Source organism: Paenibacillus sp. 2KB_22, from assembly GCF_052115745.1.
In the GTDB taxonomy this organism is placed as follows: Bacteria; Bacillota; Bacilli; order Paenibacillales; family Paenibacillaceae; genus Paenibacillus.
The window spans coordinates 230,686-346,028 of record NZ_JBFRHG010000004.1; the positions used below are offsets into that span (position 1 = coordinate 230,686).

The 115,343-nt window shown below is 45.2% G+C and carries 116 protein-coding genes, 1 tRNA gene, 1 pseudogene, 1 riboswitch and 1 other annotated feature (2 of these 120 only partly in view); of the genes and pseudogenes, 40 read left to right on the forward strand and 78 right to left on the reverse strand.

The window, feature by feature from the left end:
- Positions 1–1,388 carry the end of an endo-beta-N-acetylglucosaminidase gene (locus AB4111_RS23375; protein ID WP_442033427.1) on the forward strand. The gene continues 1,429 nt to the left of window position 1, outside the view, so 1,388 of the gene's 2,817 nt are visible here — the last part of the coding sequence; its start codon lies off the left edge, out of view; it ends in the stop codon at positions 1,386–1,388.
- 144 nt (positions 1,389–1,532) lie between these two features.
- On the opposite strand, the pseudogene AB4111_RS23380 reads toward AB4111_RS23375, so the two are convergent.
- Positions 1,533–1,739: pseudogene (locus AB4111_RS23380) on the reverse strand (AMP-binding enzyme); the annotation flags it as partial.
- A gap of 585 nt (positions 1,740–2,324) precedes the next feature.
- Here AB4111_RS23380 and AB4111_RS23385 point away from each other — a divergent pair.
- Positions 2,325–3,971, forward strand: coding sequence for an RNA polymerase sigma factor (locus tag AB4111_RS23385; RefSeq protein ID WP_442033428.1), 1,647 nt, complete (start codon positions 2,325–2,327; stop codon positions 3,969–3,971).
- Between the two features lie 373 nt (positions 3,972–4,344).
- Here AB4111_RS23385 and AB4111_RS23390 read toward each other — a convergent pair whose 3' ends face one another.
- The 3 genes from AB4111_RS23390 to AB4111_RS23400 all read right to left on the reverse strand — a co-directional run bounded on the left by AB4111_RS23390 (position 4,345) and on the right by AB4111_RS23400 (position 7,343).
- Positions 4,345–4,809, reverse strand: coding sequence for an NUDIX hydrolase (locus AB4111_RS23390; protein WP_442033429.1), 465 nt, complete (start codon positions 4,807–4,809; stop codon positions 4,345–4,347).
- Positions 4,810–5,195: 386 nt separating this feature from the next.
- Entirely contained in the window at positions 5,196–5,861 is a 666-nt protein-coding gene (locus AB4111_RS23395) for a Type 1 glutamine amidotransferase-like domain-containing protein (protein ID WP_442033430.1), read from the reverse strand.
- Between the two features lie 258 nt (positions 5,862–6,119).
- Positions 6,120–7,343, reverse strand: a complete 1,224-nt coding sequence (locus AB4111_RS23400) for an RNA polymerase sigma factor (RefSeq protein ID WP_442033431.1) — start codon at positions 7,341–7,343, stop codon at positions 6,120–6,122.
- Positions 7,344–7,534: 191 nt separating this feature from the next.
- On the opposite strand from AB4111_RS23400, the gene AB4111_RS23405 reads away from it, so the two are divergent.
- From AB4111_RS23405 to AB4111_RS23420, 4 genes are all read left to right on the forward strand, one after another.
- The gene (locus AB4111_RS23405) at positions 7,535–7,708 is read left to right on the forward strand and encodes a hypothetical protein (RefSeq protein ID WP_442033432.1); all 174 of its coding nucleotides are present in this window, start codon (positions 7,535–7,537) and stop codon (positions 7,706–7,708) included.
- Between the two features lie 11 nt (positions 7,709–7,719).
- Positions 7,720–8,178, forward strand: a complete 459-nt coding sequence (locus AB4111_RS23410; protein WP_442033433.1) for a hypothetical protein — start codon at positions 7,720–7,722, stop codon at positions 8,176–8,178.
- 373 nt (positions 8,179–8,551) lie between these two features.
- Entirely contained in the window at positions 8,552–9,940 is a 1,389-nt protein-coding gene (locus AB4111_RS23415; protein ID WP_442033434.1) for an N-acetylmuramoyl-L-alanine amidase, read from the forward strand.
- A 31-nt stretch (positions 9,941–9,971) separates the two neighbouring features.
- Entirely contained in the window at positions 9,972–10,517 is a 546-nt protein-coding gene (locus AB4111_RS23420; protein WP_442033435.1) for a GerMN domain-containing protein, read from the forward strand.
- A gap of 120 nt (positions 10,518–10,637) precedes the next feature.
- Here AB4111_RS23420 and AB4111_RS23425 read toward each other — a convergent pair whose 3' ends face one another.
- Complete coding sequence (locus tag AB4111_RS23425; RefSeq protein WP_442033436.1) at positions 10,638–12,173, reverse strand: helicase DnaB; 1,536 nt, start codon at positions 12,171–12,173, stop codon at positions 10,638–10,640.
- Between the two features lie 383 nt (positions 12,174–12,556).
- Complete coding sequence (locus tag AB4111_RS23430; protein ID WP_017692435.1) at positions 12,557–12,850, reverse strand: YuiB family protein; 294 nt, start codon at positions 12,848–12,850, stop codon at positions 12,557–12,559.
- A gap of 410 nt (positions 12,851–13,260) precedes the next feature.
- Between AB4111_RS23430 and hemQ the strand changes: the two genes are divergently transcribed.
- Complete coding sequence (hemQ, locus tag AB4111_RS23435; protein ID WP_253440625.1) at positions 13,261–14,007, forward strand: hydrogen peroxide-dependent heme synthase; 747 nt, start codon at positions 13,261–13,263, stop codon at positions 14,005–14,007.
- A 263-nt stretch (positions 14,008–14,270) separates the two neighbouring features.
- Here the strand turns inward: hemQ and AB4111_RS23440 are convergent, their stop codons facing one another.
- Positions 14,271–14,525 (reverse strand): hypothetical protein, encoded by a 255-nt coding sequence (locus tag AB4111_RS23440; protein WP_036673350.1) that lies wholly within the window; start codon positions 14,523–14,525, stop codon positions 14,271–14,273.
- Positions 14,522–15,715, reverse strand: coding sequence for an NAD(P)/FAD-dependent oxidoreductase (locus tag AB4111_RS23445; RefSeq protein WP_442033437.1), 1,194 nt, complete (start codon positions 15,713–15,715; stop codon positions 14,522–14,524). The genes AB4111_RS23440 and AB4111_RS23445 overlap by 4 nt, the downstream gene beginning before the upstream one ends.
- Before the next feature lie 653 nt (positions 15,716–16,368).
- Here AB4111_RS23445 and AB4111_RS23450 point away from each other — a divergent pair.
- Together AB4111_RS23450 and AB4111_RS23455 are read left to right on the forward strand one after the other, a co-directional pair.
- Complete coding sequence (locus AB4111_RS23450; protein ID WP_442033498.1) at positions 16,369–17,343, forward strand: NAD(P)/FAD-dependent oxidoreductase; 975 nt, start codon at positions 16,369–16,371, stop codon at positions 17,341–17,343.
- A gap of 75 nt (positions 17,344–17,418) precedes the next feature.
- The gene (locus tag AB4111_RS23455) at positions 17,419–17,670 is read left to right on the forward strand and encodes a hypothetical protein (RefSeq protein WP_442033438.1); all 252 of its coding nucleotides are present in this window, start codon (positions 17,419–17,421) and stop codon (positions 17,668–17,670) included.
- Between the two features lie 21 nt (positions 17,671–17,691).
- Here AB4111_RS23455 and AB4111_RS23460 read toward each other — a convergent pair whose 3' ends face one another.
- Complete coding sequence (locus tag AB4111_RS23460; RefSeq protein ID WP_017692430.1) at positions 17,692–17,835, reverse strand: sporulation histidine kinase inhibitor Sda; 144 nt, start codon at positions 17,833–17,835, stop codon at positions 17,692–17,694.
- A 355-nt stretch (positions 17,836–18,190) separates the two neighbouring features.
- Complete coding sequence (locus AB4111_RS23465; RefSeq protein ID WP_253440628.1) at positions 18,191–18,850, reverse strand: YheC/YheD family protein; 660 nt, start codon at positions 18,848–18,850, stop codon at positions 18,191–18,193.
- A 237-nt stretch (positions 18,851–19,087) separates the two neighbouring features.
- Between AB4111_RS23465 and AB4111_RS23470 the strand changes: the two genes are divergently transcribed.
- Positions 19,088–19,342: a hypothetical protein gene (locus tag AB4111_RS23470; protein ID WP_062837940.1), complete on the forward strand. Its 255-nt coding sequence runs from the start codon at positions 19,088–19,090 to the stop codon at positions 19,340–19,342.
- 26 nt (positions 19,343–19,368) lie between these two features.
- Positions 19,369–20,898 carry a Ppx/GppA phosphatase family protein gene (locus tag AB4111_RS23475; RefSeq protein ID WP_442033439.1) on the forward strand — a complete coding sequence of 510 codons (1,530 nt, stop codon included), beginning with the start codon at positions 19,369–19,371 and terminating at the stop codon, positions 20,896–20,898.
- On the opposite strand, the gene ppk1 is transcribed toward AB4111_RS23475, so the two are convergent.
- A complete protein-coding gene (gene ppk1 / locus AB4111_RS23480) occupies positions 20,858–22,939 on the reverse strand; it encodes a polyphosphate kinase 1 (protein WP_253440630.1) in 2,082 nt (693 codons plus the stop codon). The two genes, AB4111_RS23475 and ppk1, sit on opposite strands and share 41 nt — an antisense overlap.
- Positions 22,940–23,187: 248 nt before the next feature.
- Between ppk1 and AB4111_RS23485 the strand changes: the two genes are divergently transcribed.
- The 3 genes from AB4111_RS23485 (at position 23,188) to AB4111_RS23495 (ending at position 25,758) form a co-directional block, all read left to right on the forward strand.
- Positions 23,188–23,415 carry a hypothetical protein gene (locus tag AB4111_RS23485; protein WP_017692425.1) on the forward strand — a complete coding sequence of 76 codons (228 nt, stop codon included), beginning with the start codon at positions 23,188–23,190 and terminating at the stop codon, positions 23,413–23,415.
- Between the two features lie 346 nt (positions 23,416–23,761).
- Positions 23,762–24,811: a glycoside hydrolase family 53 protein gene (locus AB4111_RS23490; RefSeq protein ID WP_442033440.1), complete on the forward strand. Its 1,050-nt coding sequence runs from the start codon at positions 23,762–23,764 to the stop codon at positions 24,809–24,811.
- A 491-nt stretch (positions 24,812–25,302) separates the two neighbouring features.
- Entirely contained in the window at positions 25,303–25,758 is a 456-nt protein-coding gene (locus AB4111_RS23495; protein ID WP_442033441.1) for a hypothetical protein, read from the forward strand.
- Between the two features lie 534 nt (positions 25,759–26,292).
- On the opposite strand, the gene rarD is transcribed toward AB4111_RS23495, so the two are convergent.
- The 8 genes from rarD to AB4111_RS23535 form a co-directional block, all read right to left on the reverse strand.
- Positions 26,293–27,171 (reverse strand): EamA family transporter RarD, encoded by an 879-nt coding sequence (rarD, locus tag AB4111_RS23500; RefSeq protein WP_339305781.1) that lies wholly within the window; start codon positions 27,169–27,171, stop codon positions 26,293–26,295.
- A 149-nt stretch (positions 27,172–27,320) separates the two neighbouring features.
- Positions 27,321–27,899: a hypothetical protein gene (locus AB4111_RS23505; RefSeq protein ID WP_442033442.1), complete on the reverse strand. Its 579-nt coding sequence runs from the start codon at positions 27,897–27,899 to the stop codon at positions 27,321–27,323.
- Positions 27,900–28,070: 171 nt separating this feature from the next.
- On the reverse strand, positions 28,071–28,289 hold the full coding sequence (locus AB4111_RS23510) for a GyrI-like domain-containing protein (protein WP_442033499.1): 219 nt from the start codon (positions 28,287–28,289) through the stop codon (positions 28,071–28,073).
- Positions 28,286–28,954, reverse strand: coding sequence for a helix-turn-helix domain-containing protein (locus AB4111_RS23515; RefSeq protein WP_442033443.1), 669 nt, complete (start codon positions 28,952–28,954; stop codon positions 28,286–28,288). The genes AB4111_RS23510 and AB4111_RS23515 overlap by 4 nt, the downstream gene beginning before the upstream one ends.
- Positions 28,955–29,125: 171 nt before the next feature.
- Positions 29,126–29,665: a 2'-5' RNA ligase family protein gene (locus tag AB4111_RS23520; RefSeq protein WP_442033444.1), complete on the reverse strand. Its 540-nt coding sequence runs from the start codon at positions 29,663–29,665 to the stop codon at positions 29,126–29,128.
- Between the two features lie 137 nt (positions 29,666–29,802).
- On the reverse strand, positions 29,803–30,198 hold the full coding sequence (locus tag AB4111_RS23525; protein ID WP_442033445.1) for a hypothetical protein: 396 nt from the start codon (positions 30,196–30,198) through the stop codon (positions 29,803–29,805).
- A 211-nt stretch (positions 30,199–30,409) separates the two neighbouring features.
- Entirely contained in the window at positions 30,410–31,051 is a 642-nt protein-coding gene (locus AB4111_RS23530) for an NAD(P)-dependent oxidoreductase (protein ID WP_442033500.1), read from the reverse strand.
- 225 nt (positions 31,052–31,276) lie between these two features.
- On the reverse strand, positions 31,277–31,633 hold the full coding sequence (locus AB4111_RS23535) for a HesB/IscA family protein (protein WP_253440679.1): 357 nt from the start codon (positions 31,631–31,633) through the stop codon (positions 31,277–31,279).
- Between the two features lie 632 nt (positions 31,634–32,265).
- Here AB4111_RS23535 and mqnE point away from each other — a divergent pair.
- Together mqnE and AB4111_RS23545 are read left to right on the forward strand one after the other, a co-directional pair.
- The gene (mqnE, locus tag AB4111_RS23540) at positions 32,266–33,372 is read left to right on the forward strand and encodes an aminofutalosine synthase MqnE (protein WP_091020813.1); all 1,107 of its coding nucleotides are present in this window, start codon (positions 32,266–32,268) and stop codon (positions 33,370–33,372) included.
- A gap of 236 nt (positions 33,373–33,608) precedes the next feature.
- Positions 33,609–34,670, forward strand: a complete 1,062-nt coding sequence (locus AB4111_RS23545; protein ID WP_442033446.1) for an NAD(P)/FAD-dependent oxidoreductase — start codon at positions 33,609–33,611, stop codon at positions 34,668–34,670.
- Here the strand turns inward: AB4111_RS23545 and AB4111_RS23550 are convergent.
- On the reverse strand, positions 34,667–34,921 hold the full coding sequence (locus AB4111_RS23550; RefSeq protein ID WP_036605750.1) for a YuzB family protein: 255 nt from the start codon (positions 34,919–34,921) through the stop codon (positions 34,667–34,669). The genes AB4111_RS23545 and AB4111_RS23550 overlap by 4 nt on opposite strands.
- An 80-nt stretch (positions 34,922–35,001) precedes the next feature.
- On the opposite strand from AB4111_RS23550, the gene AB4111_RS23555 reads away from it, so the two are divergent.
- Positions 35,002–35,247, forward strand: a complete 246-nt coding sequence (locus AB4111_RS23555; RefSeq protein ID WP_062837977.1) for a NifU family protein — start codon at positions 35,002–35,004, stop codon at positions 35,245–35,247.
- Between the two features lie 143 nt (positions 35,248–35,390).
- Here AB4111_RS23555 and AB4111_RS23560 read toward each other — a convergent pair whose 3' ends face one another.
- Complete coding sequence (locus AB4111_RS23560) at positions 35,391–36,170, reverse strand: SDR family oxidoreductase (protein ID WP_442033447.1); 780 nt, start codon at positions 36,168–36,170, stop codon at positions 35,391–35,393.
- A 167-nt stretch (positions 36,171–36,337) separates the two neighbouring features.
- On the opposite strand from AB4111_RS23560, the gene AB4111_RS23565 reads away from it, so the two are divergent.
- Positions 36,338–37,342: a DUF2167 domain-containing protein gene (locus AB4111_RS23565; protein WP_442033448.1), complete on the forward strand. Its 1,005-nt coding sequence runs from the start codon at positions 36,338–36,340 to the stop codon at positions 37,340–37,342.
- Between the two features lie 288 nt (positions 37,343–37,630).
- Here AB4111_RS23565 and AB4111_RS23570 read toward each other — a convergent pair whose 3' ends face one another.
- The 6 genes from AB4111_RS23570 to AB4111_RS23595 form a co-directional block, all read right to left on the reverse strand.
- Entirely contained in the window at positions 37,631–38,470 is an 840-nt protein-coding gene (locus AB4111_RS23570; protein WP_442033449.1) for a MetQ/NlpA family ABC transporter substrate-binding protein, read from the reverse strand.
- 75 nt (positions 38,471–38,545) lie between these two features.
- Positions 38,546–39,205 (reverse strand): methionine ABC transporter permease, encoded by a 660-nt coding sequence (locus AB4111_RS23575; protein ID WP_442033450.1) that lies wholly within the window; start codon positions 39,203–39,205, stop codon positions 38,546–38,548.
- On the reverse strand, positions 39,206–40,240 hold the full coding sequence (locus AB4111_RS23580) for a methionine ABC transporter ATP-binding protein (RefSeq protein WP_442033451.1): 1,035 nt from the start codon (positions 40,238–40,240) through the stop codon (positions 39,206–39,208).
- Between the two features lie 125 nt (positions 40,241–40,365).
- Positions 40,366–40,507: riboswitch (SAM riboswitch) on the reverse strand.
- 138 nt (positions 40,508–40,645) lie between these two features.
- Positions 40,646–41,362 carry a Cthe_2314 family HEPN domain-containing protein gene (locus tag AB4111_RS23585; protein ID WP_442033452.1) on the reverse strand — a complete coding sequence of 239 codons (717 nt, stop codon included), beginning with the start codon at positions 41,360–41,362 and terminating at the stop codon, positions 40,646–40,648.
- 193 nt (positions 41,363–41,555) lie between these two features.
- Positions 41,556–42,494, reverse strand: a complete 939-nt coding sequence (locus AB4111_RS23590; protein WP_339237535.1) for a COX15/CtaA family protein — start codon at positions 42,492–42,494, stop codon at positions 41,556–41,558.
- A gap of 534 nt (positions 42,495–43,028) precedes the next feature.
- A complete protein-coding gene (locus AB4111_RS23595) occupies positions 43,029–43,373 on the reverse strand; it encodes a thioredoxin family protein (RefSeq protein WP_442033453.1) in 345 nt (114 codons plus the stop codon).
- Between the two features lie 142 nt (positions 43,374–43,515).
- Between AB4111_RS23595 and AB4111_RS23600 the strand changes: the two genes are divergently transcribed.
- Positions 43,516–44,802: a DUF2515 family protein gene (locus AB4111_RS23600; RefSeq protein WP_442033454.1), complete on the forward strand. Its 1,287-nt coding sequence runs from the start codon at positions 43,516–43,518 to the stop codon at positions 44,800–44,802.
- 200 nt (positions 44,803–45,002) lie between these two features.
- On the opposite strand, the gene AB4111_RS23605 is transcribed toward AB4111_RS23600, so the two are convergent.
- From AB4111_RS23605 to AB4111_RS23620, 4 genes are all read right to left on the reverse strand, one after another.
- Positions 45,003–46,631, reverse strand: coding sequence for a putative polysaccharide biosynthesis protein (locus AB4111_RS23605; protein ID WP_442033455.1), 1,629 nt, complete (start codon positions 46,629–46,631; stop codon positions 45,003–45,005).
- 61 nt (positions 46,632–46,692) lie between these two features.
- A complete protein-coding gene (locus AB4111_RS23610; RefSeq protein ID WP_047841365.1) occupies positions 46,693–47,133 on the reverse strand; it encodes a DUF456 domain-containing protein in 441 nt (146 codons plus the stop codon).
- 54 nt (positions 47,134–47,187) lie between these two features.
- The gene (locus AB4111_RS23615) at positions 47,188–47,937 is read right to left on the reverse strand and encodes a Cof-type HAD-IIB family hydrolase (protein WP_091020802.1); all 750 of its coding nucleotides are present in this window, start codon (positions 47,935–47,937) and stop codon (positions 47,188–47,190) included.
- Between the two features lie 543 nt (positions 47,938–48,480).
- Entirely contained in the window at positions 48,481–49,164 is a 684-nt protein-coding gene (locus AB4111_RS23620) for a TetR/AcrR family transcriptional regulator (protein WP_442033456.1), read from the reverse strand.
- 282 nt (positions 49,165–49,446) lie between these two features.
- Here AB4111_RS23620 and AB4111_RS23625 point away from each other — a divergent pair, with 282 nt between their 5' ends.
- Positions 49,447–50,580 (forward strand): SMP-30/gluconolactonase/LRE family protein, encoded by a 1,134-nt coding sequence (locus AB4111_RS23625; RefSeq protein ID WP_442033457.1) that lies wholly within the window; start codon positions 49,447–49,449, stop codon positions 50,578–50,580.
- 251 nt (positions 50,581–50,831) lie between these two features.
- Here AB4111_RS23625 and AB4111_RS23630 read toward each other — a convergent pair whose 3' ends face one another.
- The 8 genes from AB4111_RS23630 to AB4111_RS23665 all read right to left on the reverse strand — a co-directional run bounded on the left by AB4111_RS23630 (position 50,832) and on the right by AB4111_RS23665 (position 60,832).
- A complete protein-coding gene (locus AB4111_RS23630; RefSeq protein WP_442033458.1) occupies positions 50,832–51,704 on the reverse strand; it encodes a metal ABC transporter permease in 873 nt (290 codons plus the stop codon).
- A complete protein-coding gene (locus AB4111_RS23635) occupies positions 51,704–52,663 on the reverse strand; it encodes a metal ABC transporter permease (protein ID WP_091037906.1) in 960 nt (319 codons plus the stop codon). Before AB4111_RS23635 ends, AB4111_RS23630 begins: the two co-directional genes overlap by 1 nt.
- 3 nt (positions 52,664–52,666) lie before the next feature.
- Positions 52,667–53,488, reverse strand: coding sequence for a metal ABC transporter ATP-binding protein (locus AB4111_RS23640; RefSeq protein WP_442033459.1), 822 nt, complete (start codon positions 53,486–53,488; stop codon positions 52,667–52,669).
- A 31-nt stretch (positions 53,489–53,519) separates the two neighbouring features.
- Positions 53,520–54,464: a metal ABC transporter solute-binding protein, Zn/Mn family gene (locus AB4111_RS23645; RefSeq protein WP_442033501.1), complete on the reverse strand. Its 945-nt coding sequence runs from the start codon at positions 54,462–54,464 to the stop codon at positions 53,520–53,522.
- A 237-nt stretch (positions 54,465–54,701) separates the two neighbouring features.
- The gene (locus AB4111_RS23650; RefSeq protein WP_442033460.1) at positions 54,702–56,681 is read right to left on the reverse strand and encodes a peptidoglycan D,D-transpeptidase FtsI family protein; all 1,980 of its coding nucleotides are present in this window, start codon (positions 56,679–56,681) and stop codon (positions 54,702–54,704) included.
- A gap of 362 nt (positions 56,682–57,043) precedes the next feature.
- Entirely contained in the window at positions 57,044–59,080 is a 2,037-nt protein-coding gene (locus AB4111_RS23655) for a peptidoglycan D,D-transpeptidase FtsI family protein (RefSeq protein WP_442033461.1), read from the reverse strand.
- A gap of 105 nt (positions 59,081–59,185) precedes the next feature.
- On the reverse strand, positions 59,186–60,280 hold the full coding sequence (locus AB4111_RS23660) for a transglutaminase domain-containing protein (protein WP_442033502.1): 1,095 nt from the start codon (positions 60,278–60,280) through the stop codon (positions 59,186–59,188).
- 69 nt (positions 60,281–60,349) lie between these two features.
- Positions 60,350–60,832, reverse strand: a complete 483-nt coding sequence (locus tag AB4111_RS23665; RefSeq protein WP_442033462.1) for an ATPase — start codon at positions 60,830–60,832, stop codon at positions 60,350–60,352.
- Between the two features lie 188 nt (positions 60,833–61,020).
- Between AB4111_RS23665 and AB4111_RS23670 the strand changes: the two genes are divergently transcribed.
- Together AB4111_RS23670 and AB4111_RS23675 are read left to right on the forward strand one after the other, a co-directional pair.
- Entirely contained in the window at positions 61,021–62,196 is a 1,176-nt protein-coding gene (locus tag AB4111_RS23670; protein WP_442033463.1) for an MFS transporter, read from the forward strand.
- Positions 62,197–62,726: 530 nt separating this feature from the next.
- The gene (locus tag AB4111_RS23675) at positions 62,727–63,074 is read left to right on the forward strand and encodes a toprim domain-containing protein (protein WP_192135859.1); all 348 of its coding nucleotides are present in this window, start codon (positions 62,727–62,729) and stop codon (positions 63,072–63,074) included.
- 68 nt (positions 63,075–63,142) lie between these two features.
- Here the strand turns inward: AB4111_RS23675 and AB4111_RS23680 are convergent, their stop codons facing one another.
- Entirely contained in the window at positions 63,143–63,754 is a 612-nt protein-coding gene (locus AB4111_RS23680) for an SCO family protein (protein ID WP_442033464.1), read from the reverse strand.
- A gap of 423 nt (positions 63,755–64,177) precedes the next feature.
- On the opposite strand from AB4111_RS23680, the gene AB4111_RS23685 reads away from it, so the two are divergent.
- Positions 64,178–65,158, forward strand: coding sequence for a metal-dependent hydrolase (locus tag AB4111_RS23685; protein WP_253440715.1), 981 nt, complete (start codon positions 64,178–64,180; stop codon positions 65,156–65,158).
- Positions 65,159–65,274: 116 nt separating this feature from the next.
- On the opposite strand, the gene AB4111_RS23690 is transcribed toward AB4111_RS23685, so the two are convergent.
- A complete protein-coding gene (locus AB4111_RS23690; protein ID WP_017692386.1) occupies positions 65,275–65,493 on the reverse strand; it encodes an alpha/beta-type small acid-soluble spore protein in 219 nt (72 codons plus the stop codon).
- 121 nt (positions 65,494–65,614) lie between these two features.
- Here AB4111_RS23690 and AB4111_RS23695 point away from each other — a divergent pair, with 121 nt between their 5' ends.
- Entirely contained in the window at positions 65,615–65,815 is a 201-nt protein-coding gene (locus tag AB4111_RS23695) for a hypothetical protein (protein ID WP_253440716.1), read from the forward strand.
- Positions 65,816–65,930: 115 nt separating this feature from the next.
- Here AB4111_RS23695 and trpS read toward each other — a convergent pair whose 3' ends face one another.
- A complete protein-coding gene (gene trpS / locus AB4111_RS23700; RefSeq protein ID WP_210109824.1) occupies positions 65,931–66,923 on the reverse strand; it encodes a tryptophan--tRNA ligase in 993 nt (330 codons plus the stop codon).
- A gap of 74 nt (positions 66,924–66,997) precedes the next feature.
- Positions 66,998–67,265: a binding site (T-box leader), on the reverse strand.
- A 244-nt stretch (positions 67,266–67,509) separates the two neighbouring features.
- On the opposite strand from trpS, the gene AB4111_RS23705 reads away from it, so the two are divergent.
- Both AB4111_RS23705 and AB4111_RS23710 read left to right on the forward strand, forming a co-directional pair.
- Positions 67,510–68,484 (forward strand): aldose 1-epimerase, encoded by a 975-nt coding sequence (locus AB4111_RS23705; protein WP_442033465.1) that lies wholly within the window; start codon positions 67,510–67,512, stop codon positions 68,482–68,484.
- A gap of 205 nt (positions 68,485–68,689) precedes the next feature.
- Positions 68,690–68,923: an alpha/beta-type small acid-soluble spore protein gene (locus AB4111_RS23710; RefSeq protein WP_105601328.1), complete on the forward strand. Its 234-nt coding sequence runs from the start codon at positions 68,690–68,692 to the stop codon at positions 68,921–68,923.
- 78 nt (positions 68,924–69,001) lie between these two features.
- Here AB4111_RS23710 and AB4111_RS23715 read toward each other — a convergent pair whose 3' ends face one another.
- Positions 69,002–69,415, reverse strand: coding sequence for an O-methyltransferase (locus AB4111_RS23715; RefSeq protein WP_442033503.1), 414 nt, complete (start codon positions 69,413–69,415; stop codon positions 69,002–69,004).
- A 287-nt stretch (positions 69,416–69,702) separates the two neighbouring features.
- Positions 69,703–71,499, reverse strand: coding sequence for a M3 family oligoendopeptidase (locus AB4111_RS23720; protein WP_442033466.1), 1,797 nt, complete (start codon positions 71,497–71,499; stop codon positions 69,703–69,705).
- Between the two features lie 339 nt (positions 71,500–71,838).
- Here AB4111_RS23720 and AB4111_RS23725 point away from each other — a divergent pair, with 339 nt between their 5' ends.
- Both AB4111_RS23725 and AB4111_RS23730 read left to right on the forward strand, forming a co-directional pair.
- Complete coding sequence (locus AB4111_RS23725; protein WP_074096390.1) at positions 71,839–72,009, forward strand: YycC family protein; 171 nt, start codon at positions 71,839–71,841, stop codon at positions 72,007–72,009.
- Complete coding sequence (locus AB4111_RS23730) at positions 72,006–72,239, forward strand: hypothetical protein (protein ID WP_110002373.1); 234 nt, start codon at positions 72,006–72,008, stop codon at positions 72,237–72,239. Before AB4111_RS23725 ends, AB4111_RS23730 begins: the two co-directional genes overlap by 4 nt.
- A 12-nt stretch (positions 72,240–72,251) precedes the next feature.
- On the opposite strand, the gene AB4111_RS23735 is transcribed toward AB4111_RS23730, so the two are convergent.
- The 3 genes from AB4111_RS23735 to AB4111_RS23745 form a co-directional block, all read right to left on the reverse strand.
- Positions 72,252–72,983 carry a DUF2225 domain-containing protein gene (locus AB4111_RS23735; RefSeq protein WP_339237587.1) on the reverse strand — a complete coding sequence of 244 codons (732 nt, stop codon included), beginning with the start codon at positions 72,981–72,983 and terminating at the stop codon, positions 72,252–72,254.
- Between the two features lie 43 nt (positions 72,984–73,026).
- Entirely contained in the window at positions 73,027–73,404 is a 378-nt protein-coding gene (locus AB4111_RS23740; RefSeq protein WP_036605723.1) for a globin domain-containing protein, read from the reverse strand.
- 244 nt (positions 73,405–73,648) lie between these two features.
- The gene (locus AB4111_RS23745) at positions 73,649–73,813 is read right to left on the reverse strand and encodes a hypothetical protein (RefSeq protein WP_253440723.1); all 165 of its coding nucleotides are present in this window, start codon (positions 73,811–73,813) and stop codon (positions 73,649–73,651) included.
- A gap of 153 nt (positions 73,814–73,966) precedes the next feature.
- Between AB4111_RS23745 and ylbJ the strand changes: the two genes are divergently transcribed.
- Together ylbJ and AB4111_RS23755 are read left to right on the forward strand one after the other, a co-directional pair.
- Entirely contained in the window at positions 73,967–75,220 is a 1,254-nt protein-coding gene (ylbJ, locus tag AB4111_RS23750; protein WP_442033467.1) for a sporulation integral membrane protein YlbJ, read from the forward strand.
- Between the two features lie 104 nt (positions 75,221–75,324).
- The gene (locus AB4111_RS23755; protein WP_036673293.1) at positions 75,325–76,128 is read left to right on the forward strand and encodes an NAD kinase; all 804 of its coding nucleotides are present in this window, start codon (positions 75,325–75,327) and stop codon (positions 76,126–76,128) included.
- Positions 76,129–76,156: 28 nt separating this feature from the next.
- On the opposite strand, the gene AB4111_RS23760 is transcribed toward AB4111_RS23755, so the two are convergent.
- Both AB4111_RS23760 and lipA read right to left on the reverse strand, forming a co-directional pair.
- Positions 76,157–76,588, reverse strand: a complete 432-nt coding sequence (locus AB4111_RS23760) for a YutD family protein (RefSeq protein WP_442033468.1) — start codon at positions 76,586–76,588, stop codon at positions 76,157–76,159.
- A 14-nt stretch (positions 76,589–76,602) separates the two neighbouring features.
- On the reverse strand, positions 76,603–77,502 hold the full coding sequence (lipA, locus tag AB4111_RS23765; protein ID WP_253440726.1) for a lipoyl synthase: 900 nt from the start codon (positions 77,500–77,502) through the stop codon (positions 76,603–76,605).
- Positions 77,503–77,743: 241 nt separating this feature from the next.
- Between lipA and AB4111_RS23770 the strand changes: the two genes are divergently transcribed.
- The gene (locus tag AB4111_RS23770) at positions 77,744–78,814 is read left to right on the forward strand and encodes a M23 family metallopeptidase (RefSeq protein ID WP_442033469.1); all 1,071 of its coding nucleotides are present in this window, start codon (positions 77,744–77,746) and stop codon (positions 78,812–78,814) included.
- An 85-nt stretch (positions 78,815–78,899) separates the two neighbouring features.
- Here the strand turns inward: AB4111_RS23770 and yunB are convergent, their stop codons facing one another.
- The 4 genes from yunB to zwf (AB4111_RS23790) all read right to left on the reverse strand — a co-directional run bounded on the left by yunB (position 78,900) and on the right by zwf (AB4111_RS23790) (position 83,658).
- Positions 78,900–79,781 (reverse strand): sporulation protein YunB, encoded by an 882-nt coding sequence (gene yunB, locus AB4111_RS23775; protein WP_442033470.1) that lies wholly within the window; start codon positions 79,779–79,781, stop codon positions 78,900–78,902.
- 261 nt (positions 79,782–80,042) lie between these two features.
- Positions 80,043–80,687 (reverse strand): fructose-6-phosphate aldolase, encoded by a 645-nt coding sequence (fsa, locus tag AB4111_RS23780; protein WP_036605718.1) that lies wholly within the window; start codon positions 80,685–80,687, stop codon positions 80,043–80,045.
- A gap of 86 nt (positions 80,688–80,773) precedes the next feature.
- Positions 80,774–81,667, reverse strand: a complete 894-nt coding sequence (gnd, locus tag AB4111_RS23785) for a phosphogluconate dehydrogenase (NAD(+)-dependent, decarboxylating) (protein WP_442033471.1) — start codon at positions 81,665–81,667, stop codon at positions 80,774–80,776.
- A gap of 536 nt (positions 81,668–82,203) precedes the next feature.
- On the reverse strand, positions 82,204–83,658 hold the full coding sequence (zwf, locus tag AB4111_RS23790) for a glucose-6-phosphate dehydrogenase (protein ID WP_442033472.1): 1,455 nt from the start codon (positions 83,656–83,658) through the stop codon (positions 82,204–82,206).
- 415 nt (positions 83,659–84,073) lie between these two features.
- Between zwf (AB4111_RS23790) and AB4111_RS23795 the strand changes: the two genes are divergently transcribed.
- Positions 84,074–84,394, forward strand: coding sequence for a winged helix-turn-helix transcriptional regulator (locus AB4111_RS23795; RefSeq protein ID WP_036605715.1), 321 nt, complete (start codon positions 84,074–84,076; stop codon positions 84,392–84,394).
- A 701-nt stretch (positions 84,395–85,095) separates the two neighbouring features.
- Here the strand turns inward: AB4111_RS23795 and AB4111_RS23800 are convergent.
- Positions 85,096–86,253 carry a Gfo/Idh/MocA family protein gene (locus AB4111_RS23800; protein ID WP_442033473.1) on the reverse strand — a complete coding sequence of 386 codons (1,158 nt, stop codon included), beginning with the start codon at positions 86,251–86,253 and terminating at the stop codon, positions 85,096–85,098.
- A gap of 108 nt (positions 86,254–86,361) precedes the next feature.
- On the opposite strand from AB4111_RS23800, the gene AB4111_RS23805 reads away from it, so the two are divergent.
- Positions 86,362–87,237, forward strand: a complete 876-nt coding sequence (locus AB4111_RS23805; protein WP_442033474.1) for an AraC family transcriptional regulator — start codon at positions 86,362–86,364, stop codon at positions 87,235–87,237.
- A 10-nt stretch (positions 87,238–87,247) separates the two neighbouring features.
- Here the strand turns inward: AB4111_RS23805 and AB4111_RS23810 are convergent, their stop codons facing one another.
- Together AB4111_RS23810 and AB4111_RS23815 are read right to left on the reverse strand one after the other, a co-directional pair.
- Positions 87,248–87,997: a DUF3600 domain-containing protein gene (locus tag AB4111_RS23810; protein ID WP_442033475.1), complete on the reverse strand. Its 750-nt coding sequence runs from the start codon at positions 87,995–87,997 to the stop codon at positions 87,248–87,250.
- Positions 87,984–88,571, reverse strand: coding sequence for a sigma-70 family RNA polymerase sigma factor (locus AB4111_RS23815; RefSeq protein ID WP_442033476.1), 588 nt, complete (start codon positions 88,569–88,571; stop codon positions 87,984–87,986). The genes AB4111_RS23810 and AB4111_RS23815 overlap by 14 nt, the downstream gene beginning before the upstream one ends.
- Positions 88,572–89,199: 628 nt before the next feature.
- On the opposite strand from AB4111_RS23815, the gene AB4111_RS23820 reads away from it, so the two are divergent.
- The 5 genes from AB4111_RS23820 (at position 89,200) to AB4111_RS23840 (ending at position 92,795) form a co-directional block, all read left to right on the forward strand.
- Positions 89,200–89,703 (forward strand): DedA family protein, encoded by a 504-nt coding sequence (locus tag AB4111_RS23820; RefSeq protein ID WP_442033477.1) that lies wholly within the window; start codon positions 89,200–89,202, stop codon positions 89,701–89,703.
- A 45-nt stretch (positions 89,704–89,748) separates the two neighbouring features.
- Positions 89,749–90,315, forward strand: coding sequence for a class I SAM-dependent methyltransferase (locus AB4111_RS23825; protein WP_442033478.1), 567 nt, complete (start codon positions 89,749–89,751; stop codon positions 90,313–90,315).
- 90 nt (positions 90,316–90,405) lie between these two features.
- Positions 90,406–91,086 carry a response regulator gene (locus AB4111_RS23830; RefSeq protein WP_442033479.1) on the forward strand — a complete coding sequence of 227 codons (681 nt, stop codon included), beginning with the start codon at positions 90,406–90,408 and terminating at the stop codon, positions 91,084–91,086.
- On the forward strand, positions 91,079–92,185 hold the full coding sequence (locus AB4111_RS23835; RefSeq protein ID WP_442033480.1) for a sensor histidine kinase: 1,107 nt from the start codon (positions 91,079–91,081) through the stop codon (positions 92,183–92,185). Before AB4111_RS23830 ends, AB4111_RS23835 begins: the two co-directional genes overlap by 8 nt.
- A 34-nt stretch (positions 92,186–92,219) precedes the next feature.
- Complete coding sequence (locus AB4111_RS23840) at positions 92,220–92,795, forward strand: class I SAM-dependent methyltransferase (protein ID WP_442033481.1); 576 nt, start codon at positions 92,220–92,222, stop codon at positions 92,793–92,795.
- Between the two features lie 79 nt (positions 92,796–92,874).
- Here AB4111_RS23840 and AB4111_RS23845 read toward each other — a convergent pair whose 3' ends face one another.
- From AB4111_RS23845 to AB4111_RS23880, 8 genes are all read right to left on the reverse strand, one after another.
- Entirely contained in the window at positions 92,875–93,204 is a 330-nt protein-coding gene (locus AB4111_RS23845; RefSeq protein ID WP_442033482.1) for a hypothetical protein, read from the reverse strand.
- 86 nt (positions 93,205–93,290) lie between these two features.
- Positions 93,291–94,073 carry an SDR family NAD(P)-dependent oxidoreductase gene (locus AB4111_RS23850; RefSeq protein WP_442033483.1) on the reverse strand — a complete coding sequence of 261 codons (783 nt, stop codon included), beginning with the start codon at positions 94,071–94,073 and terminating at the stop codon, positions 93,291–93,293.
- Between the two features lie 88 nt (positions 94,074–94,161).
- Positions 94,162–94,740 (reverse strand): TetR/AcrR family transcriptional regulator, encoded by a 579-nt coding sequence (locus AB4111_RS23855; protein ID WP_442033484.1) that lies wholly within the window; start codon positions 94,738–94,740, stop codon positions 94,162–94,164.
- A 61-nt stretch (positions 94,741–94,801) separates the two neighbouring features.
- The gene (locus AB4111_RS23860; RefSeq protein WP_442033504.1) at positions 94,802–95,800 is read right to left on the reverse strand and encodes an NADP-dependent oxidoreductase; all 999 of its coding nucleotides are present in this window, start codon (positions 95,798–95,800) and stop codon (positions 94,802–94,804) included.
- Positions 95,801–96,068: 268 nt separating this feature from the next.
- Positions 96,069–97,154, reverse strand: a complete 1,086-nt coding sequence (locus tag AB4111_RS23865; protein ID WP_442033485.1) for an alkene reductase — start codon at positions 97,152–97,154, stop codon at positions 96,069–96,071.
- Positions 97,155–97,217: 63 nt separating this feature from the next.
- Positions 97,218–97,976 (reverse strand): SDR family NAD(P)-dependent oxidoreductase, encoded by a 759-nt coding sequence (locus tag AB4111_RS23870; protein WP_442033486.1) that lies wholly within the window; start codon positions 97,974–97,976, stop codon positions 97,218–97,220.
- 269 nt (positions 97,977–98,245) lie between these two features.
- On the reverse strand, positions 98,246–99,034 hold the full coding sequence (locus AB4111_RS23875) for a TrmH family RNA methyltransferase (protein WP_442033487.1): 789 nt from the start codon (positions 99,032–99,034) through the stop codon (positions 98,246–98,248).
- 26 nt (positions 99,035–99,060) lie between these two features.
- The gene (locus tag AB4111_RS23880; RefSeq protein ID WP_278299144.1) at positions 99,061–99,762 is read right to left on the reverse strand and encodes a potassium channel family protein; all 702 of its coding nucleotides are present in this window, start codon (positions 99,760–99,762) and stop codon (positions 99,061–99,063) included.
- Between the two features lie 128 nt (positions 99,763–99,890).
- Here AB4111_RS23880 and sspI point away from each other — a divergent pair, with 128 nt between their 5' ends.
- Positions 99,891–100,124 carry a small acid-soluble spore protein SspI gene (gene sspI, locus AB4111_RS23885; RefSeq protein WP_036673259.1) on the forward strand — a complete coding sequence of 78 codons (234 nt, stop codon included), beginning with the start codon at positions 99,891–99,893 and terminating at the stop codon, positions 100,122–100,124.
- A 235-nt stretch (positions 100,125–100,359) separates the two neighbouring features.
- Here the strand turns inward: sspI and AB4111_RS23890 are convergent, their stop codons facing one another.
- The 12 genes from AB4111_RS23890 to AB4111_RS23945 form a co-directional block, all read right to left on the reverse strand.
- A complete protein-coding gene (locus AB4111_RS23890; RefSeq protein ID WP_339237639.1) occupies positions 100,360–101,943 on the reverse strand; it encodes a peptide chain release factor 3 in 1,584 nt (527 codons plus the stop codon).
- Between the two features lie 353 nt (positions 101,944–102,296).
- Complete coding sequence (locus tag AB4111_RS23895; RefSeq protein WP_024634146.1) at positions 102,297–102,695, reverse strand: DoxX family protein; 399 nt, start codon at positions 102,693–102,695, stop codon at positions 102,297–102,299.
- Positions 102,696–103,060: 365 nt separating this feature from the next.
- Positions 103,061–104,611 (reverse strand): glucose-6-phosphate dehydrogenase, encoded by a 1,551-nt coding sequence (gene zwf, locus AB4111_RS23900; RefSeq protein WP_442033488.1) that lies wholly within the window; start codon positions 104,609–104,611, stop codon positions 103,061–103,063.
- Between the two features lie 215 nt (positions 104,612–104,826).
- Positions 104,827–105,576, reverse strand: a complete 750-nt coding sequence (locus tag AB4111_RS23905; protein WP_442033489.1) for a YwmB family TATA-box binding protein — start codon at positions 105,574–105,576, stop codon at positions 104,827–104,829.
- Positions 105,577–106,024: 448 nt separating this feature from the next.
- On the reverse strand, positions 106,025–106,693 hold the full coding sequence (locus tag AB4111_RS23910) for a response regulator transcription factor (RefSeq protein ID WP_091020933.1): 669 nt from the start codon (positions 106,691–106,693) through the stop codon (positions 106,025–106,027).
- Positions 106,635–107,750 (reverse strand): sensor histidine kinase, encoded by a 1,116-nt coding sequence (locus AB4111_RS23915; protein ID WP_442033490.1) that lies wholly within the window; start codon positions 107,748–107,750, stop codon positions 106,635–106,637. Before AB4111_RS23915 ends, AB4111_RS23910 begins: the two co-directional genes overlap by 59 nt.
- 31 nt (positions 107,751–107,781) lie before the next feature.
- The gene (gene liaF / locus AB4111_RS23920) at positions 107,782–108,429 is read right to left on the reverse strand and encodes a cell wall-active antibiotics response protein LiaF (protein ID WP_253440855.1); all 648 of its coding nucleotides are present in this window, start codon (positions 108,427–108,429) and stop codon (positions 107,782–107,784) included.
- A gap of 150 nt (positions 108,430–108,579) precedes the next feature.
- Entirely contained in the window at positions 108,580–109,287 is a 708-nt protein-coding gene (locus tag AB4111_RS23925) for a PspA/IM30 family protein (protein ID WP_062838034.1), read from the reverse strand.
- Between the two features lies 1 nt (position 109,288).
- A complete protein-coding gene (locus AB4111_RS23930) occupies positions 109,289–109,792 on the reverse strand; it encodes a PspC domain-containing protein (RefSeq protein WP_442033491.1) in 504 nt (167 codons plus the stop codon).
- 17 nt (positions 109,793–109,809) lie between these two features.
- The gene (locus AB4111_RS23935) at positions 109,810–110,043 is read right to left on the reverse strand and encodes a PspC domain-containing protein (RefSeq protein WP_091020938.1); all 234 of its coding nucleotides are present in this window, start codon (positions 110,041–110,043) and stop codon (positions 109,810–109,812) included.
- A 4-nt stretch (positions 110,044–110,047) separates the two neighbouring features.
- Positions 110,048–110,719 carry a PspA/IM30 family protein gene (locus AB4111_RS23940; RefSeq protein ID WP_253440861.1) on the reverse strand — a complete coding sequence of 224 codons (672 nt, stop codon included), beginning with the start codon at positions 110,717–110,719 and terminating at the stop codon, positions 110,048–110,050.
- A gap of 35 nt (positions 110,720–110,754) precedes the next feature.
- Positions 110,755–111,063, reverse strand: a complete 309-nt coding sequence (locus AB4111_RS23945) for a LiaF transmembrane domain-containing protein (RefSeq protein WP_091020939.1) — start codon at positions 111,061–111,063, stop codon at positions 110,755–110,757.
- Between the two features lie 579 nt (positions 111,064–111,642).
- Between AB4111_RS23945 and AB4111_RS23950 the strand changes: the two genes are divergently transcribed.
- Positions 111,643–114,033, forward strand: a complete 2,391-nt coding sequence (locus AB4111_RS23950) for a helix-turn-helix domain-containing protein (RefSeq protein ID WP_442033492.1) — start codon at positions 111,643–111,645, stop codon at positions 114,031–114,033.
- A gap of 57 nt (positions 114,034–114,090) precedes the next feature.
- Here AB4111_RS23950 and AB4111_RS23955 read toward each other — a convergent pair.
- Together AB4111_RS23955 and AB4111_RS23960 are read right to left on the reverse strand one after the other, a co-directional pair.
- Positions 114,091–114,165, reverse strand: a tRNA-Asn gene (locus AB4111_RS23955).
- 301 nt (positions 114,166–114,466) lie between these two features.
- Positions 114,467–115,343: the 3' portion of a methyltransferase domain-containing protein gene (locus AB4111_RS23960; protein WP_442033493.1), read on the reverse strand. The gene runs 50 nt beyond the window's last position; the window shows 877 of its 927 coding nt (coding positions 51–927); its start codon lies beyond the right edge, outside the window; the stop codon is at positions 114,467–114,469.

The window sequence follows — 115,343 nt, forward strand, 5'->3', positions numbered from 1 at the left end:
ACAAGGAATGGTCCAATATCAACATTCAGGACATCCCTGTTAGCTGGCAATGGTGGATGGATAGCGAAGGCGACAAGCTGAGTGTCGATTTTGATTATGGCCCATCTTATGAGAAAGGCGCAAGGTACAACTACGATTCCATTGGCGCATTCCATGGAGGCAGCTCACTCGTGGTAAACGGTACACTGAACGCGGAGAACTTCCTGCGCCTGTACAAGACCGACCTGTCTGTCAACGGACAATCCAAACTGGAGCTGACGTATAACAAACCGTCCACCAGCGATGCTTCTTCCCTGCATGTTGGACTGATCTTTGAAGATGACCCATCCAACGTAGTCAACGTACAGGTGCCTAATTCAGGCCAACATACGGAAGGCTGGAAGACAGCTACATTGGATCTGAGTGCCTATCAAGGCAAGACTATTGCAGCTATGGGATTATCCTTTGACCCGAACGGTAAGACCATTGAGAATTATCAGATGAATATTGGTGAGATCCGTATATTCGACGGTTCAGCGGCTGTACCGGATGCACCGACCGGGTTCCATATTGCCAAAGCACTGACCAACACCGATGAACTGGTTGTCGCCTGGGACATGAAGGACTATTCAGAGGTCAAACAATACAATTTATATGAAAATGGTGCTTATGTTGGCGGCGTGTATGATTCCACCTTTTATATTAAATCGCTAAAACAGCCTTCTGGTGAACTGTCCATACGTGCTGTTGGTGCAGATGGTACCGAAAGTGAAGCAACCGTCCTACCCTACGATCTGAACACAGCCGTTCAGAATATTGATGTGAAATTCAAAAAGAATGGCGATGCCATTGTCAGCTGGAACAACCCGAAGAAAGCAAAAGATACAGGCAAGAATAAAGATAAGAATACGGATAAGGATAAAAATAAAGACAAAGGTAAAGGCAACGAGTCCATTCAGCTCACACTAGAAACCGATTATACGAAAGAACCCTTCACCAAGTCGCTTCAGGTCAAAAAAGGAAAATCATCTGCCGTTCTGACCGGACTTCCGACCAACGGTGAACATTATGTACTGAATATCGCCATTGGCGGGCAGAATCCGGTTACCCATACCGGACAGCTCGCAGATCTTCAGATTACACCATACGCCAAGGATAAGGTCACGGTAAAAGATGGGAAATACATGCTTGCCCTGCCGGATCTGGAGGACTGGTATAAGATCTATGTATATGAAAATGAGGTAGCACGCGAGTTCGGCGTCACTTACGTTTCGCAGAAATTCCCGTATATCATTCGGGGAAGAACAAAGCTGAGTGAACTGACCTTCACACCAGCATCCAGCAACAGCTCTTTGAAGCTGGTCATTGAGGATTATGCGGGCAATCAGGCCACTACGATTTTGAGGTAATTATAATTTTCATGCACGCCTGTATGCTAGTTAAGATACGTACAGCCCTTCACTTCCCAAAGGAAGTTGAAGGGCTGTTTGTTCCTATAGGAAAGCACCTACCTGCTGAACATTCATTGCTTTTGAACCAACGTATTTCTTTGATTACACCCCGTTGGACAACATTGAGGATAGATACTTCCGTAACTGCTTTTTGTCTATTTTATCCACGGCCGTTCTGGGCAAAGTATCCACAATGAACAGTTGAGTCGGCCATTTGTACGGAGCAAGATGTGGCTCACAAAACGCACGTACCTGTGTCAGATCCAACCTTGCACCGTCCCGTAATACTATGAAAGCAACGAGTTCCTCTCCTTCGTTGGGAAGGTGGTGTTACTGGCTCTAGTCAGCAGAATGAACTAGGTGAACCTTATCGTATGGCGCTGGAGGAGTTAATTTCAACAGATACGGCTCTGAATGAAAACATGGAGTATATCTCATTAGATCGAATTAGCCCTGTAGGGCTTTTTTTGTCCGTATTTTCTGGATTATGTACCATCCCTAAAGGTGAAATGCATTTAAATAATTAATCGAGACAACTGCTTATTAACTACGGAACGAAGGAGTACCCCAAGTACCCGAAGAAGAACTTCGACTCGTGCTCCTAGTTTGTATCCTCCCATAGTTGAACGAAAAAAAGTATCTTTATATACTAAAAGTGAGAACTTTACATCTAAAGTAATCTTCAACTTGTTTAACTCTTTTCCAATATACTTAACAAAAAGTTCATAACGTCTCTTTAACCATTTAAATGACCTAATCATGATGTTTGTAATTATACGAGTATGAGTGATCCGGTAGGACGTCCAAATTTTTTTAAAAATAATCCCAACCTTTATTTCGCCTGGCACACTATATAATTGTCAGGAATTACAGATGCAACTATGGAGGCAAAAGATGGATTCAATTGGTAAAAACGGAAAAGAAGCTGCAGAAGCGATTCGGAGCTATGTCAAACCGATTTTCGGTTTTGCGTTAAACCGGGTCAAGCACCGGGCCGAGGCGGAGGATCTGGCTCAGGAGATTATGCTGCAGTTGTTGAAATCCTTCTCCGGGGTGCGGGACATTAGAAGCCTTGACGCATACGTCTGGACGGTTGCTCGATACACTTGGGTGAATTGGTTGAAAAAGCGTGCGCACGTTCCCCAAGCGATCGAAATCAACGGTATGTCTGAACTGTCTGCCGCCCCTTCCCGGGAGCCGCTTGACCGGCTGCTGGCAACCGAAGCTTCACGCGAGCTGCGCCGAGAAGTCGCGTTTCTGTCCGACATCCATCGCCGGATCGTGGTCATGCATTACTACGACGAGCTTAAAATCGGCGATATCGCGATTGCTCTGAACATTCCTGTCAACACGGTGAAGTGGCATTTGAGCGAGGCTAAAAAGAAGTTACGGAAAGGGATGAAACGTATGCGAGCAACAGGAACTTTAAGTGTCAATCCGGTCAGCATGGGGGAAATGGGCCATTCCGGTTCGGCCGGCAGACTGGGCGAAACCAACGATTTTCTTGGACGCGCCTTGGCGCAAAATATCGTTTACGCGGCTTATCACAAGGCGCGTACCGTACATCAACTCGCGGAGGAGCTGGGAATGCCGCCGTCTTTGTTGGAAGGCGAAGTCCAGCATCTGTCCGATTACAATTTTCTCATCCAAACCTCTCCCGGCAAATATCAAAGCAATACCATCGTCTGGGACCTCTTCGAGTTGGCCGTAGCCGGTCATCAATTCTGGCAAGATTGCGCCGCCGAAGTGGCCGATGTTCATTTCGACGCGTTAATGAAAGTTCGCCAGCAAGTCGAGGATAGCGGAGTGTATGTTCCAGACGGCGACTATAACTTCCTGCTCTGGACCTTGCTGCCCAAGAACATCGAGGAGCAATCTTGGCGGAGCATGCCGGCTGGCGAAAACTTTGATGCGGTCGCACCAATGCGAAAGGACGGAGGTCAATATATTGCCTATGCGGCGTTAAATCGGAGCCACTATCCCGATCCGGGTTTTGATATGAGTAGTTACGTCACCTTCGGTCCGTCGCTCCGCTACGTCGAAGACTCTCCTTTATACTTGTGGCAATTCAATACGTACTGGAGCGACCGCCAGATGGATTGGCGTTTCCTGGAATATCGGAATGTCGAGATTTGTCATGCGTTCCAACAAGGGGAACTGCCCGACAACGAAGAGAACGCTGAGCAATATTCGTTCCTGCTGGAGAAGGGGTACATCCGCAAGACGAAGGAGGGGTACAAGTTCAATGCGGTTTGGATGGACTCTCCGCAAACGTTGGATCAGTTGAACAAAGCAATGCCGGATTTGTCCGCTCTTTATGCCCCTGCTGTCGGCAAGCTCTACGACAAAATGCTCAACCTGTTCCTGCAAAATCAGCCGAAGCATTTGGAGCCGCAGCTTGCTTACATGGTGAGAGGCAACACCGGAGGAGGTCGGCTGGTCGCTTATATTTTGAAGCATTTGATCGATAACGGGAAGTTGAAACCGCCGTTGCCGCACCAGCAGAAGACGATTTCGACCTGGATGGGGCCGGTCAAGTAAGTCGGTTCAGAAATGTATACGAAGAATAGTTGTTCCCGGGCGGTGGCCATTTTTACACAAAACTCTGTCTGTCCAACGAAGTGATTAGGACATCTCTATTTCACAAGGCCCCTTCCTTAACGTATGGAAATGATTAAAAACTCCCCATGACGCATGTGCGTCATGGGGAGTTTTTAATCGCAATCGTATCTGCCAGATTTCTCCTTTACCTTACGATTTTTATCTTTCTTGTCTGCAACCAACCGTGAAAGGCCAGATGCTCCACATACTCAGCAGATCTATTCAGCAAAACTGCCCTTTAGTTGAGTAAAAGCAGCCAATCACAATGATCAGCTGCTTTCTTGTTGTTATTGAGCTAACGTTTTCCGTTAGCTTAAACCATATTCTCCAGATATCTGTTAAATAAGGCTAATGAGTATTCCTTTTGAGAGATCAAATTTTCTGTAATCTGTTTAATTACCCCTTTATCGCGTAGTTCCAGTAAATCTGGAATCAACAGATCTGTAGGTGCTATCCATTTCGAATCAATGATCTCCGTTGTATCTAACTGAAGAGAACCACCGATGATTTCACCAATAAAATGAAATAAAATAACCTGATGATTTGTACTACTAATGAAATTGTAAATACCTGTAGTGGCTGTAAGTCTAACATCATAGCCGGTTTCTTCTTTTGCTTCTCTACGTGCCGCCTCTAAGATATCTTCATTAGACTCAATTCTCCCGGACGGGAAGTTCCATGTATTCTTAACAGTAGTCTTGTTTTCTTTGATCATAAGCAGCTTATCTTCATGTATTATCGAAACACTCACAACCAATACAATCCCGTTTTGAGTCACGTTAGAAACCCTCCATAGTTAGAAAATTAGTACCACTATTATTAGAACTTATGTTCCGTTTGTTGTAAATGACTGAACCTGCACTCGTTACACTATTCTGCCGGTTAGCTTAATGAGGAACTCATCATCCTAATATAATTTTCGTCTTCTCTACTTTCTGTAAAGGTATACCAATAAGGATGTTGGCATTTTTGCAACGATCCTTATTGTCAGTCCGTTAATTGGAATAAGCAACAGATCCCTTTGATACCCTGCCGACTATGAGTCTTAGGGATATTAAGCTTGCATCTGTTTACAAACAGTATTTCAATCGTAGAAAAGAGACCTGTCTTGATTTTATACAATCAAAAGGAATTACTTATGTAATTCACAGCCACTCAGCCTAATTAGAGCGTCTCGACCAATTTCTTAATCTTTGAGTGGGAAATTAAATATACAGGTCCCATTATTTCTATTTTGCTGTCCTTTACACGTATAGCGCTCTCCTGTTCTGCCACATAAATATCAATCTCTTCAGACAAGGGGAAGATGTAGCCTTGAACAAACGTTGCGTAATCGCGTTGAGAATGAGATTCGTAGGCAAAATGATCAAAGCCAATACCATCATAAATAGTACTTGTTTCAACTTCATCCGTGTTATTCAAGCTTAACCATTTTGCAGCCATGTTTAACGCACCGGCGCTGGCACCCATTATAACGGCATTGCTATTCTTAATAACATCCGATAATTCATATTCCGCCAAAAAATCGTTCTGCAAAACAGGATATCCACCACATAAAAAAATGACAGAAGCGTTCTGAATGAATCGCTGAGCATCTTCTTTCTGCATGCGGTAATCAACGAAATGATATTCATCAAAAATAATATTAGCCTGATTCAACCATGTCCATTCAGTAATATCATCAAAGTTAACTTGCTCATCTTTATAACCAGACGGATTAGCACTAATCATGACAAGTGATTTTCTATCTTGTATATCCTCCTGCAAACAATGGACCAGTTTCTCTGGGAAAAAATGATTAAACCAACTTAGATAGTAATGAGTTTTCAAACTTAATACCTCCATATGTATTTTTTACATTCATCCATTCTTAACTCGCTTCCATCAACAGACAGGTCTTCATTCCTAATAACACCTTCCATGTCAAACCTCAATCTTTCGAATTTCCCAATCAATACTTCTGTAATCCTCTTTTTATATGCAGTATACAAAATAATCCAATTTATTAATAGAGTACATTTACCATAGCTATAATCACGTTAAAAAAAGCCCGGTTCATCCCCCGGGCAACATACACTTTTGTATGGGTTACTTACTTATAAATTCCACCATCTTCTGATGCAATTCCTTCTCGGAACATTGAAAAATGCCATTAAAATCCTGAGGGTTACGGATCAATTTGTTTAATTGGTCTATTCCATATTGTTGAACAACAAACTCTACGAATAGGAACGAAAACTGAAAACCCTTCATCGTTTCGAAATCCCAGGTATCATTATCTAATTGTTCGAACGTTGGGATCTCTAAATTTTGGATAGCTTCTTCTGTCGTACCTTCAATAAAGTCCTGAGTCATGCCCTTGGCTTCATATCCACCAATACCTTGCCTTATCCATTTCGGAGCCTTCGGATTGATTTCACTTATAAGCCACATGGTGAACAAATGAACCGTACCTTTAAGAATCGATTGATAGGTATGCTCCGGTCCTGGATTTAATGGAGACACAATTTTAAGAATACTCCCTTCATAGGTACCCATGAACCAATTCGGAGCATCTGCTTCTCCGACCGCTTGGTGAAACGATGGCATGTCAGGATATACTTCAATCGTTACTTTTCGCGTTGGATGATAATTGTACTTTAGCGAGATTCGTTCAATATGATCACTTAGTTCATTGAACAAATCATGGTGTACTTTATTGGGATGATTGTTCAATCCCTCACTTTCACCTTTATTAACAATTGAAATCAAGTCTTCAATAGACATAATCGTAACGCCTCCCCATTCTTTCATTTCCTGTTTAAGTTTTTCCAAAGCTCTGTAGAGTCTGTTCTTTACTGCACTTTCACGCATCCCTACGATCTTAGAAATTTCAAGCAATGTGCAGTCCACAAAAAAGCGTAATGCAATGATTTCTTGGTCGGTTTCATTTAACTTTTTCAGCGCAACTCCGATATCAATTCGAAAATCAACATATTTCGTAAATTCAAGGGAGATCGATTGTGATTCATATCCTGTAAAATCAAACGGAGTTTCTTTTTTTCGCGATAACCTTCGATATTCGTTTTTCACTGTATTCTGAGCAATCTTGAATATCCACGTAAATAAATTTGATCTGCCTTGGAATCGGTGAAGATTCTCTACAGCTTTTAAAAACACCTGTTGAGTCAAATCATCTGCAACCATCGGATTCAATTTCAGCGAAAAGTACGTGCAAATCCTTTGACGATACAGCTCATAGGTGCTTTCAAAGTTAGTGATACTTTCCTGTTTATCCGGATAAACAGGTTTTGTGTCATGAGCTCCTGACATGGTGAGAACCTCCTCTTGATTTACAATGAATTAGACACCAGAGAGTGTCAGAAGGCCACATAAAATAAAAAAATATGTATTCGTCCTTTTAGGCTTGTTATTTACAGGACTAATCAGCCTTTTTGAAATTTCACAACGATCTGGAGGGAATCACATCACGTAACTGCCTCCCAACTGAAGGAGTGATAATCATGAAATACACCCATGCTTTATTATCAAGCATCATTGTTTTAGGTAGCTTAGGCACGTTATCCACTGCACCAATTTCGTTTCATGCTTCTGATAAAGTAGCACACATTGCTGCTAAAACAACTTCTGTGAACGCTTCGACATACCAGAGTATACCTAAGTTCAAAAAACGATAGCCTCAAACAAAATGGTCTGGAAAGGTGACAACACCACTATAACTGCAAATACTTTAAAGCAAGATGCTGCTGCAGATTTTGAGCAAAACATCATTGACACCATTGTAGTTGCTCATGGTAAAGAAAAGCACATCCTGCATACGGAAGACTTTGGAGTGAAATTAGTGGATATCACAAGTGTTGCTGAATCTCCATCTAATAGCTGGATTGCTATCCGAGCAGAAAAAACTGCCGGCAGCAATCTTATTCTTGTGAACGTTAAAACAGGAAAGTACACCATTCTAAACGAACGTCTTGAAAAAACAGGTAAACAAGATGTCGAAACCATTACATCTTATAATTGGTCACCAAAAGAAGACATCATTGCATTTGCTTATGGAAATACGGAGAAGAGCATTTTAGCAATATACGATACGAAGAAAGACCGTTTTGTTTATCTCCCTCGGGCAACCAACTATATTGTGGCATAAGAGCGGAAGAAATATGGATTACATTAGCGAGTATCCTTCAGATCAATGGATTCTTTTCAGATACGATACCACTAGCAAAAAAGTAAAACCTGTAAAAAAAATGACTCGGAAAGAATCTCAGCAGTGGTTTAAATTAGATAAATAACATCATTATTTAACTCGCCTTCCTTTATCCCCTACCTACTGACAACAGTTCTCTTGTCCATATTTTGTAGTAAACCGATTTTCTTTACGACTTTTATGTCGTTTGTAGCGTTCATATTAGTGAACGGAAATTTATAGTAAATTTTGGTTTTCATCAAAGAAACAGGAGGTGATTGGTTTTTCCCCCGTTAGGAGTCTAGTACTACGCAAATTAAAACCGAGGTGTAAAATGAAGAAATCTATAATCCTGTTACTATTCAGTACGTTGCTACTCTTGCTAATTCCACTGCACACCCATGCAGCTAAGAATCAAACTAAAATTATTTTAGATGGCCAGGAGCTAGTTTTACCCCATGATATTGAAGTCGTTAATGTACGAAACAATATTATGATTCCGATTCGGGTAGTCGCTGAGAATTTAAAATTCAACGTGAAATGGGATCAAAAAACACAAAATGTAAATATCGAACAAGCTTCTAATGCAATTTCCTTGACCGTTGGAAAGGATCAAGCTACAGTCCAGGACAACACCGTCCAACTTAATATCGCTCCACAAATGATCAAGAATACGGTTGTTGTTCCCCTACGTTTTGTTAGTGAAGAGATGGGTCTGAGAGTGGGCTGGAATAACAAAGACAAGATTGTTACGCTAACCAGCAATAATGTATCACAACCAGCTTCACCCTCTCATGGAAATGATGCAGGCACTAACCTGGTTCATGATATAACGTATGCCAATAATCAACTCGTCGTCTCATTAGACCATGAAGTTGCTCCAGTCATATCTACACTAAAAAATCCCGAACGAATTATCGTGGATTTCCCATCCACCAACTTCGGAAATATGGGACAGGTCCCCTCTGGAGGATCCATGGGAAGACTGAATGTTAACGAATTCCCAAGTGTTACTGATATACGTTATTCTCTTTTCAAAAATGATCCTCCTCAGATTCGAATTGTAATTGAATTAAACAATATAAGTTCGGTGAATTACACACAACAGACAATCGCCGGCAAATTTATCCTTGATCTAAGTATGGCAAATGAACCTGCACCTGCAACTCCTGTGAACAGCGGCAAAAAAATCGTCGTTATTGATCCGGGACATGGAGGAAGTGATCCAGGTACAATAAGTTTTACCAAAAAGCAGGAGAAGCATTTTGCCCTTGCTTTAGGGCTAAAAGTACAGGCTCTTTTAGAAAAGGAACCTGACATAGAACTAATTATGACTCGGGAAACGGATATCTACCCTACACGACCGGAACGTGTCAAACTTGCCAACGATCTTAATGCAGATGTGTTTGTATCTATACACGGTAACAGTGTAACCGCTGCTCCTCAGATATCGGGAACTGAAACGTATTATTATCAACGCGAAAGTAGTAAAGCACTGGCGACACTCATTCATAAAAATCTGATCCATGCCTTGGGATTTAATGATCGTGGTGTTAAGAACGGAAACTACCAGGTGATCCGAGAAACCACGATGTCTGCGGTTCTTCTAGAAATCGGATTCTTAAGCAACCAGATGGAGGAGGAGGCCATGATGTTAGAAAGCAATCAAAATAAAGCAGCACAGGCCATTGTTGATGGGATAAAAGAATATTTGAAGCTATAGGACAGTGAATAATTCAAGAGGATGTGCTTCTATGAAAAAAAGAATCTATGTGGCTATCGCAATATGTGCAATAAGCATACTAGCGGTAGGCTGTGGTAGCAAACCTACTTCTTCTAGTCCAGTGCAGGGTTCCGATCCTGCAAATACGACACCAGCGCCAACAGCTAACCCAAGCGAAGAAAATGAAGAATCTCAAGAAATTGAGGTTTTTTACGCAGATGATCAATTATTACAAGTAGAGCAACATAAGAAGGAGATCACATTCAAAGATGACTCCGAAAAATACAGTAAGACTTATGCGGCCCTTCAAAGTAGTGATCAAACCGAACTAATTCCATTGTGGAGTAATATTGAACTACTTTCTGCTACTTTTGATCAAGGGAAATTAACGCTGGATGTGCATATTCCGGATGAAGCAAGATTGGGGTCTGGCGGAGAACTCTTAGCGATCGATGCTTTGAAAGGAACCTTTTTTCAGTTTGATGAAGTAACCAGTATTGATTTGCTTGTTGACGGAGATGCAACTGACAGTTTAATGGGTCATGCAGAATTAGAACATCCACTAACCCGTGAATAGATCCAACCGATGGAACATACAAAGCATGATTTAAAAATAAGAGCCATTCGCATCAATACGTTGCGAATGGCTCTTATTTTTTCGGTAAAAGTGGACTTGCACTTCTTCTTGGTCAGGCAGTTATGAAGTTCCTTTTTGTTTACTCGCCTGCATCTGTTGGGCAAATCTCATCATCTCTTCGAACTCTTCCTCAGATACGGCATCCCCATCGTTGCTTATGTCTTGTACAATCGGAATTTCGGGCTTAGCTTTGGTTCCTTTGCCGTATGTACGGGTACGGGTTCCAGCTGCACCAGCAGCCTGTTTACCTTTAACCTTGGCCTGATCACGAATATATTGCACAGCTTTCTCATATGAGTTCACCTGTTTGAGCAACATGTTGGAGGCAATGGCCTCAACGAAGTTACGGTTAATCCGCTGCTCTCCGCCAGATACAAGTAATGCCATCAGATAATGAATCAATACATTGATGACTTCACCAGGTAACTTGTAGCTCAGATCAATTTTCTCAAATATATCAATCAGATTGTCCGGTACTGCACCTGGGAAGAACGTCTGCAACAGGCGGGTATACGGCTCGTTACGCAACATCATATTGTATTGATGAATATCACACTTCGTCATGAATTGCGGAGGTACTTCGACGTAATACTCCATCTGTACCCCATGCTCAACTGGTGGTTCACCGGAGTCTTCTTTCCGCTCTGGCTCCTCCATATGCTGCCTCAGTGCCACGACCTTGGCTGCCTGTACAGTCTGTTGCTCATGGCGTTTCTTCGTCTGTCTGAACTGCATGCTCGCTTTATGCTGAAGATCATCCAGAATCAGCTGGCCCTGTGGAGTGAAGATATCATCTTCATCCAGCAGACGGCATACATCCTGCACACTAAGGTTGAACTTGTTCACTACATAATTCACAATGCCCAGTTGTTCATGATCGAACCGCAACTGTTCTACATGACGGCGATTGACCGACTCGCGCGGGAAACGCAAAATAATGTCGGCATAGTTCAAACTGTTTTCTTCCGCTGTATCGTTCGTGCCTGTCCGCTGAGCTGTAGTTGATACTTCCGACAATGCTTGCTCCAACTCGTAATCAATCACATGAGTATTCAATTCAAATATATCGTAAAAGGGAACAGAAATATTCTCTTTATTGGCTGCCGGATAAGGCGCGTCCCCATTTTCCACTGCAGAGAAACCCGAACGCAGGGAAAGGACGGCGAATTTACCTATCTTGTCACGAAGCAGCAGTGTCAAATGCTGTGTCCGGAAAAACTCTGCCGGAGAGAGCGGCGGTTGCAGCTCATATTCGTAGATGTAATCATCATTTTCCGGTATATATAGCCGTGAAGTCTGAAGTAGTCCCACCGCTTCAAGCTTGGATGCCTGCTCTACCAGATATTTACGCCCTTTCTCGCTCGGCTCCAGGCCAAGCGTCATGAACAGCCTCCGTTGCTGTTCAAGCGGCGAATAACCGACCTGTTCACCGGGAAGATGCTGAAACAACAGCCGATACAAGCCAACCGCAAAAGCACCTACCATGGGCTGATATGCTCCTGTAAGCATACGGTCATCCAGGGCGCTAAGTCCAAACTCCCTGTATACGCAGTAGCGATGATGTTCAGTATAATGGTGCAGATTCTTCATGCGCATAGCCTGATCTCCTTCTCCCCAAATGTGTGTTTATCTATTCTATCATAAATGTCTGATCCTCAAATGTTCAAAAACAGGTAAAAAGATGGCCTGTTCTCGCTCCGTTTCGTCCTAGGTCGACATCATTCACGTTTTCGCCGAATTAAGCAAATTTCTAAAATAAAAATGTCGAGTGCCGCTAGAATACTATAAAAGCTGTAGCCGCAGAATACAAGGGAGTGTCTAAAGAGAATGTTCTCCAGATGTATATGAAGTACAAGTGTACAATAATCCATCGAATATAAATGAACAGCAAAAAAGCCTTCCCTTTGTACTCGTAAGCGTTTACGACAAAGACAAGACTTTCACGCGATTACAGGCATGTGTTACCTCGTTCCAACAATCTAAAACATTCTGTACCCACCCAAACGTAACTTCTGGATCGTCCAGCCACTGATTACCGCACCAGCCAGTCCAGCGATGCCCGTCATATAGTCCACAAGCTGGAAAGAGCCCAGATGTGACATCAGAGACGACGAATGATCCCATAGAGAGTATACAACAACAGGCAGAATTACAATGATGAACAGATAGGAAGGAAACCAGGTGGTCTTCATCAACATGTTCAGAATGAAACCGATACCAAACATCATAACGAAAAATAATACCATTAATACCAACACAGGTATAAATTGCATCGGGCGACATTCACCTCTTCTTTCACACTTTCGGGTTTCACTTCTGGATAGTAGTTAGTGTACCGCAAAAAATGTGGCGAAGCAACGAACTTTCTGGACAAATTTCCCTATAATTATGTACTGTTCATTTGCCCTTCTGCTTCATGTTGGGATACAATGTAAACGATAAAGCACTCACCCGTCCCTTATAGTGCGTGTTCAAAAAGACTGGTTTTCAGTACCGAGAAGATGGAATGAAGCTAGAAATGGAGTAGCGGAGCGTAGGAAGCTACGTGAGCAACGGACATTTCGGCTGAATGCCATATTCGATGCTGATGATGCCAACAGGCATTATTCGTAATCAAAAGCAGACTTTTTAAACAACCCCTTATAGGGATTTGGAAATATACCTTGCAGGAGGAACACAACCAATGAACGAAGCCGCATCAACACTGGAGGGCTGGTATGCCCTGCATGATTTTCGCTCGATTAACTGGGCCGCCTGGAAAGCAGCAGATGATGAAGAACGTGCTGTAGCACTGGACGAGCTTCAGGAATTCTGGAAAGAATGGAAAGAAGTCGAGGACTCATCCAAAGGAAGTACCGTTGTATATACGGTTGTAGGTCAAAAAGCTGATCTCGTCATGATGCACCTGCGTGAAACGCTGGAAGATCTGAAGGCTGTTGAGAACGCGTTTAACAAAACGATGTTTGCCCAATACACAACGAAGTCTTATTCCTACGTTAGTGTAGTGGAACTGAGCAACTACCTTGGCAAAGAAGGCGAAGACCCGATGCAGAATCCGGAGATTATCGCCCGCCTGAAACCTGTTCTGCCACAACGGCAATACATCTGCTTCTATCCGATGAACAAAAAACGTGAGCTGAATGACAACTGGTACATGCTGTCCATGGACGAGCGTCGTACCATGATGCGCAGTCACGGCATGATTGGTCGCAGCTATGCGGGTAAAGTGAAACAGATTATTACCGGCTCTGTCGGTTTCGACGATTGGGAATGGGGCGTAACGCTGTTTGCGGATGATGCACTTCAGTTCAAGAAACTCGTCTATGAGATGCGTTTCGATGAAGTTAGCGCCCGTTATGGCGAATTCGGTTCGTTCTATGTGGGAAGTCTGTTGAACGAAGGAACTTTGGAAGAAATGCTTAAACTTTAAAATTGAGCAACGCATAATAAAGCACCGCGACATCTCCTGTAAAGGATACTGCCGCGGTGCTTTATTATGTACCAATTTTTTCCACTTCAAGCTTGATTTAGATCTATATAGTTTGAACTATTTATTTACACAGAAACGGAAAGGACAGAAAAACCTGAAAAGCGAAGCTACAAGCTTTCTGAAAGAAAGCTACATCGGAAGCATAGGCTATTCTGTCATTGAAGTGTATGTGTAAACATCTTTAGTTCAACTTATATAAAGTCTTAATCTTCATCCTCTTCATCAACAGCTTTCAGTGATTCGAGGAATTCGGCAGTGGCCCGGTCACGGTCACGCCCCTTCTCTTTAAGCCGCTCAATCGCGGGCAAAATGAGAATATCCACTTCTTTCTGCACGATGTAGGCCAGATCATATTGATCCTGTTCCTCCAGATAACCACCGACCTGCATCAGGGCGTTGTATCGATCCAGTTCCTCACGCGTTAATAATCCCCGGACCTGAACACTACAATGTCTCATCCAAAAAACCGCCCTTTCTTCAGGACTAGCGGAATACCACCAATGATGAACAGATAACGCAGATCAACCAGCTTCTTCAACTGAGCCGCTTTCCAGCCCTTGTATTTCTTGCCGTCTACAACAGCAATCGCTTCACCTTTACCCAATGAAGCAACCGTGCCTTTGCTCGTAAATACAAAAGGTTGTGGCTGTTTCTTGCGAATGGATGCCACGACGTTCTTGGCGCAGTTCACACCTTGCTGCATTGCAATCTGTGCTGTTGGCGGATAAGGCCGCCCTTCCGCATTGAAGACCAGTGAATTATCACCGATCACATAGACATGCTCATGTCCAGGGGCACGCAGATAATCATCTACCTTCACACGTCCGCGCATCACTTCAAGACCCGCCTGTTCCAACAATGAATTACCGCGAATACCGCCGGTCCACACTACTGTGGCAGCATCCAGCTTTTCACCCTCACCCACAATGACCCCATCCGGGAGACACTGTTTGATGGGAACACCAATTTTGAAGGTAACGCCCTTCTTCTTCAGCACGTTCATCGCATGTTCTACCAGTTCCGGGTCAAATCCAGGCAAGGCCGAAGGCGCTGCCTCTACATTATAGATGTGCACATGTTTCGGATTCACATCGAACTCCTTGCACAGCTGTGGAATACGATCTGCAAGTTCAGCTACGAATTCAACGCCACTGAACCCCGCTCCACCTACGACAAACCGAATACGATTTCGTTTGTTATCGTTTTTGTACATCGCAAATTGATATTCGATGTGTTCTCGGATCAGTCTAACCGAGTTAATACTGCGGATGGTCATGGCGTGATCGAGCATACCCGGAATACCGAAGGTCTCAGGCTCACCGCCTAGTCCAATAATCAGATAGTCATAGGATAACGTGCCGTCCTCCAGAATAATCTTCCGATCCTGCAGACGAATCTCCTTGACGGAAGATTTAACCAGATCAATCTTGAACTCATCAATCAGCTTCGAAATAGGGACTCTTGCATGCTCAATGGTATCCGTGCCGGCTGCCGGCATATGTAGATGTGTAGTAATATAATGATAATCATGCCGGTTCACCAATGTGACGTCGGCCTCGTTATAGTTCAATTCCTTCTGCAGCCGCTGGGCTGTCAGAATCCCGCCATAGCCCGCGCCGAGGATGACGATTTTGGGAATACTGCTCATGTCTATACCCCTTCCGGTTTCACTTGCATCAGCCCAATCTTGGTTGAGATGCAAAATGCACATACTTACAAATATTGATGAGGTCTTGCCCATTATGACGACAAATGTTAACTTCGCGAATTTATTTAAACGTTTGCATCAATTTCATAACTCACTAAAAATGGATTTTATGAAACTAGATCTAGATAAAATGAATCATTTCGGTCTATATCTAGAAGTGATTGAAGTAGCTAAAAGGTAAATGAAATTGATTCGTTTGCACGCAAGTTATCGATTCAAGTTGTGAAATTAACCACAAGATTCTACAAAACACGGGACCTGTGTTCATATTACATATTGACTCTAAATTAGACAAAAAAACACATAGTACAGGTCAAGGATATCTGTATTTCTAGTAAAGATCAAGGTTTTTTTTGTTATTTTTCATAACCTTTCATTTCCAATTTCATCCTATTCTCATCTGATCTTCATCAATTGTTCCTAGATTCGTGACGCCGCTAACTTTGCAACCCTGAATACACCGTTTATAATAGGAAAGACAGTTCAGTACCAATGCCGGTTCCGATACGAGCCTGCACATTTTTCCTTTTAACTACCTATTAAAATATGAAAGGTGTTGTTGATTCTTGACTGCACAGAATTCCAGTCATGATATGACTGATTTACTTATTATCGGTGGAGGCCCTGCGGGTCTGTTCGCCGCGTTTTACGGTGGGATGCGTCAGGCATCCGTTACACTGGTTGAAAGTATGCCACAGCTTGGCGGACAGCTTGCTGCTCTTTACCCGGAGAAATACATCTATGATGTAGCCGGATTCCCGAAAGTAACTGCTCAGGAACTGGTGAATAACCTGGTTGAGCAAATGAGTCATTTTAACCCGAACATCCGCCTTGAAGAAAAGGTTGTATCGGTGGAGAAAAAGGATGAGCAACATTTCATCGTGAAGACGGATGAGAATGAATATCATGCCAAAGCCGTCATTATTACGGCTGGTGTAGGTGCATTCGAACCACGTCGCCTGGAGCTTGAAGGTGCTGCCAAGTTCGAGAAGAGCAACCTGCACTACTTCATCAGTGATCTGAATGCCTTTGCTGGCAAAAAGGTACTGATCAGTGGCGGCGGTGACTCCGCGGTAGACTGGGCACTCATGCTCGAGCCCATCGCTGAGCAAGTGACGTTGATCCATCGCCGGGACAAGTTCCGTGCGCATGAGCACAGTGTCGAAAATCTGATGAATTCCAAGGTGAATGTCGTTACACCGACTGAAATCACGGAACTTCATGGGGATGACACCATAACCAAGGTAACCCTTGCCCATGTAAAAACTAAAGAAACTCAGGAAATCGAAGTAGATGACGTGATCGTTAACTTCGGATTTGTCTCTTCTCTCGGACCAATTGCCGAGTGGGGTATCGAAATTGACAGTAACTCCATCGTTGTTGATTCCCGCATGGAAACATCCATTCCAGGGATCTTCGCTGCCGGGGATATCACAACATACCCGGGTAAACTGAAGCTGATCGCTGTCGGATTCGGCGAAGCCCCAACAGCAGTTAATAATGCAAAGGTATACTTCGATCCGGACGCCAAGTTGTCTCCAGGACACAGCAGTAACATGAAACGCTAGTTCGCTGAAATAACATATTTTGATACAAAAAAGGGTATCTTACTCCTGAGTGAATCCATATCAGGAGGGATACCCTTGTCTTATATATGCCCGCTGTGTAACGGTCTGGTTGTACCGGAGCAGGCTTGCCCCCACTGCCTTCAGGGACTGTTAGAATGCGGCAAATTGGACGACTACACCGGACCATACAGCCCCTACGTATTCCAAACCTCCTCTGACACGGCAGACGAAGTCGAAAACGTTTGCAATCATGTGATGTACTGTCCCCATTGTCAGACGAGCACGCCATGGGCTGTCTCACTATGGGACTTGTCCGGAAACCTGTAACATTGCCTGCAATGAGGATCTCTAGTGAAGAATGGCAGATACGTCGGTACCCAGTTTGCGCTTATGGATTTCTGCCAACAGCAGTGCGATGAAATCTCGTTCGAGATTCAACTCAATCGCTTTATGGTAGGAATCCAACAACATCTCATCGGATAACATAGCCATTTCCCGCCACAACCTTTCCTTTTTTTTCCTCAAAACTATCATATCAGAGATTCATATAGAGAACAAGCGTTCTTGTTATCCACAATGATATGTGGAAATCCTGTGCATAGTTTGTTGATAAATGGAAAAAATGTAGAGTAATCAACGTGTATAGTGTGGACAATATTTATGCACAGGCATGTTGTACTACTGTCAGAACGTTTATCTGCGTATTTTTTTTGGAATAAATTCATAGTTTCAAGACTTGTTGCGAGTAAATTACCCGGTAATGTAAAATTTCAAACCTTTTTCATACCATTTTCTTCTATATATTATCGGTTTTTCTTGGATTTTCTTGAGCTTTCCCATTCATTTTCTATTGAGGTCTGGTATTCACTTCCAAAATCCAGATCTTGCCTGAATAATCCAGTCCATAATCAAATCCAAGCTGACCTACACCAGGGAACTGCCGTTCCATAATGTACGTGCATGTCAGTGTAAGTGAACGCATCTCCCTGCGTTTGTGCCGACCAGAAATATGGGGCAGGGATAAACCAAGAGCTCGCCTTCCTGATAACATGGTGCCACCCTTGCTCAGATTCGTTACACAGAGTCCGGGACGAGCGAGTCGTCCAACCAAGGAACGGAATACCCAGCCTCGATCGGTTTTGACAACTTTGACTCTGTAATCAACAGGTCTCCCTTGAATCGTTGCCAGATGAATGCCTTGCTGGATCAAGTACCTGCGTCTAGCCTTTACACGCACCAGAGAGCGATACATCTGGCTGAAACTGGCGAAAGAACGTGTCGTTTTCATATGGGTGTATCGATAAGCCCCACCGCTCGCCGATACCCGAATGACACCGTAACCTCCGCCTCCTACAATAGGTTTGACATACACCATTCCATAACGACTGAGCATGTGCAGCAGATTACCCGAGTTGAATGCCTTGGTCTGTGGAATATGGACCGCGGCTACCGGGTATTTCATCAGTGCCGCTGTCTTCCGCCATTTGCTTGCAAGCTGTCTCGACATGGGTTGATCTCCTTCCTTGAAACAATAGTCCTTCCTTATACATACTCAACAGTAGCCTTGCTTTCTTGGATGTCTGTCCACGGCAGGGGCCCCTTTTCCATGAAACTTGTCCCAGGGTGATGGCGGAAACGGGAACAAGCGCCCGGTTTGCTTTTCAAACAAGTCAATCTGTCGTATGCTACTAAGGAACGGCTTGGAAGGGCTTAAATATGAGGATCTAAGGAGCGTTTAGAACAAATGGAAGCATTTTTCAAATCACTTTATGGCGTAGCCTATTTTGCAATGTCGATCGTTCTGGTAGCCGTTACGGTACTTCTCTTTGTCACAGGTATTCGACTGTTTATTCAAAAGCGCAATCGCGGCTTTGCCGTGAGTTGTCTTATATTTGCCTGTTTCATCGTCTTTATTATTGTTGTTATGTTAACTACGCCCTTCTCTGCCACACCGCCGGGTTCACCGGAAGCCATGGCTGCCCTTCTTCACTTCGGGTAGTTGAACCTCTGTAGAAGGAGATGCTTATGACACGTACTAATGAAACCTTAGGAATTATTGATATCGGCTCAAACTCCATTCGTCTAGTTATCTATGAACTGGATCAGGACGCAGCCTATCGCATCATTCATGAAGACAAATACGCCGCTCGTCTGAGCAGCGTTGTTGAGCCGGATGGAACCATCCTTCGCCATTCTTTGGATAAAGCCATCACCATCTTGCGTCAATTCAAAGCGACCTGTGAAGCGTATCAGACCAAACTGATCCGTGCAGCAGCTACGGCGGCCATTCGTAATGCAAGCAATGTCCTGCAGATTATCGAATGGTTGGAGACAGAGACGGGGCTTACCATTGAATGTGTATCTGGAGATCGGGAGGCCTATTACGGTTTCCTTGGTGTTACTCAATCCATTGATCTGGCAGACGGTTTCGTCGTAGATATTGGAGGCGGCAGCACGGAGATCACAGTCTTTCGGGATCGGAAGAGGTTACATAGCATTTCCCTCCCCATTGGTGCAGTGAATTCACATGCTCGTTATGGGGGTGAAGACCAGTGGAGCGAAGCGAATGCGAATGCGCTGTGCAATGAAGTCATTCAAGCTCTCCGTGGACAGGATTGGATTCGTGAGCATCCTGGCCTGCCACTCATCGGACTTGGCGGAACAATGCGTACACTCGCCAAAGTGGAGCAGAAGCGAACTCAGTATTCGCTGCCTGTCACCCATCATTATGAGATCAGTGAACAAGCAATGGAGAACATCGCTCGCTCCCTGCCACATCTCACCTCGGCACAGCGTAAAAAGGTGCCTGGACTCGCTAAAGATCGCGCAGACATCATTGTGCCCGGCGTACTGATCCTGCGAACCGTCTTCCAGTTAATACAGGGAGATCGTTATGTGGTTAGTGGTGCGGGTCTACGAGACGGGTTGTTGCGTGATTATATGGCTGGAGGTCAGCCGGTCGTTCCGGACGCGCTGAAGGACAGCATCCGCAACTTTATCCATTTCGGTCCGCCTATTCCAGAGAAACGTCTGCAACGGATTCATCAGGATGCGCTTACCCTGTATACTGCACTACAAGGCACTGCTCCTGATGAGGCAGATGCCCGAATCCTGTATGCGTCCTCCATGCTGCACATGGCAGGTAAGCAGATTAACTATTTCCGTTATACACAGCACTCGGCCTATTGGATTATGAATGCAAGCATCTATGGACTTTCTCACCGAGAGACGATCCTCAGTGCCAGTGCGGCCGACTATCATCCAAAAAAAAGAACGCCCCAACTGCTGAATAAGCACCGGGACATTCTGAAAAACTCGGATGAGCGACATGCTCATCGTATAGGCTCTCTGCTACGCGTAGCCGAAGCCATTAATCGATCGGAGAGCATCGCTGCGATCGAAGCAACCAAAGAAAACGACTCGCTGCAGGTGCAATTCACCTGTACAGCAGAGCCGTTACTGGAACTTGATGGCCTGGAAGAGGCCGTCAAGGATCTGCAGGAAGCCTGGGGAGTTACGTTATCGTACTCCATTCAGCAGGCTTCCAAGGGATAATTCCCATAGCCTCCGTCTGACTTCTCAGCGGGGGCTTTTCATTTTTTACAAATACATAATTGCCACCAGGCATAAGCTCTCTCGCTTTGACATTATCATTAAGGGACAGATTAAGAATATCGACCAGCATCTTCTTGAGCTCTGGATCGAATACGGGACACATCAGTTCAATTCTTCGATTGAGGTTACGTGTCATCCAGTCTGCACTGGAGATGAATACATCCGGGTTACCGCTATTTTCAAAATAAAACAACCGTGAATGCTCCAGAAAACGATCCACAATGCTAATGACCCGAATATTCTCACTGAGCCCCTCTACCCCCGGACGCAGGCAACATACACCACGCACGATCAGATCGATCTGCACACCGGCTTGAGAAGCCTCGTACAACTCATCAATCATATCCTGATGGGATAAGGAATTGATCTTTGCAATGATTCTGGAAGGTTTGCCTTTCAGCGCGTGTTCCGTTTCTCGACGAATCAGTGCGAACAGCTCATCCTTCATACCATCCGGAGCTACGCGGAACGCCTGCAATGCCTTCGGACCGGAATATCCGGTAATCTCATTGAACAACTCGGATGCATCTTCCCCAATAATCGGATTGGAGGTGAACAGACCGACGTCCGTATACACTTTGGCTGTACTCTCATTATAGTTACCGGTTCCTACATGAACATAACGTCTCAGCCCCTGCTGTTCCCTGCGTACGACAAGAATGATTTTGGCATGTGTCTTGAGTCCAACCAGTCCATAAACCACGTGACAACCGGCCTTCTCCAGCTTACGTGCCCAAGCAATGTTACGCTCTTCATCAAACCGGGCTTTCAGTTCCACCACCACCGTGACCTGCTTACCACTCTCAGCCGCAAGTGCAAGTGCCGGAATAAGGCGTGAATCGCCATTGACCCGATATAATGTCATCTTGATAGCCAGAACTCTTGGATCTTCCGAAGCCTCCAATATAAAATCAGTGACCGGTTCAAACGATTCATACGGATGATGCACCAGTACATCGCGTTTGCGCAGCAGCTCAAAATGACTTTCTCTTGGCAGAAACTCCGGTGGATAGACTGGCTTTACCGGACTGTATTTCAGATGTGAGAAACTTTCCAGACTGTCCACGAATCCCGCCAGAAAACTCAGATCAAGTGGGCCATCCATTTCGTACACGGGGTCCTGAATATCGAATTCATCCTGCAATTCCAATAAGGCATCCGGACGAAAATCCTTGCAGACTTCCAGTCGAACAGGAGCACCTCTGCGTCTGCGCCGTAATTCTTTTTCAATCGCTTCAAGCAGATCTTCCGCTTCCTCTTCATTAATAAACAGATCCGCATTGCGGGTCACCCGGAATTCCTGTGCAGCAAGTGAGATATAACCACTGAAGAGTGTATGAATATGATGTTTGATGAGGTCTTCAATCAGGATGAACGTTTTCTTTTTGCTATTCGCCCGAATGGGAGCCTGAACTACCCGCGGAAGATTGGAAGGTACCTGAACAATAGCCATAAACGGCTCACCCTCTTGTTCCCCTTCCTTCTGCAGCATTACGGACAGATAGACTGACTTGTTGTGTACCAATGGGAACGGACGACTCTGGTCAATCGCCATCGGTGTGAGTACCGGGAAAATAATATCATGAAAGTACTGGTCCATTGCGCGCTGTTGTGTCACATTAAGATCTGTATATTCCTGAATGTTTACGCCTTTTTTGGCGAGTAGACGAATGAGTTCACGATACGTTTTATACTGTTCGGCGACCATGGTCCCGGTTCGTTTGATCAATCTGCGGTACAATCCCGAAGGCGTGTATCCTGTAAAATCCTTTTGTGTGAATCCGGCCTTGATCTTCTCTTTCGTCTCTGCCACCCTTACACTGACGAACTCGTCCAGATTACTAGCGACAATGCCGAGAAATCTCATGCGTTCCAGCAGAGGCGTTGTTGGATCCTGGGCCTCCTGAAGTACGCGCCGATTAAATTCAACCCAACTCAAATCACGATTAACGTAGTTGCCTGTTTTGACGTCTCTATGCATGTATGGCCTCCGAATGTGTTGCATATCTATACTTGGTTAGAAGTTCTCCTGTAATTGTACTATTCGTAATCAACATCAAGCGTCAGCGCAGTGTAAACGCTACGTAAAATTTATGTAAATGATACCTCATGGCCGCAACTTTTTCCATCCCTTTACAAAGGTCAATAGACAGAGTAAAGTGAAGTACAGTGTGATTTGGTCCGGTTGCTTGTTCTCATTCCAAATATATTTGATTAAAGGAGTATATAATGAAATCCAACAAACCTAGAACGTTACAAAAAAATATAGAGTTTTTCACAGCGGCACTATCGCAATGTATGGTAAGCGCATGGCAGGAAGACCCGGCTGGCGTCTATTGCGAGGTCGGATGTGGCATTGTAGAGCGGATCAGTGAAGACAGTGTACGCATCCGAAACAATGACGGAACGAAGAGTCACTATGCACGAGATATCACGATGTTCCAGACTGAAAAATAATTTTGCATAAATACGTAAAAAAGACTAGCTTTCCGAAACAAGGTGTTGTATACTCTTGCCACAAGGAAAGGAGGTGCGTCAACATTTCTAATGACATGTTGAACGTGTCCCTTACCCGATCCACTAGCTCAAATTAAATGAGTCTGGTGGAGGCGCGGGATACGGATCAATTTTCAAAAAGCGCCACGGGTAGAAAAGCCGTCTTCGGACGGCTTTTTGTTTTCTCATTTTCTGTTGAGAGGTTGAGAAAACACCCAAAATATTGGAAATAGACCCTTTAGTAGAGCAAACCAGGATGGCTATAATTAGGATGCAACTCAACCTAAATCCGAGGAGGCATCTTGTAATGTTCAAAAATGTAAGGGGTTTCAAGACATCCATCATGTTGGCTTTTGTTTTGTTATTCACCTCCATCATGTTGCCCGCAGGTCAGCATGCCAGCGCAGCACCAAGTTTCGCCAAAGGAGCCGACATCAGCTGGGTTCCCGGAATGGAAGCCCAAGGCTACAAATGGAAAGATAAAAACGGGGTACAACGTGACATCATTGATATTTTGAAAAAAGACTATCAAATCAACTCCGTCCGCATTCGGGTATTCGTTAATCCTTCGAATGATTATGGGAACGGTTACATGAATAAGGATCGTGCGGCTACACTCGCACAGCGTGCCAAGAATGCCGGCATGAGTGTAATGCTTACCCTGCACTACAGCGATTCCTGGGCAGACCCTGGTCAACAAACTAAACCTGCTGCCTGGAAAAACTATACGTTCCAACAGCTCATGGATGCGGTATGGAACCACACTCGTGATGTCATGACGGCGATGCAGAGCAAAGGCGTTACCCCGGACTGGGTACAGATCGGGAATGAAACAAGCAACGGCATGTTATGGGAAGATGGCAAAGCATCCACCAACATGAAAAACTATGCGTGGCTGGTGAATACAGGCCATAATGCAGTAAAATCCCTGAGCAGCGGTACCAAAACCATTGTGCATCTCGCAGGTGGAGATGATAACGCCCTCTATGTATGGAATATTGGTGGTTTGATCAATAACGGAGCTAACTTTGACATGATCGCCATGTCCCTCTATCCTTCAGCTTCCGGCTGGAACACCGCTGTGACGAATACGGTAAACAATGCCAAGGATATGATCAACCGTTATGGCAAAGAGATCATCATCTCCGAAATTGGCATGGACAATAACCAAGCTGCAGCTGGAAAAAGTTTTGTTGCCGCGATGAAAAACCAAATCCGCAATTTGCCAAACGGCAAAGGAAAAGGTGTATTCTACTGGGAGCCTCAGGCTACACCAGGATACAATGGCGGCTATGGCAAAGGCGCATGGCAGTCTAATATGATGCCGACGGCGGTCATGGAAGGATTTATTGACTAGTTACGGTGGGTAGAAGTGCGGGCTTTGGGGCAGCGCGTGGTGGGCGTTCCGGTGGCGGATCGTTCTTATGATCGTTCTTATGATCGCTGTTATCCCCAGATTTTTATGAATTCCCCTTATAGGGAGAAAATCCGGGGATAAAGGCGAACGCTTCGCTTCTTCAGAATCGATTCCGCCCCCTCCACTACGTTTGCTGCTCTGTGAGGCACTTCTAAAACCGTGTGTAGTCAAATGGGATTAAGTAGTAAGGTAAAACAAGGGCTTAGGCGCTATTCCCGGTGGGAGTGGCGCCTTTTTGTGATAAAGTGCGTTAAGAATGCAGCATGGTGGGCGTTACAGGGGCGAATCGGGCACTTCTCAAGCGTGTTGCGGTCAATCGAGGGGTGCACACTCAGGCTGGAGACTGATGTTCTTTTGGCTTACATATGAATATAATAAGTTTATTGAGATAACACATAGGATCAACTTCTTATTGGAGCGGGGGAAAATGGATGAGTTTTTTAAAAGGGATAGGTCAATTGGCTGGTGAAGTTACCGGAAAAGTATTGGGCGGCAGTGTGCGGGTTGTGGGTGAACTTGCAGGAAGTCCTTTTATCAAAGAAATCGGGAACGGTGTAGAGAAAGCTACGATCAATACAGGAAAAACCGTTGGGCAACTGGCTAGCGGGACATATGATCTGGCCAGTGGTGCAATTCGAAAAGACGATACCGCCATAGACGCAGGGCTTGCTGATATTGGAGGTGCCGTAACCACTACTGCAAAAGGTGTAGCGATATCAGCCAAGTATGTATATAACAGCGGTAAAGATGTTGTTGTGGGCATGAAAGAGGAAGATAAGGACAGAGTCAAGCTTGGTGCCAAGAATCTTTTAGCTGCTGCTGCGGTAACAACACTCGCTGTCGGTGTCATTGATGCAGTTGATGGGCCTGAAGGTATAGATACGTAGGAATCCGGATTAGATCACCAATAACACGACAACTGCAGAAACACAACTTAGCAGGGCAACAAAAATATGTAGACAACTAAATGAGATTTTTTCAAGAACAATTCGCTGTTTCTTCTGAATAAAGCACGAGTAGACAAACACTGTCACCACAACGGGCAAATATAAATGAACATCAGGACCATCCGTGCTCGGGAGCAATTTATTAATATATCCACCTATCGTTTCGTTGAGCATCATAAACCCATATATAATACCGATTATCGCTGAAATAGAAAACTGAAATAATGTCCGAACTACATTATTCTTTGTAAAGAACAAGCCACCTTTACTGCACAGGTCGTTGACCATAATATATCTGTTGCCTCCTCGTTTTTCGATTACTCTTTTTAGTTGCTGCTCCTGTATTTTACCATAATGTTGATCCAGCTACTTTTTAGTTTTTGTTGAGCTAACGTCTCCGCTCAAACAAAAAATGGCCCTGTCCACCGGATCGGCAGACAGGGCCATTATGGTGATACCAGATTAGCTCTATCTTCAGCTTACCTTAGCAAGTCGCGTGGCACGCATCGATGCGGTTGCATATACGATAAGCGCAATCCAGATCAGCGCGAAACCAACGAGCAGAACTGGCGAGACCGTTTCCTTGAACACGAACACGCTTAGGATCAGCATGATTGTCGGCCCAATATACTGTACAAAACCGAGTGTGGACAACGACATCCTAGCTGCCGCCCGTGCAAAGAACAACAGCGGCAGCGCCGTCACCACGCCAGCTAGAAGTAATTCGATGAACATGGGTGCAGGCAGCGTCCATGCCGTTGCTTTTCCCACTATGGCCAAGTAGATCCAGTAGCCGAGTGCGATGGGCAGAACTACAGCGGTCTCCGAAAATAAGCCCACAGAAGCGTCTTGCTTGATCTTCTTCTTCGCCAGACCGTACAAGCCGAACGACACAGCCAACGAGATCGCGACCCATGGGAAACGCCCGTAGTCGATGGCAATGATAAGCACCGCGACACCAGCGATGGCAATCGCGAGCCATTGCCCACGGTTTGGCTTTTCATGAAGGAAGACAACCGCCAGCAGCACATTCAGTAACGGGTTCAAATAATAGCCCAGACTTGTCTCAACCACATGACCGTTGTTAACTGCCCAGATGAAGATCAGCCAGTTAATAGCAATTAGCAGCCCACTCGCGGTAAGGGACAGCAGGGTCGAACGACTGGTCAAGATGCGCTTCATGTCACCCCAACGACGTTGGACGGCAACGAAAATTCCCATAAAGACAAATGACCAGACGACCCTGTGCGATAAAATCTCACCTGCCGGTACATTTTCAAACAACTTCCAATACAGCGGGAGAACCCCCCACATGATATACGCAATGATTGCGTTGATTAATCCATTATTCATAACGATATCCCCTCTTATTGCTCTAATGTCTCAACGGATTATACGCCTCCATCCTCGTTTTAGTAAAGGGGTAATAGGTCCTGCAAGCTGCCACACTCTCGTTCAACAGACTATTCTTTGAGCAAAAGTTTCACTTTAATACAACGAGATTATACTTTCCCCTGTTTCTTTCTTACTATCATAAAGAGGATAAAGATCGCCGCTAATACGAATATACCTACGATATACAAATCGATGTCTTGCTCAAACATAAACCACATTTTGTGTTCTAAGTTTACTTGTTGTTTGGGTAGATATCCTTCCCCGAATAGTTCAGTTGCTTGATTAATATTGTTCATTTCGATGGTTGAACTGCACGGACTACTGCTTAACTCGCCATTTGCTTCACTAAAGTAGATTAAGTATTTGTTGCCTTCCTTGAAATCAAACCCCCAAGTATAGTTCGTTGCGATCATTAGTTGAGAGTCAACTTCAGTATTCCAACTCCTCTCAGCTTCCACTAAAATATATCTGAGTTTCTCTTTTGTGCCCGTAAACCCCTTTTGCTTTAAGTCCACCTTTATTTGCTTTACTTCTCCATAAACAGCTCCGGTATTCCTTTCTAACTCTTCTTGGGGACTTCCCGATTCGGCACATGACAAAGCGTTCGCATCTTGCGCATTTGAGATAAAAAACACGACAGAGAAACAAAATATTAACGCGAGTATACGAAGCTTCAGTTTTCCCACCTTCTTCTCATCATGTTAATTCGTACATCTTTATTGACCTGTTTAACTGGAAAAATGTTGCATTTCCCCTGGCCGTTAGGTGAATGAAAAAATGGAGCAACTGATCGGACACCGTTGGTTGCTCCATTTAACTCTATTACGTTATCATTCAAGAGACTAAAAGAAATAAAACTAGGATATTTTTCTTACAGCAAACCACAACTCAACAAAATTCAGGCCATCTTTACCACCAGTAATTTCAAATTCCATTCCGTCTACCTGTTCATATCCTGTCGTAGGAAGCCATTCAGAAAAGAATCTTCGATATAAAGTTTCAATGGTTTCATCGAATGTATCCCATGTAAAGGGATCAGATGAAAAGATCGCCCACGTGTGTGCTGGTATCGTTATATTGTGTAACCATCGGCTTTACTTGTTTCACCTTTAAATGCACACAACATGTATGGGAAAGTATCCTCCCCAGTTTTTTTGTAGTTACACACGGCATGCACTTTATGATAATTCGAATTCAAAGAGTTCGGTAGATTACCAGCAGTTGCAGCAAGTCTTTCAACCTCACCGTTTTCGTGGCTTTGTTTCCATAGTTCTGCCGGTGTTTCTGCCCCGTTTAATTCAAACACTTTCTCGATTCCAAATATTTCGAAAGATTCTTTTGTTTCGATACGATAATTCATCGGCTCTTCCCCTTTAATTGAAATAAGGAAGGAAAGCCGAGGATAGGCTTTGAGGGCAATGCCTTCTTCACGAGCCATCGCTGGATTAACACCATGCAACGATTGAAAAGCTCTTGCGAATGATACCGGTGATTCATACCCATACTTTAAGGCAATGTCGACAACTCTCCTGTCACTATTCTGCAATTCAATTGCAGCCAGAGTCAGCCGTCTTCTTCGTATATATTCCGCAAGTGAGACATTGGTAATGAACGAGAACATTCTCTGAAACTGATGTGAAGAACAATACGCACACTGAGCAATTTCCTTCAATTCGATCTCACCAACTAAATTCATTTCAATATAATCCAATGCCCGATTCATCCTCATAAGCCAATCCATGTCATCCCTCCTCTCAATAAAAGTATAGTTTCGTCAGGTTTTCGTATCGCAACTATCTGTGCGCAATTAAGTTTCCTATCCGTCGAAGGATGTATGTTGTAAATATCCTTTCATCCGTTAGCTTGGACTTTCAGGTACCATGCCGCTAATGTTCCTGTTAATTGAATCACTTTACTTTTCAGTTCCCAATTGGATGTCTTCAAATGGTACGTATTTATTTAGATCAACTTCTTTATATACGCGTACATATTTGACATCAAAGGTTGGAAAAGGAGCCAATTCTTTAATTGTTAGGAGCTTCATTTCTTCAATCTGCGTCTCGCTCAACCCCCAATAGATTTGCCCCAAGGTTAAATGAGGATGATATTTATCCATTTCAAAGTAACGGTCTATAAGTTCTTGTGATGGAGAAATCACTTTTACCAACTTTCGATGTAACTCAATGACCTTGCTCGTTTCTACACTAAGAAATGTGACAGCATTTCCGAACGATCCTGGTTCTGATAATGATAATTGAAAACTTGGCATTAAAGAGCATGTCTGTCTCACGCTTTCTAACCAATGAAGATCAACGGTAAGACCACCCTGAGCTTTTACAGTGATATGAGGTTCGACCACATCATTAAGACGATTACTTGACCAACGATTACGAAATGTCACAATTTTTTCTTTATAATCATCTGGAGGGGTAATTCCAATGAAGTATTTCATATTACCGTCACATCCTTTAGGTAACTAAATAAATCTTAAGATCAAAAAGCAGCCGACCCTTTTGATCAACTGCCGAATGTTTGTTCATTTCATTACGTTTCATGGTAGCGTCACATATGATCCTATTTTGGTTACTCTCACTTTCCTCCAACATGAAACACACCAATTACAGTTTCACCATCCTTGTCATACAGTGGAATATCCCACCCGTCTGGTGATCTGCTGTTCTGTATCGCAATAGCTTCTTCAGGTGTTTTTGGTTGCTCGCCATCCATATCTTTTTTCAGCAGATATCCTTCTGTACCATCCACACCAGTAGCCAAGATTAAATCAGGTTCCGTTTCTGGAGAAGTCGCATATGCGGCAGAACCATATGTCTGTCCATTCTTATTTTTCGGATAAAGAGGAGTGATGTGAGTTTGATTCAACGCATTTTTAACGTTTGCATATTGTGATAACCCCGAACCACTCGATACACTCATCATAAAAACCGCAAAGATCAATAGTATCACTCCATTAGAATACATCTTCACAACTGTTCACTCCCTTATACTTTTAGGCTCGCAGAAATTCTAATTAATAGAAAGACTTTTATATAGTCTTTTCTCATTTCCAACTTTAGAATAATATAACATAGATTCAAAGGAGTAGTTGGAAACTTCCTCTTACATAACATAAAAAAACGGACACCGATCTGTGAAGATCAGCGTCCGTTTATATGTTCCATATTATCATTTAAAAGTGTTATTTCACTTCGCCAACAACGGTAAAGCGCTCGTTTTGGTGTTGCGGATTCTCGATCTCATCCACCAAAGCAATTGCATAGTCTGCATAGCTGATGTAGCTGTTTCCTTCGCTGTTGACCAGAATTACATCGTTACCAGCTTGATATTTACCTGTGCGTACACCTTCTGGATTAAAGAATCCAGCCGGGCTCAGGAATGTCCATTGAATACCAGAGGATGCTTGCAGATCCTGCAAGTTCTGACCTTGATTCGTTGCAGTTGCTTTGTAAGCATCAGGGAATCCAGGGGATTCAAAGAGGCGCAATGTTTTGGACTCGTCTGTGAACAGGCTTCCTGCCCCACCCACGACGATCAGACGAGTGTTTGGGGCATCCTTCAGAATGTTGATCAACGCTTGTCCTACTTCCACATGCAGGTTTTCTTTACCCGCTGGAGCACCAAAAGCATTTACAACCACATCAAACGCTTTAAGATCTTCAGCTGTAAGATCGAATACATCTTTCTCCAGCGTATTCAGGCTTTTATCTTCCAGTTTGGATGCATTACGAACGATTGCCGTTACTTTATGTCCTCTGTCTGCTGCTTCTTTCAAAATTACACTTCCTGCTTTGCCTGTTGCACCAATGATTGCAATGTTCATCATGATCTCTCCTTTAAATTATCGATATGGTTTATGTTTGAACTTTATATTGTAACTATAATTGTTACAACTATATTTGTCAACCATGCAACTTTCAGTACACGCAAAAAAGCCCCTGATATCATGCCCGTGCAAAACGGATACAATTCAGAGGCTATCTATTAAAGGGATTGCAAACTGCTTATTTCAAAACAAGATTGGGAAACCGCTGTACAACTCAGTTTCTTAACAATCCTTATCCGGCACACCCGCATCTTCCTTCGTCCGGAAAGAAGATCCACAACCACAAGTAGCTACCGCGTTCGGATTATGAATGGTGAAGCCACCCGACATACCGGACTCTTCAAAATCAATTTCAAGTCCATTCAGATATTTCAGGTTTTCCTTCTCGACTACAACTTTCATGTTCTGAATATCCATATACAGGTCCTCATCGGACTCTTTATCATCAAAGCCCATGGCGTACGAAAATCCGGTGCAACCGCCCGGTGCTACGCCAAGACGCAGGAACATACCAGGTGTCTCTTGCTGTGCAAGCATCTCTTTCAATCTGTCAGCAGCCGTTTCGCTGATGTTAATCATGCCAGGTCACTCTCCTTTTTCATATAAAATCATGTTCAAAAAGGGCGCTTTTCAGTACCAAGAAGATGGGATGAAGATAGAAATGGAGTAGCGGAGCGTAGGCAAAACTACGTGAGCAACGAACATTTCGGCTGAATCCCATATTCGACGCTGAGATGCCGCTAGGCATCCCTCGTAATCAAAAGCGTACTTTTTGAACAACCTTTCATTAACTCTTCTTTAAATTATACTCCACCCCGTCAAGGGTCTCAAGTCATGTTTGCCTCTTTCCGCGTTCCCCCTGTACTCCTTTTTCTTCCCAGTGTATTGAACCCCCGGGACACGAGGTTTATAATGAATAGGTGGTCGCACTGAAATGTCGTTATTTTGTCATGACTTATTCAGACGATGGTCATAATTGGAGTTGTAATTTTTTTCACATTTCGAGACTGCAACGCAGTCCCCAATGCATATATGAGTCAACAGACTCCATTTTTTGAAAAAATTTAGCTTTCATATGCAGCACACGCTGCACCGGGTAAATAAGAGTTAGTCCAACTAAGAAGGCGGCAGTTGACCGCATCTTTGCTATGTAGTTCTGTATGCAGATCCTACACACAACTCAAATCCGGTTAAGAACAGGAGGAAACAATATGTCTACATTGGTAACACCGTTCACAGACAAAAGAATGGCTGAGATCGTTGAGAAAGTGCAGAACGGCGTAAGGCTGAGCGTAGAAGATGGCGTATATCTGTATGAAACAGATGATCTGCTGACTTTGGGCCAGCTGGCCAATGAGGCCAACCTGCGGAAGAATGGTAAGAAAGTGTATTTCATCGAGAACATGAGTCTTTACTTTACGAACGTATGTGAAGCCCACTGCGCTTTTTGTAATTTCCGCAAAGACCAGGGTGAAGAAGGCTCTTATACATTATCCGGTCAGGAAATGATCGATTATGTGGAACAGCATATTCATCCGGGCGTACGTGAGTTCCATATCGTAGGTGGACATAACAATCATGTTCCTTTTCAATATTATGTCGATTCCCTGCGCGCTTTAAACGAGAAATATCCGGATGTTACACTGAAAGCTTACACGGCAGCCGAAATTGATTTCTTCACTCGGATTAGCGGACTCAGCATCAGAGAAGTTCTGCAAGAGCTGCAAAAAGCAGGTCTGAAAACATTGACTGGTGGCGGCGCAGAGATTCTGTCCGATGAATATCGCAAAAAAATGCGTGTAGACAAAGCCAACGTGGACCGTTATCTTGAGGTGCACCGCACAGCTCATGAGCTCGGCATGCGCACACATACTACGATGTTGTATGGATCGATCGAATCCTATGAGGATCGCGTTAACCATATGGTACAGATTCGTGAACTGCAAGACGAGACCAACGGATTCATGGTCTTTATCCCGCTTTCCATGCAGCCAAAAAGTAAAAACGCAAGCATTATGCGTCGTAACTCGGCTTATGAGGATCTCAAAACAATTGCGATTAGCCGTCTGATGCTGGATAACATCGATCATATCAAAGCATACTTCATTAACATCGGTCCACAGCTGACTCAAGTCGCTCTTGGTTTCGGTGCTTCGGATGCACACGGTACGATCGTTCGGGAACGGATTAGTCATGCGGCAGGTGCACTCACACCTGAAGGCCTTACACGTAAAGAGCTTATATGGCTCATTAAGGGTGCAGGACGTATTCCGGTAGAACGTGATACGTTCTACAATGAAATTCAAGTGTACGAATAGGATATAAATACAAAATACAATCAATATTGTACCCGCACCACTCCAGAACGTAGCTTTCATGAATAGGGAGACTTTTGAATTCGAGTGGTGCAAACTGCTGAATAATATCTTCAATTCTCAATGCCTACTTTTCAACTAATCAAATCCTAACAAAAGGAGCAGCTATGTTTTTGCATAGCTGCTCCACAGTTTACAGCCCCATTTCAGTGGGACTGATGCAGAAAGGAAGCCGAGTCATGAAAAATTTCGTCATACTTGGAGGCGGCTATGGCGGCCTCACCATCATCAAGGAACTTCTGGAAGGTAAGATTCCATCCGATACACAAATTATTTTGGTGGACCGCAGCCCTTTTCAGGGATTAAAGACCGAATATTACGCACTCGCAGCAGGAACCGTATCCGATTATGACCTGCGTATCCAATTTCCAGTGAGCGACAAAGTCACTTACCGTTATGGAGAAGTTACTTCGATTGACCTGGAACAGCGTCAGATTGAATTTGAAGGCCAAGACCCGCTTGAATACGACAAGCTTGTCATTGGACTTGGTTGTACAGACCGTTTCCACAACACGCCAGGCGCAGAAGAATACAGCTGTACCATTCAGAGCTTTAGCAAAACACGCGAGACTTACCTGCGACTTAATGAAGTCAAAGCCTATGGCAATGTGCATATTGTAGGCGGGGGATTAAGTGGTGTCGAGATGGCAGCCGAACTTCGTGAGAGCAGACCGGATCTCAACATCAGCATTCTGGATCGTGGTGAACGTGTATTATCCGCTTTCCCGCAACGTCTGTCCGTGTATGTGCATGAATGGTTCAACGAACATCAGGTAGAGACACGCGGACATATCGCCATTTCACGCGTTGAACCTAATGCCATCTATAACCGGGATGAACAGATCCTAACGGATGCTGTTGTCTGGACGGCAGGCATTCAGCCTGTAAAAGTGGTACAGGATCTGGACGTGAACAAAGATCCCCAAGGTCGTGTCGTCCTGAATGAATACTACCAAATCCCGGAATATACTGATGTATATGTGGTTGGTGACTGTGCCAGTGTGCCTTATGCGCCTAGTGGTCAAGCTGCGGAAGTACAGGGTGAGCAGATCGCCCATATTCAGCATGCCCTCTGGAAAGGCGAAAAGCCCAATCCACATCCACTCAAGCTTCGTGGCACACTGGGTGCACTCGGCAAGAAGTCCGGGTTTGGGCTAATGGGCAAAACGTCCATGATGGGACGTGTACCTCGTATTTTGAAAAGTGGTGTGCTCTGGATGTCCAAGCGCCATCTCGGTTAGTCGAGATCGAGCTCGTCCCAGACATCGGCTTCGGCAATTTTGGCCAGAATGGCGTTATATAGATCTTCCACTTTGTCCGTGATGACCACTTCACCATTCACTAGTGCAAATGGAGTCATAGAACATTGGCCGCAGTTGGTGAGGCAGCCGTATTCAATCACGTCATAGTCTGGATTTTCTTCCAGTTGATCCATGACTTCATCTGTGCCAAAATGCATATTGTTGGCACAAAATTCAATAATCGGTCTCATGTAGGTTCACCTGCTTTGTTTGACCATTTTAATTTATGGCCATTTGTAATATAATATAATAAGGAAAGGAGTTGAAAAATATGAGCGAAAACGCACAAGACACCATGTATGATGAGGTATCTGATGTTCTTGACAAGCTTCGTCCGTTCCTGCAACGCGATGGCGGTGACGTGGAACTGGTTGACGTGGAAGACGGCATCATTAAGCTGAAACTGGTCGGTGCCTGCGGCAGTTGCCCAAGCTCCACCATTACCTTAAAAGCCGGGATTGAACGCGCCCTTCTTGAAGAAGTTGAGGGTGTACAAGAAGTCGTACAAGTATTCTAATCAATCCTTCACGAAATAAACCTCAAGAGCCTTTCGCTTCGCATGAAGCGGAGGGCTCTTTTTTGTGCGCATATTCAGCCTGTCCATTTCATCTGTCCCCTAGACCAGCATCAACGTCTTCAATATCCAGTCCTATAACTCACCTAAGTATCCTCACGCTGTATGGTCGGACGAATCGGATCAAGCCCTCCAGATACATCCATAATGTTACCTGTTATAAAATCGGAATGATCAAGGCATAGATACGTAATCACTCGTGCGATATCTTCACCGCTGCCAGGACGCCCTCTTGGCGTTTCCTCGTCCGTGATGCCTGCCATTTCATCAATCGTTTTCTCTTTGTTGGCACCGCGAATATCTCCCGGGCATACCATGTTGACCGTAATTCCATAAGGAGCTTCCTCAACGGCGAGTGTCTTTGTAAAAGAGACCAGACCTACCTTGGCCGCCGCGTATACGGCGCGATGAGGCCATGATCTCGCTTCTCCAGCATGACTGAAGCCAAAATGGATAATGCGTCCCCATTGCTTGCGTCTCATCTCTGGCAATACACGCTGATCCAGCAACATCGGTCCTAGCAGATTTCCCTGCACAAGCATCTGGACCTCAGCTTCAGAATAATCCGCAAATAATCGTCGTTCACGGACAAATGGACCCGCGTTATTCACCAAAATATCAATGCTGCCCAGGTTGTCTTCCACCTGTTCAACCAATGAAGAGATATCTTCTACCTTGGATATATCCGCCTGGATAGCAATACACCGCACACCCTTGGCTGTAATCTGAGCCCTTAAAGCCTCAGCTTCTGTTCTGCTGTGTACATAGTTGAGGGCAATATGACATCCCTGATCTGCCAGACTGAGGGCCGTCATTTTACCAAGACCTTTGGCACTTCCCGTTATGAGGGCAATCTTTCCCTTCACGTTCATCCCCCTCTTCAAAGAGCAGTCACTATCCAGTATAAAAGATTTATCGTCCTCCTACAACTCGCATATCCACAAGGGATTATCCACCTTTAATTCCAAATATATCTTGATTGCAATCGAATACCTATGGTACTGTCGAGGATATAACCCGAAAGGACCTCTACATGAATATGAAGAACAAACGATGGATATCATTTCTTACACTTTTAATGGTGAGTTTATTAACAGTCTCCAGTGCCTTGCAGGTATCAGCAGAAAGTGAGACGTATCAATCACCCGATGAGTATGATTGGATTATTGGCCCCGCATCTGTAACGCTCGATGGCAAAGCCACACTGAAAGTCCCTGAAAGTCATTCCTTTCTGGATAAGGCCAATACCCAGCGCTCAATACTTAACAGCGGTGGAAAGCCTAACGGGAATGAAATCGGAAGCCTAACCAGCAATAGTGAATACGGCTCGTGGTATGTTGTATTTGAATACGTGAAGACAGGTCATATTCATGATGATGACCAAAATTTGAATGGCGAAGAACTGTTAAGCAGTTATATCCGAGGCACAGAAGAAGAGAACAGAGAGCTCGATCCCGAATACAGAACGTACATAACAGGTTGGGAAATTGAACCGGCATACGATAAGACCAAACATCAGCTGGTCTACTCCCTAGGTTTCAAGAATGCTGATCAGCAAGCCATGGTGAATTACAATGTAAAACTCCTGACACGCGAAGGGTACATCACAGCCATTCTGGTTATTGATACGGCCAACTTTCAACAGAGCCGCCAGGCATTCGAGGAAACCGTTCTTAATCAACTTCACATCAATGCAGGACATACCTACGAAGAATATAATGCATCAACTGACAAAACTTCCACCATAGGGCTCAACAGCCTTCTGATGGGCGGAATCGGGTATACAGCTTCCCAAAAATTCAGCGCTCTTCTTTTGCTCAAAAAAGGATGGGCCATAATCTTGGTTGTCGTTCTTGGGCTAATCGGTTGGATCAGATACAAAATCAAAAGTTCACACGGAGATGAAGAAAAACTCTCTCCCTCCGAGAGGACGTACTTGCAGGAAGCGGATGAACAGCAGCATGCTGATCAGAATGAATTATCCTACTACCGCCAATCTGGACATCACTCCAATGCTGATACATCAGAAAAACTTTGACCTATGTTGTGACTTTTGTTGATCCACGCCTCGCACAGACTTAGGAAGGGGCTGACTCAAAAGTTCCACCTCGCTCCAAGCGCTAATGAACCTACCGCACCTTAAAAGGCAGATCATCAACGGTTGCAAGATTTAACAAACCAGAGATCTGGGCAAATGGGAGCGAATACCATATGTCAGGTTCATTAAAACAAAATAACGCAAAAAGAGGATGTCCTTCCGTCATATTCATGACTTATGGGACATCCTCTTCTTACAAGCTCACACCATATCATTCATATCGTTAAATTATTCAGTTGCAGGTTCAACTGCACCTTTATAACGCTCTTTGATGAATGTTTTCACTTCTTCGGAGTGCAGGGCAGCAGCCAACTTCTTAATTGCATCTGAATCCTTGTTGTCCTCACGGGAAACGAGGATGTTCGCGTATGGGTTACCTTGCAGATCTTCGATCAGCAAAGCATCATTCGCCGGATTCAGGTTCGCTTCAAGCGCATAGTTAGCGTTGATGAATACCAGATCCGCTTCATCCAATTGACGAGGCATCATGGCCGCATCCAGCTCGATGATATCCAGGTTCTTCGGATTGGCTGTGATATCTTGAATCGTAGAAGTGATATTCGTGTTATCTTTCAGCGTAATGATGCCTTCTTTGGCGAGCAACAACAGAGCACGTCCCCCATTGGATGGGTCATTTGGAATTGCTACTTTTGCGCCGTCAGCCAATTCATCCAAAGACTTAATCTTTTTGGAGTATCCGCCAAAAGGTTCAACATGAACAGGAGTTACAGCAACGAGGTTGAATCCACGTTCTTTATTCTCTGTGTCCAAGTACGGCTGATGCTGGAAGAAGTTTGCATCCAATTTTTTATCAGCAAGTTGCTGGTTGGGTTGTACATAGTCATTGAACGTAACGACTTGCAAACGAATACCTTGTGCTTCCAGCTCAGGCTTGATGCTTTCCAGAATCTCTGCGTGTGGTGTAGGTGAAGCTCCCACTTTCAATTCAACCGTGCGTGGTGCACCTGCTGAATTGTCTGCGCCGCTATCGGCGTCCTTGTTGTTACCGCAAGCTACGAGAACCGCAATCAGCATAAGACTAAGTAGAGCGAAAGACCATTTTTTCATGTGTAAAACCCCTTCTCTCATCATTTTTTTAATGTTGCGTTCGAATAAATGCATAGCCATCATGTTATCTATGTGTTATTTCCTGGTGAAAAATGTAACCAAGCGATCTCCAGCCATCTGGAGAATTTGCACGAGAATAATCATCGACACTACGGATATGATCATGATTTCATTTTGATAACGGAAGTATCCGTAGTTAATAGCCAGTGTTCCCAGTCCTCCACCACCAACCATGCCCGCCATGGCCGTATAGGAGACAAGCGTAACAATAGTGATCGTAATTCCGGCAAGCAGACCAGGTAACGCCTCAGGCAGCAACACCCGTCTTACAATCTGTCCGGTGGATGCCCCCATCGACTGCGCCGCTTCAATTACCCCCCGGTCAACTTCTCGCAACGTCGTCTCCACCAATCGAGCAAAGTAAGGAGCTGCTGAAATAACCAAAGGAGGTATTACGCCGAGAACCCCCGTAGCTGTACCGACAAGTATACGAGTGAATGGAATAAGAGCAACAATCAATATGATAAATGGTACCGAGCGTAAAATATTAACAACCAGAGATAGTATAGTGTAGACTGTCCGTGACTTAATTGAAGCAGATCGGGCTGTCATGAACAGCAGAACTCCGAGTGGTAAACCCAAGATAACGGTGAACAGGCCTGATACACCCAAAATTTGCAGTGTCTCTATGGAAGCTTTACCAACCTCTTCCCAACGTACGGTTGAAAAATCCATCTAACGTAGCACCTCCACATCAAGTCCCTCAGCGGTTAATTCGGATATCGTCCGATCAATCGCATAGGAATCACCTTCGAACCGAACGGTCAGTTGTCCATAAGGAACCTGTTTAATCGTAGAGATCGTTCCTTGCAGGATGGCAAAATCCACACCCGTCTTGCGAACCGTTCTGGATAAAATCGCTTCATACGTTTTGTTCCCCAGAAAGGATATCTTCACAAGTTTGGAAGCAACCCCTGTCTGCAGTTCAACGCCTGCATTCGCCAGAGCGGTCTCTTCCAGAGCCAGTCCAGCTTCATGGTCACGCATCATGAAGTCCCGCGTAATCGCATGTTGCGGCTTCAGGAACACTTCTGTTACAGGTCCCTGTTCCACAATGCCGCCTTGATGAATGACAGCTACCTTGTCACAGATGTTCTGAATGACATGCATCTCATGTGTAATCAGCACAATCGTAAGGTTGTACTTTTCGTTAATGTCGAGCAATAACTTCAGAATTGAATTTGTCGTCTGCGGATCAAGTGCTGAAGTAGCCTCATCACAGAGAAGTACATTCGGATCACTCGCAAGTGCTCTCGCAATCCCCACACGTTGTTTCTGTCCACCTGATAATTGAGCTGGATATTTGTTGCTATGGTTCTCCAGACCAACGAGATTGAGCATTTCCTTCACTTTGCGATCGATGGCATCCTTGGGTGTATTCACAAGCTTTAGTGGAAAAGCCACATTATCATATACCGTTGCCGAAGATAACAGATTAAAGTGTTGAAAAATCATTCCGATCTTGCGTCTCTGTTGCTGCAATTCGGTTTTGCTCAGTTCAGTCAGATTGATCCCGTCAACCCATACTTCACCCTCCGTAGGCCGCTCCAGCAAATTAATACAGCGAATCAGTGTACTTTTACCCGCTCCGGAATGGCCAATCACGCCGTAGATTTCACCCTTTTGGATGTTCAAATTCAGCTCGGATAACGCTGTTGTAGACTTTTTGCCTTTGCCGTACGTTTTCGTTAAACCTTTTAATTCAATCAATCGCACTTGCCCCTTTCCAACCACCTACATGTATCTTTACCCGATCTAAAGGAAAACTCCCCTTAAAGTACAAAAAAGAGCCCTTTGCAGAAACAAAGAGGGCTCTTCACGTGAAAGAATATACCTTCTCATCTGCCAAAATCGTGCCTTGCACCATTTTGTAGGAATTAGCACCTAACATCTATAACGAATGATACATGTATCATGTCATTACAAATCGGTTGCCGGGCTTCATCGGGCCTGTCCCTCCGCCGCTCTCGATAAGAAATATGTTGTTGTAGGATTTTATAAGTTCATGTAGTTCATGCTTTATAATGTGAATGTAACTTTTGAGAAATATCAGTTCATTCTTCGTCATTGTAACACTCTAATTGAAACTCAGTATATTCCAAGTATTCCGATTTGTCAAAGGGAATTATTTCTTTGCCATATTTTATTGATATAACGATAAGAGGCTGTTAACGTTTCACAGACCATATCCACGCCCTGACGCATTTCCTGCACATGCTGATTCAGATCCTCCAACTTTACTTTACCTTGCAAGGTCTGGTGTAACTGCCACAAGTCATCGTGCATTTCTGAGTTCATGTAGTGAATTTCCATATTACGTCGTTTGCGCAGCTTACTCATCGGCTCCCTATATGAGTCCTTGATCTGAATTAATTGCAACGCAAGATCATGATGCTCCCTCGCATAATCGAACTGCCTTAATACCGTAAAATAAGAAAAATGCGCTTTTGTATTTGAAGTATTCAGCTGGAATATTTCATTTAATACGGTGCCGACTTTATCCAGAATGGCAAAGCAGCGAATGAAGCCATCTTTGTAGAAATACACATATCGGGCATACTCGGCTTTTTCAGTCGGCGTCATGTCGTCCGTTGAGCCTGCAACGACTTTTTTGCGAAAATGAGAAGCAGCGAAGCAGCTTTGCTCCAGTTCATCCAATGAGGAGATGAGTCCCTGGGTCCACACATACAGTTTCCGATAGTCATGCGTAGGATCGTGGTCCACATGCATTTGTCGCTGAAATAGCTCAAGTGTAGGCGCCATTGAGTCCATCGCTTCCTTCAATTTACCTTCGTTTATACGCGGTTTTTCCCCCAGCAACGTTCGCAGCATATATAACCTCCTCTTTCCAATTCAACAAGAATTCATCACCGTAACACTTCATCCATTCCGTGTAATTGCTGCTTGCCATAGGTTGCCCTGATCCCCCTGACATCAAACAAAGTCCACCTGTCCAATGATGTACATCACTGGATGGTGGACTTTCATATTAGGCCGAGTACTTTCAAGAGAACTGTATCTGTATCTAGAACCGATTAACCGGTCGATGCAGCTTGTACACCAGGAAACTCATATACGTTAAAACTCCGAACAATATGGCGATATCCAGCATATGAGCAAGAGCTACGAACATGTATACTTCCGGACGGTTCATTGTCACCATCATGAAAATACCAATAACTACTTGCATCAGGATGAGAACAACGGATACCACGCCAAGGGTACGCATTTCCTTGTTGTCCGGATGATTACGGTAAGCGAAGTGACCCAGAATTGCAATAACAATGACGAGCGATGCTGCTGCTGCACGATGAGCAAAAGCAACCGCTACCCCACCCGAAAGCTCAGGAATAATCTGCCCGTTACAGAGCGGAAATCCGGAACATCCGCCAGCAGAATTCGTGTGGCTCACAAATGCACCCGTGTATACCACGAGATATGTGTAAATGGTGGAGAACCAGACCAGATTCCTGAATTTTTTGCTCACCCGAGGGTATTTATTCAGACGCTCCAATCCGCCATCTTTTGCCTCCTGCCTTATGCCCAGCGCCATCATTAGGGAACTGGCAAAAGCAATCAGTGCAAAGCCGAAATGCAGTGCCATGACTGCTGAAGATTGGGAGAAGACGACGGCAAAAGCCCCCATGATTCCCTGGACGATAACAAATACCAGGGTTAAGAAAGAAAACAATTGCAGGTCACGGCGTGACTTGCCGAACAGCAGAAAAGCAACAAACGAGGCAATGGACAACAATCCAGCCAGTGCGCTTACAGCGCGATGGGAATATTCAATAAGTGAAGCCACAGTATGTGCCGGAACGAGTTTTCCGTTACATAGAGGCCATTCCGTTCCGCAGCCAAGGCCCGATTCCGTTTTGGTTACGATGCCTCCACCAAAAGTGGCCAGAAACATGACAAGACAGGTTAATACGGTTAACCATTTAAACAAAGTTAAGTGTTTCAAATTTTTCTCACCCGCTGTTGGTTTAAGATGGCGAAGAATATCCTTCGCTTGTTTCGGTACTTTGACACTTATTTCACAACTAAATTCATTATACCGGATAAAATGTTCATTGACGTCGCGCTTTGTGACAAAATGTTAACGTCTGGTGAAAAAATGACCCGTAGGTCATTGGGGTATTGGGGGATAGCCAGTTGAATGGTGTCTTAAACAGAGTTCAGAACACACAAACGCCATTTCCCTATTTCAAGAGAAATGGCGTTCTTTTTATTATACCCTTTTACAACATGAACCTGTCATACTTTTATATAGGTTCAATGAAACATTTACACAATAACGGAGAGGACAGAAATAGCCTGAAGAAGCGAAGCTAAAAGCTTTCTGAAAGAAAGCTGCATCGGAAGCATATGCTTCGCCTTTATCCCCGGATTTCCCCTTTATAATAGGATCAAAGAAATCTGGGGATAACAGTGATCAGAAGGTTATTCTGTCATCGGAGTGTCTGTGTAAATATTCATTCGTTGAACTTATATAACATCATTTATGGATCGTGTTGTACACTTCAACTGCGCGATCCAGGAACTGCTCAATCTCTTCTCTCGACTTGCGCAGCTTGTTCACGTACCGTACGAGTTCGCGCCCATCTGTATACGCCACAAAACTCGGAATGCCAAGAATATTCTGCTCTTCACTAACCGTTCCAACCTGATCCACATCGACCTCAATTAAAGTCAGTTCACGTACATATTTCTCTTCAACCTCAGGCATAAACGGATCGATGTATTTGCAGTCACCACACCAGTCTGCCTTGAATACGGCAATCGTCAAACGTGGGGATTGGATGGCTACATCAAAAGCCGGTTTGGAAGTAATCTGTTCCATTCAGTTCATCTCCCTTTCTGTACCTTGTCTTACCCTAAGTGAAGCAAATTGGCGAGTGGAAGTCAAATAATCAGCGCATACTTAGAATAAACCACATGGTCTGTGAATTTAAACCCAGAACATCATGAAAGGATGTCACGTCATGACTTCCACCAGAACCGATTCTTCCAGCGAACAGCATCACGGGTCCCTCTTGCAGATTGTCCGTTCCATTCCGGGTGCTGCCCGGGAAATCTGGCGTGGCAAACAGGCTGCATGGCAAGCCTCAGCACAGCTTCGTCACCCATTGCGTGACATCGAGTGGGATACCGATACGGCAGCTGCCCTACAGTCTGAGGTGGAGCGTCTGTTACCTGCCAGCAGCAAGCCTTTTGCACGTACGGACCAGGTCCAAAGCGCACTCGTCTGCGAAGAAGATTGCATCATCCTGGAAGAGATTAAGACACTGACCCAGGAGCATAATCGGAGTAATATCACCCGCACGGCAGCTTATCTGGAATGTTATGAGCAATACCCTGAACTGCATTGGGCACTGCTGGCCCATATGGTCTCTCGCAACGGCGGATATCACATGACAGATCTTCAGAGTGACTTAATGCATAATCTGCAGAATCAGAGCGATCGCGATCATATGTATCGGCTGCTGGAGCGATGCAATGCACTCATTTTCCAGGATGCATATCCCCAGCTACAGCTGTATATGAACAGTCGCCGGATTGGACGAAGCTGTTTCCATCTCTTGTCGCACTTTCACGTATCGGCGTTTATGACGCCGTTTTGGGAACGCTTTTGGCTGGAACGGTGCAGCTCACTGCTTAGTGTGGCATTAATTATTAATGAGCAGAATTATATCGAGAGCCGGGTCGTGCAGCATCCTTATTTTCAAAAAGAAGTACTCTCCAAACCCGCATTCCATCTGCATAATCTGGCAGGTCTGAATCATATCGTCTTTCCTCTTGGGCGGGGAGCAGGACTCGCAGGACGCGTCATTGAACATTTTGGCAAGTTGGATGAGCGGATCATGTTTGGCAAAGGCCTATATGCTCTGTTGTTTGGGGTGGAGCAAGTCTATACACAAGTGATGGCATTCGCACGTTCGGTTCCCCATCGTGGCTCGCGTGCCGAATATTGGCCTGGCCTGTTTACCAATCGTGAAGACGAGGCAGGTGATCAGACATTATACGCTCAAGCGCTACTTGATGAAGAATGGCTTCCAGAAGGGCAACGATTATATAGTCCGGAACTGCTCTCCGTATGGGGCGACACGCCTTATGAACCGATTACCAGACAAGACTGGCTTCAGACTCGGGATTGTCTCGGTTATCTGACGGCACCGCGCAGGCCATGGCTGTTTGAGATGAGTCACGAACACCGGTATGGCATGCTGAAAACATCACTGGCTCATGATGCAAAAACCATCACACACTAATGCTGAAGATCATATGGAGCAGGCAAAACCGAATGATGTGAATATCTGATGTACCGCTAATTCTCGCCTGCTGGGCTAGTATTCAACGCAGTCACTCAGCTCGCCTTAACGATACAAAAAGCCCTGTCCGCTTAACAGCAGACAGAGCTTGTATCCTATTTTCACAACATATTGGAGTTTGAATGATGCTGCTTGTATTCTTAACCTCTTTGCCCAGTTCCACGTTGAAGACGCATAAGTGGACGGAGAATTTTTTGCAGAATACGGGGGTAACTGCCCAGCTCGTCCTTGCGCAATACTCGCAGCACAACCATGAGAACCAGATACACCACCACAACAAGCACACCAACCACAAGGCAGGTAAGCAAGAAGGATACACGGGCTGGCAGGAATAGTCCAAAGATCGTATTCCCCATCCAGTTCGTTGCAAATCCTACACCTGCTGCAAGCAACACTGTAATAATAAAGCCTTTCCAACGATCTCCCATGATGGAGAAATCAACGATTTTGCGAAGGACCCGCAGATTCAGGTACGTGATAACCAGGAAACACAGCGCCGTTGCAATAATGATGCCGTATATGCCAAACATCGGCGCAAGGATCAGACTTGCAACCAGCTTGACCACAACACCTGCTGCCACACTAATCATCGTAATCCGCGGTTTCCCTACCCCAAGCAAAATGGAGTTGGTGGTCATCATCGTAATCTGGAAAATGGTACCGAATGTCAGCAAGGCAATGATCGGCGTTCCATCCAGATTGGTAAACAACAATCCGTTGACCGAATATGCTGCCGCACAAAGTGCAATGACAATCGGCATACCTGTCAGAATCGAAATACGCAACGCAAGTGTAACCTGACTCTTCAGATGCGCTTCATCCTTGCGGGCAAATGCTGCCGAGATGACAGGCACCAAGGATTGACTCAAAGCGATAGCGAGAATCGGAGGAATACCCGCAATACTTTGGGCCTTCGCCCCAAGGATCGCAAGAACGCCTGTTGCTTCTTCGAGCCCGATCTGACCACTAAGCAGTGGTACCACAAGGGATGAATCGATGAAGTTGATGGCAGGAACCGCAAGTGAGGACAGCACGATTGGAATAGACAGCTTGAAGATATCACTGTAGATGCCGCGCATTGGCAGTTGCTCTGCACGTTCATAATTCAATTGGGCTGCCCGGTCGCTACGACGCAACTTCAAGGTAAAGTACAGCATGACACCGAAGGCACCCACACTTCCTAATACCCCACCAAATGAGGCACCCGCAGCAATCGTTTGATCATCGTAATTCCATTGCAGCATGACATAAGCCACGATAATGGCTGTACCTACACGGGCGAACTGTTCCACAATCTGTGAAATGCCACCCGCTGTCATATTGCCGCGTCCCTGGAAATATCCACGCATCATCGCAATGGCCGGGAACAGCAGCAAGGCTGGAGCCAAGGCTCGAATGGCGCTGACCGATGCCGGTACTTTGGAGACATACGTGGCATAATAAGGTGCAGCGAACCACAATAAAGCAGACATGACTACCCCGGCGACAGCCGCAAAGATCAGGGCTGCACGGTAGATCTGTTGGGCTTCACTCGCGCGTCCGAGCGCATAGCGTTCCGACACCATTTTGCTAAGTGTACTCGGTATGCCCGCCGTTGCTACAGTTAACAGCATTAAATATACCGTATTGGAGATGGTGAACGATGCGTTACCGACATCTCCGAGGATATGCTCCAGCGGCACCCGCTGAACCAATCCGAGTACTCTCGCGATCAGCGCAGCGGCCGCCAGAATGAGCGTACCCCTAATGAATGTTTCTTTCTTAGACAAACGAATTCCCCTTCTTTCCTCCACACCGGACGTGCATCCCGTTGAAGCTAATCCTGAACGTTTAGGCGAATCTTACCACCCAGATAATAAAGAGAACAATCATGACGATTTGCAAAATAATTTTCATCACGGTACTCGTAAATAGCCCCACCACGGAACCAAATCCGACTTTTGACGCTTTTGAAGGTGAAGACCCACCGATCAGTTCCCCGATAAAAGCACCGATAAATGGTCCCAACACCAGTCCGAATGCCGGAATGACAAACGGGCCAATGATCACACCAATGGTACTGAGCGTGGTCGATAACTTGGAGCCACCAAACTTCTTCACACCCCATGCGCTGACGACATAATCAGCCACAAACAACACAACCACAATCAGAATCTGGATGATCCAGAACCACACACCGAACGGATCAAAACTGAAGAACCAGCCGTAGACCAGAAACGCGAAGAAAATGGCTACAGCACCAGGCAGTATGGGATATACCGTTCCAGCCATTCCCACTGCAAACAGCAGCACAATTAAAATCCAGGCAATGGTTGCGAGCAAAGGTTACTCCCCCTTCAAAATATGTTCACGAATCACTTCGACGATGCCGTCTTCATTGTTACTCGCTACGATCAGATCAGCCGCTTCCTTCACCTGCTCTTGCGCATTGCCCATCGCTACACCCAGACCCACGGCCTCAATGACAGCCAGATCATTCAAGCTGTCTCCGACCGCAACAACTTCGGACATCTCGATGCCCAGCAGCTTGCAGACTTCGGCTACACCACTTGCTTTGGATACGCCAGCAGGGTTGATCTCAATATTAACGGGTGAGGAATTCGTCATTTGCAGACCACCCATTTGTTGCAGTTCCATCATAATCTGGTGACGAACTTCATCCACTTCGGTATTGAAGCCGAATTTCAACCATTCCAGACCTTCAATATTGTCCGTCCAGCGATCACGGTTGAACAGCTCTTCCACGGAGTATGCCCAGTACCAGCTGTTATATTTCTCACCGATCTCCTGCATTCTGCGAATCAATACCGGGTCCATCAGATGACGCATATGCAGATCATGCGGGGCTTTCCATACCTCACTGCCGTTAACGGTAACCATCGGTGTCTCCAGCCCAAGCTGCACCGCATAAGGCATCGCGTGGAATACGGCTCTTCCCGTGGATAGGCACACATGCACGCCCCGACGAATGGCAATCTGAATCCACTTGGCGGTCTCCTGCGTAATTTCATGATTATCGTTAAGCAACGTTCCATCCATATCCAATGCAAGCAATTTGTATTTCAGTTCACTCATACAGTAGTTCCTCCTAGGTTGTCTCTCTCCAAGCTGAACTCATGGATATCCATTTAGGCACTACGCGGGCAGAATACCTTTCGATCGCTGTTATCCCCTGATTTTCTTGATTACATCTACAATGGAGAAAATCCGGTTATAAACGCGACCACTTCGTTTCTCTAAGTCCTTTCTGCCCTTTCCGTTCCACAATGGTTCTCCAGTTCAACTTAAAGGTTCTCTTTATCTAATTTTAAACATTCTTTCACAACAAGATCGCCCGGCATCCGTAAAAACGGACGCTCCGGACGTCACAGCTAACGACATTTTACCACAGATCATCTATATGCAACAAAGAACCCACTCACGATTGAACCTTCTTACTATATACAAGTGGTGTCTCTTCCAAGCTATGTACACCATCCCTCCCCTCTTATTCGGAGTTATCCATACTTTTTTGTATCGTATACATTCTTAAACAAAAAAGGTTCACCCCATTCAGGATGAACCGCTTTTAACCGCTTCTAGTTTAACCTTACTCCGCACAGCCAAGATGAAATGTAATTATGCTCTGTCTAGCTTATTTGCTGCAAACAAGGATTGGGACATCAAATCCATTGTTTGTTTGTATATGGTATGGGCTGCTTTTACATCACCGAGGAAGCCACCCATATACAGATGGATTACACCATGCAGCGATGCCCATATCGTGCTTACAAGAGTCCCGGTATCTTCCTGGTCCGAAATCTGCCCTTGCTGCTGAGCGGTGCTGATTAGAATCAGCAAACGGCGTATGGCAGTCATCGTTCCCTGCATACTCTCTGCATCCGGCTTAAACTCGGCAAAAGCTCCTCCAAACATCAGCTTGTAGTAACTGGTATAATCCTGCGCGAACTGCCAGAAGGCTTCGCCCAAATCGAGCAAATGCTGCATGAGGTCAGAGGACGGCGGCACTTCATCAAAACGCTTCGCCAGCAATTTACAACCCTCCAGATACAACTGCTGGGCAAGACCTTCTTTATTGATAAACAAACTGTAAATGATTTTGGTGGAGCAGCCCATCTTTTGCGATACTCTGCGCACAGTGACGGCCTCAGGCCCCTCTTCTTGCAAAATAGCTGCAGCCGCATCAACCACAAGCTTTCGGAGATTTTCCGTATTTTGTCGACGAGCTTCCTGATATGTTTTTAATGCCCGCCCCCTGGATGGTGAAGGCTTGTCTTCTTTACTGATAAGGATCACCTTCATTCGGTTATCATGTTACTGGACAGCAACAGAGTTGCCGACTTCTAACAGGCATTCTAACCATTCGTAGAAAGATTGTCAATGAAGCTATCACGTTGAAAAAAAGGTTTGACACCAGTATAACTTTTTGGTTACGATGATTCCCATAAGAAACAGTGTTACCAAAAATGTTTGATGCCAATTTTTAATTGGTATTTTTTTGGGTCATCGGTAACATTGTTTCTTTAAGAAAACACTGTATTAAAAGCATACATCGCCCCGCAAACAATATTAGGAGGATTACTAATGTCAACAGAACAAAAACAACGTAAACGTTCCACTGGTCAACAACTTCGTAGATGGAGCCTTGCCCTGCTCGGGGTAATTGTGCTGGGAATCGCTGTTTTTCTGCTGATGCCCGCCCCGGTAGAACCTGCTGCTTGGTCTGCACCTGCTGCTCCTTCTTTTGAGAAGGATGGCCCCTGGAAAGAAAACAACAAACTTAGCTCCGCTGAACTGGTTACAGACCTCGCGAAGTTCCCGGAATTTATCACTTTTGATAAAAAAGGGCGGCTGTATACGGGTGACTCCGACGGCAAAATTTATAGAGTTACCTTTGACGAGGCGGGTAAGGCGCAGCCAGCAGAGGTGTTCGCCGATACCCACGGAACACCTAATGGACTAAAATTTGATGCTGCCGGTAATTTGATTGTGGCGGATATTCAGAAAGGGCTGCTGTCCATTGACCCGATCGGAAATATCGAAGTACTAACCAATGAAGTAGATGGAGGGCCGATCTACCTTGCGAACGAGCTGGACATTGCTCAAGACGGATCGATATATTTCTCCGATACCTCTAACTATGGCAAGGTCATGTTCAAAGAAATCGCCGAGAATAAACCGCATGGACGATTGTTGAAATATGATCCGCTGACCAAGCAAACAACTGTACTGCTTAAGGATTTATATTTTGCTAATGGGGTCGTATTATCTGCCGAAGAAGATTTCGTGCTTGTAGCCGAATCGTATCATTATCAGTTGACCCGGTACTGGTTGAAGGGGCCCAAACAAGGCACCTTTGATATTTTTGCAGAGAATCTGGCTGGGTTTCCGGACAATATCACCCGTGACGCCCAGGGACACTTTTGGGTAGGGGTATTCACAACCCGTCTGTCTTTTGCCGATTACATGCATAGTCATCCTTGGTTAGCGGCGACAATGTCCAAAGTTCCACAGTCCTTGTTAAATGGAGCCAGCGCGCCGGTGAAACATGGACTTGTCGCAGAATATGGACCAGAAGGAGAGATTCTGAATAGCTGGCATGATCCTGAAGGAACATTGTATGGCATCACCACAGCCGTAAGCCAGGGGAAATATTTATATCTCGGAACCGCGCCGGGAGGAAGCCAAGGGGTTCATCGGGTGCCTTTAAAACCGTAAGGATTGTTATATCTATCTAATCTATCTCATTGTCACCTTTAGGCATCCCAATAGCAGCTCACTCCGGCAGGAGGAGCTGCTATTGGGATTAGTGGGATCTTACCGCTTTTATAACTCTGCTATTTATGCATCAACACAGGATTAACGCAACAACCGTTAGCCAACTATCCCATTTAAATGAGTTGAGTGTAAGCAAATTGAGACGAATCAAAAAACCGCCTGCAAGGCAGACGGCTTACAACCTCTATGAATTAACGTGCTGCGAATTTGCGACGAGCGTAACGGAATACGATGCCATGTTTTGGGGACAGCAGCAGTGCGAGAACAAACAAAATCCCAGCAACAGCCACCATGCAGCCCGCAATGGACGCATCCAAGGCGTATGCCATGATGTAACCTCCAACCGAGGAAGCAGCCCCGATCAGGACGGCATACAGAATCATTTTACCCAGACGATCTGTGAGCAGGTAAGCCGTCGCCGCAGGTACAATCAACATCCCCACCACGAGAATTGAACCCACACTTTCAAATGAAGCTACGGACGTCATGGAAACGAGCCCCATAAGCAGATAGTGGAACAACACTACTGGAATGCCGCAGGCAGCAGCCAGCGCCGGATCGAAGGCACACAGCTTGAACTGTTTGTAGAACAGTCCGATGACGACGAGGATGACCAGCAAAGTGATACCCAGCATCCAGACTGCTCTCGGTCCAACATCCGTCCCCCCAAGGGTCAACGTATCCCACTGCACATAAGCGATTTCACCAAACAAGACACAGTCCAGATCCAGATCAATGTGCTGAGCGTTCAAACTAATGAGAATGACCCCTACTGCGAAGAGTGCTGTGAACACAATTCCGATGGAGGCATCAGACGAAAGGCCACCCGCCTGCAAACTCTGTATGAAGAATACCGTCAGTAGTCCAAACACCGTTGCACCGAGCAGCATCCACAAAGAATCTCTGGAACCGCTCCACAGGAAAGCAATCGCAATACCGGGGAGAACCGCATGGCTGATCGCATCACCAACCAGAGCCATACGCCGCAGGATCAGAAAACAACCGAGGATGGCGCAAGCAGAAGATACCAATATGGCCGTCAAGATGATCCAAAATGTTGCCATTACATCTCCCCCCGTTCCTGCTGATTCCGCTGTGTGGCGAGAGTCTGAAGTGTAGCCCGCTCTTCACGCATATACGCGGACTTCGCCTGAATACTGCGTAACCGTCGAGCTAATAATCCACGACGCGGAGCGAGCAAGGCTGATCCGGCAAACAACACTGTAGCCGCAAGAACCGTTACAGGTCCTGTCGGCAGATTAGGTACAAGTGTGCTGAAGATGGTACCTGTCGCTCCACTCAATGCACCAAATATGCCTGCCAACACCACCATCAGTGCGAGTGAGTCGGTCCAGCAACGTGCCGCTGCTGCTGGAGTTACCAGCAAGGCTGCAACAAGAACGACACCAACGGCCTGAATTCCTGCCACCACGGCGATCACCGTCAAGAGCAGGATGAGCTGCTCCAACATGGCAACTGGCAGTCCCATACCTCTTGCAAATCCAGGGTCAAAGCTGACCAGTTTGAATTCCTTGAACCAGGCCAGACAGGCGATCAGTAGTACGAGACATACACCACCCATGACATACACATCCGTCATGACCATGGATGCCGCCTGCCCAAACAAATATTTATCAAGTCCGCTTTGGCTTCCGCTCGCCCCATGTTGGATGCGCGTAAGCATCACTACACCAATCCCGAAAAATACGGTCAGCACGATGCCCATCGCCGCGTCCTGCTTGATCCGGGAGTAGCGTGTAATCCACGAAATTCCGAAGGTAGCGACAATACCGGCCACCAGCGCACCAAACAGGAATAACCCTACGGACTTCGTTTCCGTCAACATAAATGCAATACAGATCCCAGGCAGAGCAGCATGAGCAAGGGTGTCCCCCATCAGACTCTGCTTACGAAGGAAGGTGAAGGAGCCAATAATTCCACTACTGAATCCAAGCAACAAACAGCCAAGCAATATCCAACGTGTATTGGGGTCGGACAAGATGGCAACGATCCAGTTCCACATGCACTACACCTGGCCTTTCTCCGTCCGGCTTCCGATCATGGCAATCCGGCCTCCGTACGTCTCTTGCAGTGTATCTGGTACAAATACTTCGCTCGTCGGGCCACCTGCCACCAGTCGTCCATTGAGCAAAAGCACATGGTCGAAGTATTCCTCGACTGTCGCCAGATCATGGTGAACAACCAGTACCGTCTTGCCTTGTTTCTTCAACTGTTCCAACAGGGAAATGATCGCTTTCTCCGTGGTAGCATCCACACCTGCAAACGGCTCATCCATGAAATACAGATCTGCGTCTTGCACGAGTGCCCGCGCCAGAAAGACACGTTGCTGCTGTCCACCAGACAGCTGACTGATCTGACGGTACATGTAATCGCCCATGCCGACTTGCTCCAGGCAGTGTGCTGCCAGGTCCCTCTCCTTTTTCCCCGGACGACGGAACCAGCCCAGATGACCATACCGTCCCATCATCACTACATCGAGTGCATGCGTAGGGAAATCCCAGTCGACCGATTCCCGTTGGGGTACATATCCAATACGACGCCGTTGTTCCCGGTACGATTGTCCGAAGATCCGTACCTCACCATGCATCTTCGGTACCAGTCCCAGAACGGCTTTGATCAGAGTCGATTTCCCGGCACCATTCGGTCCGAGAATTCCGATAAGCTGCCCTTCCGGGATATCGAAGGATACACTGCTAAGCACCGGCTTTTTGTGATACGCAACGGCCAAATCCCTCACACTAAGAGGAGCCGATGTTGGCTGCGTTCCCTGCAAGTGGCTGTTGTTCAGTTGCGTAGGAGTTTGTTCCGATAAAATGGTATCATTCATAATCCTGTAACTCCTCTCTTCATAGGATTCATTATTTCAGGGCTTCTACAATCGTCTCAACATTGTGGCGAATCATACCGATGTATGTGCCTTCTTCTGTTCCTTCAGCCCCCATGGCATCCGAGAACAGTTCTCCACCAATGCTGACCGTATGCCCTTTTTGAGCTGCACCGGCAATGATGGCTTCCATCGCTTTGGCAGGTACACTCGATTCAACAAAAACGGCTTTGATTTGGTTATCCACGAGGTAATCTCTCAGTTCACTAACATCTTTTGCACCATATTCAGCTGCTGTACTGATGCCCTGAAGCCCCATCACTTTCATGCCATAAGCTTGACCGAAATATCCAAATGCATCATGTGCAGTAACTAATACCCGGCTTGCTTCCGGAATCTCCAGAATCTTCTCACGTACCTCGGTATCTAGGTCTTCGAGCTTCGCCAGGTACGCCTCTGCTTGAGCCTTGTATTCTTCCGCATGATCCGGATCCGCCTCCACGAGCGTATCGCGCGCGGCCTCTGCCGCATGCATCCAGTGGCTGACGTTAAACCAGACGTGTGGGTCATATTCCGTACCGCCTGTATCTTTGCCTGAGTGCAGTTCCTCGACTGGAATGGTCTCTGTAACGGCTGTAACCAGCTTGCTTGAGGACATTTTCTCCAGAATGTCTGTCATTTTACCTTCGAGATGCAGTCCATTATAGAAAATGACTTTCGCTTGTTCCAGCTTGTTAATATCACCTTGGGATGCCTTGTACAAGTGGGGGTCAACTCCTGGGCCCATGAGCCCGGTAACATCAACATATGCTCCGCCTACCTCACGTGCTACGTCCGCAATCATGCCCGTTGTAGCTGTTACTTGCAGCTTGCCGTCGCTGCTCGTCTCCGCATCACTTGAACATGCTGAAAGTATGACAACCAGCACCAGAGCCGCTAGCGTGATGAATCCCCTCTGAATACTCCTCATCTTCACCATTAACAATTCAATCGTCCCCTTTCCCTATCCTAAAAGTATTGTCCACATCTAATTTTGTTGTACAAGGTATTAAGTTTTAATCATGACTAATAATGTTTCCCTTGTGCAAATTTTATCCGAAGCCAAAAAAAAAGGCAAGGGATTATTTCCCCTGCCTGTCCAAATGTACATTTAATTCACTTCATGAACCTTTTGGTTACGATGTTAAAAGAGCTAATTCCCGCGATGTTGTTTGCGTTACTCTTGGTCTTTTGCTTCGTCTTTTTTCCCTTTTGGCGTCCCATCGAGACCATACACTTCATCATATGCATCAAAGATTTTCCGTGCAATCGGCGAGGCACTGACTGACCCGAACCCACCTTCCGGTACAACAACAGCTACAGCAAGCTTTGGATTATCTCGTGGTGCAAAGGCGATAAATACACCATTCTCTTTTTTGTTCGGTCCGGTCCCCTGCTCTGATGTTCCTGTTTTCCGTGCATAATCGTATGGGAAACCGTCAAATGAACTTACTTTAGTAACCATACCTTTATGAACTTCATTCCAGTGCGCATCGGCAAAATCCACTTCGTTGAGTATTTTAGGTTTGATTTCCTTCACTACATTGCCATCCGCATCACGGATTTCCTTCACCAGATGTGGTTCCATCCGTTTGCCTTTATTGGCAAGCATCGTCGTGTATTGTGCGAGTTGCATGGTGGTGTACTTCGCTTGTTGTCCAAACGAGGCAAATGCCAAACGTGTTAGAGCTGATTCCGTTTCATCATTATTATATTCTAAAGTGCCTAGGTATTCTTTGGGTAAATCGATACCCGTAGAGACACCCAATCCGAAATCTTTCATATGTTCATCCCACACCTTAACACCCTTAGTTGAGCCATATTTATTTAACAGGCGCTTACCCACCATATCGATCATGAACGCATTGGAGGATTTCTCGATTGCTCTTCTGGCGGTAATGGAACCATTATAAGCGGAATGCGAGTTTCTCACTTGTCGTCCATCTTTTCCCAGAATGGCATATCCCTGATCATGATAGGTCTGTCCTGCTGTAAATAGTCCCTCTTTTAATCCAATCAGCACACTTAGCGGCTTGATTACTGATCCAAGAAGTACTACGGATTCAGCATGACTAGGCTTAGCATCATTTGGAGGGAACGACTCAGTGGTTCCGTTCCGGAATACAAACTTGATTTTGTCATAATCCCAATCGTTCGGATCATAATCCGGCATACTCGCCATCGCTACCACATTTCCCGTATCCACTTCCATGGCTACTGCATATCCAGTAATCGCCTTCGGGAGTCTGCGCAGTTCGTCCGTAATCGCCTCTTGTGCAGCCATCTGAATTTCCTTGTTGATGGTAGAAACCAGACTGTAGCCTTTCTCCGGTGGAGTCTGTAGCATCGTTCCATCCGGCAGATTACGTGCGTCAATATCAATGGACTGATATCCGCTTCGTCCACGGAGTTCTTCCTGATATTGCAGCTCCAGCCCATCGAACCCAACCTTCTCTTCCTCATGGTACACAAGACCAGGATCACGCTGGGTACTTGCCCCCTCACGGATGGCTTTATATTTGGCAATGGAATCTGGTGCTCGCTTGAACTCTCTTGTGTAACCGACAACCTGAACCGCTACACCATCCGGGTCATATTTCCGTATGTTCTCTTCCAGCACCATCACGCCTGGATATTCCGCCTTTTTCTCCATGAAAAAGGCAATTTCTTTGGTCGATAGATCCGACTTCACCAATCTTGGCACATACCCGAACGTTTTCTGATAATCCAGATCCAGTCGTTTGATGATCTCTTCCGCATCCGGCTGCTCTTTGTCCCCTGGATTAAACTGCTTAAACACAGCCGCCAGATCATGTGCCAGTTCCTCTGCTTCCTGCCTACGTTCATCATTCCGATAATCCTCATACAACAACACATAGAGAGACTGTACAGGTTCGGAATAAGCGAGTGCGACTTCCCCTGTCGCATCATAGATGGGACCACGAACAGGTGCGAGTGGAATGTCTTTGGTATTACGACTCGTTTCCATATACGTCAGTTCAGGACCCTCCACAAACTGCACAAAGGCCAACCTGAAAATGAGGATACTGAAAATGACAAATGCCGCGAAAAAAAACAGATTCAGCCTTGCGGTGGAAGGCTTGTTGACGGGTGTATCTTCCTCGGTCATGGGTTTCTTCCTCAATCGGTTAAACATGTTTTAAGCCTCTCCCGTTCCTCTATAAAAATAAAATATTTAATCCGTATTGTGAACGTGTTTAATTCCTTATTTAATGCTATCTAATACAAGTCTACCAAAGCTTAGCTGTCAAGTCTTTCAATTTTTGGTTACATTTTCGTAAACAGAAACGTACAATGACCAGTCTACCGATTTCAATGTAAACACTGACATATCAACGTTATCCCGTTCTCCGGATCGCGTTTACCCTTCCCTTATATAAACGCGGTACAGCTCATATAGTTACATATTAACGCAACTAATTAACTTACTGAGCCATTCTCCGAGTAAATACAAAAAAAGAGGACCCAAAGGGTCCTCTCTGTAACCAATGCATCACATCACTGTGCGCCTGATTCCGATTCTGAATCTTTATTTTTGTCTTTTTTCGGTACACCGTCGAGACCAAATTCCTCGTCATAGGCATCGAAGATCGCACGTGCAACCGGAGCCGCACTGCTCGAACCAAAGCCCCCTTCGGGAATAACCACAGCGACAGCAAGCTTTGGATTATTACGTGGGGCATAGGCGATAAACACCCCGTTATCCACCAGTTTACCGCCGACGAGTTGCGTCGATGTACCTGTTTTTCTGGCAAAATCATAAGGGAAGCCGCTAAATGCCGAAACTTCGGTAGCCATGCCTCGTTGCACTTCGTTCCAGTAGGCGTCGTTAAACTCTACCGTGCTGAGTACCTTCGGTTTAACTTTCTTAACCACATTGCCTTCCGAATCCCGGAACTCGTTAACCAATTGTGGTTCCATCCGTTTTCCTTTGTTCGCAAGCATCGTGGTGTACTGTGCTAACTGCATGGTTGTGTATTTTCCTTGCTGACCAAAGGAGGCATACACAAGTTTAGTGAGGGAGCTCTCTTCACTTCGGATATATTCCAAATAACCAGGATATTCATTCGGCAGATCAACTTCCGTCTTCACGCCAAGCCCAAACTGCTTCATGTAATCATCCCATACACCAATACCCTCTGAACCATACTTCGAATACAGCTTCTTCCCAATCTCGTCGATCATGAACACGTTCGAGGAATGACGGATCGCATCACGAGGATACATTGCACCATACACATGCCCAGATGAGTTCTGCACTCTACGGTTGTCTCCACCAAAGGTCGTTGAACCTCTATCCGAATATACGGTATTTGTAGTGAAGAAACCTTCTTTCAAACCAATCAATACACTAAGCGGTTTGATCGTGGATCCGAGCAAGACTACAGACTCAGCCCGCTTGCCTGTATCGTCTGGCGGAAAGCCTCGGATCGTACCATTTTGATAGATATATTTTATTTTATCGTAATCTTCATTGCTTATACCGCCGGTTCTCCATACGTTGGTATCATAATCCGGCATACTGGCCGCAGATACGATTTTTCCCGTATCCACTTCCATTGCAACTGCAAATCCGGTCTTGGCATTCGGATGCAATTTACCGGAAACCGGATTCCGATGAAGCCAACTCAACTGATCCAGAATAGCCTGTTCCGTTTTCACCTGAACGTTCTTGTTAATGCTGGAAATCAGGTCGTAACCTTTCTGCGGCGGGGTAGAACCTGCTACACCTTCAGGCAAATTACGCAAATCCACATCAACGGATGTATATCCGCTTTTGCCGCGGAGAGCATCCTGATATTGCAGTTCCAGTCCATCAAAGCCTACAAATTCATTTTCCGTATACACCAGGCCCGGATCCGTTTGCGTTTTATTGGCCTCGTCCACCTCTTTGTATTTGTTCAAGGACTTCGAACTTCTGAACTTCTTCAGATATCCGATCGTCTGAACCGCCACTGTATCCGGATCATAGAACCGCACACTTTCCTCAACAATCTGGATGCCTTTGAACTCATCCTTATGCTGGAGGAAATAAGCGACTTCTTCCTCGGACAGATCACTCTTGATCAGACGCGGCATAAAACCGTTCGCTTTGCGGGAGTTCAAGTCCATCTCTTCAATAATTTGCTCCACTGTAAGTGACTCTGAATCCTTCAGCTTGTACTGTTCGAACACATCATGCAACCGGGTTGCAATATCCTGCACTTCCCCTATGTTAGGACTCGGTTTCCCATCAACATCCCCATAATTCTTATACAGCGTCAGGTATAGAGACTGAATGGGCTTGGAGTAAGCCAACTTCACCTCACCTGTAGAATCGTAGATCGTGCCTCTCACAGGAGGAAGCGGTACATCCTTCGTAATGTTACTTGCTTCTTCCTGACTAAGTTCAGGCCCTTCGACAAATTGCAAAAATGCCAAACGTACAATAATAACGCTAAAGATAACAAAGGAAGCGAAGAAAAATACGTTCATTCGGTAACTGAATCGCCGTTTGTCTGTAAGTTCATCCTTCTCATTGGAATGCTTTTTCATCCATCCTACCTCTTTCATGACTTGATGCATACCGCTCAAACTGATTCTTTTCGGCATGATAACCTGGCAACGTCGTCATATTCCGGACCCATGTCCGTTGTAATGTTAAGCTGATTGATCCTTTAGATGGGTGTCGGCAAAATTCGGAGGATTAAACCAGTCTCCACTGATCGCCCATGTCGGGTCAAGCGGAACCCAGCTCTCGGAATCGCTTAAATACACTTCATTCCATGCATGGGGACCATATCCGCCCTGGCCGTTATACCCAAGTCCTGTAACGACTTTGACTTCGAGTCCTTGTGAACGGGCCATCACAGCATAGAGACGGGCATAATCAATACATACGCCTTTGCGTGTATCAAATGTATTCTGCGGATTCTGTTCATGCCATATGCCCTTTTGTTCATAGTCATCCACTTTACCATAGTCATACTGAATACGTGAACCTACCCAGTCATATAACGCTCTTGCTTTGGCTTCATCCGTCGATTGGCCTTTGACAACCTCACGCGCGGCAGATTCAATGTCCGTCGGAATATTATGGTCAATGACTTCATATTTGCGTTGCAGGATGCCGCCCAGTTCCTTCTGCACAGCCTGTGTAAATACAGGGAGCTTGTCCTTGATAAACGTACCAGACAAAGGTTCGATCACCGATTTGGCCCCTTGCATATAGATGGGAGATGCCTCCACATATCGGCTGAACATACTCCCGGGGTAAAGACTGACAATCATGAACAAGACCGCAATAACTATCATTCCACGGACGGAGCCTATGATTGTGCCAATGATTGCACCCGTCAGCCGACTAAGCATACCTTTCGGCGCACTTTCCTCGGCTGATCCCTGCCTGCTGCTAAGAATAAATGAAGAGAGCAATCCGAGAACCAATCGGATGAGTCCATAACTCAGTACAAATAATACAGCGAACCGCATCAGCGGAAAATCTGCAATCGCCGTAACCAACGTATAATACATCTGTTCCCACCGGTTCAACTCACGGTTAGGCATGGCTGAAGCATACTCAGACAACCACTGCTGTACATATGGTGCAAGCCATAACGTTAAACCGATCGACAACAGAATACCAATAACCGCCATAATGCCATCCATCAGGAATCCGAAGAGTCTGCCTGCTGAACGCGAAGCCCCTCTGGACCAGCCCTGCAATAATGAAGCAGCCACAATCAGCAGCAGCATAATCGTGATGCCATTCAATTCCTTCAGGCTGTCCAGCCAATTCTGCAGCACGTACCGATTCCCCCTTTACTACGATGCTGGTGCTGTTTTGTTCTCCTGTGCCTGTTCGACAAACGTACGGATGGTTTCATTGTCGAGTTTCCATTCGCCAAGTGAAATGCCGCGGAAGGTCACATCGACTTTATCCGATTGCGCTCTGCCTTTAATCTCGACATTGGGACTTGTGATGGTGAACGCTCCATCCTGTCCTTTGACGTATGTCGCTTTGGAAGCTTCTTTAAGCATCATGCTGGTTGCTTCTTTCTTCAATGTGTCCATCGTACTGGATTGTACGTCTGTCACTGTTTGTTTGATCTGATCAATGGAGATGCCGCTGTATATCAGTAGAGCCGCAATAATGATGATGGCAATCAACCATTTCAATACGGTTTTGACCACATTCAGAACAAAGAACAATATGATCAATGCAACCACGATCACCAACCAGTTCTGCATCAGAAACTCTTTGATTACTTCTATGTTCATGATTACACCTTCCGTATTAGAATTCATTTGTAACACTCCCGAATATTATACATGATTTCCGAAGCTGCTGTCAGCTAAGCCCTCTCCCTTAAAAATAAACGGTCTAAGTTCGTCCCGCCAGGCGTACAAGTAGTACCATAAGGATCTGCTGGCGAACGGGAACACGTTCAAGACCTGTAGTTTGCACATGCATCGCTTAACAAGGAGGGGCTTATGTGAAAACGGCCATCTGGCTATACCTTTTTTTGTTCCTTGCTGTATTTGACCTGCACGCCCAGTATCCCATTCTGACCCCTTTTGCCATCTCGCTGGGAGCTGCCCCTACTTTCATTGGCTGGATGATGGGTATCTATTCCTTAACGCATCTTCCTGGCAATCTCATTGCTGGAACACAAATCGATAAACATGGCAGTCGCCGCTACATTGTATTCAGTCTGCTCGGGGCAGGAATCATCCTGCTCTTGCAAGCCTATGTTCAGACACCTTGGCAACTGCTGGCGCTGCGTTCCGTCAGCGGTTTTGTACTGGCCTTCCTGTCTCCGGCATGTCTTGCCCTGCTTGCACAGTTATCCAGTGATCCAGTGAAACAGGGAAAGTATATGTCAGGACACGGGGTAGTACATACCCTCGCTTCTGTGGTATCTCCCGCAGCCGGTGCGATTATTGTGGGTTCCATGGGATTCTCTGCTACATTCTCAGGCTTGGGTTACTTGCTCATTCTTACAGGTGTGATTGCTTTCATGACCATGCCTCGTGGCATCGTCAAGCAGCATGAGAGAGTGACTGAACCTGCCAAACCTGACGTTTCACCAGCAGATGCCAAAAGTGCATTCCTGCCGGTGTCTTGGCGATACTTTGCCCTGCCTCTGGTTATTGCTTGTGCTCAAGGGATTCTCTTCTTCGAGCTGCCCCTGCGGGGAGGAGGGCATTCATCCATCATGTCTACCGGGTTGTTATTTTCCATTATCAGTATTGGAGCTCTCTTCACACTGAGCATGTTATTTCTCAACCGATATTCTCCCAAACTGCGTCTGGTTGCGGGTGTGCTGCTGATGTCCTTGTGTTTTTTTGCAATGGCCGCCATTCCGCAAATCCCGTTGTCTACCGTATTATTTGTACTCGGGATGTCCAAAGGCGTTATCTTTCCAGCTATGGCAACCCTATTTATTCGTCTGAGTGGAGGAAGCAGGTTGGGCCGCATTTTCTCGCTGCAATCCATCGCAACTTCCATCGGCTCATTTATCGGCCCCATCACAGCCGGACAACTCCGTGTTGGGTTATCGCCCTATTTCATCGCCTTTGTTTTGTTAATGATAGGTATGCTGCTGCTTCCATACTATACATCCAGACGCGAAGCTTCCCTCGCCGATCCGAAAAGTATATTAAATTAAATTTCGATCAGTCTCTGTCTCCTTACCGTTATGGCATCAATTAGGCCAGTATTTTCATTAGCTTTGCATCATTCCCCCATTTACAGCTAAACTATATAAAATGGACTACCGTTTTACACGTTGATAAAAGCTAAATGGGAAATCTATCTTCACAATCACCGATGGTTTTATCTTATTGAAGATCATTAAGGTTGAATAATTTGCCAAAAGTAGTGAAGGGGACGGAATCAATTTTGAAGAAGCGGTAGCGTTCGCCTTTGTCTCCAAATATTAACTTTATAAAAGTAAATCAGAAATATATGGAGACAACAGCGATCGGAAGAACGATCCGTAACCGGAACGGCCACTGCTAGCTATTACTGACCTAATGATGCACATGAGATAAGATTTCAGAGAATTGTCTTGATGGGTTGTTCTATCCACTTAGCAAACGTGTAAAGAAAGGAGTCCATTTTATATAATCAGTCGATTTTCGCTGTAACATTTCCCGGGGAATGTCGACATAAGCTCTCGAACAAGAGGTGAATATCATGCCTATTCATGTCATTGTGGAAGGTAAGAATGATCGAAGCAAACTGAAACGTCTGGTTGGACCCGAAATCAACATTTTATGCACGTTTGGAACCCTTAATTCACTTAAGCTGGAGACATTGCGCAAACAAGTCGGATATGATGAAGTTTATTTATTTATGGATAATGACAGTTCCGGCAAAAAAATTAGAGGTGTGCTTCGGGATGCTTTCCCGGATGCAGTTCAGATGTATACACGACGAGGATATGCGGGTGTGGAAGGAACACCTGATGAGTATATCATTGCCCAGCTGGAGAAAGCCGGGTTAGAGACATACATCCAATACCCTGAACATCCTTCCTTTTAAAAGAAATGTCAAAAGGCTGCCTTAGGTTGATATCCAACCTGAAGGCAGCCTTTACAGTTATCCGATGGTTATTCCTTGATCAGATTGCGAATATCCTCGGCAATTACAGCAGGCACAACGTCCTCTGTATTAAACGCATTATATACCTTGCGCAGCTGGTTATTCTGATCCACCAAGCCAATCATATTCATATGGGCAAAATCGTCCTTATTCTCCCCTTCAATCAGGATCTGGAATGAATCCCTGGCGAACTGTTTTGTTTTGTCCATATCCCCTCGCAAGAAGTACCATCCCGAATAATCCGCATGGAAGCGGTCCGCAAACGTCTTAATCTTCTCTCTCGTATCGACTTTCGGGTCGAATGAAATGGATACAAACGAGACATCTTTACCGAAGGTGTCGTTCTCTTTCAACAGATCCTGCACTTGGGATAACGTAAACGTCGTAATAGGGCAGACATCTGGACAACTGGTGAAATAAAAGTAGAACAAACGGACTTTCCCTTGGGTGTCCTCTAGTGATACCGTACTGCCATCTACATTTTCCATGGAAAAGGATTGGATCTCGCGAATCTCGGGTAATTTTTCCTTACTGGCAAATACGGTGCCCCACATCAGATACACAGCCATAATGAGTGCGAGCCCGAGCAGCATCCATGTCCATTTGTACTTTTTCAGCATCTTCCTCTTCCCTTCTGTATCTTCTCTTATGAATACGCATACATATGTGAACTTAAAATCACGTTTGTTTCGCTTCATCCATCTACTGTGACATATGTATTCAAAGAAACCTACTTTTTATGAGATTCTATATTATTGTAACGGTTTGACGTAACAATGCCCATAAATATTTATGAAACATGCTGATCGCGTATGCTCTGGCAAAAATTCTCTCTCTATCCGATATAAAGTTTATCATAGGAAATGCCAAAATAGTTTGACAAACTGCGTACATTTATTGGGTATGGACCAGGTTATTGTCATAACTTTGAAATTAGGGATGTTTTGCATCCGGACAGACGGATATTATACACTATATATGGGTATCACCTAGATAGAGAAGTAATATGCCTTAGAACGATACACCACACAAAGGAGACGTTTATGGATACCTCTACACATTTTGTCATGGGGATTGGTCTAGCTGGTCTGGCTTATGTCGATCCTGTTGTCGCGACGAGCCCCATGCTTGCAGCTGCGGTAATGGTTGGCACAATCGCTGGCTCCCAGGCCCCTGACATCGATACTGCGTTACGTCTCAAGAGCAATTCGCTTTACATTCGGAATCATCGGGGCTTGTCACACTCTCTGCCATTTCTCCTGTTATGGGTTCTGCTCATCACCGGCGTCATTGCCCTGATATTCCCTGGTGTTCCCATTGGACACGTTGCCACCTGGACCGCTGTAGCCGTAGGCGTTCACGTATTTACCGATCTGTTCAATACCTATGGAACCCAAGCCGCCCGGCCTTTTACGGAACGCTGGATCGCCTGGAATATCATTCATATTTTTGATCCGTTTCTATTCACTACGCATGTCGTAGCTATCCTGTTATGGGCCTTTGATCTGATCGCCCCTGCACCACTCTTCGTTACGCTGTATAGTTTGACCGGTTTATATTATATATGGCGAACGATTGCTCGTGCACAAGCGGTCAGAAAAGTCAGACGTCTCGACAACAGCCCAGAACAGGCAAAATACATCGTCATTCCAACGATATCCTGGAATCGCTGGCATGTGGTTAAACGAGTTGAGGACGGCAGTTATGTGATTGGTAAAATGGACGGTTCTAATCTGGTATGGAGTCTGCACGCCTCGTCTTCTACTCATGCGGCTGTTGCTGCTTCACGCAAATCACCGGAAGTCAGTGCTTTCCTCTATTTCACCTCCTATGCGGTGGCAGAAGTGGAAGAACTACCTGCCGGTTACAAGGTCCGCTGGGCAGATGTACGTTATCGACACCGGAAACAATATCCATTTGTCGCAGTAATTGTGATGGATCGGAATTTTGAAACGATTGATACGTATGTAGGCTGGTTAAGCGATGAGAAGATGGATAAAAAACTTTTATCTGCACGCCCTTGACGAAGTGAGCATGGCAAGGCACAATCAGACATAGGAACTGATACGCGAGAAAGCCCGGAGCGTTTCCGCCCCGGGCTTTCTGTTTATCCTGTTTTATTGCTGTTGGTTAAGATGAATTATTTGCCAGACCCAGCCAGAGACTGCTCAGCGATTTGTACCAGACGTTTGGTGATATATCCACCCAAAGATCCTGTTTCACGGGAAGTGTAGTTACCATAGTAACCGTCTTGTGGGATAGTTACACCTAGTTCCTGTGCAGCCTCGATTTTCAATTGTTGCAATGCTGAATTTGCTTGAGGTACCACCAAGTTGTTAGAACGAGATCCTTGAGCCATATTTATAATCTCCCTTCAATCTGTGTCTGTAATGTTAATTGCAAGCTTGCAAGATTATTATGGCTCGTAGGCTTCAGGTTATACGGAGTTTTACTAAATTTGTAGATGGAGGTTTTTCCCAATGAGCAAAGGTTTATCCTTATGGTTCGCATTTTCATCCATTATCTTGTTAACGGTTACAGCAATCACAATCTCTTACTCCGGTTGGCTTGCTACGCTCCTGTTCGTCCTGTCCATTGCCAACATTGGCTGGGGCTTTGTAATTCGTGCCAAAAAAGAACGTCAGGAAGTTCGCTCGGCTACTTCAGAGCCCACTTCTTAAGCAGGTCATTTTCTAACGCATGTTTGAACGCACAAATAAGAGGAGTCCATTAATAGGGCTCCTCTTTATTTATGTTAACTATTCATTTCTTTAACTATAATTTTGTTCAGCAGCACTACAGTTTACGTCTAGGAACAAACCCCATACGTTCTTTCACGGCACTCAACGTTTGAGAAGCAACCTCTTCTGCACGACGAGCTGACGTCTCCAGAACATCGGCCAATTCGCCAGACTCACGAATCTCATTATATCGTTGTTGCAGCGGTTCAATAACAGACACAACCACTTCAGCCAGTTCTTTTTTGAACGGACCGTACATCTTGCCTTCATAACGCTCAGCTACTTCTTTAAGCGTCATACCTGCACATTCAGCGTAGATACTCATCAGGTTGCTAACTTCCGGTTTGTTGGCCGGATCATATACGACTTCACGTCCCGAATCTGTAGTGGCACGGCTGATTTTTTTGCGAATGACATCCGGCGGATCCAGCAGGGCAATATAGCTGCCAGCATTAGGGTTACTCTTGCTCATCTTCGAAGAGGCATCGTCAAGTGACATTACACGTGCACCTACCTGTGGGATATACGGATCGGGAATGGTGAAGTACTCCCCATAACGGTGGTTAAAACGTCCTGCCAGATCACGTGTTAGTTCCAGATGCTGCTTCTGATCCTCACCTACGGGTACAAGATCAGCATTGTATAACAGAATATCAGCCGCCATTAATGATGGATACACAAAAAGTCCTGCACCCACGGAATCTTTACCGGATGATTTATCCTTAAACTGAGTCATGCGCTCAAGCTCACCCATGGAGGTCAGCGTCGTCATCAACCAGCCTAATTCTGCGTGCTGCGGTACATGGGATTGGAGAAATACGTTAGATTTCGAAGGATCGATACCTGCTGCAATAAACAGCGCAGCTACCGCTTCCGACTGTTCACGCAATGCCGCTGGCTCCTGAGCCACGGTGATGGCATGAAGGTCAACCACCATGAAATGACATTGATAGTCATGCTGGAGTTTTACAAAATTTTTGATTGCACCAATATAGTTGCCCAATGTAAGCTTACCGCTTGGTTGAATACCTGAAAGTACTGTTTTCATTGCACTTAACGCCTCCCTGATTGTATATAAAAAGCTCCTGCCATTCTCTGCGAACGCAAAAAGGCCCCACATCCGCAAGGGACGTGAGACCGTGGTGCCACCCTTATTCGCTTTTCTTCCATTGCCCCTGACCCTCAATCAAGTCAAGCTGAAGAAATGCCTTCATTGTTCCGTAACGTGGATTATACGGCAGACTCTAGTGAGGCAAGCTCGTCTCTGGCTTAACCTGTTCAAATCCACACTCAAGGGTCCATTCGGTAAAGAGCTCACACCGGTTCGCATCAACCACCGGCTTTCTGATGAGAATTCTCTTGGCCTACTTATCCCTGTCATCGATTTCATATCATTCAATTTGAATAATTCTTTCAGAGTTCCATCTTAATGCGCACAGGCGCGAATGTCAAAATGAGTTGAACTTTTTTACCCGAGACACTGAAATCTGTTATGATGGAATTGCTTATTATCATGCCTGCTTCACAAGAAGCATCGCAGGAAATAGCTGGCATGTACACAATGACACGCCTGCAGCAGTACAATCATCACAACTGCTTGCAGACAGATTTCAAGTGGGAAAAGGAGCATCGATATGAAACAAGTGACCAAAGGCCAATGGAATGGTTACGACACGTATATCCTACATAGCCGTGAATTGGAAATTACCCTGCTGCCGCGTCTTGGAAATAATATTATTTCTATTCGGGATTTAGTGCAGGACAGAGATATCGTCCGCCGTCCGGATGAAGACGATCTTGCCTTTTATCTGCAGAAGCCGTACCATTTTGGCGTTCCTCTCCTGATTCCACCAGGACGCATTCATCGGGGACAATTCGAATATGAAGGTGTCCGTTACCAGTTCGATCAGAACACGGCGAATGACAACCATATTCACGGTCTCCACCGTACCCAATCCTGGTGTGTCAGTGATATCGAGGAAGATGAAGACGGATGTGCAATTACGACCGAATTATTGACTGAAAATGAAGAACACTGGATGGCTCAATTCCCGATTCCTCTGAAACTTGAGATGACGTTCAGTCTGCAAAACGCTGTATTTAGCCAGCGTCTGCGAGTCACCAATCTGAGCTTAACGCCTGCTCCTTTTGGGATGGGCTATCATACATGGTTTTTGTTAGACGGTAAACCTGCCGACTGGACACTGCAACTTCCTGTTTCCGGAATATACGGTCAGAATGAAGAACAACTACCAACAGGTGAACTGGAATCCCTGGGTGAATGGTCTGCTCTTAACGAAGGCATTAACTTGCAGGGACGTAACTGGGATACCCTGTTGAAAGCTACCGAAGGTGAACCGGCTACGGCTTACTTACGGAGGCAAGATGGATATACCTTGAAATATTCAGCAGATGAAGCATTTTTCAAACACTGGGTTCTCTTTACCAAAGGTGAATCTGATCAGTTCTTGTGCATTGAACCGTACACTTGGCTCCCGGATGCACCTAATTTGGCTTTATCGGATGAACAGACAGGGTTGATTCGCCTGGAACCGGAACAGCCTGTTGAGCTATTTACACGTATTGAGGTTATACCTCCTACAGACTAAACAAGCTTATCACTCTCTATACTGCTTTTAAGCATATCACCAACTATTTTGAAATCCTTATACAACTTGCCGACCCGCATTGGGTCGGCTTTTTTCTGTGATCTGTGCACCGATAATTACCCATATATTCCCTTACGCCATATCATGTATATTTCCTTATTCTCTAACCATACTAACATCACCAACCCATAAGGAGGTGACACATATGTACGGAGGTCAAAACCAAGGTAGCGGTAGCCGCTCCAACAACCTGGTCGTTCCCCAAGCAACTGCAGCATTGCAACAATTGAAAATGGAAGCTGCACAAGAGCTGGGTGTAACTATTCCACAAGATGGTTACTACGGTAACTATACTTCCCGTGAGACAGGTTCTCTGGGTGGATACATCACTAAACGTCTGGTGCAAATCGCTGAGCAGCAATTATCGGGTCGTTCGTAAGCTCGTAATTATTGCTTGAGCTAAGCAGAATCCAAAAGCGGCCTTCTTCGGAAGTGCCGCTTTCTCTTGTGTATCGAATTATGAGGTCGACTCCATATCTGAATCCTTGTATGTATTGGTTCTAGGGTAACGAATCATGAGGCTCGCCATATTGTAATTGGACTCCATTGTTGCATCTACCAGAATCATACCTTGTCTTACAGTAAAGTCGTACGATATTTCGCCATGTGTCCAATTGCGCTTGAATTTCAAAGTCTCCAGTGCCATCGCTCGAAAAGAAGATCTCTGGGTTTCGTTTAGTCCCCCTTCTTCCACATCCATCTGCCCATCCCGTCCAGTTATCGGATTATGTCGAATACCGAACTTCCCAATTACGTTGTTTCGTATTTGCACAAAAACTACCCCTGAATCTAACCCTGACAACTCATGATCAAGCTCTTTAAATACCAAATCTAACTGCCGTGCTAATGAAAGCTGGTCAATTTTCATAATAACACTCCTCCTACATGCTTATAGTCCTATATCACAAGGACTTACGACTCATTATATGACATCATTTGAGCATGTTCAACAAACAACGGTAAACTTGGGTATTTTTAACTATGATTTGCACAATTAATTGCCATAACCCTTCCTTAAAGTGAGTTTTTTCGTTCATTTGCGACAAAATATTTAATTATCAAAAATTAGGATTGCGAACAAAAAGAGGCTGTAACCCCGTGTCTGTTAACACGGAATTACAGCCTTTCATATATATTCATACTATTATGTTCAACCTATTATTTGGTTGCTGTCATCTGCAAAAATTGCTCAATATCGGCAATAACCAAGTCCGCAGCATTTTGCCAGAATTCCGGTTGTGTCAGGTCCGTACCCAGATGTTTCTGCGCAAGTTCTTCGACCGTCATACGCCCTGTATCCCGTAACAAATCATCGTATTTATCTGCAAATGCTGTTCCTTCTTGCTGTGCTCTCGCATAGATTCCTGCACTGAACATGTACCCAAACGTGTATGGGAAGTTATAGAATGGCACACCTGTCAGATAGAAATGCAGTTTGGATGCCCAGAAATGCGGATGATCTGATGCAAGTGCACCACAGAACGCTTCCTGCTGAGCATCCACCATTAATTTGGATAGTTCATCCGCATTAACCAGACCTTTTTTGCGTTGTTCATAGAAACGATTCTCAAACAGGAACCGGGCATGGATATTCATAAAGAAAGCCACACTTCGCTGTATCTTGTCTTCCAGCAAAGCCAGCTTCTCTTGCTCATCTGTTGCCGCCTGTACAAGGGCATCTGCTACAATCAATTCAGCAAACGTGGACGCTGTCTCAGCCACATTCATCGCGTAACGTTGATTCAACGCAGGCAACTCTTCCATAATGTGTTGATGATATCCATGACCAAGTTCATGCGCAAGAGTCGACACATTAGATGGTGTCCCGGAGAAGGTCATGAAAATTCGGGTTGCTTTGCTAAGTGGCAAAGACGTACAGAATCCACCTGGACGCTTGCCTGGGCGGTCTTCTGCTTCGATCCAGCGTTTCTCAAAAGCCATCTCTGCAAAAGAAGAAAGTTTAGGACTGAACTTGGCAAACTGTTCAACAATATTGATGGCTGCCTCATCGTAAGTGATTTTGCCACTCGACTTACCTACAGGTGCGTCTACATCGCTCCAACTGAGCTTGTCTACCCCCAGCAGTTCTGCCTTGCGCTCCAGATATTGAACAAGTGCAGGTTTGGCCCCATTAATCACATCCCACATCGTATCCAGTGTCTGGCGGGACATCCGGTTGATGGCCAGAGGTTCCTTGAGGATATCATCCCAGCCACGTTTCTCATATAACTTCAGACGGAACCCCGCGAGGTGGTTCAGCGTGTCTGCGCAGAAATCTTCGACATCCGTCCAAGCCTGTTCCCAGTTTGCGAATACCGTCTCGCGTACATTCCGATCACTATCACTCAGTTTGTTGGCAGCTTGTCCTGCCGACAGCATGACCATTTCCCCATTTTGCTCAAATGGAATGTTCACCTTGCTGACAATCGTGTTATAGAATTTGCCCCAACCATGGTAACCATCCACACCCAGATCCAGTGCAAGGCCTTCAAGTTCCGGCGACAGCTTCTCACGAGCCAGTGTACGACTCTCGTTTAATACAAATGCCAGCGGCTGAATATCCTCCCGAGCAATCCAAGCGTCCCACACCGAATCTGACGTCTGACTGAGTGTATTATCGAACTTCGATTTGCTGCCGTTCAGCATCGCAGCAATAGAACTGATGGCCCCCTGAAGCTGGGTTGCCTTCTTGTCCTTCTGGTTTTGCGATGAGAGGCAGGATACAAACGCAGATCCTTCCGATATGCGGACATAACAGCTTTGCAGCAGTTCCAAAATGGGATCAAACGCTGTCGTCTCTTCTAATGAAGTCGGTGCAGGTGTTTCGTTCAACAGATGTTGCAGTTTACGTACATCCTCTTCCAGTTCAATCAGATACGCAGCGAATGTCTCGGAGGAAGAACCTCCACTAAAAATGGACTCCAGATCCCATACGGGGTGTAATGGCGTTTTCATTTAATAAGGCACCTCTCTCTATAAATTGGATGGTTAGGATTGAATTAAAAACTGGTTTTATGCGTGCCATATCTCTATACTAGAGAAATAGCTACAGAGGTTGTTCAAAAAGTCCACTTTTGATTACGAATCATGCCTAACGGCATCATCAGCATCGAATATGAAATTCAGCCGAAATAAGCGGATGCTTACGAAGGTTGTTTCCTTTGGAAACAATGTAGTTGCTCACGTAGTTTGCCTACGCTCCGCTACTCCATTTCTAGCTTCATTCCATCTTCTCGGTACTGAAAACCAGACTTTTTGAACATGTATTCATAGTAACTTTCAGGAGGTAAACGTATGAAACCTTTACAAGTATCGGCTGATACAGCCGTCAAATTAGCAGAATCCCTGGGCGTACCTTTGGAACACCTGATGCACATGCCTCAACATATCCTGATGCAGAAGATTGCAGAACTTGCCAAGCAAGAAACCTCCAAACCTTCCGCACCAGAAGGCGAACAAGAATGATTCCGTTTGAGAACAGCTGGCCTTACGATATTGTGATGGGAGACATCTATGTACAGCAATGTCCCTACTGTCATGCAAACAACGTACTGCTCCCCCTCAAACCGAAAGAGCTTGTGCGCATCCGCGAAGGCAAAAAGAAATTACTCGTCTTTCCCTGCTGTAATACCAGCATGACCGTGATCGACAATGACAGTGACTATTTGTTATCCAGCCGTCCTGTCCGTAATTAATGTAAGATCAACCTAGAGGGGGCTGCGCTTCGCAGCCTCTTTGTCTGCTTCAAGCATCTCTTCAGGCAACTCCATCTTACCGGAGATCATCTGTTCACGCAGCACGGCCCACTGTTCCCTTGAAGCACGAATCATGGCCGCATCGGTGATCCGCTTGTCATGAATGACCTTGCTGAACCATTGCACTGCTTCATTAAACCGTCCTACCCTGCGGTTCAATTCCCCGAGCAAATACAACAGTTTGGCTTCATTGCCACCCGTTCCTTCCCGTTCGAACACCTTCACATAAGCTTCAAGGCTAAATTCGAGAAAACGATGTTCCTGTGCATGGTCCTCCATATAACGATACAACCAAGCTATATGATGTAACAGACCAGCGACGACACGGTCTTTCTCCTGTATAACCTGTGCGCACAGCAAGGCAAGCTTGTACGTAGCCAGCGCCTGGTCCAGTGTCCGAGCTCCGCTATAGTCACGTTTTACCCAGCGATTACCGATCTGTTCCTTAAAAGCCTTGCGTTGAGCATCATTCAAATGCTCCGTTGCGTTCTCCGTGGAAGCAAACCCGCACTGTGGACAGATGCGAACTACATAAAAATCCGGATTCTCCAGCTTGTAATAAGCACAAAAATCTGAATCTGTCCGGTATGGCCTTTTCAAACTCGGTCTTACCCGTGAAGTGTCATACTCGGTTTCGCAATAATGACAAGTCACTTTCACCTTATATAGCGGCTCTAATTCCAATCTCTTCCATCCCTCTCCCGTACACTTATAATCATATTCGGAACTACGGTGTATTCACAAAATGATGTGCAGGCCCGGATAAACGCTGCAGGATAAACGAGTGCAAGGGCTCCTCCACACCGATCTGAGTTAAAGCTTGATCCATACATGCAAGCCAAGCCTCAGCCCGTTCAACCGTCACTTCAAAATGCATATGACGGGCACGCATCATCGGATGTCCAAACGCCTCGGAAAACAGCCCTGGTCCTCCAAAAAACTGAGACAAAAACATATACTGCTTGTCGATAACCGGCTGAATATCCTCCGGGAAAAGCGGAGCCAGTTGCTCATTTTGCTGAACGATTGGATAGAAGGCCTCGACCAGTGCGCGAACACCTTTCTCACCGCCAAGATTGTCATAAATACTCAAACTGGGATTCATTCCTCTGATTCCCCTTTCTGATGTCGAATTTTGCCATATATTACACGTTCCATGAACATTGTGAAAACAGTAACAATATCCAGGCCACAGAAGCCTTTATCTCCATTCTATCAAAAAAAACCAAAAAGTCCTATATAACATGAAATCATCAGGACGCACAACCTGCCATCTGTATATAGGACCTTCTTCGAAACCTAACACAAAAAAAGCGCCAACCACATAGGTTGGCGCACTAGATATTCCATTAATAACTCCGCCAGTCCTCTTCCTCAGAGCGTACCAGCGAGGCACGTATCACATACACAAAAGCACAGACCAGGATTCCGGTGACAAGACTCATGATCATCACTCCATCCGATTTGAATTCCACCTTGGAGACAATTAGGTGACGTTCAGGCGTTTTTCTCATTTTAGCACACATCACTCAAAAACACAGCCACTTTTGCAAGCGCTTTCTACGTATAATTTTGTACTGTTTGTCCACTTTTTTTCATATATTGATGGCAAATAGCATCACAGACTTCCGCACACCGACCATTCCAAAAGTAAAGGAGAAGAATTCATGGCTGCTTCACAACGACTCACCCATGTCCTGGTCACACTCGCTCTCCTGATCCTTTGTGTGTTAATGGTCTTGTATCCAGCGGAAACCTGGCATGCAGGTGTACGCGGACTGTCCATCTGGTGGGACGTATTGTTTCCCTCCCTTTTTCCTTTTTTGGTGCTGTCCGAGTTGCTGCTCGGCTTTGGCATTGTTCATTTTCTAGGTACCTTGCTGAATCCACTGATGCGTCCATTGTTTCGTGTTCCCGGAAGCGGTGGTTTTGTATTTGCCGTGAGCTGTGCATCCGGTTATCCTACAGGAGCGAAACTGACCGCCCAGTTATGGGAACAAAAGCTGGTTACCCGGGAAGAAGGAGAACGCCTCGTTGCCTTCACCACATCATCCGATCCGATCTTCATGATTGGAGCCGTATCGGTTGGATTCTTCCATAATGTGGCCATTGCTCCGTTATTGGTTGCAAGTCATTACGCTGCAGCTTTTCTGGTGGGTATGCTCATGCGTTTTCATGGGGGTACAGCAAAAGGCTCACAGCCAGACATCTCTTCTGCATCTCCATCGGAGGAAATACCTAGAAACAGACTGGTCCGGGCCATCTATGCAATGCATGAGGCAAGAAAGGCTGACGGACGGGTATTCGGTGAACTGCTGCGCCAGGCAGTCTCCTCATCCCTTCGCCTTATTATTATCGTAGGAGGGCTGGTTGTATTCTTCTCGGTCATGATGGAGTTGCTTGTACAGACCGGTTGGCTTGGCGGATTATACGGGATAACCGAGCAATTGCTTCGACATAGCGGACTTCCTCCATCCTTATCTCCTAGCTTGGTCGGGGGGTTATTTGAAGTCACTCTGGGGGCCAAAGAGGCTGGAGGTGTCAGCACTTCCATTCCACTTGTATATAAAGTGGCGGCAGCAGCCTTTGTTCTCTCCTGGGGCGGATTATCCGTCCATGCACAGATTATGAGTATTCTTAGCAGCACACCCATGAGATACGGTCCCTTTTTATTTGCCAGAGCGATTCATGCGCTAATCGCACCTGTGTTGGTCCTGCTATTATGGACCCCCATGATGGGGCGTTCCGCTTCACCCGTTCTCATGGAGCCAGGTTTCATCCCATCGTTATCGACGTATACACCGGACTGGGGACTGATCTTCTTGACAGGAATCATTATTTTTGTGAGCCTCATTGTGTTGATGTTATTCCTTGCGATATTAAGTTCTATTCTCAAGCCTGGACGACATATCAAAAAATAAGCCAATCATTCATCTATATTTAACTGAATATGCATCCAAACGTTGTGTTCTTCCGCGGAATTGATTATCATCGGTAGTATAATGACCACAAAGGAGCTTTCATCTTGAGATATTATGTTCAAGACCGCGGAGACCAGTTATCGATTGATCTCAGTCAGCAGTTTCATGCGCTGGCGAAGGAAGAAGGGTTCAAGCTGGATGCAGAATCGCCGGAGATTGTCATCTCCATCGGGGGCGATGGTACGATGCTGCAGGCGTTTCACAATTTCATCGACCGTATTCCGGATATTGCTTTTGTTGGGGTTCATACAGGCCATCTCGGCTTTTATGCCGATTGGAAGAAAGAAGAATTACGAGAATTAGTCAGGCTGATGAGTGGCAAGGGAGATCCGGAGCGTCTCAAACCACGCATTGTTCAATATCCGCTATTGGAGCTTGAGATTCGGAAAAAGTCGGGGAATTCCTCTTACATCGCCCTTAATGAATTTACGTTAAAAGGTGTGGACGGTACCGTCGTAGCCCAGGTCGATATTAACGATGTGACATTCGAGATGTTCCGTGGAGATGGAATCTGTGTATCCACGCCTTCAGGCAGCACGGCATACAACAAGGCCCTTGGCGGTGCCATGGTTCATCCGACCATTGAGGCCATTCAGATTGCGGAGATTGCTTCAATTAATAACCGGGTCTATCGGACACTTGGTTCACCGGTCATTTTGCCCAAGCATCATCATTGTGATATTTTCTCCCGCAAGGATCAGCGCTTACTGATGACCATTGATCATGTGAATGTGATGGTGGAGGATCTGATATCCGTCCGTTGTCAGGTATCCAGTCACAAGGTCAGTTTCGCGCGTTTCCGTCCTTATCCATTCTGGAACCGGGTTCGCACGGCATTTCTTGACTAAAATAAACACACCAAAAAAGCGGTCCTTCTCAGGAACCGCTTTTTGCTTTGGCTTGAGGCTGATCTTTGCTCTTCTGAAGCACAAAATACGCACAGCCAAAGTTACAATATTCATTAATATAATCCACCATACTGGCGATCGTGGAATCCTTTGTCGCTTTCGGGTGGTTATCACGGTAAAAACCTTTTAACCTTAACTGGCTATAACCCCAGTCTCCGATAATATAATCATAACGCTCCAGCACCTCACTGTAACGATCACGGAAGACTTCTGGATTCCAGCCCTCTTTGTGGTTCTGGACGATTTCATAATTTTTGCCGCCGATCTGTACAATGACCGGTTCTTTGGGCTTTTCTTCAACCGTTTCAACAACCGATTCCTGAACTGGCTCCTGGATTTGCTCCTGAAGTTGGTCCTGAAGTTGGTCCTGAATCTGTTCTGCGCTTTTTTCTTCTTCCAATCCGGTATCCTCCATCACGCGTGTGTTGCCGCCTGTTCAGCATGTTTGGTAGCCGATTTCACCTGTTCATGCGCATGGTAGGAGCTGCGTACCATCGGGCCGGACTCGACGTGGCTGAACCCACGTTTTAATCCTTCCTGTTTCAATGCAGCGAACTCCTCTGGCGGATAATACTTTTCAACATACAGATGTTTCTCCGATGGCTGCAAATATTGACCAATCGTCATAATATCACAGTCCACCGCGCGAAGATCATCCATTGTTGATAAAATTTCATTATATTCCTCACCTACACCAAGCATAATGCTTGATTTCGTTGGGATGTTAGGTTGCATTTCTTTGGCACGAGCAAGCAATTCCAGTGAACGTTTGTATTTTGCCTTGGCACGCACTTTGTCTGACAACCGCTCAACCGTCTCAATATTGTGATTCAGAATGTCCGGTTTGGCATCCATTACAATCTGCAAAGATTCCCGATCACCGAGAAAGTCTGGAATGAGTACTTCAACGCTGCACAATGGCAACCTCCGCCGTACGGCCTTCACCGTCTCTGCAAAAATTGTAGCTCCTCCATCCTTCAGATCATCACGAGCTACACTTGTAATGACGCAGTGTTGCAGATTCATCTGCTCTGCAGCTTCCGCCACACGTTCTGGTTCCTGCAAATCAAGCTCCGTTGGCAAGCCTGTATTCACCGCGCAAAAACGGCATGCCCTTGTGCAAATATCGCCCAAAATCATAAAAGTGGCCGTTCGATTGGCCCAGCATTCATAAATATTCGGACACCGTGCTTCCTCACATACCGTATGCAGCGTTTTGGAACGCATCATCGTTTTCATTTCCTGATAGTTATCGCCGGTTGTCAATTTGATCCGAATCCAATCCGGCTTCGGTTCTTTAACACGTTTAGCCAATGCATAAACCTTCTTTCTAACTGAAGTTAGGCTGTTGCTCGGAACATATTATACCATGAAAGCGTTGGAAAAACCCCCATTTGTCACATCTTGTGCATTCATGCCTGATATGGACAATTTGCTTCATTCGATTCATCCCAAGTGCTTACATGGATAAAATGAGAACTTTTGAAGAACGCTAACCTTTAGCTTGGTTCATCGGGTACCTTGTATCATTCTATTGGAAAGGGGCTGCTTCCCAGTGCAACAACACTTGACCTCCAGGCACACGTACCGATTTTGGATCAAAACATTACTTGCAGGTACGCTTCTAATCCCATGCTTTTCTGTTGACGTTTACAGTGAACCCGTGGGGGCTGCTCCGAAACCACAGGCAACCGAGTTAAAGCCCTCAGAAATTTTCGCTGCACGTCGCCATTTATATGAGACCATCGGTCAGATGACTCAGATTCCCTGGTACAGGCTAGCCGCAATTGATCAGTATGAACGAACGATTACTCGCGCACATCCAAAGGATCGCAAGCATCCGGAGCGGCTTACAGGTATCTTCATGACTCCTCCGGCCTGGAGAGGATGGCTAAATCCTGATGAGACGGATCAACATCCGGAATCCATTCTTTTTTTCAAAGGATATGGACGTGATGGTTCTGGAGACGGTATAGCGGATGCCAACAATGATCAGGATGTGCTGTACAGCATGGCTTCTGTTATTCAAGGTTACGGAAACAAGCAAGAGGACTTCAACATCGCTTTGTGGGAATATTATCACAACTCCCGTGCTGTGCAACGGATACAGCAATTCGCGAAGTTATATGAGCATTTTGACAATCTGGATCTGTTTGGACATGCCTTCCCGGTTCCGCTCGGAACCAATTACTCCTATCGCAGCACCTGGGGGACGAAACGAAGCTGGGGCGGTTATCGCATTCATGAGGGAACGGATATCTTCGCTCCACATGGTCTGCCAGTGCGCAGTACCTGTTATGGGGTCGTGGAGATCAAAGGATGGAATCCGTTTGGCGGCTGGCGCATCGGTATCCGGGATTTGAACAATCATTATCACTATTACGCCCATCTCTCGGGTTTTGACAAAAGTGCACGCATCGGTGAAGTTGTTATTCCAGGTCAGGTTGTGGGTTGGGTTGGCAGTTCGGGTTACGGTAAACCTGGGACTCAGGGCAAATTCCCTCCGCATCTGCACTATGGGATCTACCGAGACAGCGGACTGCACGAATGGTCGTTCGACCCTTATCCACAACTGACACATTGGGAACGGGAAGAACGCAAACAGAAGAATAGTAAGAGCAAATAAGTCGAGGATATGCACGAATGACATTCAAAAAAAGGGACCTCTTGGATAGAGGCCCCTTTTTGGCTTTGCATTTAAAATTTGTGTATCACGGCTGCGTATCCTTGTTAGACTGCAAGCCCCCATTCACATCAGGCAGATCATCCGGCTCAAATTGTTCAAGCTCGTTCCCTTGCAAAGGGTCTGACGGCGTCTGTTGCTGGTTCTGGCTAGGGGGATTCGTAGTCACTCCATTACCGCTTGAAACACCCGTATGACCTGATGGCAGCGCAATAGCTGGGGCATTACTTCCGTTACTGCCTACCGGCTTGCCCTGATTATCGTAATAATACATCGGCACATCCCCGACAACCAGAAGGTAGGAAATCGGGATTTCCGTATCGACCGTTTCGGGCTCCATGTCGAAGGGCACCACGACCGCGACCTCAGCAATGATGTGAATGTACACTTCCACCAAAATCATGTTAATCCCCGCATTTTGCTGACGGGTGTTCAGGTCCACTTTGACAGCGCCTTGGGGCTCAATACGAACCGGTATACTCGGGCCAAATGAAGCCATCACCGGACTGCCCAGTGCCTGCCCCAGTGGAATTTTTTCTTTTAACATGTGTACATTCTGCAGTGTGGATTGCACAATATTCATCGTACTTGCGGTGATTCGCATATGCTCATTGTAGTTCAGCATGAAACCGGACACTTTCCCGGCGGTATCCGTCTTCCAATCAATCAATCCTTCGTTGGTTTTGCCATCTGCAACCTGTGCTGTAATCGCCTTGTTGATCGCTTCGGTGGCAATCTGCTTCACTCTGATCTTGGCCAAGTGCATGATGGGGGGCTTCATTTTCTTATCCACATAAGCAAAGCCCTGCATCAAACAAAACGCAGTGACCAATAAAATGATCAACCACATTTTGCGCTTGCCGCTTGGCGGCTTACGGCGTTTCCGGCTTCGCCATTTTCTTCTCATCATCGAAGTGTCCCTCCCCTGCGGGATGAGCTATAGGCTATAGTTAACCTTATGCACCGTTGTCCCGAAAAAGAAGGACAGTACGTGGACACTGCACAGAAAGTAACAACACATTAAAGGGACAAGTAGCTCCTAATTGGCTAACCTAACCGGAAATCGGAAATTAGGTAAACCGAGATAAAAAAACCTTTCGCCCGCAGATTCCTCTGCAAAGCGAAAGGTTTTATGTTCAGACCGCCCAAAAACTTGGGCACTGGTAGCCATTTATTTTGGAACAGATTCCCAGTCTTTCAGGAAACGTTCAATCCCGCTGTCTGTCAGTGGGTGTTTCCAAAGTGTCGGCAGAAGCGAACCTGGAATGGTGGCAATGTGGGCACCAGAAAGGGCTGCATCTTCGACGTGTTTGATATTGCGAATGCTTGCTGCGATAATCTCGGAAGGCAGATCATACATGTCCAGAATAAGACGTAGATCACGAATCAGTTTCATACCATCCACCGCAATATCATCCAGACGCCCAACGAATGGACTGATATAAGTTGCACCGGCTTTCGCCGCCATCAGACCCTGTGCCGCAGAGAAGATCAGCGTTACATTGGTTTTAATCCCTTTTTGCGTTAACTCATGACAAGCATACAGCCCATCTTCGGTCATCGGCAGTTTAATAACTACATTCGGTGCCCATTCTGCAATTTCATAAGCTTCCTTCAACATATCTTCGGCTTTGAGACCGATAACTTCAGCACTGACCGGGCCTTTAACAACGCCACAGATCTCCTGAATGACTTCTTTAAATACGCGACCTTCTTTGGCAATCAAAGACGGGTTAGTCGTGACTCCATCCACCAGACCCAGACGTTCGATCCGTTTGATTTCTTCCACATTCCCTGTATCCAAGAAAAATTTCATGATATGTTCCCTCCACTTGATGAATTCGTAAACACGATATAAGTTATTACCCGATGTCCATCATATGTTAACAGTTATATATGAAATTAATTTTTCTCTACCGCGTGACCGCCAAATTCATTACGCAATGCCGCTACCACTTTACCTGTAAATGTGTCTGTCTCCAGGGAACGATAACGCATCAGCAAGGACAAAGCGATAACCGGTGTAGCGGTTTGAAGGTCAAATGCCGTTTCTACCGTCCAACGTCCTTCACCGGAAGAATGCATTACGCCTTTAATTTCATCAAGGTTCGCATCTTTGGAGAAGGCACGTTCTGTCAGCTCCATCAACCAAGAGCGGATAACAGAACCATTGTTCCATACGCGTGCGACTTGTTCGAAGTCGAAATCAAATCCACTTTTCTCCAATACGTCAAAACCTTCACCGATGGATGCCATCATACCGTACTCGATACCATTGTGAACCATTTTCAGGAAGTGACCGCTGCCCGCTTTACCAGCATACAGGTAGCCGTTCTCTACGGAAGTATCTTTGAATGCCGGTTCAACGATGGCCCAAGCTTCAGGATCTCCACCGATCATATAACATGCTCCATTACGTGCGCCTTCCATACCGCCAGATGTACCTGCATCCATGTAATGAATGCCTTGTGGTTTCAATTCTTCATAGCGACGGATGGACTCTTTGTAGTGGGAGTTACCCGCTTCGATAATGATGTCGCCTTTGGACAACAATGGGCTAACTTCAGCCAATACAGCATCTACCACGTTGTGAGGAACCATGATCCACAAAACACGTGGGGATTCGAGCGAAGCCACCATCTCTGTGTAAGAAGATACGCCTTCAGCGCCGTATTCTTTCATTTCATTTACTGCTTCAGCGTTCAGGTCAAAAGCAACCACTTCATGTTTGTGATCAATCAAGTTTCTACCCAGGTTCAATCCCATTTTTCCTAATCCGACTAGTCCAAGTTTCATTTTAAAATCCTCCTGTTATGAACATTGTTTAAATTTCATGTGCGCTCAATATTAAAAATAAGTGCTTAACGTTTGGCGAAGTAACCGTTCCGGTAACGAATCGTTCTTTTGATCGCTGTTATCCCCAGATTTTTTTTGAATCTCCTATATAGGAGAAAATCCGGGGATAAAGGCGAACGCTTTGCTTCTACAGAATCGATTTCGTCCCCTACACTACATTCTCAGCGTTTAAGCCAACCCATTTTCAAAACTGAGCAGCTAATCTATATTCAAAAATTTTCACGGCCTTCCGGCCACATAACCGGAAGGGCTTATGCAAAATTGGAACGGTATAATTCGTAATAAATACTTCATATATATCAGCATTTTGCTTTATCGATCCAGTTCGCTCCCAAAGATAAACGCTCTAGATGAATAGAAACATGTCGTTCTACATCCTGCTGGCTTGGAAGACGCATTTGGATTTTGCAAAATGTTCATTCGTGAGCAGAACGGATTATACCGCTCTTATCTCTGTGCTCACTTTTTCGTTTCACTTACCACCAACGGTAGCCATCTTCGGCTGTCAGGCGATCTGCTGAATCTGGTCCATTCGAACCTGCACTGTACGTATCCAGTGGCACGCTGCCCGCTTCGAATGCTTCCTGAATCGGTTGAACCCACTGCCATGCCAGCTCCACTTCGTTCCAGTGAGCGAAGAAGGTGGAATCACCACGCATAGCGTCAAAGATCAGATTCTCGTACGCTTCAGGGATGTTACGTTTGCCTGAGTTGAAGGTCATATGCATCGGTTCCACTTCACCATGGTTCAATGGATTCTTCGCATTTAATTGAAGGGAAATACTTTCTCCCGGACCAATTTCAATCGTAAGCAGGTTAGGTTCCGTTGTGTTCTCGGATTCATGACCCGTTTTGAGTGGCGATTTGAATTCAACCACGATTCTCGTGGATTTCTCAGCCAGACGTTTACCTGTACGGATATAAAATGGTACCTCGCTCCAGAATGGATCATCGATCCACAGTCTTGCGGCAACATAGGTCTCGTTCTGAGATCCGGCAGGGATGCCAGGCTCGTCCAGATATCCAACAACCGAGGAACCTTGCAATTCACCTGCTGCATATTGCGCACGAACAACTTCAGAGGCAATATTTTCTTTCGTCAAAGGACGAAGCGCTTCAGCAATTTTTTGTTTTTTGAATTGAATTTCTTCCGGTGTGCAACGTTTTGGCAGATGCAAACCAATCATCATCAGCAACTGGAGCATATGGTTTTGGAACATGTCACGAAGCGCACCACTTTGGTCGTAATACGCAGCACGTTCTTCAACACCCACCGTCTCACTTGCCGTGATCTGTACATTGGCAATATAGCGGTTAGACCACAACGCTTGAATTACCGGATTTGCATAGGTGAGCGTCTCAATATTTTGAACCATTGGTTTACCAAGGAAATGGTCAATGCGATAGATCTCTTCTTCCGCAAAGGTATTGCTCAGTTTCTCGTTCAGATCACGAGCCGATTGCAGATCGTGTCCGAAAGGTTTTTCGATAATCAGTTTCTTCCAGCCTTTGGTGTTACCCAAGCCACTTTCTTGAATGTTCAATGCGATCGGCTCAAAGAATTCCGGTGCTACCGACATGTAGAACATGCGATTTTCGGGAATGTTAAGCTCTTGTTCACGCTGTTGAACGAGTTCCAACAATTTGGTGTAATCTTCAAGCTTCGTATTATTTAAAGAACAATAACGGAAAGCGCCAATGAAATCACGAACCTGAGATGCTTCTTCAGGGGTCTGACGAGAGAATTCATGAAGTGACTTTTCTACATTTGCCTGAAAGTCCGCATCCGACAATTCACGCCGTCCCAAACCAATAACGGAGAAGGATTTCGGCATTTTCTGATCCATGTACAAGTTATATAATGCAGGGTAAATCTTACGTTTGGCTAAATCGCCTGTTGCCCCGAACAGGACAAATGTCATTGCATCCATTGGAGTGCCTCCTGTGATCTGTGCAGTATAGTATATGATGTTGCAAAATGTTCAAATCCAAGCATGACAAAAGACGGAATAAGTGGGTGTCGTCCCCGCCTTGCCTCCGTTTATATAACACACCTGAATTTAACCATGGAACATTCCTTCTCTCCACAACCTGTATTTAGGTTATAAATTGTAACCATTTGAATTAACGTTACCCATATTACACCTGTCGTCACAATTCGTCAATAATCGTGTCGAACCTGTGAACTCCAGTGTTTATAGGCTTTTTATTTGATGATAACGCTTTATGTGGTAAGATTAACAACAATTGGTATGTGACATTTTACACATATGGCCTGTGGACAAGTAGGTTACAATAAGTATACTAATGATATTACAGGCAATACTAAATCAAAGGAGTACAATCATGAGCGATGATGAGAATGCCAAGCAAATATGCACAAAAGTGGAACAATCTTATCAGATCATTGGCCGAAAATGGGTAGCCCTCATTATTCATGCATTGATGGAGGAGCCCAAACGCTTCAGTGAGATTCACGCTTATATCCCTGACTTGAGCAAACGTGTATTAAATGAGCGAATGAAGGAATTGGAGGAAGAAGGACTTGTGGTTCGCCATGTGGTCACGGAACGTCCAGTTCGGACTGAATATATGTTGTCACGTAAAGGCACGGAACTGGGGAGAGCACTAAGCGCTGTGGAACGTTGGGCTGATAAGTGGCTATAACCTTTTGAGAAATCCATATTGTTTATATAACTTGAAGGTCCCGATTTGCAATCCCGGAGGTGGAGTATCGCATTTAGCAACTGGCTAGTGCAATCCGCATCCGGGATTTCTTTAATTCAAACGGTGAATACTAATTATATATAGGTACGTAATAACGCTATTTTTTCGCAATCCAAATTCAAGCTTACTGCTCTGTTCAAATTGTTGCTGATACTGTAGCGGGGTCATCCCCGCTCATTGGGGAAATAACTAGATGCAATACGATCCATTTTGGAACCGACACGCCTGCCTATCTCTTCACCGAAAGCGTAGTTGTATCAAGCAACAAATAGGCTGTTTTCAAGCTTCAAGCTGTTACATAGTCCGAAATGAAGTTACCTGTCTCTTGGCAAAAAATGCGGAAAGCATACGATTTGGATAAGTGAACATGTGCCGCCATATAATCTAATTCGAAGTCATGCTTGAAATGTTTTTTTTAATTCATTTCATCATTTTCTCCTAATACTACAAATGGCGTAAATCCGCTAATTATGATAACGCTTCATTTGATCCCTTTTTCTGTGGTCCAAGACACTCAAAAGCTGAAGTAAAAAGAGCACTGATTTTTCCATGCAAACATCAAATCAACGGTAAGGAAGATAGATCAAAAAAAGATGCCATTCTCACTGTAATGTGAGAAGGCATCTTTTTCACGTAAAAAACTACAAATCCAACTTACTCCCGAGCGTAATACTCGAATCCTCGAAGTTCTCCACCGTCGTCTTTTTTTCATAAAAGTGTACGGCATGTTGCATAATTCCTTCTCTTGTGTAAAATGCGTCTTCCGCCCCTAGTGGAAAAATAACCTTTTCTCCGGTGCTTGCCGATTTGTAGATGCCTACAATCAGTTCAAGCGTATTCCGGCCACTTTGGCCATCCACCAGAAGGGGAGATCCTGTCTCAATCGCGTTTAACACATTCTCCACTTGCCCAGCGTGACCGACATGAGTAACATCCGGCAATTCGTCAGCGAGCTTTTGAATCTGTTGTTCCAACTCTCGATTAGGTTCTGGAAATCCGTTATTCCGCGCGGTAGAAGCAACTACTTTCCAAGGTGCAGACACCCGGGCTTCTTTGCCCTGAAAAATTAATTGCTGCTCTTCTCCGTGATGTACGACGGAACTGGTAATCATGCCAAGGGCCCCTTCCTGGAAGCGAAGCATCGCCATAGATATATCCTCAACTTCGGCATTATCATGTGCCGTATTCGCCATCATGGCCTGCAATTCCACCGGAGGTCCCATCATCCAGAGCATCGCATCAATATGATGCACCGCATGATTAAGGGTACAACCTCCGCCTTCTTTTTCCCATGTACCGCGCCACCACAGATCATAATAATTGTGGCCCCGCCACCAGAATGAATCAACCTGCACATGTACAATTGGCCCCATCCATTTACTGTCCAGCACACCTTTTAACTTCATCATTGGTGTCGTAAATCGATTCTGTGCTACCACGGATAGTAACTTGCCACTTTCTTGCGCTACTTTCAACATCAGGTCCGCTTCCTCCAGGGAAGAAGCAATCGGTTTTTCGACCAACGCATGTGCACCTCCTTGCATGAAATCACACGCAATTGAAGCATGCGTATACGGCGGCGTACAGACGGATACTAGATCAATATTTTGCGCAAGTAGCTCTGTGTAATCCGTAACGGCTTGTGCACCTTTCAGTCCATATTCGTTAATTCGCTTCTGTGCTTTTTCCACGTAAATATCCACCACAGCAACAATCTGACATCGCTCTGGGAATGCCAAATATGCTGAGATATGCGCCCCACTAATTGCACCTGCTCCGATAATCGCCACTCTTAACATCGTTACATACCTCCCTTGTTTCCTTCACAATACACAATAATAAAGCGCTTTTATGCGTTCATCTTGTGGTAAAATATAACTATATTGCGCATGATAAGGGAGGTATTCATGATGTCCATCATCCTGGGAGAACAATTTAATCTGGCCTGTCGTCGTACATCCAACACTACGTCTCGTGAAGTGTTCCATGCTCATTCCCAGATGGAGATAACCTATATCCACGAAGGATACGGGCAGTTGATAACCGAAGGTCAGGTTTTCTCCCTTGAACCCGGTACGCTCATGATTTTTCGACCTTTTCAATTGCACCACGTCCAGATTCAGGTATCCAGACAGCAGCCTTTCATTCGAAATGTACTCATGGTTGAGCTTGATCTACTGAAGACATATTGGTCGCAATTTATCGTTACTCACCACTTCATACAGGATCTGCTGGGAGAGCAATCGCCCATTCAGCCCATCCGACTTGCTGGCACTTCCCCACTCGTTCAACGAATGGAACAATACGCAGATACGTATCCAGGTCTGCTTCCCCACGAAGTAGAGGAAGATACACGCCTCTTTTTATTGGATCTGCTCGCACAACTTCGCTATCTGTGGCAAAACGTGCAGCAAAACCGCTCCCAAGATGTGCTCTCTACCAGTGGTAACATTCTTCACCCTCATGCCGAAGCCATCATGCAATGGATTGAGCAGCATTACCAGGAGCCTTTCCGTTTGGACCATATCTCAGATACACTTCATTTATCCCCCTATCATCTATCTCATGTATTCAAAAAAGCGACCGGCACCACCATCGTTGCTTATGCTCAAGCTACCCGCATTCGTCATGCCTGTGTGCTGCTCACCCGTTCCTCGCTCACCGTTCCCGAAATCGGTCACCGTGTCGGTATGACCAGCCCCTCCTATTTTTGCAAAGTATTCCGCACTGCCACAGGTTCTACACCGCATCAATATCGGCTGAAGGTGCAGGGGAAGAAATAGTTCGCCTGACTCAACGCACATTGAGCTCCAATCGTTTCAAATAGGGAATTAGACGTCTCTCTAACTGCCTTAAATCATCCCTTTGCTCCGCTGACAAACGTTCCTCATGGAAACTTCCATCCTTGTCTATCACCATAACTTCATATTTCTTCATTTGTTCATAGACAGCCTTGAACTCTCCATATTGTTCCTTGGTAAATGTCTCCTCTGCCCGTTTTAACTGTTCTGTCCAGAATTGCTGCTCATCCATCAGTTTTTTGGAGGACCCCACACTCACAGCTTCCAGCTTCTCAAAAAACGGTTCCAACTCAGCTACAAGAAGGTTATATCGTTCTTGCTCCACTGTACTCCACTGCTCTGGATGCATGTTTCCCTGAGAATCAGCATGATTCACCGCCATTTGCCCCATTTGTTTCAACAGGTCCATATATTGAACAAATTCTTCTTCACTGAAATGGGCCTTGGCCGTCTGCAGCTTTGCTTCCAACCTCATATAATCCTCAGCGGTTCCCCCCATAGCAGTGATATTTTCCTGTGAACCATATATTCCGTCTGCAAGATAGGTGTACCCTGCGTAGGCTCCGGTGGGAATAATGAGTACAACAGCCAATAGCCCGGTGACCAGCCATTTTTTTCGATTTCTTCTGATGTGAGAATCACTTCGTATACCATCCATCATTTTATGTTTAATTCTCGCAGGAACGGACCAGTCTTTGGTCTCTTCCTGGTAGGCTGTTCGCAACTGTTCATCGAGTCTCATGCAGATCCTCCACCTTTCCCCGCAACCTTGGATTCATCTTCTCTTTTTGTCTCAACTTCGCCAGCGCCGCATGTATGCGTGATTTGACGGTTCCAAGTGGAATCTCCAATATGCCAGCAATCTCCTCTTGCGTATATTCATTCAAATAATGAAGTGTGACCACCTGCTGCAGCTTGTACGGCAAACCACGCACCTGTTCCAACAGTGGACGATTTGCCAGTTTGTTAACCAGATCAGTGGAAAAATCATATTCCAATCCCACGTCAGATTTTTCGATCCGCTTGCCAAACCGAAACTGCATCAACCTTTTGCGTCGATAACTCTGAATCTGTCGCATCGTCACACCCATCAACCAGGGACGAAAGGTACGCTCGGCATCATATCTCGCCAATGATCGATACGCCTGAATGTAAATCTCCTGGACCACATCCTCCGCGTCAGACTCTTCCTCGATGAGAAACCGTACAGTCCGATATACTCCCGTTACTGTTTTCTCATATAATTCTCCGTATGCTTCTTCATGCCCCGCACGTATTAACGTTACAAGTTTTATGTACTCATCTTGATCACTCATTATCCATCCCCCTCCTCCTTACACTATATATTGGCATGCCCGCATCATATCGTTCGAATTAATTGATTATTTCTAAACCCTACGAACTTATTGGTGTTTTTCATGATATAATATACCTATTTTTGATATAAATGGATGGAACGCATCTGAATTATAAGATTATTTTTAAGTCTTTAATATGATTTGGAGAGTAACCTAGCGGAGGATGGAACTATGATGAATTTTTTCACCAAGTTGTACTCAGAATATTTACTGATTCCACGACCTTTACGTTTACTGTTTCTATGGGGATGGATAGCTTTGTTTGTTGTTGCAAGCATAAAATTTAGCTGGTTCTATTTCCTACAATAAATGGATTCCGAATATAGTCGCTTTTCATGGGACATACAGAAGAGCCGGGACGTCATTATGACGTCTCGGCTCTTCATTTATGCGCATCTATTCCGTGCTGATGCTCCTGAATATCCACCTATTCAAGTCTTGCCAGTACATGGGCAAGGCTTTTTCTCTTAAATCTAGTTGTTTGGCTTTGCTTATGTAATCTTTAGTTTTTCTTCAGAAATATGCTCATTAATTCCTTAGTTTTTTTCATTATGCTTGCAATATCAACAAGAGAGGAGGCAAAACAATGATCAGTAATACGATCTTAGAGCTGCTTCATCAGTATGGATATCTGATTTTTTATTTTGCCTTCTCATTAGGGCCTTTCGGCATTCCCATTCCGAATGAGATCACGATTATCAGCGGTGCCATTTTAAGCCACACGGGAGTTATCAATTCGTGGATCACATATTTCTGTATTTTATCAGGACTATTAACGGCCATTACCTTTGCTTATTTAGCAGGGAAGTTATTTGGAACCAAGATAAAGCACAGATTTCAACATCATAAACACTTCGTCAAGGCCGAACTGATTATGAATAAGAGTGGCAAATGGGCGATGTGCATCGGTTTGTTCATTCCAATTGTGCGATATGTTCTCCCTTTACTTATTGGAATGAGCGGCGTGCATTATCGAAAATTTGCTCTAATCTCATATTCCAGTGCTTTGTTATGGACCATAACGTATTTTACAGCGGGAATCTACTTCGGCGGTCCCATTTTATCCACGCTTCAATTATTACATTTCTAACTGGTTTTGCTAACACACCATCACATATACGGAGGAACCACACACATGAATTCCAATCAACCACTATTATTTCTGAAAAGCTTTCTTCAAAGCCCCAAACATGTTGGCAGCATCATTCCCAGTTCCCGGTTTCTCGCCAACAAAATGGTGAATCATGCCTCTTGGCTGGAGGCAAAAGCAGTTGCCGAGCTTGGATCGGGTACCGGTGCCATCTCTCGTTATATTCAACAACAGGTGCAGGGTTCAACGAAAGTGTTATTGTTTGAGATGAACGACACAATGAGGAATAATCTTCAGACAGCATACCCGGAGTTCTCCTGTTATCCAGACGCCGCTCGATTGGTAGAATCCATGAATCAAGAGGGCGTTCAGCAATTGGATTACATTTTTAGCGGGTTGCCCTTCTTTAACTTTGAGCCTGAATTAAGAAATACGTTGGTAGAGCAGATCCATAAGGCACTCAAACCCGGAGGATTATTCATCGCCTTTCAATATTCACTTCAAATGAAAAAGTTATTATCCGAACACTTTATCATCGAAAAAATAGAATTAGTGCCTTTGAATATTCCACCTGCGTTCGTTTATGTCTGTCGCAAAAAGGAAACAATTTAAACATTCCTGGCTATCGTTTACACTGATGTTATTCTATTTATAAGAATTAAATATTTAATTTAAAACAGGTCATAAAAGGAGTGTTAAATCATGAGTACCATTCTTGTTGTTGATGATGAACCCGATATCCGTGATGTCATTCATGTTTATTTACGTAACGAAGGATATAAGGTCATTGAAGCAGCCAATGGTGAGGAAGCGCTAAATGTTATCAATACAACATCGGTCCAACTCGTCATATTGGATGTCATGATGCCCATTATGGACGGAATCAAAGCCTGCTTCAAAATAAGAGAAGTATCAACCACTCCGATCATTATGTTATCCGCCAAGGAAGAAGACATTGATAAAATTACAGGCCTGACTACCGGGGCCGACGATTACATGGTCAAACCGTTTAATCCGCTAGAATTACTGGCTCGCGTTAAGGCTCAGCTCCGACGTCAAACATTGATCGGGAAACCGGAATTGAGTTCACTCATCCTCATTAAGGACCTTGTCATTGATACAAGCAAACATTCAGTAAAGTTAAAAGAGAATGACATTTCACTAACCCCTCTGGAGTTCTCCATTCTGGTGTTACTTGCGAGTCATCCCGGACAAGTATTTAGCTCTGAGAAGATTTACGAGACTGTATGGAAAGAACCTTATGGCTATTCCGATAATACGGTGATGGTTCATATTCGTAATCTGCGAGAAAAGCTGGAATTGACTCCACGAGAACCTCAGTATATTAAAACGGTGTGGGGAGTGGGTTATAAAATTGATTAAACGATTACAGCAATCCAAGCAAACGAAAAAGATACAGATTCATATCCTCAATCGAATGGTTATCAGTTTTGTAATTTCAATTGTCGGATCAGTGACTATCAATAATATTCTTATTACGATTATGGCAAAAATCAGTGAAGGTTTGGAATGGAACTGGCTTCTCAACTACTTCCCTTATATTCTGACACCTATATTTATCTTAATCTTTACGTTTACTTTCTTGGTTTCCACACGAAAAATTGTAAGAGACATCATTTCACTGGAGCAAGGGCTTCAAATTATATCTGAAGGTAATTTAAACTACAGGGTACCTGTAGTTCGACAAGATGAACTGGGCCGGGTTGCCTCCAACATTAATCATATGACTGAACAGTTGCAGATACAGATGAGCAAGGAGCGTGAATTGGAGAAGTCCAAGATGGACATGATCACGGGCATCTCACATGACCTGCGTACACCGCTAACCAGCATAATTGGATATATTGAACTTCTCAAATCAGAATCATTTCAAGACAAAGCTGAGTATGACCGCTTCATCCAGAATACCTATAACAAAGCAACGCATTTGAAGAAGTTACTCGATGATTTATTTGAATACACACGTCTTACCTCTGTAGATACCCAATTGGATTTGAAAAAGGTTGACCTATGTCAGCTATTGGATCAATTGTTGTTTGAATTCGAGCCTTTAGCTCAGGAGAATGGGGTTCATATTGAGAAAAAACTCGGCGATGCTCCAATCATGGTCTCCCTGGATAGTGATAAGATTGCACGAGCCATCGACAATCTTCTCATGAATGCACTGAAGTATTCCTTTAAACCAGGTACGATTCATGTTCGAATGAGTGTGCGGCATAATCACGTTACCATTGAAGTAGAGAACAAAGGCATGCCACTAACGATAGAACAAAAAAACAGACTGTTTGATCGCTTTTATAAGGTGGATTATTCGAGGAATAGCGAAGGTATTCAATCAGGATCTGGTCTGGGTCTTTCTATTGCGAGGAACATTGCGGAGTTACACCAGGGGACTTTAACACTGCAACATACACTTAACGTATTTATCTTCCAACTAAGCTTACCTTCCAACATCAAGTGAACCATCAATGAATTCAATCATGGAGGATACCACGATGAAAACACCCGAACCATTTCTTTTCCTGCAAGGATTTCTGAGGAATCCCAAACGAGTAGGCAGTGTCCTGCCCAGTTCCAAATTTCTAGCCCGTAAAATTGTCCAGTCTGTACGATGGGATGAGGTTAGAAGCATTGCTGAGCTGGGGCCAGGAACAGGCGCTGTCACACGTCTCATGAGAGCACATTTACCGAACTCAGCAACCGTGTTTTTATTTGAAAGAGACCCCAAAATGAGAAGTAATCTGAAGAGAACATATCCTGAATTCATGTTCCATTCGAATGCATCCTATCTGTTGAAAAGAATCAATCAAGAACATGTGCAACAGTTGGATAGTATCATTTGCGGACTGCCTTTTTTTAATTTCTCCAGAGAAATGAGACAAAATATCCTGTCACAGATCCATACAGCGCTCCGACCAGGAGGCACGTTAGTGTTATACCAGTACTCACTTCATATGAAGAAACAATTAGCTGAGTTATTTGAAATTGAGAAAATTCAATTTGAACCCTTCAGCTTCCCTCCTGTTTTTGTGTATGTTTGTCGCAAAAGACAAGATGAAGGAGCCAGTTAAACGAGCGAATTGGGGGAAGCTTATTGCTTTATTACTACAGAACTCAATTGAATTATGCAAATGATGTTTTGCTATCTTCTCATTTTACGGTTGCCAGCCAATGATATGCCTCATCTATGTCATGAAACTCTTGAGATGGATTGGATATGTCCATTCCTGAGAGCATTCGGTTTGCACTCGATTTAGCTATCGCTTTATGGGGAACAAGCAATGCTGAATACTTAAGTCCTGCTTCAAGTGATCTCGGATACCACTCTTGTGCAACCCATTCTTGGTCATCTGGCGAAATAACGGCCAAGTGACGGCTATCGTATAACGCCTTATTCGAGCGTTTTAGCACCGCTAACTCCAACAATTTATTTAGTGGTGTACGATAATGTTCACCTTGCGCAAAGCTCTTCCATTGCAAAATAACTACCTTACTTTCCTCATTCCATGAAACGCTTGCTTGGGGGAATCATAAAAGATCAAATCGACCAGCTCCTTTTATAATGTTTAATGTCCTGTCTTGTCCTGTGTGGATCTTATCATGCGAGTCATCATCTTACGCGGCAACAACCGCGGCATAAACGCGATGAATCGGTTCCGAGCACCAGGCATAATTAACGTCTTGCCACGTAAGAAACCTTGGTACCCTTCTTCAGCCACCTGCCCCGCTTCCATGATAGGGCCTTGCAACATCTTCGAGACACCCATACCCGAACGATCAACAAAGCCGGTGGATGTCAAGCCTGGACACAGTGCCGTTACCGTAACGCCCGTTCCGCTTACTTCATTCTCCAAAGCTTCGGTGAACGATAACACGTATGCCTTTGTTGCATAATATACGGACATCATCGGTCCAGGGAAAAAACCTACCAACGAAGCCACATTCATCACGCCGCCGTGCCCACGTTGGATCATATCCGGTAAGAACAGCTTGGTCATGATGGTTAAAGCCTTGATATTCACGTCAATCATATTGACTTCTTGTTCCAGTTCCGTTTCCATAAACGTCCCGAACAGACCGAAGCCTGCATTGTTGACAAGATAGTCAACAACAATCCCCTTTTCCTTCAGCTCATGATAAATCTCCTGTGGTACCCCAGGTGCCGCCACATCTTTGGCAATAACCGTCGCCTGAATGCCATACTTTTTCTGATACTCCTGAGCTAGATCCTGTATTTTATCCTTGCTTCGTGCAACCAGCACAATATGATGTCCACCTTTGGCAAATCGATCTGCTAACTCTTTACCGATCCCACCGGAGACCCCTGTGATTAGAACAGTCTTTTTCATGTCGTTACCTTCCTCTCTCTTCTATAACATATGTTTCATCTGTAACGCCCATATTAGAACGAACATTCTTTTATGGTGAAAAAATAGACTACCTGAGTATGAGATCCATGGATAGCGTCGCTATACGAAGAAGTTTTTCCTCGGTTATCGAAGTCTTGGCCATCACCCTTAATCCAACGCCTACATTATGCAGATATTCCGCCAAGACCTCGGCGCTGTATTCCGTTGTGAATTCACCTTCTTGCTGCCCCCACACAATCATGTCCTTGATTTGTTTCTCCGTATTCGCAAACATCTCCGTCGATCGGTTGTTCATGTCTTCATCGCGTGCCGCCAATTCGACGGTAGAATTGACAATGAAGCAGCCTGATGCTGGTGGTTCCTCTCCATGAATTAAAGAAGCAAATATAAACTGAAGTGCTTCCGTTGCGGTTGTAGAACGTTTTACACCTACCGCAAGGGCGGAGCTGATTTTGTGTTCATACAGATCTACTGCCTTCAGAAACAAAGTATGTTTATCACCAAATGTGTCATACAAGCTTTTGCGATGAATTCCCATATGATGGACCAGATCCGTCATAGACGTCTTTTCATAACCTTGTTTCCAAAAAAGTCTCATCGCTTTATCCAGAACAACAGACTCTTCGAACTCTTTGCTTCTCGCCATTGACTTTCCTCCTGTTCAGAAAACGAACATTGAATAGCATGAGCATCATCTTAACGAGCCTTTAAAAGGTAACAATGACTTTTCCCTGGGAGTGACCCGTGGATACTTTAATCAATGCCTTTTCAATATCATCAAACGAATACGTGGAATCGATCGAAGGCTTAATGTCTTCTTTTTCTACAAGAGCTGTAATCTCTTGCAATTGAATCCCACTGGAGTGCACAAATAAAAAACGATATTCATTCTGGTTCTTACGCGCTAACGAATCCAGGCGTGCACCTACAAGACCAAACAATGCTCTTTTCCACAACGGGAATTGACTGTCCGCTGCAAAGCGATAATTGGGTCCTGCTTTCAAAGAAACTAATTTCCCCTGTGGTTTCAAAATACTCAGTTCAGCTTTGATTTCATCCACACCCAAGGTGTCAATGACATAATCGATATCGGACAGGATGTCAGCATAATGTTGGGTTTTATAATCAATGAATTGATCTGCTCCAATAGATAGTGCACGTGCTCTGCCTCTTTCGCTTCCACTTGTAATCACTGTTAGCCCCATGGACTTGGCAATCGGGATAGCCATCGCACCGAAACCACCAGTTCCTCCGGGTATAAACAGCTTTTTATTCGGTTCAGCTCGAAGTACATCATGCAATGCTTGATAAGCGGTCAAGGCTGTAAGAGGTACCGCAGCAGCTTCGATAAAAGACAGATTTTCAGGCATAACGGATAAAGCATCCTCATGTACAGCTGCATATTCAGCAAAAGCACCAATTTTATTCAGAGACAATCTGGCATAGACAGAATCCCCCACTTTAAATTTCAGTACATCATCACCGACAGCTTCAATGACACCAGAGAGTTCATTCCCTAAAGTTAGAGGGAACGAATAGTCGGCAATCATCCGGACACTGCCATTCATATTTAAGATATCCAGCGGATTTACACCTGCAGCTTTTACTCTGACGAGGACCTCATGGCTATGGATCTGCGGTATATCAATATTATTAATCTCCACTTGGATTTCTTTGGAGTATTTCTCTATTTGAGCTGCTCTCATCATTGATCCTCGTCCTTTGCTTATAGGCTATATAAGTTGAACTAAAGATTATTTACACTGACACTACGATGACAGAACAACCCTCCAATCGCTGTTATCCCCAGATTTTTTTGATCCCCTTTCTAAAGGGAAAATCCGGTGATAAAGGCGAACGCTTCGCTTTTTCAGGTTCTTTCTGTCCTCTACGTTATCGTGTATATGATTCGTTCAACTTATGTAGGAACATGGCGCACAATGTTCAGTTGTACACCATGTTCCATGGTTTGTGCTAGTGTTGCCCCTCTTGTGACTTCAATTCATCCAACGTAGGATAATCTGTGTACCCTTTACTTCCTGAACCAAAGAAGGTTGCAGGATCTGCTTCATTCAGTGATGCACCTTGTTGAAGACGTTCCACCAAATCCGGATTAGCTAAAGACCATACACCTACAGGTACCAGATCGGCGAGACCACGATCCAAATCTACGCTGAGATCATCCAATGTTCTTCCAGCCCGATTAACCAACAATGGGTTTTGCCAGATCGAACGAATGTCTTGCAGCAGGTTCTCGTCTCCAAGATGCATGATGTGAAGGTACGCCAGATCCAATTGAGCCAATTCTTTTACAATGTAGCGATAGAGTTCCGGACCTTGTTCACCATCCTGAATACCGCCCAGTGGTGTCCCAGGCGAAATTCGGAAGCCAGTTCGTTCTGCACCTATTTCCTCCACGATGGCTTTCGTTACTTCAATTGCGAAGCGAGCACGATTTTCAATGGACCCGCCATACTCATCTGTCCGCGTATTTGAATTCTCTCCGAAGAACTGATTGATCAAATATCCATTGGCTCCATGAATTTCGACGCCATCCGCCCCTGCTTCGATCGCTGCGGCTGCTGCTTTACGGAAATCGGCGATGGTCGTTTGAATATCCTCCTGACTCAATTCCCGGGGAACGGGGATATCCTGCATCCCTGTAGCCGTAAACATTTCTACACCCGGTGCGATGGCAGATGGAGCAACCGGTTGACGATGATGCGGGGTATTGTCCGGATGTGACATGCGACCAGCATGCATTAATTGGATGTATACATATCCGCCAGCTTCATGCACCGCATCCGTTACCTTTTTCCATCCATCAATGTGCTTGTCAGTATAGATGCCAGGTGACCACAAGTAACCCTGTCCGTCATCAGATGGTTGTGTACCTTCCGTAATCAGGAGTCCCATGGTCGCACGCTGAGCATAATAAAGTGCAGCCAACTCTCCAGGTGTACCATCTTCTTGCGCCCGACTGCGTGTCATGGGCGCCATCGCTAGTCGATGAGGCAATTCCATGTTGCCAATCTTTGTTTTACTCCATATCTTTTCCAATGGGATGTACTCCTCTTCTTATTTGAAATTTGGTAAAAAGATGTATTCGTGGATGCTTCTGAATTAACCTAGTTCTGAAATCACCGGGTAGATTGCACCTGTCAGTTGGAAATCATAGTTTTGGTCTACAATCCCCACAACCACATCGTTGCGATCATACAGATCTAACATGAAGCCCGCCATTTCTTTAGCTGTATGGTATTTGGACATATTGGTTTTGTAATCAAATCCTTCAGCATCGATTGATTTTTGTACAAACTCTGTTTCCGTGATCGCTGGTGCAAGCACCTTCGCTTTCAGTTTTGCACCTTTCAGTTCCAGTTCTTTGGCAAGTCCTTCGGTGAAGGCACTAACGTAGTATTTCGATGCAGAATAAGCAACACTGCCTACAGCAATGGCATATCCAAGTGCGGAGGAGACATTAATCAACTGCGTGCCTTCGACATTCGCATAATCTCGCACATACAGTGTAGAAAGAATGGTCAGGGATTCGATATTAACACGCAGCATGGTCTCCACTTTATCCAGATTCTGTTCAGCAATGAACGCGCCCTCTCCAAGCCCTGCATTATTGATCCAAGTCTCGATTTCATATTCCTTCAAATCGTTATACAGTGCGTAAGCCTCTGCCGTAACAGACAGGTCACTTGTGTGAACAATAACACTTACTTTAGGATCGATACTCTGAATGGTGGATTTAAGCTCTTCCAACTTATCCAATCTTCTTGCCACCAAAATCAAATTTTTGCTCCGTGCTGCAAATGCCAATGCCGTTTCATAGCCAATCCCTGAGCTTGCTCCTGTAATTACGGTGTATTTCATCCTATTTCTCTCCCTCGTATTCTTTAGATTAAAGTGATTTTAGTTTTGAGAACGATCGTTCTTTATTGTGCAAAAAAAAACACAGTTAGATCTAACTTGCTGTTAGCATATCATTTCTAGAACGATCAGTAAAGAATTATTTTGTACAGAGAAGTTACTTGGAACGAACTTAAATAAGAATAGAAAAAGACTGGAAATTGGATTGCATCAATCTTCAATCCGTATCCAGCCTTTGTACGTTTAGTTTAGCAAGATATTTATTTTACTACCTACACCATCCGCTGCCTCATCGCCTCAAACAACAAAATCGTTGCCGCCATTGCTGCGTTAAGCGACTCTGCCTGTCCCTGCATCGGAATTGTAATCGCATCATCCACCAAGCGTGCCGTAGCATCCGAGATACCCTTGCCTTCGTTGCCAATCACAAGCCATACCGATTGCGTAAAATCATAACTGTAGCATGAATGCTCTGCCTGCAAAGAAGTACTAACCAGCTTCACGCCCGCAGCCTTCGCTTCGGGAAGCAAGGATTCCAACTGGCCCTCCACAATGGGCAAATGAAACAATGACCCCATCGTCGAGCGAATCGTCTTGGGGTTATACACATCAGCACTGCCCGCGCCAAGTACGACCCCCGCCGCTCCAGCTGCATCCGCACTACGGATAATCGTCCCTACATTCCCTGGGTCCTGCACTCCGTCCAGTACCACGACAAGCCCGCGCGCTCCGCCAATGAGGCTTTCCAGTGGCTCACTGCCTTTATGCACAATTGCAAATACAGGCTGGGGTGTCATCGTATCCGTACATTTGGCGATAACCGCAGGAGATACACTGACCCAGTCCACGCGCTGCAGCGGGTTTTCAAGCCCGGCCAGTTCGCTAGGTACGCCTTGCTCTCCGTCGTACACTATACACTCCAGATCTGCTCCGGCGCGCAATGCTTCCTGTACCAGATGAATACCCTCAATGATATATTTATGTTGACGGGTACGATGCTTTTTCTCCAGCAGCTGTGCCCATTCTTTTACACGTGTATTTTGCGGTGATACAATATCCATCTTTCCATCCTTCCCATCTGCATCCATCACTTCGGATATGCAAGCTCCATTTTCGTCAAATGATCCTTGTGACCCACAATGACCAGCACATCACCAGCTTCAATCCGGTCCTCCGCGTACGGCGAGATGTTCATCGAGTTCCCACTACGAATCGCCATGACGTTGCATCCAAAACGTGCACGGATGTTTAATTCCATCAGGTTTTTGCCGATCATTTGCTCGGAAGCTCTCATCTCCAGAATGCTGTAATCCTCAGATAACTCAATGTAATCCAGTATGTTAGGCGAGGTCAGATGATGGGCTACGCGTAATCCCATATCCCGCTCAGGATAGATCACCTTGTCTGCTCCAATCTTCTGCAGCACCTTACCATGAAGCTCATTTTGAGCTTTTACGATTAGCACCGGTACACCCATATCTTTCAATATCAAGGTTGTCAGAATACTCGCCTGTATATCTTCACCAATTGCCACAACGACAACGTCGAAATTTCGTATGCCCAGCGCACGCAGCGCTTCTTCATCTGTTGAATCTGCCGATACCGCATGAGTCACCACATTGGACATTTCCTGTGTCCGCTGCTCGTCCGCATCAATTGCCAGCACGTCGAATCCCATACCGCTCAGTGCATTGGCAACACTTGATCCGAACCGTCCCATGCCAATTACGGCATACTGTTTCTTGGCCATTAGGGTCTTAACCTCCCGCTGCACTTCAGCATGACGCATCATTACGGATACCCATGCTAACGTAAATAATCCTTCGTAGTATACCACAAAGCCCGATAAACTTGAATGCGCTCGCGCTTCCCAGGGAACAGTATAAGAGCAGCCGAATATACGAGGAGGGAATTGCGATGCCCATTACATTAAGCCTGCGTGAAGCGATTGTTCATAAAGTTCATGACAAGAGTGATGATCAGCTCCGGGAGATGATTGAAGGTTCAGTAGATGGACCGGAAGCTGCTTTACCTGGACTTGGCGCCATTTTCGAGATGATCTGGAAGAACACAGAACCTGCCAAGCAGGAAGAACTCATTCAAATTGCGCAGGAGCATCTGCACACCATTCCCGTTCAACCGCTTCGCTAACCGAAGCATTGGAGGGTAAGGTAACCATCAAACCGTTTGTTCTGTCTGCAAAAGAAAGCTTTCCCTTATTCGGCTGGATCATACCCGCCTCGAAGTAAGGTGTATAGCAATAGATCCCTCCGCCAACCGGCGGAGGGATCTTATTTTGTTCAAGCTTTACCTCAAGATAGCAGCTTGTTACATCCAACCAACCCTTCAATGATTAGCCAGATTACGTCTGTCTGTCTGCTTGCACTTAAGGTGCAGTCTCCAGGAACTTGGCTGTAGGATTTTTATCCATAGCCGTTCTCATGGCGTACTCATTTTCGAAGAGCACTACATAATTTCCTTTTTTATCTTTCACAAGCGCAGAGTTAATCCGGAATTTGCTTGCGTCCAGATTCTCGTCCACGATCCAGCGAGCGAACTGATAAGGCATGCGCTGCAATTGCACATCTACCCCATACTCGCCTTTCATACGGTATTCAAATACCTCGAACTGCAGTTGACCAATTACGCCGAGAATCGTCTCGTCGAAACTTGCCGTCTGGAACACCTGAATGGTTCCTTCCTCCGTCAACTGGTCAATCCCTTTTTGGTACTGTTTATGTTTCAACGCATTTTTTACGGTAACTTTGGCAAAAATCTCTGGCGAGAACGTTGGCAACTCCTCAAAGACAACCTCACTGCCTTGGCTTAATGAATCGCCAATCCGGAAGATACCTGGATCGAACAAACCGATAATATCGCCGGCATATGCCTCTTCGACAATATCCCGGTCTTGTGCCAGGAATTGCTGTGGCTGTGACAGCTTGATCTCTTTACCTACACGAGTATGCTTCACACTCATTCCGCGTTGGAACTTGCCTGATACAATACGCAGGAACGCAATACGATCCCGGTGTGCCGGGTTCATGTTCGCTTGAATCTTAAATACATAACCGCTGAATTTCTCATTCGTTGGCTGGATTTCTCCTGCCGTACTGCGACGTGGTTCAGGCTTCGGTGCCAGTTCCAGGAAGTTCTCCAGGAAAGTCTGCACACCAAAATTGTTAATCGCACTACCGAAGAAAATAGGCGTCAATTCGCCGCGTTGAACTTTCTCCATATCAAACGGATCTCCCGCAACGTCCAAAAGCTCCAGATCCTGAATTAACTGATCATGCAGATATTCTCCTGCCATCTCACGAATAATTGGATCTGTATAACCGTCTACTTTCTGAACTTTAATTGTCGAGTGATCGTCCCCTTGGAACAACTCCACCTGATTTTTCATCCGGTCATATACACCGCATAGTTCGCGACCTGTACCAATTGGCCAGTTCATTGGAACGGAACGAATACCCAGTACATTTTCAAGTTCTTCCATCAGGTCAAATGGGCTTTTACCCTCACGGTCGAGTTTGTTGATAAACGTAAAGATTGGAATCCCACGCTTCGCACATACCTGGAACAACTTAATCGTCTGTGCCTCGACACCCTTCGCCACGTCAATCAACATGACCGCGCTGTCGGCAGCCGTCAGTGTACGATACGTATCTTCACTGAAATCCTGGTGACCCGGTGTATCCAGAATGTTAACGCGATGGTTCAGGTAATCAAATTGCATTACGGAAGAAGTAACCGAGATCCCCCGTTGTTTCTCAATTTCCATCCAGTCACTTGTTGCGTGTTTGCTGGCTTTCCGAGCTTTTACCGTTCCCGCAAGGCGAATCGCGCCCCCGAACAGCAACAGTTTCTCGGTCAATGTAGTTTTACCCGCATCCGGGTGAGAGATAATGGCAAACGTCCGGCGTTTGTCCACTTCCTGTTGAAGAATATCATTTGCAGCTTTGCTCATAGATTTAATCCCTTTCGTCCGTTCATTCACGTTAATCCGGCATGGCCGGTCCATCATTCAATCTTTATGCAATCCGGCGAGGCCGGTTGATTGTACACTGGTCATTTTGCATACGAGGTATTCATACACTAGATTAATTTTACACATTTACAATGGAGTTCATCCTCCTCAAATCTGTGCTTTCATCCATACCGTGAACTGCTTCTTAACCCAACTCTCCTATTGTACCATAATCTGTACCGAAAATAACCGATTACTACCGCAGATTCTTCTCTTTTCAGTTGCAAAAAAAAGCACCCTTCAGCCATAATCATGGCATCCAGGCACTCCTCATTCATTTTTATTTATCGGGGTTAGAAAATCAATGCATCCAGCGCGTACTGTCCGCCACCAGTCAGGGCCAGCGCTACACCAATCACCAGAATCGCGAGATTATATTCGAATCCGTTCTGCGTGGACCAGTAACCGTTCGCACCATGGACTTTCACAATCGCAATGACCATCGTCAATGCAATCAGAATGCCGCCTACAGGTGTGAGCAGACCCAGCGCCAGCAACAATCCGCCACCGAATTCCGCGAGTCCAGCCAGTAACGCCACCAATGCACCTGGCTTCATGCCCATCGACTCAAACCAGCCGCCTGTACCCTTGATTCCGTAACCTCCGAACCAACCAAACAGCTTTTGAGCCCCGTGCGCCATGAACGACAATCCAATCACCAAACGAATCAACAACAACCCTACATCCAACATCATTTTCTTTTTCCTCCATTCAATATATACAAAATAGTATTCTCAGATTAAAGATATTATGCATGTTTTTTTCATGATTCTCTATACGCAAACCCCTTCAACTGGTTTACATTTTATCTCATGAATGATCACTTATCCGAAACGTTGGCCCGGATGAAGTTTGTCATTTGCGTAACTCTTTAACTCATGAGTTGAGTATAAGTTACATACTTACTTTTTGTCAACAACTTAATTTAAATTACTTATTTCCTTATGATGGATACCTCCCTTTTCTCCGCTAAAAAGCCTGAGTACACCGCAAAATTTGCGATGCTCCCAGGCTCAGTCATGTTGTGTATGTTGTTAATGCCCTTACCCTAACCGTTCTAACCGTTTACTTGCCAGATCACGCTGTCCTCGTCCTGACCATTCACCGGCCACCAGTGGAATCCGTCCTGCTCCAGCAGCTTATCGGTCTCTTCTGGTCCCCAAGTTCCAGCAGGGTACGTATGAAGCTCTCCCTGATTCTGTCCCCAGGCTGCTGCGATCCGATCCACAAAAGACCAGGCTGTCGCCACTTCATCCCAACGGGTAAAATACGTAGAATCCCCTTCTGCCGCATCGTGCAGCAGACGTTCATACGCTTCAGGCGAGTTGATTCCAATCATGCAGCTCTGACAGAAATCCATCGCAAGCGGCTGAATCTCGGAATCTGAGCCTGGTTTCTTGGCATTGATTTTGATATATATGCCTTCCATCGGATTCACCCGAATGACCAGCAGATTCGGTTCCAATTTATACTTTTTCCCAAGGTACACGTTGTTTGGCATCGACTTGAACTCGACTACGATCTCGGTCGTTTTCACCGGAAGGCGCTTGCCTGTCCGAATGTAAAATGGAACACCCGCCCAGCGGAAATTATCCACGAATACACGTGCTGCAAAGTAAGTCTCCGTATTCGACTGCGGATCAACCTTCTCTTCCTGGCGATAGCCCGGAAGCTGCTTGCCATGGTACTCCCCTTCGGAATACTGTCCCCGTACAACGTTGTTGCTTACTTCCTCATCCGAAGTAAAAGCCCGCAATGAGCGCAATACCTTCACCTTCTCATCCCGAATGTCTTCCGGGAATAGGCGACTCGGCGGTTCCATCGCAATCATCGTCAGCATCTGAAGCATATGATTCTGCCCCATATCACGCAGTGCCCCAGAGTGATCATAATAACCGCCACGTTCTTCAACGCCTACTGTCTCACCCAGCGTAATCTGAACGTTGGCAATATGTTTGTTATTCCAGAGCGGTTCAAAAAAAGCATTTCCGAACCGAATGACTTCGATATTCTGCACCATTTCCTTGCCCAGATAATGATCAATCCGGTAGATTTCCTCTTCACGGAATACCTCACGAATCTGCTCATTTAGATGTTCCGCCGATTGCAGATCATAACCAAATGGTTTCTCGATCACCAAACGGTTCCACCCCCGACTTTCCAGCATGCCGCCATCCCTCAAACTGTACGACACACTGCCAAACAACTCAGGTGCCAGTGCCAGATAGAACAGTCGGTTCCCCGGCGTGTTAAACTTTGATTCCAGATGCTCCGTCTGCGCACGCAGCTCTTTGAATCCGTCCACATTATTGATATCCAGTGCTTTGTATTCAAAATGATCGACAAAAGCCTTCCACTCATCAGGTTCCCCCGCTGGATAGCGGCAGAACTCTTTAATGGATTCATAGATGTCTTCCCGGAATTCTTCTGGGGACCTCGGACGACGTGCTACGCCAATAACCGCAAAGTCTTCGGCAAGCTTGCCTTCACGGTAAAGACTGTAGATAGCCGGAAACAGCTTCCGGCGGGCCAAATCACCCGTTGCTCCAAAAATGAAAAATACTGCGCCAGGTGTCTGTACTTCATCTTGCGATTGTTTTTCAACCATGGGCTCCTCTTTCTTCCGGGAAGATAACCTTCATGCTCTCCCCGAGCTATGTAATGGTGTTATATATGCACGACATACAACCGTCAATTACCAGCAAGTTCCTTCTTGGATGTGATGCCATTTTAGCATATCAACTGAACGGATGCACTATTTCAAACTCATTTTTCTAGTAAAGATTCTCACTTCGCTGTCTGAATAATCAGAAAACTCCACCCTTAATATTCAATCGTAATCACAGGAAACCCCACTGTAACTCGATTGTCCATCTCGTCACCAATCTGGTGAACTGCGAGTTGCATATTCAACATATGCGAGCCACTCATAATCGACAATGGCAGATCAGCCGCCTCATAAGAGACACTTGCGCTGGCTACATCCGTATAACGTTCAACGGAGACGAGATCCACATTTTTGGACAGCTGTTCTTCGATCAGTTCCAGTTGCTGACTCGCATCATGTTCAGTAGCAGTAACTGCTGTACCTTGCACAGACATATTCCAGGTTGCCTTCATCCCTGAGTCTACAAGCAGTTGATCCACCTGTTCATGTACTGTCATTAATGCCTTCCGATCCGTGTGTGCATCCCCTGAAAGTTGTACGATGGCGTAGTAGCCGTTGTCTCCTGTCTCGACGACATTGACCAACACACCTGCTTCTCCAAGAGCCTCATTAACAACCACCTCACTGCGATACACATTATGGCCCGTCTGGCGTACCCGTGTTGGTTGTTCCAGCCCCAAGTGACTAGCCAGTAATGCGGCCTGCGCTTGTGCATCTCCCCGGCCTTCTCCTTGCCATTTAATAATCAGACGATCCACATTATCAATCACGCTGTCAGCAGTATAGATTAACTGTTCCAGTTGGGCTGCTTGGGGTTCGTTCTTCTCTGCGTATACCTGTGTCACACCGATAAGAATAATGATAGCCATTGCCAATATACCTGCTGTCATCCAACGATTTAACATTTGAATCCCCCGTTCATTCTTGCATTCTATGAATCTATCAACAGCATGCCCCTTTCCCACATTAGCTATACTTCTTCTGAACACATCAAAAAAAGCTCCCACCAGCCAATTACATGGCAGATCAGAGCTTTCCAGTCATACTTATAGAGGTTGTTCAAAAAGTCCACTTTTGATTACGAAGGGTGTCTAGCGGCATCATCAACATCGAATATGGAATTCAGCCGAAATAAGTAGGGGCTTACGAAGAATGTTTCCTTCGGAAACATTGCGGTTGCTCACGTAGCTCTATCTACGCTCCGCTACTCCATTTCTAGCTTTATCCCATCTTCTTGGTACTGAAAACCGACCTTTTTGAACACGCACTTATATATAAATCATCTTTTATCTATAAATTCCGCACATTAAAAGTACGGTTCTTTTGCTTGATTATGATACTTAATAATTTTGCTTACTCTGCAAGTCCATTTTTATAAGCATAGATCGCGGCCTGTGTACGGTCGTCTACGCCCAATTTGGCCAGTAAATTGGTAACATGGAACTTGACTGTCTTAATGCCGATGATTAAGTCATCAGCGATGTCCTGATTCGATTTGCCTTTAGCCAGCAACCGGAGCACATCCATCTCACGGTCCGTCAATTCATCATGCAAAGGAGCTGCTGCCTGTGGCTGCCGGAATCGATTCATCATTTTGGAAGCCACCTGTGACTCCAGAACGGATTGCCCGCGTGCTGCTGCTCGAATTGCATCTGCCACTTCATTGGCTCTTGATGTTTTTAACAGATAACTGAATGCGCCTGCTTCAATGACAGGGTACATTTTTTCATCATCCAGGTAACTGGTCAATACGATGACTTTGCACTCCGGATACATTTTAAGAACCTGACGGGTAGCCTCGATGCCATCCATGCCTTCCATCACCAGGTCCATCAGAACAACATCGGGCTTATACTCCTGTGCAAGCCGAATACCTTCCTCTCCACTACCTGCTTCACCAACAACTTCAATTCCATCTTCGGTATCCAGTACCGCTGCAAGACCAATACGTACCATCTCATGATCATCCACGAGCAATACTTTGATCGACGTTTCCGTCTCCGTTTCGACTTCCGGTTCCATTGACATGTTCTTCCTCGCTTTCATCGCTCATCAAAGGTATCGTAATCTCAATCCGCGTTCCCTTACCAGGCGCTGTTACAAATTGTATGGCTCCGCCAATCTCCGTAACACGTTCACGCATGTTAGCCAGACCGTAGGAAGCTTGTTTATTCTCGTCCAGATCGAAGCCTTGCCCATCATCACGAATCAATACGCGAATCGCATCAGTGCGGCGCTGGAGCCGTATCTCCATTTTCTCCGCTTTCGCATGCCGTAACGTATTGGACATAGCCTCCTGAACGATCCGAAACAGATGATTCTCGATACCTTTGATTAGATCGATGTCTTCATCTATTTCAAGCACAATATCCATGGGCACTTTCGTTTTCAGTTCCATCACCAGATCACGCAGACCTTGTTCGAGTTGTTTGCCCTCCAGATAGACTGGCCGCAGATGTAACAATAATGCACGCATCTCCGACTGTGCTACCGAAGCCATCTCCTCAATCAGAGCCACCTGCCGCTGAGCACGTTCAAAATCCTTCTCCATCTTCCGTCCAACGGCCGTTGCTGTCATGGATATCGCGAACAATTGCTGCGATACCGCATCATGCAGTTCGCGTGCCAGCCGCTGCCGCTCTTCCACAATAGCTGTAATTCTGGCTTGTTCAGCAAGCTGTGCATTATGAGTAGACAATCGCTGGAGCGAAGACACCTGATCTTCCCACTTTTTGCCGATTCGTCCGAGTTGCTCACTTAAACGGCCCACATCATCATCGCCCAGATCAGGTACAGTGCGTGATAGAGAGCCCTTCTCCCACAGTAGAAGTGTTTCCCGCAGCAGTTCAAGCCGGCGTTTAACCCGATAACTCTGATAGAACCCAAAGACCGCTCCGGTCCCAATCAGAAGCAGCAATAAGGCAAGACCCGATTGAATCAAATGACGCCAGCCTGCAAACGGAGCAAGATAACCATATGTATACAATACATACAAAATAACAGCAAGGACAATGAAAACCAGGAGGATCCCCTCACCCATACTTCGGGTTACCATGTCGGTATGTCGTTTTGTCTTCATCGGGGTCTCCTCCTTCTCTTCATCTATTTTACTACGGATTACTTATGCTTAGGTCGCCAACAATATAAGAAATGACAAATTTTGCTTTATGTTCACTGGATTCATATCCAGGAGTTCTCCATACTAATTTGTTCATCATGCCGCTATCTTGTTCACCAAGAAGATTAATTCGGCCGAAAAGAACCGATGCTTCAATCTCCACACCATAATCTTCAGGCAGCGTAAGGCGAACATTCCCCATAACGCCTTGCAGCAGCACAATCGTTTGTTTCTCCTCCGGAATCGAAAGAGACAGATCGGCGTTAACCTCGCCCATGGCATGCCACAGACTCATACTCCGTAACGTCCAGGATGATTGATCCCAGTAGTACCGAGCCATGAAATTCTGTTTTTTCATAACGCCTTCGTCCAGATGTATCTTTTTGTTTTTTGAATAAAAATAAGCTAACGAAGCCAGTACAATCAAAAATACAATCATTAAATTATCCAGCAATAACAGTGCCGCCCCAATGCCAAGATACCGATAACCTTTCCGAGTATCTCCTTTGCGGACCTGAAGCATTCCAACCGTTAACAGAATCAGTGCGGCAGCGGTCAGCAAGTTAATATTCTGATTCAATAACATCATTGTACCAATAATAATAATGACAACTGCAAGCCATTTACTCTTTTTATTCATCCCCGCCGCACCTCCTCTGTAAGTTAATCTCTCTTTATTCAACGGAAAAGCCATACCAGGCAATGAAGTCCTGTATGGCTTAACTTTTGTTCTACCAACCGTACATTATACACGATTTATAGAATATCATATTGTCCACTGAGCGAACAGTTATTCTTTTGAAGTTCCGTTCGCTTCATTCTTGGAACCACTGCCCATTTTGTTTTTGAGGGCTTGTAATTGCTGGTCCACTTTGAATTGTTTTTCCACATCTACAGGGTTCGTGTACGTGGATGATGTGTTGCGATAAGGTGCACGAGCTACGTCCGCTTCAGCTTCCAGTTGCATGATTTTCTCTTCCATGCGGTGGAATCCTAGTGATGCGCCACCACTTTCGATCGAATGCAAGCTGTTAATGGAAGACATTTGTTTTTTGGCTTTCGCCATTTGTGCACGGGATACAAGTTCATTACGTTTGTTACGCATTTTGTAGAACTCATCTTTCATATCATGCAACTGTTGCAACAGGTCTTTTGCTTGTGCTTCGGACTGTGCATGCAGTTCGCTGTACTCCGTAATTTTTTGATCAAAGTAGATTTTCTCTTCAAGCAATTTGCGTGCTACTTCTTCCTGACCGTTGGCCAGAGCAGCTTCTGCTTGGGACTCACGTTGTACCGAAGTACGCTCTGCTTCATCCAGACGTTGTTTCATGCGACGCTCATTCGCCATTTGTTTGGCAACTGTTACCTCTGCCTCATGAATCTCAGCCTCCATATCACGCAAGTACTGGTTCAACATTACAATCGGGTCCTCAACCTTATCCAACATATCATTTACCGATGCTTTCGTCATATCCTTAATCCGTTTAAATACTCCCATTTTACTTTTCTCCCTTCTCGTAACGAGATAATTTTTGGCGAAGCTCTTCAACTTCTTTTTTCAGTGCTTTTTTCTCGATATCTTTCATCATGGAATCAAGTTCACTTTCTTGCGGTGCACCTGCTCCGTAGGCGTTGTTGTTATAAGAACGCGGACCAGATTGAGGTCTGTTGTTGTATCCAGGGCCAGGACCGAAGTTACCAGGACCTTGTTGGTTGTGATTATTTTGAAAAGGACCTCTTGGCGGCTGATGATCATAGTTGTTGTATCCTCCGCCTGGACCAGGGCCCGGGCCGTAACCATATGGATCATAAGGCGGATACGGTTCTTTTGGTACCACCAGTGCTGCAATAAAGTATATTAACAACGACGTGCCGCCAGTTACGAAGATACTGATGACGAAGATGATACGCAGCAGGGTGGAATCCATTCCAATGCTTTCTGAAATTCCGCCGCACAAGCCGGTTAACATCCGGTCACGCGTTGAGCGGTATAATTTGCTCATGTTCTTGCTCCTTTCGTTTACTTGTATCCTCTTACGTTGGGATCATAAGCATATGGATCAACGTGGTTGGATTCCTTTGGTACCACCAATGCAGCGATGAAGTAGATCAACAATGAAGTACCTCCCGTAGCAAAAATACTGATGAAGAAAATGATACGTAGCAGCGTGGTGCTCAATCCGAGATTTTCAGAAATGCCGCCGATCAAACCTGTTAGCATTCGATTACGCGCCGAGCGGTATAATTTATTCATGTGACTACTCCTTTCTGTCATTGTTCAATTTCTGTCTTAAGCGCTCCAGTTCCTTATCCAGCGCGGAGGATGACATGCTGCCAGTCACTCCTGAACCATCTTGGCCCATCCGCCGGATATCCCGGAGACTTTGTGCTTCATATTCGAGATCAGAGACTTGGTCATCCAGTCGATTAAACATACGAGGTACATTCTGACCGTTGTGATTCCCTCTCTGGTTCATACGTTGTTGTAATTGAATTGTCTGCATACGAGCATAGTAATATTGGCGTTTGCTGTATACATTCTGATATTCAACTTTCAACTGGTCGATCTGTTCATCCAGCTCCTGTAATGCCGCATAACTTTGTGCATACAATTCATTGTACTGTTCCATTTTTTCCTCGTGGAGGATTTTCTCCTGCAAGGCCAGCTTAGCAAGATGCTCTTCTCCTGCTTTGAGAGCCATGGAAGCCTGTTCTTCGCGTTTGTTCACCATACCTGCTGCCTGATCGGCTTGTTGTTTCATTTGTCTGGTATGACTTGCATATTGATGACGAAGTTTCTCGGCTTCACCGATGTCTTGGCGGGTCGAGACCAGAAACTGATCAATCAGTTTGACTGGATCCTGACTTTGCTCCAAATGTTCGTTCAGATTGGCTACGGTAATATCCCGCATTCGACGAAATACACTCATTATGTTCTGTCCCTCCTTTTCATAATCGTGAAAGCTTAGTACCGGCGATGACGACTGCGGTTATTGCTTAGCATTGAGATACCGAAGATGATTAACCCGATCGCAATAATCGGTCCGATCAACCATGCCAGTTTACCCATCAGTGAAATAATACCGATGATGAGGACAATCCAGCCAAGCAACACATTCCCTCGTTTGACTCCGTAGTATCCCAGTGCAATCATCAGGACCGGAATCAGATAACCCATTAAGTGTCCAAGAAGTGGAGTTAACTTTCCGAAGAGGAGTAGTGCACCCAGCGCGATCAATACAATCGCCCAGCCATTTCCCTTATTCAATCTCATAATTGTTGTTCACCGCCCTTTCCATTCATTCATTTTAATGTGTTGAGTCATTTGTTCGTTTGTTTCTTTTTTTGTTTCCGTGTTTCTTGTTTAACCTTATGTCCTTATTCTAGGGGAATTCGAGACTTTTCAAAACAGACCGTGGACGGTTTTTCATCCTAGACTCAGGTCGGGGATCTAGTTGGACCTTTGGCTGTCCCTATTTAAGACCAACGTTCCACCCATGCTGAACAGCACTCAGGATACCTTCTATATCCCCGTGTACAGGCTACTCTTTACCCGATATCGACCTGTAGAGAGAATGATGTCCATGTTTCTATTTACGTTCCCACTGCAATTTCGTTTCTCATGATTCCGTTTAGGAGAGTCGGACCAAGCAGTTCCTATAGTCTTTTCTATAGTCTTTTCTATAGCCTTTTCAGCAAGATCATCCATCAGTAATCCCTTGTCTCTGTTTCTATGCCCTCTTACGAAATTACTTTTTTATCCAAATAAACAAATTTTAGATTGTTCTATATGTAAGCGTTTACTAAAATAGGAAGTGTTACTACTACTAATGTCAGGAGTGGAACTGAAACTGTGCGACCAATCAGCTATCTCCACAAAATGATTATCTTCGGAATCCTGTTAAGCACCTTGCCCATTTTGTTTACAGGAATTGCTGCATTTATCTATTCATCGAACCAAACTGAATTGCATCGGACGCAGGCCAACAGACAGTTGCTGGAACAAATGCAATCCAACGTAGAGCACAAACTCGCTACAGTCAGTTATATGCTTGATCAGGCCGTTCGCTCTCCAGTAACCCTCAGGTCTCTGTCTGCTTCTTCTTCACTACAAGGGAAAGGACCTTTACTTGCCGACAAGCTGCAGAGCGAGTTTCAACATATGAGGTCATGGGAACCTTTACTGGACATTAGCCTGGTGAACCAATCTCAGAATTGGCTTATTGATCATGCCGGATTATATCGTAATACGGATTTTCCACTCGCTCTTCCCATGAAGGAATTGATATCGGATACGCTAACTTCCGGATGGCAGCTCTCTCCTTCATCGGTGTTCAGTAATGATGAGCGTTCACCCGGTACAGGCTGTATTTATCATATTGCCCTTGCTAGAACTATTCCGAATCTGAATACATCTTCCGATGCTGCCCTGATTGCGGGAATTCCGGCATGCTCTTTGCAAAATACACTTGGAGAAGCCTCCGTAGGCAATGCTGCCTCAGGACTGATCATTTTGAATCGGGAACAACGTATCTTGGTCCATCCCGATCCTGTATACATTGGACAACCGTTATCTGCCATTGGATTACAGGATCGGGATACGGAAGCCAACATAACCAAACTATCACCCATTACATTTTCAACAGGCTTTGAACAACGGGAAGTTAAGATTGCGGGTACACCTTATTCCCTGACGTATAGCCCTTCCACCTTAAAAGGATGGACTTATGTTCTAATCTCACCCACCAATATTCTGACACAAGAATATATCGATATCGGATTACACACCTTGTATATCAGTCTCTTCCTGCTTTTACTTTCATTATTGCTTGCCTGGCTCGGCTCCAAACGAATGCATGTTCCGATTCGTAAGCTCTTAACCCAACTTGGTGACAACAGGCTGTCCAAAGACGGAGGCACTTTCGCCCAGCAATCAACTGAGTTGTCTGATGAGTTCGAACAGATTAGAGCAGGTGTGTCACAATTATCTGCATCTCGCTCTCAACTGGAGAACACACTCAATAGGCATCTTTTGCAGATTCGCACTCATCTTATAATGAATCTGTTCCAGGGTAAGATCTCTGTTCATACTCTTCATGACACCCTGAATGAATATGGCTTCACACGTCAGCTTCGGGAATGGCAACAAATTGCTGTTATCACACTACAAGCCGATCTCGTTAATCATACAAAATATAGTGCTAATGATCGTGACCTCTTGTCATTCGCTATTCAAAATATATTAGAGGAAACGGTGGTGCATAACCAACAATTGCTTCCCATTGTTATGGAACAAACGGTAGTCACGGTGATTGGTAGCGTTGAAGAGGATCAGTTTGTTTTTTCACAGCAGTTATATGTATTAACAGACCAGTTACAACAACAGATTAATAAAATTTTAGCTCTTCAAGTCAGCATAGGCTTCAGCCAGCCACATAACTCCTTATACCACATCCCTCAGGCTTATACGGAGGCTATAGAAGCATTGAAGCATCGCATGAAGCTGGGCCCAGGTATTATCTTTCAGTATGAGCATATTGATCATTATGCTTCCACTTGGTCCATGACCTACCCAGAATCATTGGAATATTCGTTGATCCAAGCTATTCAAAGTGCGGATGAAGTCCAGGCCTCTACTCTTCTGCAACAACTTCTTGAAGTGATCTTTGGTATGGAGTGTTCACCAGAAGAATATCAGGTGGCTCTTACGAGGCTGCTCACGCATATTTTGCAGATGACTCAGGAATCCGGCATACGTCTCGGACAGATCTCACAAGGCCGTGGATCGATGTTCCATGAACTTCATGGTTTGCAGTATGCCGCTGAAGTTGAGGAATGGTTTAACCATCAAGTTATCTTGCCCGTCATCCAGGTTTTTAAAGCTAGACAGGTTGCCCAGTATCAGCATATATCAGAGAAAATGATTGCCATGATTCATCAAGATTATGATAAAGATCTGACGCTTGAGGAATGTGCTGTTAAGCTTCACTACAACGCCAACTACTTAAGTAGTGTTTTCCGTAAAGAGACAGGCTGTGCATTTAGTGAATATCTGACCAAGTACCGATTTAACATTGCTAAAAAATGGCTGGACGAAAGTGATCTAACCGTTAAAGATATCGCAGCACGACTTCGGTACAACAATCCGCAAAATTTCATTCGATCATTTCGTAAATGGGAGGGAATCACCCCCGGTCAGTACCGGGAGCGTAAGCAGAAAGCAGAGGTGTCCAATAGAAATTAGAAAAGGAGCACGATTGTAAGTCGTGCTCATTTGGCCAGCTCGGACACCTCTCCATAATGGCTCCCCGAACAGGGCTCGGACCTGTGACACTCGATTAACAGTCGATTGCTCTAACAACTGATCTATCAGGGAATATGCTTTAGAGATCATTCTCTGAAAACTAGAAATGTGTTTTGTTTTTTCGTTGTCTCGAACATCTCCAAATAAACGAGCGTCTGGTTCAAAGCGGTTGATTAGTTATTGGCTTCAAAAAAAAGAGGGAGCACATATCCTGCTCCCTTCACTTACAATTTCACTTCTATATTCTTAACTTCATATATTTCAAACGTTCATCTTTTTGCGCAGCGATGTGAGGCTTCCTAGCGTCTCAAACGTTAGACTGCGTTGTCCGTCTCGATTCCTGATTCTCAGACACGTAACAAGCCTATACGATTTAGCGCTTATCCTTAATATGAACTGTTTTCATGTTTGGCTGTTCAAGTTGGATCAGAATCTTCCCGAACCTTGCTCCACGTGAGAAGGTCACCGTACGATCCTTGTATGTATCCCGGATGTACTCCTCAGCCAGTCTAAGTGAATCCTCGTCTGTTGGTAACTCATACGTATTAAGCCATTCTGGCAGCTTCTCAATAACCTCTTCCACCGGTACTTCAAATGAGTTAACTTCTCTTGTAATGATCATTGTGTATGAATAACCCTTCAAATACAGCAACTGTTGAATATAACCCATGTCACCCGCCTTGTATGAAGAATGTACACCCAATACATTCTTAAATTCATCCATTAATGTGTGTTCCTTCTGTCCAGCCATAGTGCTGATATACACATACTTCCGGGCACAGTTGATCGCCTGCTCAATCGTTTTCCAATCCGACATTGCCGGACACATGGATGCAAATGCAAAGTCATATTTCTTCTCCCAGCCTTTATCCTGAATGGAGATTTCCTCATATCGTTCTTTTACGATTTCGATATTAGATTCAAGAGCTGAAGGTATCGTCTCTTTCATCAGGGAGACAAGTAACTCAGATGGCTCAACTGCAGTCACAGTTGCTCCCTTTTCTGCAAAAGGAATGGTGAATATGCCTGAAGCGGCTCCAATGTCCAAAATGGATAAACCCGCGAACTCCACACCCTGGTTCTCAATCCAGCCCATAATGCGCTCAGAACGCTGCTTACCTTCTTCAGAGAACGACTGTACATGATAATCCCTGGCCCACCGCTCAAATGCTTCTTCTGTATTAAATGGTGCACTTTTCTTTTTATATTTTGGGCTTCTCGGGCGATTCTTCCATGCCTCTTCCCATACA

What these genes read in the sequence shown, in the direction of transcription:
- AB4111_RS23585 (WP_442033452.1), bottom strand. Translation starts at nt 41,362, where the DNA reads ATGCTGCGAACGTTGCTGGGGGAAAAACCGCGTATAAACGAAGGTAAA.
- AB4111_RS23725 (WP_074096390.1), top strand. Translation starts at nt 71,839, where the DNA reads ATGAAACCTTTACAAGTATCGGCTGATACAGCCGTCAAATTAGCAGAA.
- AB4111_RS23660 (WP_442033502.1), bottom strand. Translation starts at nt 60,280, where the DNA reads ATGCTGCTGCTGATTGTGGCTGCTTCATTATTGCAGGGCTGGTCCAGA.
- AB4111_RS23530 (WP_442033500.1), bottom strand. Translation starts at nt 31,051, where the DNA reads ATGAACATTGCAATCATTGGTGCAACAGGCAAAGCAGGAAGTGTAATT.
- AB4111_RS23535 (WP_253440679.1), bottom strand. Translation starts at nt 31,633, where the DNA reads ATGATTAACATCAGCGAAACGGCTGCTGACAGATTGAAAGAGATGCTT.
- AB4111_RS23685 (WP_253440715.1), top strand. Translation starts at nt 64,178, where the DNA reads ATGGATACCTCTACACATTTTGTCATGGGGATTGGTCTAGCTGGTCTG.
- AB4111_RS23495 (WP_442033441.1), top strand. Translation starts at nt 25,303, where the DNA reads ATGAGTTTTTTAAAAGGGATAGGTCAATTGGCTGGTGAAGTTACCGGA.
- AB4111_RS23940 (WP_253440861.1), bottom strand. Translation starts at nt 110,719, where the DNA reads ATGAGTGTATTTCGTCGAATGCGGGATATTACCGTAGCCAATCTGAAC.
- trpS (WP_210109824.1), bottom strand. Translation starts at nt 66,923, where the DNA reads ATGAAAACAGTACTTTCAGGTATTCAACCAAGCGGTAAGCTTACATTG.
- zwf (WP_442033488.1), bottom strand. Translation starts at nt 104,611, where the DNA reads ATGGTTGAAAAACAATCGCAAGATGAAGTACAGACACCTGGCGCAGTA.
- fsa (WP_036605718.1), bottom strand. Translation starts at nt 80,687, where the DNA reads ATGAAATTTTTCTTGGATACAGGGAATGTGGAAGAAATCAAACGGATC.
- AB4111_RS23880 (WP_278299144.1), bottom strand. Translation starts at nt 99,762, where the DNA reads ATGCGTCATGCTGAAGTGCAGCGGGAGGTTAAGACCCTAATGGCCAAG.
- AB4111_RS23650 (WP_442033460.1), bottom strand. Translation starts at nt 56,681, where the DNA reads ATGTTTAACCGATTGAGGAAGAAACCCATGACCGAGGAAGATACACCC.
- hemQ (WP_253440625.1), top strand. Translation starts at nt 13,261, where the DNA reads ATGAACGAAGCCGCATCAACACTGGAGGGCTGGTATGCCCTGCATGAT.
- AB4111_RS23890 (WP_339237639.1), bottom strand. Translation starts at nt 101,943, where the DNA reads ATGAGCAAAGCTGCAAATGATATTCTTCAACAGGAAGTGGACAAACGC.
- yunB (WP_442033470.1), bottom strand. Translation starts at nt 79,781, where the DNA reads ATGATGAGAAGAAAATGGCGAAGCCGGAAACGCCGTAAGCCGCCAAGC.
- AB4111_RS23485 (WP_017692425.1), top strand. Translation starts at nt 23,188, where the DNA reads ATGAAATCCAACAAACCTAGAACGTTACAAAAAAATATAGAGTTTTTC.
- AB4111_RS23945 (WP_091020939.1), bottom strand. Translation starts at nt 111,063, where the DNA reads ATGAGATTGAATAAGGGAAATGGCTGGGCGATTGTATTGATCGCGCTG.
- AB4111_RS23915 (WP_442033490.1), bottom strand. Translation starts at nt 107,750, where the DNA reads ATGAAGACAAAACGACATACCGACATGGTAACCCGAAGTATGGGTGAG.
- AB4111_RS23810 (WP_442033475.1), bottom strand. Translation starts at nt 87,997, where the DNA reads ATGAGACTCGATGAACAGTTGCGAACAGCCTACCAGGAAGAGACCAAA.
- AB4111_RS23935 (WP_091020938.1), bottom strand. Translation starts at nt 110,043, where the DNA reads ATGAATAAATTATACCGCTCGGCGCGTAATCGAATGCTAACAGGTTTG.
- AB4111_RS23595 (WP_442033453.1), bottom strand. Translation starts at nt 43,373, where the DNA reads ATGGAACAGATTACTTCCAAACCGGCTTTTGATGTAGCCATCCAATCC.
- AB4111_RS23550 (WP_036605750.1), bottom strand. Translation starts at nt 34,921, where the DNA reads ATGAGACCGATTATTGAATTTTGTGCCAACAATATGCATTTTGGCACA.
- AB4111_RS23695 (WP_253440716.1), top strand. Translation starts at nt 65,615, where the DNA reads ATGAGCAAAGGTTTATCCTTATGGTTCGCATTTTCATCCATTATCTTG.
- AB4111_RS23675 (WP_192135859.1), top strand. Translation starts at nt 62,727, where the DNA reads ATGCCTATTCATGTCATTGTGGAAGGTAAGAATGATCGAAGCAAACTG.
- AB4111_RS23905 (WP_442033489.1), bottom strand. Translation starts at nt 105,576, where the DNA reads ATGTTAAATCGTTGGATGACAGCAGGTATATTGGCAATGGCTATCATT.
- AB4111_RS23470 (WP_062837940.1), top strand. Translation starts at nt 19,088, where the DNA reads ATGGAAGCATTTTTCAAATCACTTTATGGCGTAGCCTATTTTGCAATG.
- rarD (WP_339305781.1), bottom strand. Translation starts at nt 27,171, where the DNA reads ATGAATAATGGATTAATCAACGCAATCATTGCGTATATCATGTGGGGG.
- AB4111_RS23825 (WP_442033478.1), top strand. Translation starts at nt 89,749, where the DNA reads ATGAATTCCAATCAACCACTATTATTTCTGAAAAGCTTTCTTCAAAGC.
- AB4111_RS23680 (WP_442033464.1), bottom strand. Translation starts at nt 63,754, where the DNA reads ATGCTGAAAAAGTACAAATGGACATGGATGCTGCTCGGGCTCGCACTC.
- liaF (WP_253440855.1), bottom strand. Translation starts at nt 108,429, where the DNA reads ATGAATAAAAAGAGTAAATGGCTTGCAGTTGTCATTATTATTATTGGT.
- AB4111_RS23420 (WP_442033435.1), top strand. Translation starts at nt 9,972, where the DNA reads ATGAAAAAAAGAATCTATGTGGCTATCGCAATATGTGCAATAAGCATA.
- AB4111_RS23630 (WP_442033458.1), bottom strand. Translation starts at nt 51,704, where the DNA reads ATGGCAACATTTTGGATCATCTTGACGGCCATATTGGTATCTTCTGCT.
- ylbJ (WP_442033467.1), top strand. Translation starts at nt 73,967, where the DNA reads ATGGCTGCTTCACAACGACTCACCCATGTCCTGGTCACACTCGCTCTC.
- AB4111_RS23515 (WP_442033443.1), bottom strand. Translation starts at nt 28,954, where the DNA reads ATGGATTGGCTTATGAGGATGAATCGGGCATTGGATTATATTGAAATG.
- AB4111_RS23830 (WP_442033479.1), top strand. Translation starts at nt 90,406, where the DNA reads ATGAGTACCATTCTTGTTGTTGATGATGAACCCGATATCCGTGATGTC.
- AB4111_RS23860 (WP_442033504.1), bottom strand. Translation starts at nt 95,800, where the DNA reads ATGAGAGCAGCTCAAATAGAGAAATACTCCAAAGAAATCCAAGTGGAG.
- AB4111_RS23705 (WP_442033465.1), top strand. Translation starts at nt 67,510, where the DNA reads ATGAAACAAGTGACCAAAGGCCAATGGAATGGTTACGACACGTATATC.
- AB4111_RS23520 (WP_442033444.1), bottom strand. Translation starts at nt 29,665, where the DNA reads ATGAAATACTTCATTGGAATTACCCCTCCAGATGATTATAAAGAAAAA.
- AB4111_RS23730 (WP_110002373.1), top strand. Translation starts at nt 72,006, where the DNA reads ATGATTCCGTTTGAGAACAGCTGGCCTTACGATATTGTGATGGGAGAC.
- AB4111_RS23815 (WP_442033476.1), bottom strand. Translation starts at nt 88,571, where the DNA reads ATGAGTGATCAAGATGAGTACATAAAACTTGTAACGTTAATACGTGCG.
- AB4111_RS23440 (WP_036673350.1), bottom strand. Translation starts at nt 14,525, where the DNA reads ATGAGACATTGTAGTGTTCAGGTCCGGGGATTATTAACGCGTGAGGAA.
- AB4111_RS23385 (WP_442033428.1), top strand. Translation starts at nt 2,325, where the DNA reads ATGGATTCAATTGGTAAAAACGGAAAAGAAGCTGCAGAAGCGATTCGG.
- AB4111_RS23565 (WP_442033448.1), top strand. Translation starts at nt 36,338, where the DNA reads ATGAATATGAAGAACAAACGATGGATATCATTTCTTACACTTTTAATG.
- AB4111_RS23600 (WP_442033454.1), top strand. Translation starts at nt 43,516, where the DNA reads ATGACTTCCACCAGAACCGATTCTTCCAGCGAACAGCATCACGGGTCC.
- zwf (WP_442033472.1), bottom strand. Translation starts at nt 83,658, where the DNA reads ATGGATGCAATGACATTTGTCCTGTTCGGGGCAACAGGCGATTTAGCC.
- AB4111_RS23635 (WP_091037906.1), bottom strand. Translation starts at nt 52,663, where the DNA reads ATGTGGAACTGGATCGTTGCCATCTTGTCCGACCCCAATACACGTTGG.
- AB4111_RS23645 (WP_442033501.1), bottom strand. Translation starts at nt 54,464, where the DNA reads ATGGTGAAGATGAGGAGTATTCAGAGGGGATTCATCACGCTAGCGGCT.
- AB4111_RS23800 (WP_442033473.1), bottom strand. Translation starts at nt 86,253, where the DNA reads ATGTTAAGAGTGGCGATTATCGGAGCAGGTGCAATTAGTGGGGCGCAT.
- AB4111_RS23425 (WP_442033436.1), bottom strand. Translation starts at nt 12,173, where the DNA reads ATGCGCATGAAGAATCTGCACCATTATACTGAACATCATCGCTACTGC.
- AB4111_RS23910 (WP_091020933.1), bottom strand. Translation starts at nt 106,693, where the DNA reads ATGGAACCGGAAGTCGAAACGGAGACGGAAACGTCGATCAAAGTATTG.
- AB4111_RS23465 (WP_253440628.1), bottom strand. Translation starts at nt 18,850, where the DNA reads ATGTCGAGACAGCTTGCAAGCAAATGGCGGAAGACAGCGGCACTGATG.
- AB4111_RS23855 (WP_442033484.1), bottom strand. Translation starts at nt 94,740, where the DNA reads ATGGCGAGAAGCAAAGAGTTCGAAGAGTCTGTTGTTCTGGATAAAGCG.
- AB4111_RS23570 (WP_442033449.1), bottom strand. Translation starts at nt 38,470, where the DNA reads ATGAAAAAATGGTCTTTCGCTCTACTTAGTCTTATGCTGATTGCGGTT.
- AB4111_RS23460 (WP_017692430.1), bottom strand. Translation starts at nt 17,835, where the DNA reads ATGGCTATGTTATCCGATGAGATGTTGTTGGATTCCTACCATAAAGCG.
- AB4111_RS23410 (WP_442033433.1), top strand. Translation starts at nt 7,720, where the DNA reads ATGGTCTGGAAAGGTGACAACACCACTATAACTGCAAATACTTTAAAG.
- AB4111_RS23400 (WP_442033431.1), bottom strand. Translation starts at nt 7,343, where the DNA reads ATGTCAGGAGCTCATGACACAAAACCTGTTTATCCGGATAAACAGGAA.
- AB4111_RS23690 (WP_017692386.1), bottom strand. Translation starts at nt 65,493, where the DNA reads ATGGCTCAAGGATCTCGTTCTAACAACTTGGTGGTACCTCAAGCAAAT.
- ppk1 (WP_253440630.1), bottom strand. Translation starts at nt 22,939, where the DNA reads ATGCATAGAGACGTCAAAACAGGCAACTACGTTAATCGTGATTTGAGT.
- AB4111_RS23805 (WP_442033474.1), top strand. Translation starts at nt 86,362, where the DNA reads ATGATGTCCATCATCCTGGGAGAACAATTTAATCTGGCCTGTCGTCGT.
- AB4111_RS23450 (WP_442033498.1), top strand. Translation starts at nt 16,369, where the DNA reads ATGACTGATTTACTTATTATCGGTGGAGGCCCTGCGGGTCTGTTCGCC.
- AB4111_RS23895 (WP_024634146.1), bottom strand. Translation starts at nt 102,695, where the DNA reads ATGTTGGATGTAGGGTTGTTGTTGATTCGTTTGGTGATTGGATTGTCG.
- AB4111_RS23875 (WP_442033487.1), bottom strand. Translation starts at nt 99,034, where the DNA reads ATGGATATTGTATCACCGCAAAATACACGTGTAAAAGAATGGGCACAG.
- gnd (WP_442033471.1), bottom strand. Translation starts at nt 81,667, where the DNA reads ATGAAACTTGGACTAGTCGGATTAGGAAAAATGGGATTGAACCTGGGT.
- AB4111_RS23445 (WP_442033437.1), bottom strand. Translation starts at nt 15,715, where the DNA reads ATGAGCAGTATTCCCAAAATCGTCATCCTCGGCGCGGGCTATGGCGGG.
- AB4111_RS23710 (WP_105601328.1), top strand. Translation starts at nt 68,690, where the DNA reads ATGTACGGAGGTCAAAACCAAGGTAGCGGTAGCCGCTCCAACAACCTG.
- AB4111_RS23610 (WP_047841365.1), bottom strand. Translation starts at nt 47,133, where the DNA reads ATGGCTGGAACGGTATATCCCATACTGCCTGGTGCTGTAGCCATTTTC.
- AB4111_RS23625 (WP_442033457.1), top strand. Translation starts at nt 49,447, where the DNA reads ATGTCAACAGAACAAAAACAACGTAAACGTTCCACTGGTCAACAACTT.
- AB4111_RS23655 (WP_442033461.1), bottom strand. Translation starts at nt 59,080, where the DNA reads ATGAAAAAGCATTCCAATGAGAAGGATGAACTTACAGACAAACGGCGA.
- AB4111_RS23545 (WP_442033446.1), top strand. Translation starts at nt 33,609, where the DNA reads ATGAAAAATTTCGTCATACTTGGAGGCGGCTATGGCGGCCTCACCATC.
- AB4111_RS23820 (WP_442033477.1), top strand. Translation starts at nt 89,200, where the DNA reads ATGATCAGTAATACGATCTTAGAGCTGCTTCATCAGTATGGATATCTG.
- AB4111_RS23430 (WP_017692435.1), bottom strand. Translation starts at nt 12,850, where the DNA reads ATGCAATTTATACCTGTGTTGGTATTAATGGTATTATTTTTCGTTATG.
- AB4111_RS23640 (WP_442033459.1), bottom strand. Translation starts at nt 53,488, where the DNA reads ATGAATGATACCATTTTATCGGAACAAACTCCTACGCAACTGAACAAC.
- AB4111_RS23615 (WP_091020802.1), bottom strand. Translation starts at nt 47,937, where the DNA reads ATGAGTGAACTGAAATACAAATTGCTTGCATTGGATATGGATGGAACG.
- AB4111_RS23850 (WP_442033483.1), bottom strand. Translation starts at nt 94,073, where the DNA reads ATGAAAAAGACTGTTCTAATCACAGGGGTCTCCGGTGGGATCGGTAAA.
- AB4111_RS23555 (WP_062837977.1), top strand. Translation starts at nt 35,002, where the DNA reads ATGAGCGAAAACGCACAAGACACCATGTATGATGAGGTATCTGATGTT.
- AB4111_RS23795 (WP_036605715.1), top strand. Translation starts at nt 84,074, where the DNA reads ATGAGCGATGATGAGAATGCCAAGCAAATATGCACAAAAGTGGAACAA.
- mqnE (WP_091020813.1), top strand. Translation starts at nt 32,266, where the DNA reads ATGTCTACATTGGTAACACCGTTCACAGACAAAAGAATGGCTGAGATC.
- AB4111_RS23490 (WP_442033440.1), top strand. Translation starts at nt 23,762, where the DNA reads ATGTTCAAAAATGTAAGGGGTTTCAAGACATCCATCATGTTGGCTTTT.
- sspI (WP_036673259.1), top strand. Translation starts at nt 99,891, where the DNA reads ATGCCCATTACATTAAGCCTGCGTGAAGCGATTGTTCATAAAGTTCAT.
- AB4111_RS23475 (WP_442033439.1), top strand. Translation starts at nt 19,369, where the DNA reads ATGACACGTACTAATGAAACCTTAGGAATTATTGATATCGGCTCAAAC.
- AB4111_RS23405 (WP_442033432.1), top strand. Translation starts at nt 7,535, where the DNA reads ATGAAATACACCCATGCTTTATTATCAAGCATCATTGTTTTAGGTAGC.
- AB4111_RS23930 (WP_442033491.1), bottom strand. Translation starts at nt 109,792, where the DNA reads ATGAGCAAATTATACCGCTCAACGCGTGACCGGATGTTAACCGGCTTG.
- AB4111_RS23870 (WP_442033486.1), bottom strand. Translation starts at nt 97,976, where the DNA reads ATGAAATACACCGTAATTACAGGAGCAAGCTCAGGGATTGGCTATGAA.
- AB4111_RS23665 (WP_442033462.1), bottom strand. Translation starts at nt 60,832, where the DNA reads ATGAATTCTAATACGGAAGGTGTAATCATGAACATAGAAGTAATCAAA.
- AB4111_RS23415 (WP_442033434.1), top strand. Translation starts at nt 8,552, where the DNA reads ATGAAGAAATCTATAATCCTGTTACTATTCAGTACGTTGCTACTCTTG.
- AB4111_RS23745 (WP_253440723.1), bottom strand. Translation starts at nt 73,813, where the DNA reads ATGAGAAAAACGCCTGAACGTCACCTAATTGTCTCCAAGGTGGAATTC.
- AB4111_RS23840 (WP_442033481.1), top strand. Translation starts at nt 92,220, where the DNA reads ATGAAAACACCCGAACCATTTCTTTTCCTGCAAGGATTTCTGAGGAAT.
- AB4111_RS23925 (WP_062838034.1), bottom strand. Translation starts at nt 109,287, where the DNA reads ATGGGAGTATTTAAACGGATTAAGGATATGACGAAAGCATCGGTAAAT.
- AB4111_RS23575 (WP_442033450.1), bottom strand. Translation starts at nt 39,205, where the DNA reads ATGGATTTTTCAACCGTACGTTGGGAAGAGGTTGGTAAAGCTTCCATA.
- AB4111_RS23720 (WP_442033466.1), bottom strand. Translation starts at nt 71,499, where the DNA reads ATGAAAACGCCATTACACCCCGTATGGGATCTGGAGTCCATTTTTAGT.
- AB4111_RS23620 (WP_442033456.1), bottom strand. Translation starts at nt 49,164, where the DNA reads ATGAAGGTGATCCTTATCAGTAAAGAAGACAAGCCTTCACCATCCAGG.
- AB4111_RS23740 (WP_036605723.1), bottom strand. Translation starts at nt 73,404, where the DNA reads ATGAATCCCAGTTTGAGTATTTATGACAATCTTGGCGGTGAGAAAGGT.